Source organism: Sarcina sp. DSM 11001 (genome assembly GCF_900101015.1).
Lineage (GTDB): Bacteria > Bacillota > Clostridia > Lachnospirales > Lachnospiraceae > CAG-791.
Map to the genome: position 1 here is coordinate 1 of NZ_FNFZ01000019.1, position 97,931 is coordinate 97,931.

At 49.6% G+C, this 97,931-nt stretch carries 76 protein-coding genes; 37 read left to right on the forward strand and 39 right to left on the reverse strand.

The features are described from left to right. Together tnpA and BLT02_RS10770 are read right to left on the reverse strand one after the other, a co-directional pair. A partial coding sequence (tnpA, locus tag BLT02_RS10765) for an IS200/IS605 family transposase (RefSeq protein ID WP_139187563.1) occupies window positions 1–207 on the reverse strand: 207 nt, incomplete at its 3' end. A 554-nt stretch (window positions 208–761) separates the two neighbouring features. Further along, window positions 762–1,358 (reverse strand): hypothetical protein, encoded by a 597-nt coding sequence (locus BLT02_RS10770; protein WP_092995041.1) that lies wholly within the window; start codon window positions 1,356–1,358, stop codon window positions 762–764. Between the two features lie 503 nt (window positions 1,359–1,861). On the opposite strand from BLT02_RS10770, the gene BLT02_RS10775 reads away from it, so the two are divergent. Next, window positions 1,862–2,722, forward strand: a complete 861-nt coding sequence (locus BLT02_RS10775) for an aldo/keto reductase (protein ID WP_092995044.1) — start codon at window positions 1,862–1,864, stop codon at window positions 2,720–2,722. Window positions 2,723–3,184: 462 nt separating this feature from the next. Here BLT02_RS10775 and BLT02_RS10780 read toward each other — a convergent pair whose 3' ends face one another. After that, complete coding sequence (locus BLT02_RS10780; RefSeq protein ID WP_092995047.1) at window positions 3,185–4,435, reverse strand: RtcB family protein; 1,251 nt, start codon at window positions 4,433–4,435, stop codon at window positions 3,185–3,187. Window positions 4,436–4,672: 237 nt separating this feature from the next. Between BLT02_RS10780 and BLT02_RS10785 the strand changes: the two genes are divergently transcribed. The 5 genes from BLT02_RS10785 (at window position 4,673) to BLT02_RS10805 (ending at window position 14,788) form a co-directional block, all read left to right on the forward strand. Further along, a complete protein-coding gene (locus BLT02_RS10785) occupies window positions 4,673–5,470 on the forward strand; it encodes a Type 1 glutamine amidotransferase-like domain-containing protein (protein ID WP_092995050.1) in 798 nt (265 codons plus the stop codon). An 840-nt stretch (window positions 5,471–6,310) separates the two neighbouring features. Then, window positions 6,311–7,684 carry a TrpB-like pyridoxal phosphate-dependent enzyme gene (locus BLT02_RS10790; RefSeq protein ID WP_092995053.1) on the forward strand — a complete coding sequence of 458 codons (1,374 nt, stop codon included), beginning with the start codon at window positions 6,311–6,313 and terminating at the stop codon, window positions 7,682–7,684. A gap of 217 nt (window positions 7,685–7,901) precedes the next feature. Further along, window positions 7,902–8,270 carry a thioesterase family protein gene (locus tag BLT02_RS10795; RefSeq protein ID WP_092995056.1) on the forward strand — a complete coding sequence of 123 codons (369 nt, stop codon included), beginning with the start codon at window positions 7,902–7,904 and terminating at the stop codon, window positions 8,268–8,270. Between the two features lie 344 nt (window positions 8,271–8,614). Then, the gene (locus BLT02_RS10800; RefSeq protein WP_092995058.1) at window positions 8,615–9,568 is read left to right on the forward strand and encodes an NAD(P)-dependent oxidoreductase; all 954 of its coding nucleotides are present in this window, start codon (window positions 8,615–8,617) and stop codon (window positions 9,566–9,568) included. A 48-nt stretch (window positions 9,569–9,616) separates the two neighbouring features. Then, complete coding sequence (locus BLT02_RS10805) at window positions 9,617–14,788, forward strand: hypothetical protein (RefSeq protein WP_092995061.1); 5,172 nt, start codon at window positions 9,617–9,619, stop codon at window positions 14,786–14,788. A gap of 248 nt (window positions 14,789–15,036) precedes the next feature. On the opposite strand, the gene BLT02_RS10810 is transcribed toward BLT02_RS10805, so the two are convergent. The 10 genes from BLT02_RS10810 to rsmG all read right to left on the reverse strand — a co-directional run bounded on the left by BLT02_RS10810 (window position 15,037) and on the right by rsmG (window position 25,322). After that, window positions 15,037–15,309, reverse strand: a complete 273-nt coding sequence (locus tag BLT02_RS10810; protein ID WP_175453786.1) for a heavy-metal-associated domain-containing protein — start codon at window positions 15,307–15,309, stop codon at window positions 15,037–15,039. Window positions 15,310–15,441: 132 nt separating this feature from the next. Further along, the gene (locus tag BLT02_RS10815; RefSeq protein WP_092995064.1) at window positions 15,442–15,618 is read right to left on the reverse strand and encodes a FeoB-associated Cys-rich membrane protein; all 177 of its coding nucleotides are present in this window, start codon (window positions 15,616–15,618) and stop codon (window positions 15,442–15,444) included. Window positions 15,619–15,738: 120 nt separating this feature from the next. Beyond that, window positions 15,739–18,198 carry a ferrous iron transporter B gene (locus BLT02_RS10820; RefSeq protein ID WP_092995067.1) on the reverse strand — a complete coding sequence of 820 codons (2,460 nt, stop codon included), beginning with the start codon at window positions 18,196–18,198 and terminating at the stop codon, window positions 15,739–15,741. A gap of 46 nt (window positions 18,199–18,244) precedes the next feature. Continuing rightward, window positions 18,245–18,469, reverse strand: coding sequence for a FeoA family protein (locus tag BLT02_RS10825; RefSeq protein ID WP_092995070.1), 225 nt, complete (start codon window positions 18,467–18,469; stop codon window positions 18,245–18,247). Between the two features lie 224 nt (window positions 18,470–18,693). Continuing rightward, window positions 18,694–18,906, reverse strand: a complete 213-nt coding sequence (locus tag BLT02_RS10830; RefSeq protein WP_092995073.1) for a FeoA family protein — start codon at window positions 18,904–18,906, stop codon at window positions 18,694–18,696. 429 nt (window positions 18,907–19,335) lie between these two features. Continuing rightward, the gene (locus BLT02_RS10835; RefSeq protein ID WP_278277408.1) at window positions 19,336–20,208 is read right to left on the reverse strand and encodes a DUF3881 family protein; all 873 of its coding nucleotides are present in this window, start codon (window positions 20,206–20,208) and stop codon (window positions 19,336–19,338) included. A gap of 263 nt (window positions 20,209–20,471) precedes the next feature. Beyond that, window positions 20,472–21,758 carry a serine--tRNA ligase gene (gene serS, locus BLT02_RS10840; RefSeq protein WP_092995079.1) on the reverse strand — a complete coding sequence of 429 codons (1,287 nt, stop codon included), beginning with the start codon at window positions 21,756–21,758 and terminating at the stop codon, window positions 20,472–20,474. Between the two features lie 535 nt (window positions 21,759–22,293). Beyond that, the gene (locus BLT02_RS10845; RefSeq protein ID WP_242869780.1) at window positions 22,294–23,625 is read right to left on the reverse strand and encodes a ParB/RepB/Spo0J family partition protein; all 1,332 of its coding nucleotides are present in this window, start codon (window positions 23,623–23,625) and stop codon (window positions 22,294–22,296) included. Between the two features lie 45 nt (window positions 23,626–23,670). Beyond that, the gene (locus tag BLT02_RS10850) at window positions 23,671–24,429 is read right to left on the reverse strand and encodes a ParA family protein (protein WP_092995082.1); all 759 of its coding nucleotides are present in this window, start codon (window positions 24,427–24,429) and stop codon (window positions 23,671–23,673) included. Window positions 24,430–24,539: 110 nt separating this feature from the next. Further along, entirely contained in the window at window positions 24,540–25,322 is a 783-nt protein-coding gene (gene rsmG / locus BLT02_RS10855; RefSeq protein ID WP_092995085.1) for a 16S rRNA (guanine(527)-N(7))-methyltransferase RsmG, read from the reverse strand. Between the two features lie 1,092 nt (window positions 25,323–26,414). Between rsmG and BLT02_RS10860 the strand changes: the two genes are divergently transcribed. Further along, on the forward strand, window positions 26,415–27,434 hold the full coding sequence (locus tag BLT02_RS10860; protein WP_092995088.1) for an MBL fold metallo-hydrolase: 1,020 nt from the start codon (window positions 26,415–26,417) through the stop codon (window positions 27,432–27,434). A 410-nt stretch (window positions 27,435–27,844) separates the two neighbouring features. Here the strand turns inward: BLT02_RS10860 and BLT02_RS10865 are convergent, their stop codons facing one another. The 6 genes from BLT02_RS10865 to BLT02_RS10890 form a co-directional block, all read right to left on the reverse strand. Further along, window positions 27,845–28,612 (reverse strand): ATP-binding protein, encoded by a 768-nt coding sequence (locus tag BLT02_RS10865; protein ID WP_092995091.1) that lies wholly within the window; start codon window positions 28,610–28,612, stop codon window positions 27,845–27,847. Next, window positions 28,609–29,358 (reverse strand): Mu transposase domain-containing protein, encoded by a 750-nt coding sequence (locus BLT02_RS10870; protein WP_175453787.1) that lies wholly within the window; start codon window positions 29,356–29,358, stop codon window positions 28,609–28,611. Before BLT02_RS10870 ends, BLT02_RS10865 begins: the two co-directional genes overlap by 4 nt. Window positions 29,359–29,541: 183 nt before the next feature. Continuing rightward, window positions 29,542–30,606, reverse strand: a complete 1,065-nt coding sequence (locus BLT02_RS10875) for a tyrosine-type recombinase/integrase (RefSeq protein ID WP_242869781.1) — start codon at window positions 30,604–30,606, stop codon at window positions 29,542–29,544. Then, window positions 30,596–31,570, reverse strand: coding sequence for a tyrosine-type recombinase/integrase (locus BLT02_RS10880; RefSeq protein WP_092995094.1), 975 nt, complete (start codon window positions 31,568–31,570; stop codon window positions 30,596–30,598). Before BLT02_RS10880 ends, BLT02_RS10875 begins: the two co-directional genes overlap by 11 nt. Then, window positions 31,563–33,149, reverse strand: a complete 1,587-nt coding sequence (locus BLT02_RS10885; protein WP_175453788.1) for a tyrosine-type recombinase/integrase — start codon at window positions 33,147–33,149, stop codon at window positions 31,563–31,565. The genes BLT02_RS10880 and BLT02_RS10885 overlap by 8 nt, the downstream gene beginning before the upstream one ends. Before the next feature lie 126 nt (window positions 33,150–33,275). Continuing rightward, window positions 33,276–34,076: a transposase gene (locus tag BLT02_RS10890; RefSeq protein WP_175453789.1), complete on the reverse strand. Its 801-nt coding sequence runs from the start codon at window positions 34,074–34,076 to the stop codon at window positions 33,276–33,278. A gap of 324 nt (window positions 34,077–34,400) precedes the next feature. Here BLT02_RS10890 and BLT02_RS10895 point away from each other — a divergent pair, with 324 nt between their 5' ends. Beyond that, entirely contained in the window at window positions 34,401–34,847 is a 447-nt protein-coding gene (locus BLT02_RS10895) for a hypothetical protein (RefSeq protein ID WP_139187569.1), read from the forward strand. Between the two features lie 3 nt (window positions 34,848–34,850). Here BLT02_RS10895 and BLT02_RS10900 read toward each other — a convergent pair whose 3' ends face one another. The 8 genes from BLT02_RS10900 to rpmH all read right to left on the reverse strand — a co-directional run bounded on the left by BLT02_RS10900 (window position 34,851) and on the right by rpmH (window position 43,471). Continuing rightward, on the reverse strand, window positions 34,851–35,738 hold the full coding sequence (locus tag BLT02_RS10900) for a YihY/virulence factor BrkB family protein (protein ID WP_092995103.1): 888 nt from the start codon (window positions 35,736–35,738) through the stop codon (window positions 34,851–34,853). A gap of 440 nt (window positions 35,739–36,178) precedes the next feature. Then, complete coding sequence (gene mnmG, locus BLT02_RS10905; RefSeq protein WP_092995106.1) at window positions 36,179–38,206, reverse strand: tRNA uridine-5-carboxymethylaminomethyl(34) synthesis enzyme MnmG; 2,028 nt, start codon at window positions 38,204–38,206, stop codon at window positions 36,179–36,181. Between the two features lie 73 nt (window positions 38,207–38,279). Further along, complete coding sequence (mnmE, locus tag BLT02_RS10910; RefSeq protein ID WP_092995109.1) at window positions 38,280–39,770, reverse strand: tRNA uridine-5-carboxymethylaminomethyl(34) synthesis GTPase MnmE; 1,491 nt, start codon at window positions 39,768–39,770, stop codon at window positions 38,280–38,282. Between the two features lie 191 nt (window positions 39,771–39,961). Then, window positions 39,962–41,173, reverse strand: a complete 1,212-nt coding sequence (jag, locus tag BLT02_RS10915; protein ID WP_139187571.1) for an RNA-binding cell elongation regulator Jag/EloR — start codon at window positions 41,171–41,173, stop codon at window positions 39,962–39,964. Window positions 41,174–41,206: 33 nt separating this feature from the next. Beyond that, window positions 41,207–42,532, reverse strand: a complete 1,326-nt coding sequence (locus BLT02_RS10920; RefSeq protein WP_092995115.1) for a YidC/Oxa1 family membrane protein insertase — start codon at window positions 42,530–42,532, stop codon at window positions 41,207–41,209. A 125-nt stretch (window positions 42,533–42,657) separates the two neighbouring features. Next, complete coding sequence (yidD, locus tag BLT02_RS10925; RefSeq protein WP_175453790.1) at window positions 42,658–42,870, reverse strand: membrane protein insertion efficiency factor YidD; 213 nt, start codon at window positions 42,868–42,870, stop codon at window positions 42,658–42,660. 9 nt (window positions 42,871–42,879) lie between these two features. Continuing rightward, the gene (rnpA, locus tag BLT02_RS10930; RefSeq protein WP_092995118.1) at window positions 42,880–43,215 is read right to left on the reverse strand and encodes a ribonuclease P protein component; all 336 of its coding nucleotides are present in this window, start codon (window positions 43,213–43,215) and stop codon (window positions 42,880–42,882) included. 118 nt (window positions 43,216–43,333) lie between these two features. Further along, a complete protein-coding gene (rpmH, locus tag BLT02_RS10935) occupies window positions 43,334–43,471 on the reverse strand; it encodes a 50S ribosomal protein L34 (protein ID WP_092995121.1) in 138 nt (45 codons plus the stop codon). 831 nt (window positions 43,472–44,302) lie between these two features. Between rpmH and dnaA the strand changes: the two genes are divergently transcribed. The 7 genes from dnaA (at window position 44,303) to BLT02_RS10970 (ending at window position 54,819) form a co-directional block, all read left to right on the forward strand. Further along, window positions 44,303–45,670 (forward strand): chromosomal replication initiator protein DnaA, encoded by a 1,368-nt coding sequence (dnaA, locus tag BLT02_RS10940; protein ID WP_092995232.1) that lies wholly within the window; start codon window positions 44,303–44,305, stop codon window positions 45,668–45,670. A 340-nt stretch (window positions 45,671–46,010) separates the two neighbouring features. Next, entirely contained in the window at window positions 46,011–47,117 is a 1,107-nt protein-coding gene (gene dnaN, locus BLT02_RS10945) for a DNA polymerase III subunit beta (RefSeq protein ID WP_092995124.1), read from the forward strand. A 140-nt stretch (window positions 47,118–47,257) separates the two neighbouring features. Then, a complete protein-coding gene (locus tag BLT02_RS10950) occupies window positions 47,258–47,485 on the forward strand; it encodes an RNA-binding S4 domain-containing protein (protein ID WP_092995127.1) in 228 nt (75 codons plus the stop codon). 11 nt (window positions 47,486–47,496) lie between these two features. Continuing rightward, on the forward strand, window positions 47,497–48,630 hold the full coding sequence (gene recF, locus BLT02_RS10955) for a DNA replication/repair protein RecF (protein WP_092995130.1): 1,134 nt from the start codon (window positions 47,497–47,499) through the stop codon (window positions 48,628–48,630). A gap of 73 nt (window positions 48,631–48,703) precedes the next feature. Then, a complete protein-coding gene (gene gyrB, locus BLT02_RS10960) occupies window positions 48,704–50,722 on the forward strand; it encodes a DNA topoisomerase (ATP-hydrolyzing) subunit B (protein WP_242869782.1) in 2,019 nt (672 codons plus the stop codon). A gap of 72 nt (window positions 50,723–50,794) precedes the next feature. Next, window positions 50,795–53,413, forward strand: a complete 2,619-nt coding sequence (gene gyrA, locus BLT02_RS10965) for a DNA gyrase subunit A (RefSeq protein ID WP_092995133.1) — start codon at window positions 50,795–50,797, stop codon at window positions 53,411–53,413. 224 nt (window positions 53,414–53,637) lie between these two features. Then, the gene (locus tag BLT02_RS10970) at window positions 53,638–54,819 is read left to right on the forward strand and encodes a thiolase family protein (protein WP_092995136.1); all 1,182 of its coding nucleotides are present in this window, start codon (window positions 53,638–53,640) and stop codon (window positions 54,817–54,819) included. A 269-nt stretch (window positions 54,820–55,088) separates the two neighbouring features. Here BLT02_RS10970 and BLT02_RS10975 read toward each other — a convergent pair whose 3' ends face one another. Together BLT02_RS10975 and trmB are read right to left on the reverse strand one after the other, a co-directional pair. Beyond that, complete coding sequence (locus BLT02_RS10975) at window positions 55,089–57,065, reverse strand: D-alanyl-D-alanine carboxypeptidase family protein (protein WP_175453792.1); 1,977 nt, start codon at window positions 57,063–57,065, stop codon at window positions 55,089–55,091. Between the two features lie 20 nt (window positions 57,066–57,085). Then, window positions 57,086–57,763 carry a tRNA (guanosine(46)-N7)-methyltransferase TrmB gene (gene trmB / locus BLT02_RS10980; RefSeq protein WP_092995142.1) on the reverse strand — a complete coding sequence of 226 codons (678 nt, stop codon included), beginning with the start codon at window positions 57,761–57,763 and terminating at the stop codon, window positions 57,086–57,088. Window positions 57,764–58,267: 504 nt separating this feature from the next. Here trmB and BLT02_RS10985 point away from each other — a divergent pair. Next, window positions 58,268–58,903 (forward strand): hypothetical protein, encoded by a 636-nt coding sequence (locus tag BLT02_RS10985; RefSeq protein WP_175453793.1) that lies wholly within the window; start codon window positions 58,268–58,270, stop codon window positions 58,901–58,903. A gap of 233 nt (window positions 58,904–59,136) precedes the next feature. Here the strand turns inward: BLT02_RS10985 and BLT02_RS10990 are convergent, their stop codons facing one another. Then, entirely contained in the window at window positions 59,137–60,798 is a 1,662-nt protein-coding gene (locus BLT02_RS10990) for a class I adenylate-forming enzyme family protein (RefSeq protein ID WP_092995147.1), read from the reverse strand. 406 nt (window positions 60,799–61,204) lie between these two features. Beyond that, complete coding sequence (gene greA, locus BLT02_RS10995) at window positions 61,205–61,708, reverse strand: transcription elongation factor GreA (protein ID WP_092995149.1); 504 nt, start codon at window positions 61,706–61,708, stop codon at window positions 61,205–61,207. A 251-nt stretch (window positions 61,709–61,959) separates the two neighbouring features. Between greA and BLT02_RS11000 the strand changes: the two genes are divergently transcribed. The 4 genes from BLT02_RS11000 to BLT02_RS11015 all read left to right on the forward strand — a co-directional run bounded on the left by BLT02_RS11000 (window position 61,960) and on the right by BLT02_RS11015 (window position 65,591). Next, the gene (locus BLT02_RS11000; RefSeq protein ID WP_092995152.1) at window positions 61,960–62,952 is read left to right on the forward strand and encodes an AIR synthase-related protein; all 993 of its coding nucleotides are present in this window, start codon (window positions 61,960–61,962) and stop codon (window positions 62,950–62,952) included. 199 nt (window positions 62,953–63,151) lie between these two features. Continuing rightward, entirely contained in the window at window positions 63,152–63,634 is a 483-nt protein-coding gene (locus BLT02_RS11005) for an Lrp/AsnC ligand binding domain-containing protein (protein ID WP_092995238.1), read from the forward strand. A gap of 106 nt (window positions 63,635–63,740) precedes the next feature. After that, a complete protein-coding gene (locus tag BLT02_RS11010; protein WP_092995155.1) occupies window positions 63,741–64,916 on the forward strand; it encodes a pyridoxal phosphate-dependent aminotransferase in 1,176 nt (391 codons plus the stop codon). A 117-nt stretch (window positions 64,917–65,033) separates the two neighbouring features. Then, window positions 65,034–65,591, forward strand: a complete 558-nt coding sequence (locus BLT02_RS11015; RefSeq protein ID WP_092995157.1) for a tRNA (cytidine(34)-2'-O)-methyltransferase — start codon at window positions 65,034–65,036, stop codon at window positions 65,589–65,591. A gap of 118 nt (window positions 65,592–65,709) precedes the next feature. Here the strand turns inward: BLT02_RS11015 and BLT02_RS11020 are convergent, their stop codons facing one another. The 3 genes from BLT02_RS11020 to BLT02_RS11030 form a co-directional block, all read right to left on the reverse strand. Continuing rightward, on the reverse strand, window positions 65,710–67,161 hold the full coding sequence (locus tag BLT02_RS11020) for a sensor histidine kinase (RefSeq protein ID WP_092995159.1): 1,452 nt from the start codon (window positions 67,159–67,161) through the stop codon (window positions 65,710–65,712). Between the two features lie 85 nt (window positions 67,162–67,246). Further along, complete coding sequence (locus BLT02_RS11025) at window positions 67,247–67,954, reverse strand: response regulator transcription factor (RefSeq protein ID WP_092995161.1); 708 nt, start codon at window positions 67,952–67,954, stop codon at window positions 67,247–67,249. A 121-nt stretch (window positions 67,955–68,075) separates the two neighbouring features. After that, window positions 68,076–70,631 (reverse strand): endonuclease MutS2, encoded by a 2,556-nt coding sequence (locus BLT02_RS11030; RefSeq protein WP_092995163.1) that lies wholly within the window; start codon window positions 70,629–70,631, stop codon window positions 68,076–68,078. Window positions 70,632–70,965: 334 nt separating this feature from the next. On the opposite strand from BLT02_RS11030, the gene BLT02_RS11035 reads away from it, so the two are divergent. From BLT02_RS11035 to BLT02_RS11045, 3 genes are all read left to right on the forward strand, one after another. Further along, window positions 70,966–72,345, forward strand: coding sequence for a S1C family serine protease (locus BLT02_RS11035; protein ID WP_175453795.1), 1,380 nt, complete (start codon window positions 70,966–70,968; stop codon window positions 72,343–72,345). 263 nt (window positions 72,346–72,608) lie between these two features. Further along, complete coding sequence (locus BLT02_RS11040; RefSeq protein WP_092995168.1) at window positions 72,609–73,553, forward strand: 3'-5' exoribonuclease YhaM family protein; 945 nt, start codon at window positions 72,609–72,611, stop codon at window positions 73,551–73,553. Between the two features lie 105 nt (window positions 73,554–73,658). Continuing rightward, window positions 73,659–75,926 (forward strand): transporter substrate-binding domain-containing protein, encoded by a 2,268-nt coding sequence (locus BLT02_RS11045; protein ID WP_092995171.1) that lies wholly within the window; start codon window positions 73,659–73,661, stop codon window positions 75,924–75,926. Window positions 75,927–76,133: 207 nt separating this feature from the next. Here BLT02_RS11045 and BLT02_RS11050 read toward each other — a convergent pair whose 3' ends face one another. Beyond that, entirely contained in the window at window positions 76,134–76,652 is a 519-nt protein-coding gene (locus tag BLT02_RS11050; RefSeq protein ID WP_092995174.1) for an alpha/beta hydrolase family protein, read from the reverse strand. A 14-nt stretch (window positions 76,653–76,666) separates the two neighbouring features. Here BLT02_RS11050 and BLT02_RS11055 point away from each other — a divergent pair, with 14 nt between their 5' ends. The 10 genes from BLT02_RS11055 to BLT02_RS11100 all read left to right on the forward strand — a co-directional run bounded on the left by BLT02_RS11055 (window position 76,667) and on the right by BLT02_RS11100 (window position 90,653). Then, window positions 76,667–77,989, forward strand: a complete 1,323-nt coding sequence (locus BLT02_RS11055) for a GH39 family glycosyl hydrolase (RefSeq protein WP_278277409.1) — start codon at window positions 76,667–76,669, stop codon at window positions 77,987–77,989. A 325-nt stretch (window positions 77,990–78,314) separates the two neighbouring features. Next, on the forward strand, window positions 78,315–80,240 hold the full coding sequence (gene rlmD, locus BLT02_RS11060) for a 23S rRNA (uracil(1939)-C(5))-methyltransferase RlmD (RefSeq protein WP_092995180.1): 1,926 nt from the start codon (window positions 78,315–78,317) through the stop codon (window positions 80,238–80,240). 280 nt (window positions 80,241–80,520) lie between these two features. Further along, window positions 80,521–81,948: an AAA family ATPase gene (locus BLT02_RS11065; protein WP_092995183.1), complete on the forward strand. Its 1,428-nt coding sequence runs from the start codon at window positions 80,521–80,523 to the stop codon at window positions 81,946–81,948. Between the two features lie 520 nt (window positions 81,949–82,468). Further along, on the forward strand, window positions 82,469–83,638 hold the full coding sequence (locus BLT02_RS11070) for a CdaR family transcriptional regulator (protein ID WP_092995186.1): 1,170 nt from the start codon (window positions 82,469–82,471) through the stop codon (window positions 83,636–83,638). Window positions 83,639–83,885: 247 nt separating this feature from the next. Then, window positions 83,886–85,034 (forward strand): glycerate kinase family protein, encoded by a 1,149-nt coding sequence (locus BLT02_RS11075; protein ID WP_092995189.1) that lies wholly within the window; start codon window positions 83,886–83,888, stop codon window positions 85,032–85,034. A gap of 83 nt (window positions 85,035–85,117) precedes the next feature. Further along, entirely contained in the window at window positions 85,118–86,383 is a 1,266-nt protein-coding gene (locus BLT02_RS11080; protein ID WP_092995192.1) for a GntP family permease, read from the forward strand. A gap of 95 nt (window positions 86,384–86,478) precedes the next feature. Then, complete coding sequence (pyk, locus tag BLT02_RS11085) at window positions 86,479–87,891, forward strand: pyruvate kinase (protein WP_092995195.1); 1,413 nt, start codon at window positions 86,479–86,481, stop codon at window positions 87,889–87,891. Between the two features lie 484 nt (window positions 87,892–88,375). Continuing rightward, window positions 88,376–88,834, forward strand: coding sequence for an excisionase (locus tag BLT02_RS18240; protein ID WP_347474950.1), 459 nt, complete (start codon window positions 88,376–88,378; stop codon window positions 88,832–88,834). Further along, window positions 88,812–90,101, forward strand: a complete 1,290-nt coding sequence (locus BLT02_RS11095; RefSeq protein ID WP_092995198.1) for a site-specific integrase — start codon at window positions 88,812–88,814, stop codon at window positions 90,099–90,101. The genes BLT02_RS18240 and BLT02_RS11095 overlap by 23 nt, the downstream gene beginning before the upstream one ends. 120 nt (window positions 90,102–90,221) lie before the next feature. Next, the gene (locus BLT02_RS11100) at window positions 90,222–90,653 is read left to right on the forward strand and encodes a GNAT family N-acetyltransferase (RefSeq protein WP_092995201.1); all 432 of its coding nucleotides are present in this window, start codon (window positions 90,222–90,224) and stop codon (window positions 90,651–90,653) included. Between the two features lie 501 nt (window positions 90,654–91,154). Here the strand turns inward: BLT02_RS11100 and BLT02_RS11105 are convergent. Next, entirely contained in the window at window positions 91,155–92,075 is a 921-nt protein-coding gene (locus BLT02_RS11105) for an AraC family transcriptional regulator (RefSeq protein WP_175453796.1), read from the reverse strand. Window positions 92,076–92,562: 487 nt separating this feature from the next. On the opposite strand from BLT02_RS11105, the gene BLT02_RS11110 reads away from it, so the two are divergent. Further along, complete coding sequence (locus tag BLT02_RS11110) at window positions 92,563–93,738, forward strand: Gfo/Idh/MocA family protein (RefSeq protein ID WP_092995207.1); 1,176 nt, start codon at window positions 92,563–92,565, stop codon at window positions 93,736–93,738. Window positions 93,739–93,946: 208 nt separating this feature from the next. Here BLT02_RS11110 and BLT02_RS11115 read toward each other — a convergent pair whose 3' ends face one another. Together BLT02_RS11115 and BLT02_RS11120 are read right to left on the reverse strand one after the other, a co-directional pair. Next, window positions 93,947–94,813, reverse strand: coding sequence for a nucleotidyl transferase AbiEii/AbiGii toxin family protein (locus BLT02_RS11115; protein ID WP_092995210.1), 867 nt, complete (start codon window positions 94,811–94,813; stop codon window positions 93,947–93,949). Then, window positions 94,806–95,447: a type IV toxin-antitoxin system AbiEi family antitoxin domain-containing protein gene (locus BLT02_RS11120; RefSeq protein ID WP_242869783.1), complete on the reverse strand. Its 642-nt coding sequence runs from the start codon at window positions 95,445–95,447 to the stop codon at window positions 94,806–94,808. The genes BLT02_RS11115 and BLT02_RS11120 overlap by 8 nt, the downstream gene beginning before the upstream one ends. A 184-nt stretch (window positions 95,448–95,631) precedes the next feature. On the opposite strand from BLT02_RS11120, the gene BLT02_RS11125 reads away from it, so the two are divergent. Continuing rightward, window positions 95,632–95,787, forward strand: a complete 156-nt coding sequence (locus BLT02_RS11125) for a DUF4160 domain-containing protein (protein WP_092995217.1) — start codon at window positions 95,632–95,634, stop codon at window positions 95,785–95,787. A gap of 446 nt (window positions 95,788–96,233) precedes the next feature. Here BLT02_RS11125 and BLT02_RS11135 read toward each other — a convergent pair whose 3' ends face one another. Then, entirely contained in the window at window positions 96,234–97,067 is an 834-nt protein-coding gene (locus BLT02_RS11135; protein ID WP_092995220.1) for an ArsB/NhaD family transporter, read from the reverse strand. Between the two features lie 322 nt (window positions 97,068–97,389). On the opposite strand from BLT02_RS11135, the gene BLT02_RS17900 reads away from it, so the two are divergent. Together BLT02_RS17900 and BLT02_RS17555 are read left to right on the forward strand one after the other, a co-directional pair. Next, window positions 97,390–97,638, forward strand: a complete 249-nt coding sequence (locus BLT02_RS17900; protein ID WP_242869784.1) for a hypothetical protein — start codon at window positions 97,390–97,392, stop codon at window positions 97,636–97,638. 104 nt (window positions 97,639–97,742) lie between these two features. Continuing rightward, window positions 97,743–97,931: hypothetical protein (locus BLT02_RS17555; RefSeq protein ID WP_207649404.1), on the forward strand; the 189-nt coding region annotated here is incomplete at its 3' end.

Below are 97,931 nucleotides of genomic sequence, written 5' to 3' on the forward strand. Positions count from 1 at the left end.
GGGTGGCAACTCGATGCAAAGGTGTACATGGTCAACGCAAACAGCCCCAGCGGTAATCTTAACCTTCTTATATTCACACAGTGTCTTGATTATCTCCCGGACGTCTTGCTTGACTTTCCCATACATAACCTTTCTACGATATTTTGGAATAAAGACCACATGGTATTGGCATTTCCACCTCGTATGTGATAGACTTTGGTTGTCCATTTGGACCGCCTCCTTTGCTATATGATGTGGCTTGCGAGACCATCATCATTATAGCAAAGGAGGCTTTTTGCTGATCGTCACAACGCTACTGCTTATTCCATTCTCCCCAGCATAGCTGGGGGATTAGGACAGTTCATTTATTTCGGAAATTTCACCTTTTGGAGCACCCAGAAAACATTTGGATCCGGATAATCTTAAGCCTGGCATATGGAATGTATATCCTGTACATAAAGGAGACCATATGTCATTGCAGGGCGGTCTGTTACATAAAAAGGATATCCGATCATTTATACGGATATGCTCACAATGATCAGTGCTGCTGAGTGACCGATTCGAGTTCATTAACTCTTTTATGCAATAAATGCCTGATTCAAGACTGTCTGACACTCCGACTCTGTGAAACATGATACAGCAAAGGGTACTGCCGCATAATCACTCTGGCAGTACCCTTTCTTTTTGACTTTTGAAATAGTTGGAGCTTGTGTTTACTGAGTATAAAATATTATATAGCTTACTGATTGTGTATCATTATCTATAAGAGTACAGAGCATTATTTAGTGGATGCATCTGACCATTTCTGTCAGCCTCTCGGCATTCAGGCCGAAATCATCATCTCCGCCGAGGCCTTCGGCAACGATGCTGTAATACATTCCGTCCACATTCCAGATGCTCTTCGATGCATCGCCTTCCCAGTTGCCGAAGCAGGTCACTTCAATCCCGTCGACATCCTGTGTCCAGGTTTCGGCATACTCTGTGTAATCTCCGGATATGTCGCCATCTTCGGCATTAGTGCCTTTGCGTACTGTCAGGGCGCTTGCGGGGTATTCCAGACGGGCTTCAGCAATTCCGTCCATACAGCGGTATGTCCTTTCAAAATTTTCTCCGAGATCAATGACGGGATCCTCTGCGATCACAAAGCTGCTGATGCCGGCTCCCTTCGCAGCCTCTTCAGAACTTCCCACATCGGTCCAGGGATTTGCGAGGCCTGTGTTCTCTTCATCAGCGGTGCCTGTTTTCTCCACAGTGTCTTCTGCTTCTGTTGCTGCGGGCTCTTCCTTCGGCGCCGCCGAACCGCCGGAACTACATCCTGCAAGCATTGCCGAGACCATAACTGCAGCAAGGATAATAGATAAAAATATTCTTTTTTTCATTTTTTCCTCCTGATTTTCCATGTACTAAAACTACATTTGAATTGAATATGAAAGACAAAAAACTCAGCCTTCATTGATTGATATATCACATTGCAAAAAAAAAAACAATGGAACCGGGTTTATATGTCACATGAAATGTGTGCATTGCCTGCGTTAACATGTTGGAGAGATCAAAAGGCCGCTCCTAAAACAGCTTCGCGGACTGAAGTAACATTAGCCCGGGCCGCCTGTCCGGAATTCTGCAGGAGGAGATGTGAATAAATGCTTTTTTCAGGAGGATTTCCAGGTCATGGAATGATACTTGAATCGTATATTTGTCAGAAAAAGTCCATTATTCAAATTGACTTTTGTGAAATATGTCTATATCATAAATCATAGATTAGTGCGCATAAACAGTTGCATTTTTGACTGTGCGGCTGAATCACATGTGCGCCTGAGGGCATACAGGCTGCATGATTGTATTATGTATTCTATTATTTCCAATGTATGAGGAGGGGACCACCATGGCAAAGACGATCAACTCTAAATTTAAGATGAATGATGGCAGGGAGATTCCTGTAATCGGGTTCGGAACCTGGAAGGCAGATGGAGATACAGCGGCTATGTCAGCCTGTGAGGCGATCAAGGCAGGTTACCGCCTGCTGGACTGCGCTTCTTTGTACCGCAACGAGGCCGGCGTAGGTGAAGGCATTGCCCGCGGCATCAAAGAAGCAGGGATCAAGAGAGAGGATCTGTTTATCACCAGCAAAGTCTGGAACAGGATGCGCGGCTATGAGAAGACCAAAGCCGCTTTCGAAAAATCCCTCACCGCCCTGGGCCTGGACTATATGGATCTGTACCTGATCCACTGGCCCGCAGTGAAGAAACAGTTTGAAAACTGGGAAGAGATCAATCTGGACACCTGGAGGGCTATGACCGAGCTCTGCAAGGAAGGAAAGATCCTTTCCATCGGTGTCGCCAATTTCAAGGAGCACCATCTGAAAGCCCTCATGGAGACAGAGATCAAGCCCGCAGTCGACCAGATCGAATTCCATCCCGGCTATACCCAGATGGAGACAGTCAAATTCTGCCAGGAAAACGGAATCATCGTAGAAGGCTGGAGCCCTCTGGGCAGCGGCGCAGTCCTTGCGGATGAACGCCTGGCGGCTATCGCGGCAAAGTATGGCAAGTCCGTAGCACAGATCTGCCTGCGTTTTGCCATCCAGAACGACATTGTTCCGCTTCCCAAGTCAGTCACCCCTTCCCGGATCGTGAGCAATCTGGAAGTCTTTGATTTCGAGCTCAAAGATGAGGATGTGGCAGCCATGGCGGCTATGCCTCTGTTCGGCTGGTCCGGCTACAATTCAGACGAAGTGGATTTCTGATTAAAGTGAATTTCTGATTGGCGATCGGAAATACGAACACTCTTCCTCCACCGAGGGTAGAAAAGCAGCGGCTCCGCATGTGTTGAAAGCAGAGAAAACTGTCGTTCTCCACTGAGGAGACAACAGAAAGATGACAGGGTGACCCTGTCTCATCTCTGTGCCGCTGCATATCTCGTCCAGCAAGGCTGCAGCTGCAAAAATGCTCCAGCCTTACAGCCAGTACAAGCTGTGAAACGTTAATAAATTTATAATAATCACCACCAGAGGTAATAAAAGATCCTCCACTGCGCGCAGGGCCGGCGGAGGATCTTTTTCGTTTTTCTGACTGTTCCAGGACGATTTTTATTCTTCATCGCGTACTACCCGTGTCTTCAGACGTGGGATACACGCGCAAAAAGAGAAACTCGCTTCATCGCGTAAGACTCGCTCGCGAGTCCTGAATTACTGTCAGCCCGGCTGCTTTCAGTCGTCGCCGCCGGCTTTGTAGTTATAGATCGGTTTGATCTGTGAGAGGATCTCCGCAGTAGGCTCGATATTCGCGATGATCTCTGCGGCGGGTTTGTAGGCCATCGGGGACTCATCTACAGTACCTTTACTGACACAGGTCGTATAGATGCCCGCCATGGATTCCCTGTAGTCTTTCATGGAGATTGAGGACCGGGCCTCCGACCGCGACATCAGTCTCCCCGCGCCATGGGGCGCGGATTCGTTCCAGTCGGAATTACCCTTGCCGACGCAGATCAAGGCGCCGTCCCGCATGTTGATCGGGATCAGGAGGCGCTCTCCTTTTCTGGCGGAGACGGATCCCTTTCGGAGGATCATATGGTCTGTATCGATATAGTTGTGGATGGTTTCAAACTGCTCCACAGGGTGGAGTTTGCATTTTTTCATGATGACTTCCGTGATGATCCGCCGGTTCAGGGCGGCATAAGCCTGCATCAGCTTCATGTCATGGATATAGTCGTCAAACAAATCCCCCTCGCACCAGGATAATTCGTAAGGGACTTTCATCTCTTCCGGTAAAAAATCAGGCTTCCAGGAACGGAGGAGACGGCTGATCTCATCCGCTCTCCCCTCGTCTTTGAGCTTTCGTATAAATGCTTCTCTCTGCTTTGCGATCTCCTGTTTTCTTTTTCTTCCCGTTAAGTTCAGACTTTCATAAGCCTGCTTCTGATAAAATTCCGCGACATCTTTTCCGCTTCGGCGGGAACCGGTGTGAACAACAAGCCAGATATTCTCTTCTTCATCCCTGTCCAGTTCCCAGAAATGGTTTCCTCCGCCGAGTGTGCCGAGGCTGAGGCGGAAGACATCGGGAGACACTTTGCATCCGCTTTTCCTAAAGCAGGCCAGATCCTCTGCAGAGATTGTATCGGCGAGGCTGTGCGCCGTTTTCCTGATGTTCATTCCGGAAGGGATCTCCGCCTGGGAGATGCTGTCAAATTTAGGGAGGTTGATCCTTTGTTCTTTGAGTTTTGTAGCCAGCATCCCGCAGCCGATATCCACGCCGACAAGATTCGGGATCACTTTATCCCGGATCGTCATGGTCGTACCGATCACACAGCCGGCGCCGGCGTGGCAGTCCGGCATAATGCGCACCTTCAGGCCTTCCACAGAAGGCTGATCCATCAGGTTTCTGACCTGCGCGACCGTGGCATTGTCGCAGTTTTCCGTAAAGATTCTGGCAGTGTTGTAGATACCTTTTATTTCTATCATTCTATTCATTCTCCGCTGTAATTATTCTGCGATTAAACTATTCTTTTTTATCGCGCTATAATCGCGCAGATTTGTTGTTACGAGTATATAAGAGTATATAACAAGTATATGATATACTTGTTTACGTCAAAAGTCTTTTTACTGTCAGTATAAAATTACTACTAATAAAAAAATATGTGAAATCCTCAGAAATATGTAACTCAAGACTTGCTTGTTTGTGTTTTACAGGAGGATCAGATGATGAAGCTTTTCTTGACGAGCAGTCCGATCGGGATATACAGGAGTGACGAGCCTCTGGATTACATCGGCTTCAATCCTGACAACGGGATGGTAGAGGCGCTTAAGTATTTCTGGGTGGACGGAGCCCGGTGTCTGCTGATCTCCGCTTTTCCTGATGAGTACAGTGTCAACGACAGGATGCGGAAGGACTATGAGGAAATCGTGAAGGATACAGGCTTGTCCCTTTCCTACATGGATATTTGTGACTCCCGGAACGGAAAGGAAAAAGCAGATGCCCTGCACAGTTATGATTTCGTTATTCTCGGGGGAGGTCATGTGCCCACGGAAAGCGCGTTTTTTGCCCGGATCGGTCTTGCGGACAGGTTCAGGGGGTTCGAGGGGATCGTGATGGGGATTAGCGCCGGCAGCATGAACTGCGCCCGCATTGTCTATGCCCAGCCGGAGCTTCCGGGTGAGACCGCTGATCCCTCCTACAGCCGGTTTATCCCGGGTCTCGGCCTGACAGAGTACAATATCCTTCCCCACTACAACGCTGTCAAAAATGATGTTGTGGACGGACTGCGGCTCATGGAAGACATTACTTACCCCGACAGTTTCGGCAAGACATTTTACGCAATCGTCGACGGTACTTACCTGCTCCAGACGGAAGGTTCTGCAGTGATCCACGGAGAAGCTTACAGGATCCATGACGGGATTTTCGAGCAGATCTGTGTCCGGGGGAAAGCTTTCTCACTGACAGATGGGGAACTTATCCCAAAACCCGAGTCCCCTGTTTCCCTTCAGGCAGGAATGTAACAGGCGGGGCCAGACTTGTACAAACAGGCCTTTTTTTACATTGACATCCCCGGCTCTTTTGTGCTACACTGCGTTAAACCGTTGAAGAAGGGTGAGTAAGCAGAGCTTCCTTTATCACAGAGAACTGCAGATGCTGAGAATGCAGTATAAAGCGTTTTGCCGAATGGACTTCCGAGGGCGACCAGAAACACATGACTGTTTTCTTTTTCACGATCAGAAGCGGATCCATAATCAACAATGGAGCCCTGATCAAGGAACCCTGATCAAAGAAAAAGCGGATCCACGATAGTAAATGGATCAGAAAACGGTTCGGCGGAGTATGGAAGACGGAGTGATGGATCTCCGTGATCAAAGTTCAGCATATGCCTGTATGCAGCAGAAATTCGATCCATAGCAGGATTGTCCACAGTATGTCTGATCCTTAGCATGGTCGATACAAAACATGATCGGGTACCGATTATTCAAGACAAAATCGGCCGGTCGATTGGCTGTCACACTGGCGTATGGCAGAGAGGGCGCATGGCGCCAAGCCGGGTGGCACCGCAGGCGATAGTATTTCGACCTGTCCCAGCAGAAATCACTGTTTGGGACAGGTTTTCTTTATTTTCAGGCCTGATCCCAAAGCTATTACAAAACGCATCGTGCGGGTTTTTTCATACGGATTTTTCCATACGGACATTTTCATGCATGTACCTTCAATGTATCTTAATACGAGGTATCTCAATCGGGTACTTTCATAGGAAATTTCACAGGAAAGAAAAACATCCGCATAGCGCAGGTGCTGAAACCGATGTCCGGCATATCAGGCGGGCCTATCGGAAAGCAGGAAAGGAGAAAGACATGGCTGACAACAAGATCCCTTATAAGATTTATCTCAATGAGGACGAAATGCCGACCAGCTGGTACAATCTGAGGGCGGATATGAAAAACAAGCCCGCGCCGCTGCTCAATCCGGGAACTCTGAAACCTCTGACAGCTGAGGAGCTGGCGCCGATCTTCTGTGAGGAGCTGGTGGCGCAGGAGCTGGATGAGACGACACCTTTTATCGAGATCCCCGCCGAGATCCGTGATTTTTATAAAATGTACCGTCCGTCGCCGCTGGTGCGCGCCTACTGCCTGGAGGAGAAGCTGCAGACACCTGCAAAGATTTATTACAAGTTCGAGGGAAACAATACGAGCGGCAGCCACAAGCTGAATTCCGCGATCGCTCAGGCCTATTACGCCAAGAAACAGGGACTGAAGGGCGTGACGACAGAGACCGGTGCCGGCCAGTGGGGCACGGCCCTGTCCATGGCATGCTCCTATTTTGACCTCGACTGCAAGGTCTTTATGGTCAAGGTTTCCTATGAGCAGAAGCCTTTCCGCCGCGAGGTCATGCGCACGTACGGGGCGTCAGTCGTTCCTTCTCCCTCTGAGACGACAGAGGTCGGCAAAAAGATCCTCGCCGAGCACCCCGGAACCACCGGCAGCCTTGGCTGCGCGATCTCCGAGGCGGTCGAGGTGGCGACAAAGAATCCCGGTTACCGCTATGTCCTGGGCAGTGTCCTGAACCAGGTCCTGCTCCACCAGTCCGTGATCGGCCTGGAGACAAAGATTGCTTTGGATAAATACGGCATCAAGCCCGATATGATCATCGGCTGCGCCGGCGGCGGCTCGAACCTGGGCGGTCTCATCGCGCCGTTTATGGGTGAAAAGCTCCGCGGCGAAGCGGATTACAGGATCATCGCGGTCGAGCCTGCCTCCTGTCCGAGTTTTACACGCGGCACCTTCGCCTATGACTTCTGCGACACGGGTATGATCTGCCCGCTGGCAAAGATGTACACACTGGGCAGCAGCTTCATCCCGTCCCCGAACCACGCCGGCGGCCTGCGTTTCCACGGCATGAGCACCACCCTCTCCCAGCTCTACCACGACGGCTATATGGAAGCAGTGAGCGTAGAGCAGACCAGTGTCTTTGAGGCAGCCGAGATGTTTGCCCGCGTTGAGGGCATCCTCCCCGCTCCCGAGAGTTCCCACGCGATCCGCGCGGCTATCGATGAAGCCCTTAAATGCAAAGAGACCGGCGAGGAGAAGACCATCGTCTTCGGCCTGACTGGCACAGGCTACTTTGACCTGGTCGCCTACCAGAAGTACAACGACGGCGAAATGAGCGACGAGATCCCGACTGATGAGCAGATCGCGGCTTCTGTCGCCAGACTTCCGAAGGTGGAATGATCCCCGGGATGAAAGACAGGCGCTCTTGACATAAAAAATCAGCGGATATCCTTTGTGCTATACTTTGATGTTTCCGGTATGCTATACTTAATCAGTAAATAAAAAAGCAGTAAATAAAGCAGTACAAAAAAGCTATAGGCTGTACTGTATAGTACAGTTGATCCGTTCCGCAGCCATCGCGCTCATGGATGCATTTAAGAAAGCAGGAGGATAGGTAATGGCATTAGAAGTAGGAATGAAGAATTCGGTCACACTCACTGTCACAGACGAGATGTGTGCAGACCATCTGGACAGCCAGCTCCCTCAGCTGGAACTGCCCCACGTGCTCTCAACCCCCAGCATGATCAATCTGATGGAGCTCACCTGCGCTGAGGTTATGAACAAACATGCGGACGAGGGCAAGTGCTCTGTAGGAATGGCTGTTGATATCAAACATGTTGCTGCTACACCCCCGGGCAAGAGTGTTACCTGTGTCGCCGAAGTGGCTGAGACCGACGGCAGAAAAGTTCTCTTCAACGTGACCTGCACGGATGAGAACGGCAAGATCGGATTTGGCACCCACAGAAGAGCCTATATCAAAAAATAAGTCAGAATCTGTAAGCAGACCAGCTGTAAAAAATGAATAAACAGCGAGTCAAGCAGCCGCACAGACGGATGTGCATAACAAGTATGACTGACCTGAGAGTTTGTCTAAAAAGATTGTCTGACAGACAGGGAGACAGAGAACGATTCTCTGTCTCCCCTTTTTTGATTTTTTAGAAAGATGATGTCTGCCATTCATTTTAATATTTGAAAAAAGCCTGAAAATTCAATTAAAATCGGTATAAACACAAACCATTTCATGCTATATTTTTTTAAAGAGTTTCTGGAGCGAATTTCAATAAACAGACTTATTCTCAAAGAAAAAGTGGAAAGGAAAAGGATAAAAAAATGAAAATCGTAATTTTAAACGGGGCAAAGGTGAATTATGACGGTATCATCGATTACAGTGTCCTGGCAGAGGAGGAGGATCAGCTTGTTGTCTTTGACACCTGCGAGGATCATGGCTACAGGGAGATTTCGGAAGGGGCGGAGGTCATCATCAGCAAGGAGCTCCCGATCAGCCGCGAGGATATCATGGGGCTTCCGGATACCGTAAAGCTCATCTGCGAAGCGGGGACCGGCTATAACAACATCGACCTGGATGCCTGCCGGGAACGCGGGATCGGCGTCTGCAACGTTCCTTCCTACAGTTCAGAAAGGGTCGCCCACACGGCAGTCATGATGATGTTGATGCTGGCTTCCACCATGCAGACCCAGATCAGCATGCTCGCAAAGGGCGATCACACGAATTTTGACAAGTGCCTGTCTGTGCCGCATGTGGAACTGAATGGAAAGACCCTGGGCGTCATCGGCGCCGGCAATATCGGCAGGCAGACCATTGCCGTCGGCCGCGCCCTTGGTATGAATGTTCTCGTTTATAACAGAACAAAAAAAGAAGACTCCGAAGGGGTGCACTTTACGACCATGGAAGAGGTCTTCCGGAACTCCGATTTCATTTCCCTGCACTGTCCTCTGAACGAACAGACACGGCACCTGGTAAATAAAGATACCCTCGCACTGATGAAGCCGACAGCCTTCATTATCAATACTGCGCGCGGTCCTCTGATCAATGAGGAAGACCTGATCGAAGCTTTAAAGACCAGAAAAATCGCCGGCGCAGGTCTGGACGTCCAGGAAGTGGAGCCTCTGTCCGCTTCCAGCCCGCTTTTTGCCCTTGACAATGTCATCGTGACTCCCCATATGGGCTGGAAGGGCCTGGAGACCCGTCAGCGTCTTGTCTCAATCCTGAAGGAAGGGATCGACGGTTACCGCAGGGGTGAAAAAGTGAACAGGGTAGACTGAGGAAATACTACTGGAAGATAATTACATTCAAACCTTAAGGAGCTAATCATGAAAAAAATGAAAAGACTGTTTGCTGTAATGATGGCAATGCTGGTGATCGCAGGTTCCCTGCCGGTCTATTCCTTTGCCGCACAGACAGAAGGTGAACAGCCGGCACAGGAGACAGTGTCTGAATATGCTGAAAACGGTGTTTCTGCAGCGTTTTCAGTCACACTGGATGCCAATGGCGGCTGCTTTGAAAATGAACAGGATGATATTCTGCAGGTGTTTTTTGAGACAGCAGAGGTCATCAGCAAGGTGGTCAGTGCCGGGGAGGCTGTGGCTGTATTTCCTGTAAACCGACAGGGCGATACGGAACTGGAGTTTGCCGGCTGGAGCCTTGAAAAAGATGGAGAACTTATCTCCCGGGAATTTGAAGAATATGTTCCCACAGAGGACTGTATCCTTTATGCTGTCTGGAAATCTGAAGAAAATGCCATGAACGGGGATGAGTTCCTGAATGCTGACGGGACAACCGATCCTTCAGAGCAGAACGATCAGGAAGCTCCCGGGGAGACCTTTTTTGACAATGCTCTGAAGGATGAGACAGATTCTGATCCGGATGCTCAGGGGATGTACCGGGACGAAGAGACAGATCCTGACGCGGGTCTGGAGGGAACCTCTGAAGATGAGATGGATCCTGACGTGATCCTGGACCAGGAGGAGGATGGCGAAACAGACCCTGACGCGGTTTTGGAAGAAACCTCTGAAGATGAGATGGATCCTGAAGTGATCCAGGACCAGGCTGAGGACGACAGCACAGACCCTGATGCGGTTTTGGAGGAGACTGTGGAAAATGATACGGACTCCAACGACACACTGGAGACCACTGCAGACGGACTGGACTCCAACGACGCACTGGAGACCGCTGCAGACGGACTGGACTCCGACGACGCTCTGGAGACCGCTGCAGACGGACTGGACGCTGACGACGCATTGGAAGCCGCTGCGGATGGACAGGAGGCCCACGATGACGGGCTGAGTCCTGACGATGCGCAGATAGAAGATTCCGAAGAGACCCGGGATCAGGAAAACCAGGATACGGAGGAATACGGTCCTGTACTGACAGGCCAAGAAGACCAGACTCAGGCCGGGAACGGAAGGTCTCTCGATGCGGACGGCACAGCTGTAGGAAAGACCGGAGAGCCGCCCGCAGCGGAAGAGGAGGAGGAAGAGACGGTCTCGGAGGAGGCTTCCAATGCCTCGGGAGCGGCGATTCATGTGGACGTCCACAATCAGAATGAGATCAGGAACTTTATCGCGACGCACCCCGCACCCAGGGTCGACGATACCTTTGATATCCAGCCTTCCGCCCAGGCTCCTTATGTGGCGGGTCAGCTGTCGGTTGAATCCTTACAATACGCCTTTAATATCCTGAACCAGATGCGATACATCGCCGGCGTTCCGGCAGATGTGTCTGAAAAAGCAGAGTATACTGAGCTGGCGCAGGCGGCTTCCCTTGTCAATGCTGCCAATGATGAACTGACTCATTACCCTGAAAAGCCTGCAGGCATGGACGACGATCTCTACCAGCTGGGCGCGGCAGGAGCCTCCAGTTCCAATATCGCCTGGGGCACGCCGGATCGCCCGCACGCAACTTCGCGTCAGATCGTCCATTCCGTCTACCTGTGGATGAGCGACTCGGATGATTATAATATCGATGTGCTCGGACACAGGCGCTGGATCATCAATCCGGATATGCTCTACAGCGGGTTCGGCGAAGCCGAAGGGTATTCCGCCGTCTATGCACACGATAAAAGCCGGGGAGATTCTTCCTATTATGGAGTTGCCTGGCCTGCACAGAACATGCCTGTGGAATACTTTAACGATGATGATGCCTGGAGTGTGAGCTTCGGGATGGAGCTTACAGCATCAAATGTCTCCGTGACCCTGACAAGGCAGAACGACGGGGAAGTCTGGAACTTTTCACAGAACAATCCAGCGGACGGGTTTTTCAATGTGGAAAACGGGGGTTATGGTCAAAAGGGCTGCGTCATCTTCCGCCCGAACAACATTTCCTACAGCGCGGGAGACCGGTTTAATGTGTCCATCTCCGGCGTCGGCTCATCCCCGGTGACCTACACTGTCGATTTCTTCAGTGTCTGCAACAACGGTCACGATTATGAGAGCGAACAGCTCTCCGCGCCCACCTGCACGGAGCAGGGTGAGACAAGGCTGATCTGCCGGAACTGCTGGGATGTCAAATATGAATATGAGTCCGCTCTCGGACACAGCTATCAGATGACAGGACAGTCCAACGGTCTCTATACCATGACCTGCGGGGAATGCGGGGATGAAAAGGTCGGAAGTGTACCGCAGTCTATTCAGGTATACTGGAAGGAAGGAGACCCCACTGGCAATTTCAGCTCTCGCATTCCTGCCGGACTGGAGGCAGGTGCCAAGGTTTCCTACTACGGTGTCGTTACCCAGTATACTGCTGATTCAAATATCCATTTTGACGACATGGTCGTGGAGATTGAACCTTCGGAAGGCTGTGAGATCATCCCCCACCCGTATGATCCGACTATTGGAAGTATTGTCTTTAACAATGCGGGTTCCTATAACATCAGGGTCTATTCGAAGTACAATCCGAATTGCTTCATGAACAGCGGCATCCGGATCGTCAAACCTTTGGAAAGTGTGACCCTGACATCTCCGGCGCAGTCTGTCCAGAAATTAGGCGCCCGTATCCCGCTCACCGTGACCACGGATGGCGGAAAAGGAACTCTTAAATATTCCATTATCCTGATCAAGGAGGACGGCAGTGAAGAAGCACTTACTTCCGGACAGTCAAGCTCTTCATATACCTTTACTCCGCGTAATGCGAAAACATACAGGCTGTACGCAAAAGTGACGGATACCGGTGACGGCAACAGAACCGTAAGCAGCAATATTCTGGAATTTGAAATCGAGAAAGGACTTGTCTCCGTAAAAGGAGGAAAGAGGATCACAGCCGCAGGCCCCCTGACCTACGGACAGAAGCTGTCAGAGCTAAGCGTCGTCAACAATGCCTTTATTTCCACCGCCGACGGCAGTGATCTGACCGGAACCTTTGCCTTCAATGAACCGGATCTGGTGCTTCCCGCCGGGACCCATAACGCCGACTGGACCTTCACCCCGGACGATAACAGCAATTATGAGATTCTCCATGGCTCTCTGCGGGTAACTGTGAACAAGGCCGTCCCTGTCATCACACAGAATCCCTCTGCCGGGACGGCAGTATACCGCCCGTCAGGCAGGCTGGGCGATGTCTCCCTGTCCGGCGGTGAAGTAAGTGTTCCCGGTTTCTGGGTATGGGATGACACATCCCTTTCCCTCCAGGTTCCCGGAGGCACATACACCTGCCTGTTTATTCCAAATGACGGAAATAACTACGAATTCGTGGAAACACAGGTCGATGTGACCGTCAGCAAAGCTGAGCCTTATGTGAAAACGGTCTCTCCGACAGCCATTACCTACGGAGAAGCCCTCTCCGACTCTGCGCTGAGCGGGACCGCGCAGTACAGCAGTAATGACACGACTGCTGTGAGCGGCACCTTCCAATGGGCGGACAACACCGTCAAACCCTCTGTGAGCGACAGCGGAAAAACCTGGTACGATGTGATCTTCACACCGGACGATACGGCGAACTACAAGACAGCGGCCGGCCGGGCCCGTCTGACGGTCAATAAAGCTGACCACCCCGCTGAAATGCCTCCGGAGAGTATCAGCGTACCGTATTCGGTAGAGACAGTATCCGATCAGATCCTCAGGGACGTGAATATTTCAAACTGGTCCTTTGCCTCAAATGACCAGGGCAAAAAACTCAGTGTCGGGACCCCGAAGACCCTTAATGCAGTTTATAACGGTGCTGATGCCGGCAATTTCAATACAGAGACGGTACAGGTCATTGTGACGAGATCTTCCTGCGAACACAAGGGAAGCTCGTCCATCCGGAACGCGAAGGATCCGACCTGTACAGAAGAAGGCGCGACCGGAGACAGATATTGCGACATCTGCGGGGATCTGCTGGAATCCAGCACTGCGATACCTGCCAACGGCCACTCCTGGGACACCGGCGTTGTCACTAAAAAGCCCTCTGTTGAAGAAGAAGGGGTCAGGACCTACACCTGCACTGTCTGCTCAGAACAGAGAGAAGAAAGCATAGTGAAACTCATCGACATCAGCGGAGCAACAGTCAGCGCAATCCCTGCAAAGACCTACAACGGCTCTTCGCAGAAACCTGCCCCGACAGTAACCTACGATGATGAGACGCTCAAATCCGGGACGGATTACTCAGTCTCTTACAAAAATAATCTCTATGCCGGCACAGCCACTGTCACTATCACCGGCAAGGGAAAATTCGGGGGAACCCAAACCGTAAACTTCACGATCAAAAAAGCCGAACAGTCCATCACAATTAAAGCATCGCCTACGTCGATCGCTGTGGGCAAGACAGCCACAGTCTCCATTTCCGGCGCCAAGGGCACGAAGTATTATAAGTGGATGAAGGAGGAAACGGACACCGGCTCGGCTACAGTGGACTCCTCTACAGGTAAAGTAACAGCGACCAAGGTCGGCATTGTGACGATCAAGGCAACCTCGAAAGCCACAGATAATTTTAACGCCGCCTCCAAAAAGGTCAGGATCAAGATCGTTCCCGCCGCGACTTCCTCGATCTCGGCAGTTAACCTTGCGACCGGGATCAGGCTTACCTGGAAAAAAGTCACCGGAGCGACAGGATACCTTGTCTATCGCGACGACACAAAGATTGCCACGATCAAGAGCGGAGGCACCGTAACCTACACAGACGCGAAGGCTAACACCAATGGTATGAAATATACCTTCAAGATCGTCCCGACGGCATCGACGGGAAATGGTACGGCAAAATCACTGGCCGCCTACAGGGTCACAAGACCGGCCATCTCTTCCGCCGTCAATTCCGCTGCCGGGAAAGTAACTGTAAAATGGGATAAAAACGCCAAGGGAACAGGATACCAGATCCATTACTGCACAGATAAGACCTTTGAAACCGGCAATAAGTCCGTGAGCATAAACAGCGCGTCCACAGTATCAAAAGTGATCGGAAGCCTGACGAAGGGCAAGACCTACTACCTGCGGATCCGGACTTTCAAGACCGTGGGAAGCACAAAATACTTCTCGGCCTGGAGCGCGGTAAAGAGCGTGAAGATCAGTAAATAACAGAAATATATTATATCTTAAGAAACCATATAATTCGGCCTGTACAGATGACGCGTCAATGCGTTCCATCTGTACAGGCCGTTTTTGTCAGTTATCTTTTCAGTTCTCTTTTCAGTTCTCTTTTCAGTTCTCTGTTTTAATGCTTTATGATCACTATTTCAGGTAGTTTAAAATACCTGTGATCACAGTTTCTGAAAGCATTTAAACACCTGCGATCACAGTTTCTGAAAGCATTTAAACACTTGTGATCAACGTTTCAGGAATCCAAATAAGGAGGCACGCGGCTTTTCCTCATTTCCTTCTTTTTCCACACTGCAGCTGATGAGCCGGTATCCTGTGGGATCGATCAGGGCACGCAGGTCTTCCTCGGAAGGCGCTTCCTGAACCAGGAATTCGGTGGTTCCTTTTTTGAAGGAAGATTTCAGTTTATTGACAGAATATCTGCTCCTGATCGTATCGTTCATGTGCGCTTCGCACATGCTGCAGGACATTCCGTCTATTTTTAACAAAACTTTATACATCTTTTTTATTCATTCCTGCTCTAAGGCACATCGTCCTTCTGACACAGTCAGGTCTGTCTGCATTGGCATCGTTCTTCTGGAGCGCCCGGGTCTGCTTATGGCGCTACCCGTCCTTCTGACACTCTCAAGTTCTCAAGTCTGTTTATTATGGCAGGAACCGCTCATAGCGCAGCTTCCGCAGCCACAGCCGCAGCTTGATTTGCCCTGCCGTCTGTTCCGGATAACAGAACGAAAACTGAAAAATACGATGACAAGCAGGATCAGAATAACCACGATATTCCCAAGATTTGCATTCAGCCATGTCAGCATGATAATTTCCTTAATTCCTCTGTTTTTTCAACCTTGATTATTTTTAAACTTACTCCCGGTCCTTACAGACTGTAACTTACAGGCTGTACTATGTCCATCGGAAGTCAGTTTCAGTTGCCTTTAACTGACTTTGACAGCTGTTGTCAGTTTGACAGCTTCCGTGTACTTCTTGAAGAAGAGCATGTAGACAATGCCAGCCAGGCAGATGACAGCCGCAATGAGGCCGACCGGGTTGACGTGTCCGGTGGCCAGTCCGCCAAACTGGTTGATCATGAGGGAGATCACATAGGCAAATCCGCACTGATAGCCGATGGCGAACCAGGTCCATTTCATGTTGTTCATCTCACGCCTGATCGCGCCGATCGCGGCAAAGCAGGGGGCGCAGAGCAGGTTGAACACCAGGAAGGAATAGGCGGTAACAGGAGTAAAGGCACCTGCCAGTGTCTGGTAGACTGTCCCTTCTCCGCTCCTGTACAGGACGCCCATGGTACCTACGATGTTCTCTTTTGCCACGAGACCGGTGATAGAAGCGACGGCCGCCTGCCAGTTTCCCCAGCCCAGGGGGGCAAAGATCCAGGAGATGGCGCTGCCGACACCGGCGAGGATCGACATATTCAGCTGATCCTCTTCCAGCATCCCGAAGGCTCCGTCCACAAAACCGAAGTTGCTCAGGAACCATATGACAATAGTGGAAAGAAGGATAATAGATCCCGCTTTCTTGATAAAGGACCAGCCGCGCTCCCACATGGAACGGAGCACGTTGACGGGCGTAGGCATATGGTAAGCCGGGAGCTCCATGACAAAGGGAGCGGGGTCGCCCGCGAACATGGCTGTCTTTTTGAGCATGATACCGGAGATGATGATAGCAGCCATGCCGATGAAATAAGCGGAGGTCGCCACCCAGGCGGATCCGTTGAAGATCGCGCCGGCGATCATCGCGATGAAGGGCACCTTGGCGCCGCAGGGGATGAAGGTGGTGGTCATGATCGTCATCCGGCGGTCACGCTCGTTTTCAATGGTTCTCGATGCCATGACACCGGGGATACCGCAGCCGGTTCCGACGAGCATGGGAATGAAGGATTTACCGGAAAGGCCGAATTTCCTGAAAATACGGTCAAGGACGAAGGCGATACGGGCCATATAGCCGCAGGCCTCCAGGAAGGCCAGCATCAGGAACAGGACCAGCATCTGGGGCACGAAACCGAGGACAGCGCCGACGCCGGCGACGATACCGTCAAGGATCAGGGATTTCAGGACACCGGCAACACCCAGCTTGTCGAGGATTCCTTCGATCACGACAGGAACACCGGGAACCCAGGTGCCATAGGCAGCGGGATCGGGAGCCTCGCCCTCGTACTTCTCATAAACTTCCATGGCACCGCTCAGTTCCTCTGCCGTGTAGGTCACATCCTCCGTGGCGAGCGTCTCTTCATCTTCAAGAGTGTACTGTGCCTGAGCGCCTGCCGGTACAGCGGCAGCTGCTGCGCGGACACCGTCCATATCAACGCTGCCGTCTTCATTTGTATAATCTCCGACGCCCACGAAAGCATCCACAACATTAAAGGCGTCTCCGAATTCCTCCGCGTCTGCCTCGTAGGCCTTCGTTCCGTTTCCAAACAGGTGCCATCCGTCTCCGAAAAGACCATCATTGGCCCAGTCCGTGGCAGAAGCGCCGACACCGACCATAGCGATCCAGTAGACAAAGAACATGACTGCCGCAAAGATCGGCAGGCCGAGCCAGCGGTTGGTCACGATCTGGTCGATCTTGTCAGAAGTCGTGAGCTGACCGACTCTGTTCTTTTTATAGCATCCATTGATCAGTTCCGCAATATAAACGTAGCGCTCATTAGTGATGATACTCTCGGCGTCATCATCCAGTTCTGTCTCGGCAGCCACGATATCCTGTTCCACATGGGCAAGGGTATCCGCATCGATCTTAAGGTATTCCATGACCTTCTCATCTCTCTCGAAGATCTTGATGGCATACCAGCGCTGCTGCTCCTCCGGCATATTGTGGACGACCGCTTCCTCAATGTGAGCGATTGCGTGTTCCACAGGTCCGGAAAAAGTATGCTGAGGGATAGTTTTATCCTTTTCGGCCGCTTCGATAGCCGCCTCTGCGGCATCCATGACACCGATTCCCTTCAGAGCGGAAATCTCCACGACTCTGCATCCCAGCTCCCTGGACAACTCCCGGAAATTGATCTCATCCCCGTTTTTCTTTACAAGGTCGCACATATTGACCGCCACGACGACCGGGATTCCGAGTTCCACAAGCTGTGTCGTCAGATACAGATTTCTCTCCAGGTTCGTTCCGTCAATAATGTTGAGAATGGCATCGGGCCTCTCCTCGATGAGATAGTTTCTGGCAACTACCTCCTCCAGAGTATAGGGAGACAGAGAATAGATACCCGGAAGATCCGTGACGACCACGCCGTCATGCTTCTTTAATTTACCCTCTTTTTTCTCAACAGTGACGCCTGGCCAGTTTCCCACAAACTGGTTGGAACCTGTAAGCGCATTGAACAAAGTTGTCTTGCCGCTGTTCGGATTTCCGGCAAGAGCGATTCTCACTCCCATTTTTCTCCTCCCTTTCTTAATTATGCCTACGCAGTCTTATTCTTGATCAGTCCTCAACTTCAATCATTGAGGCATCTTCCTTGCGTAAGGAAAGCTCATAATTGCGCACAGTGATCTCGATCGGATCTCCCAGGGGGGCTACCTTGCGGACATAAACATCAACCCCTTTTGTGATGCCCATATCCATGATCCTGCGTTTGACAGCGCCCTCTCCATGGAGCTTTTTTACCTTTGCGGTGTCTCCGATCTTTACATCTCTTAATGTTTTCATTTTCCTCCTCCTGTTATATCAGTCTGCACCGACGGGAGATCATCAGAAATGATCTGAGTCCGTGCCTGTAGCCGCACAAATGACTATCAAATGACTATTTTGAAATGATCCTTCCTGTATCCCAGGGTCTGGCTGATGAGCCGGATCATGAACTGGATCATAAGCTGGATCATAAACTGGATCATGAACTGGATCATGAACTGGATTACGGATTATACGATGATTTAAACCATAATCTTTCTCGCCAGCCCGTCATCGATCGCGATCCGTGACTCCTTCACTTTTACGATCACATTTCCTTTTAAAACAGACAGCACTGTCACAGTGCCTCCCACAACAAAACCCAGGTTTTCAAGATGCTGACGCACTTCTGCATTTCCGCCTACTCTTTTAATTACCTGTTCCTTTCCGGGTTCTGCCAAACTCAGCGGTATCATATTCTGTCTCCTCCGGGATGAAAGCTCTTACAGAAAATCTGCAAACGCAGCAGGTTCTGTTAGAATAATCTAATCTAGTTAGTAGCTGTTAATCACAGGGATTGTAGCATAGCGAGTTAGTTTAGTCAACCTTAATTTGCTATGACTAATTTATCTTCCAGTAGAAGGTTTTTAAATGTTTATTCTTCGGTTCGCAAGACTCGCGGGCAAGTCTTGAAAATAGTAGTTGTTTTTAAATGATTTCATATTTGAATTGTTTATAGATTTTAAAATGGTTTTTAAAATAGAAAAGAACACCGGGGATTCCGGTGTTCCTTGTCAGTCGCAGTCACTTATCAAAATTCATTACTGCTGATCTATTATTTTGTTTTTTATCGCTGTTCTTCATCACTCATGATCAACAGGCGAGTACTGAATTTATATTTGGATTTAAAAATCATTCGGAAACTGGATCGTTCCCTGCAGCCAGATCACTCCCTTAAAGCGTCTGCCGGGTTCGGGATGTCCGAGCAGATCTTTGTCGTTGATCGCAACAGAGAATTCAATTCCACTGCAGCGGATCGTCAGAATGTGGATCCTGTCCAGTGTATAGGGATTCCTGACCTGTCTGCAGGCAAGGATCTCCCCAAGAATGTAATAGACGTCACATTCTGCGCCTGTAGGCATGAAAAAGGAATCCACGAGGGTCAGGATATCACTTTCCTGGACCTTGTCGATCAGGTCCGAGTATGTATCCATATCCTCCATCGTGATGGTCTGCATCGCCTGTTCATCTCCGTCCCGGGCTGCCTCCAACAGCTTCCTGCGGCGGTCGGCACGTCTGTTGATAAGCTTTACGTCCTGAGGGGTTTTTTCCAGTGGAAGGACGACTGTCCCCTCCACGGAAAGTCCGGACAGGCAGACGCCGGTACCCGGGTACGGCAGTTCCTCGAATCTGCTGAAAAGCAGGTAATCGACAGGGTTCAGCAGCCGAAAGATCAGGGTCGTCCCGATCCTCATGTCGTCACAGATTCCGGCAAAGGAGCGGTTATCGATCCGGTCTTCAACGAAGACCTCCTCCATGGTCGTGACCATATCCGGCAGCAGATAAGGCTCTATTTCCCCTGAGAGAAAATCATTGTCATCCTCGAAAGTGCCTGTCATGGTCAGTCCGCAGCCACCGGCAAGTTCCAGGCGGTATTCCGTCAGCAACAGGCTTCCGGCCTCAGGACCGGGAGCCTCCCTTCGGTAGGATGATTTTTTCTTGATATCATCGATCAGGTTCAGCCGATCCAGTGAATTCATTGAATCAGAGAATCCCACTGCTCTCAAATATTTATGCAAAGAATATCTCCTGTGTATTATCGTGCCCAATACTGGTTTCAGCTGCTAATAACAGTTCATGAAACTATGAATCTCAGTTTCTTGTTATCTTATTGACTGTCCTTTTATTGACTGTCCTCTGATTAACTATCCTCTGATTGACGGACAAAGTTTCTTTTTTCATTTGGTGACATTATTTAATGACACCATTTGGTGATTTCATTTGCTGACAGACAGTCCGGCACACAGGCAAATAGCATAGGTCAGTTTACAGGGACAAGCTCGGTCATGCCGCCCATGTAAGGACGAAGGACCTCGGGAATGGCAACAGAACCGTCTGCACGCAGATTGTTTTCAAGGAAGGCGATCAGCATCCTGGGCGGTGCCACAACTGTGTTGTTCAGTGTGTGCGCCAGATACTTTTTGCCGTTCGCGCCATTCACGCGAATCTGCAGACGACGGGCCTGGGCATCTCCCAGGTTGGAGCAGCTTCCCACCTCAAAATACTTCTTCTGACGGGGAGACCATGCTTCAACATCGCAGGACTTGACCTTGAGGTCGGCCAGATCGCCGGAGCAGCACTCAAGCGTACGGACGGGGATATCCATGCTGCGGAAAAGCTCTACTGTATAGGACCACATCTTATTGTACCAGTCCATGGACTCCTCAGGCTTGCAGACGACGATCATTTCCTGTTTTTCAAACTGGTGGATCCTGTAAACACCGCGCTCCTCTATGCCGTGGGCTCCCTTCTCCTTGCGGAAGCAGGGGGAGTAGCTGGTCAGGGTCTGAGGAAGCTTTTCCTCGGGAATGATCTGATCGATAAATTTGCCAATCATGGAATGCTCGGAAGTACCGATGAGATAGAGGTCCTCACCCTCGATCTTGTACATCATGGCATCCATCTCCGCAAAGCTCATGACGCCGGTGACGACTCTGCTGCGGATCATGAAGGGAGGAACACAGTAAGTGAATCCTTTTCCGATCATGAAATCTCTCGCGTAGGAAATAACTGCGGAATGAAGTCTGGCAATATCTCCCATCAGATAATAGAATCCGTTTCCGGCAACATCGCCCGCGGCATCAAGATCAATGCCATTAAAGCGCTTCATGATATCGGTATGATAAGGGATCTCAAAATCAGGAACGACCGGCTCGCCGAATTTTTCAATCTCAACATTACAGCTGTCATCGGGGCCAAGCGGGACAGAGGGATCAATGATCTGGGGAATGAGCATCATATCCTTCCGGACAATCTCATCAGCCTCTCTCTTGATCGCATCCAGTTCGTCGAGACGGGAATTGTCAGCAACCTTCTCCTTGATCGCCTGCGCCTCTTCCTTCTTTCCCTGTTTCATCAGAGCGCCGATCTGTTTGGAAATCTTTTTCTTATCCGCACGGATAGCATCCGCTTCCTGCTGGGCGGCGCGGCTCTTCGCATCGTATTCGATCACTTCGTCCACAAGCGGAAGCTTTGCATCCTGAAATTTCTTTTTGATGTTCTCTCTAACTGCGTCCGGGTTTTCTCTCAGAAATTTAATATCAATCATTTTTACTCTCCCTTTTTGTAAACTTCCGGTCCCTTTTCTGTCTGGATATTTTTGTTCCCTTTTTGCTCCCTATCTGGAACTAGTGGAAATGGTGGTCCCGGATGATTGTGAACTGCTGCAGTGGATCATGCGCGGATATCATGCGGATAACATAAGTAAATATTCATACACTGATACCCATGTGTAAATACTCGTATGTAGATATCATGAGCAGATATTCATAGGCGGATACTCATGTGTAAATACTCGTGTATAGATATCATGAGCAGATATTCATGCGCAGATACTGTACAGTTATGAATTGTCATTATAACACGGTTTTGTCTTTCGCGACACTGTTTATTATATGGTTTGCAGAACTCAATTTAAATCACTTAATTTAAATCACTTAAACTCAAAAGTTGAAATTTAAAGCACAAATTAAAAGGCTCCGATATAAGTCATTTAACATTGATGTTTATCAGGCTGTAAATAATGCCGGACTCCATACACGAAAGCGACAGGCTCCCGGTTTCGCCAGTTCACCTCTTCCTGATCACCCTAAAAGATCAACGATCCTTTCCAGATCTTCATGACTGTAAAAATCAATTTCCATTTTTCCTTTTCCGTCACGGCCATAGCGGATAGAGACCTTTGTTCCGAGGGATTGTTTCATTCGTTCTTCGATTTCTCTGTAGGACAATTCCAGGGCAGGATCTGTTTCTGCTCCCGGATTCTTTTTCTTTAAGGCAGCTCCGGAAGCCTTCCTTTTTTTAATGAGCTTCTCAACATCACGCACACTCAGGTGTCTGTCGGCGATCTGCTGAGCGATCAGGAACTGTTCCTCCGGGATCTCAACGGGGATCAGCGCCCGGGCATGTCCCATAGAGATTTCCTTCTGGATTATCATATCCTGTACGCGCTCATCCAGTTTTAAAAGGCGGACGGAATTGGTAATGGCAGTTCTGGATTTTGAAACTCTGGCTGCCAGATCCTCCTGCCGCAGACCAAATTCATCGAGCAGGCTTTTAAAAGCCTTCGCTTCTTCAATAGGGTTGAGATCCTCCCGCTGGATGTTTTCGATCAGAGAAAGCTCCAGAGTTTCCTGGTCGGAATATTCACGGATGATAGCAGGGATCTCTTTTAACCCGGCTTTTCGGCAGGCTCTCCAGCGGCGTTCCCCGGCAATGATTTCATAGCGCCCGTCCTTTTTCTGCACAAGGATCGGCTGAAGGACCCCGAACTGACGGATAGAATCCGCCAGCTCATCCAGTGCATCCTCTTCAAAAATCCTGCGGGGCTGGCTCCGGTTCGGGTCTACCTGCGACAAGCGCAGCATCTGCACGCCTGTATTTACAGGTCCCGGAGATGCTCCCCAGCCGGCTCCGGACTCATTTGCTGTTCCCGATGATCCTCCCCAGTCGGTTCCAGATACATTTACTGCTGCTGGCGACCCTTCCCAGTCGGTTCCGGATACATTTACTGTTGCTGGCGACCCTCCGGCATCAGTTCCAGACATCTCTTTTTCGTCCGGCTGTCCGGGTGAAAAGATCCCGTCCGGCTGTCCGGACGATGCTTCCTTATCAGGCTGACCCGCGTCAGAATTCTCATTATAAATATTTCTTGTCTGCTCCGGGCCGCCGCTGGGAAATTCCTGTCCGGACGTGTTTTCTCTGTCAAAAGCCGGATCGGAAGTTTCAGAGTACTTTTTTTCAGAAGATCTGTCGGACAGGTTTTCCCCTGAAGCCTTATTTATTTCGACACCGGCATTCTCTTTGTTATCATCATTATTGCTATTATTTTTTTCCCGGGAGGATCTGTTTATTCCTGCCATGGGGATCAGCGCATCCAGTCCCCTGCCAAGTCCCCCGTGTCTTTTTTTTGCCATGTATACCCCTCTTTATATACCTCTTTATATTTCACTTTATGTTTCTTATTCTCCGAGCATTTCCTTCGCGAGTTTCTTATATGCCTCTGCACCGGCGGATTTAGGCTCATAAATCGTGATCGGTTCCCCGTAGCTGGGAGCTTCCGCCAGGCGGATATTGCGGGGGATCAGGGTATTGTAAATACGCTGTTCCACATTATTGCGGACATTTTCTACGACCTGGGCTGACAGGTTGGTCCTCGCGTCATACATCGTAAAAACGATTCCTTCAATATCAAGTTTTGGATTCAGTCTCTCTCTTACCAGATTGATCGTATGGATCAGCTGGCTGAGACCTTCAAGGGCATAGTACTCACACTGGATCGGTACAAGCACTGTGTCCGAAGCTGTCATCGCATTTACCGTGAGTACGCTCAGGGAGGGAGGACAATCCAGGAAAATAAAATCATAATCATCCCGGATAAAATCCAGAGCATCCCGAAGGATGTATTCCTTGCGGGCAATGCCGATCAATTCTATTTCCGCCGCTGCCAGATTTACATTGGATGGAATCAGGTCCAGGTTCGGTACCACATCTTTTATGATCGTCTCATTGACAGAGCAGTCGTCGAGAAGAAGCTCATAAATCGTATTCTCCTGCTCGTTCTTATCAACACCAAAACCGCTGGTCGTATTTCCCTGGGGATCCACGTCAATGACCAGTATTTTTTTCTGAAGTTCCGCAAGGGATGCCGCAAGGCTGATTGCTGTTGTCGTTTTGCCGACGCCGCCTTTCTGATTTGCGACCGCAATGATTTTTCCCATATCTATATCTGTTCCTTTCGTTGAATCTATATATCGACAGTATTCTGACTGTCATTGATCATACCCTGGACAGGTGTAAGTGAAGATAATGTTTCACGTGAAACATTGTTTCACGTTCCCAGGGGGTCCTTTGCCGGAGTCCCCGCTTTGCGAGGATATTTTCCAGATGTATGTTTTTCTTTGATCACCTGTACGAGTGTCCTGTTGTAATCTGTGCCAGGAAGCTGGAAGGAAATGACCTGGTCGACTCTGCCGCCCAGAATCTTCACTGCCTTTTTGCCCTCATCCATTTCTTCTTTAATTTTTTCCGCCTTATAGGCTATAAAATATCCTCCCTTTTTCACAAAGGGCATACAGTACTCGGCAAGGACATTTAGTTTTGCCACTGCACGGGAAACAGCAATATCGTATTTTTCCCGTTCTGTTTCTATCTTTGCATAATCCTCAGCCCGGGCATGGAAGATATGGACATTTTCAAGTCCGAGAAGCTGTACTGTTTCCTCAAGAAATTTAACCCTTTTCTGAAGGGAGTCCACCAGCGTGACCTGCGTTTGCGGAAAAGCAATAGCTAAAGGAAGTCCAGGAAAACCGGCTCCTGTCCCGATATCAATCACGGACAGGTTCACGAAATCCCGGGGCGGAATCAATCCGACAATAGAAAGACTGTCCAGAAAGTGTTTGCTGTATACTTCCTTCTCTTCAGTGATTGTCGTCAGGTTCATGACTTCATTCACTTTGACAAGATTCTCATAATATCTTCTAAATTTTTCAAGCTGGGAAGAGGACAGCGTCATTCCAAACATGGAAAGCTGCTGGATGAAATTCTCCTCTGCCAGCTGCAGCTGATGGTCTTCACGATTACCTGTTTGATTCTGTTCATAGTTATTGGACATATTCTTCCTTCTTTCCCCTGTTCCACAGCTGTATATTCTTTGCTGCGCAATACCCGTGATTTTAGCCGTGGGATACGCGTGCAAAAAAAAGAAAATCGCTTCATCGTGGGTATAATCCGGCGATGAAGAATAAACGGTCCGATACACCGAAGGTGTGTTGGATGTACCACGCATGAGGTATGGAAAATGCTGCCAGTCTTTGTCCGGCAAAACCGGCAGCCCGCGCGCGGGGCGCAAGACTCGCGATCGAATTTTTCATAATGTTCTTGTTACTGTTTACGCCCTCTCGAGGGGGGTGACGTATCTTACGAAAAACCCATTCCAACAATGCGAAGCTTTATTATCGCCGCGTGATGGAATTTTCGCCGTTCCACTCAGGTTTTTGCGTTGGAAACCACGCAAAAACGCCTGTTATCTCAAATTTCTTACCGGTCTGAAAAGTAACATGTTCTTCTATACTCTGCAATTATACTCTGCAATACATATATAATCTGACGTATACAATTTGTCTGCGTAGATCTATCATGTGATCTGTCATGTAATCTGTCTAAGCAAATTTTATAACTACATCTGTTTATTATTTCTTTCCTGATCGAATGTACAGCCTTTTCGTTATATATTCTCTTTTCTAAACATTCATTCTTTTGGCCATGGGCGAGTGCCCGCAAACATGTATGAATATACTACGTGCTGCTCCGCGCCACAGGCGCTCTCGCATCGCTCCAAACACTCGGATTCCGCTCATTTTGCATGCTGGAGGAATGCAAAATGGCTCCTTCCTCGTGTTTGCGGACGCAACAGACCGCAGGCGGTCTGCGTCAAGGCCTCATGAGCTGTTCTGCAGCAAACTGCTGCGCAATTTGCTCACGACGCTCCCTCGGCTTTTCCTCGCAGTTTATTCACTCTTTTGTTTTCTTCTCAACATGGTATCATAAATAAAAAAAAGCGTAAATCATGTTTCACGTGAAACATTACTTCCTTCCTCATGTTTGAACGCTCGTCACGGGTTCATAAGCATTCGTGCTATCACGATGCTCCCCTGACTTTTCTCGCTGTTTTTATCATAGTTTATCATTTATAAAGGTATTATTGATGGTAGAAGAAGTTTATAGAAATATTTACAGAATCGGGGTCGTGCTCCCGGGAAATCCCCTGAGAAAATTAAACAGTTATTTTATAAGAGGAGAGCAGTCTGATCTGCTGATCGACACAGGGTTTAGAAGACCTGCCTGTCAGGAGGCTCTTGAAGCCGGCCTGCAGGAACTAGGCTCGGATCCAGCACGGAGAGATGTCCTCATTACTCATCTGCATTCTGATCACAGCGGAATGGCAGATCTATTTGCCGGTCCTGACCGCAGGATCTATATGAGCGATGTGGATATGGGGATTCTGAAAAGGTTCCAATTGCAAAAAGATCCTCAGGTCCTTCACCAGCGATTTATCGACGAAGGGTTCCCTCTTGATCTCCTTAAAGAAATACATCGCACTAATCCTGCAATAACGGAAAAAATGCCGGAAGCCGATCCCCGTCTTTATGCGATCAATGACGGCGACAAAATCCAGGCAGGAAGCTATACCCTCGAAACCCTTCTTGTCCCCGGCCATACTCCGGGCAATACCATGTTCTATATTCGTAAAGAACAGATCATGTTTACCGGCGACCATATTCTTTTTGATATCACACCTAATATTACGCATTGGAGAGGACTGTCAGATTCTCTGGGAGATTATCTTGACCAGCTCCGCAGAGTCCGTGACCTTCCGGTGAAGCTCGCGCTTCCGGGACACCGCAAACCCGGTAACTACAGGGAACGGATCGACTCGCTTCTGGAACATCACAAGAAAAGGCTCTCCAATGCCCTGACGATCGTTCAGGATAATCCCGGTATGACCGCCTACGAAATAGCCGGGATTATGAGATGGAAGATCCGTGCTGCTGACTGGTCCTCTTTTCCCGTTATACAGAAATGGTTTGCTGTCGGAGAATGCCTGTCTCATCTGGATTATTTAAAGGAAAGAGGGTATGTAAAGTATGAAATTGTAGATGGTGTAAAAAAGTACTACAGTACAAAAATGTATCCCATAGCTGACATTTCAGGTATTTTGCGATGAGAAAAAAAACAACAGACAGCAAAAAAACAGCAGAAAAGAAATGGCAGGAAAAAAAGTATATGAAGGCGATGGAAATTCCAGTAAAAGAGGGCAGGAGTTCCGCACCAACGGTGCGCTAAGTCCGGTTTTATCGGTGCGAAGCACCGCCCTCTATCGCTAAATCAATGATTGTTTGTCGTCAGGTTTATAAGGCTTGCTTAACGAAGATCATAGAGATACAAAAAGCGCGATCAGGGTGGGGCGCGGGGGTGCGCCTAAGCGCAGGGCCGCATGTTGATATTTATCAACATAAAACCTTGCAACAGAACAAATGACGCATTATATCTCTTCCAGTGATCTTGATGCTTCTTCCTGATCCACAAAGCTGTTTCTGCCTTCCACGAACAGTACTGAGCGCTCCCAGTCTGCTGCTATTCTGACTCGCGCATACTGATTCCGTTCATCTCCAGACGATAGCTGTTGTGCCTGTCGGTAATCCTGGAAAGGCAGGCATCAGCATAGGTATGTTCTTTGAAGAGGTCATACCAGGACTTGACCGGAAGCTGGGAAATAATGATCGTGGATTTTCGGCCATCTCTGCCGTCTACTACTTCAAACAGATCCCGGCACTTGTCCAGATCAAGATCCATGAGGCCAAAATCATCAATGGCCAGAAGGTCAATTTTTGAGAGCCCGGTCACATACTCGAGGTACTCCGATTTCAGGCGGGCCTGTTCAAGTTCAAGCATCAGGATGCTGGCCCTGATGTAGCGGACAGTTTTCAACTGCCGGATAGCAGACAGGCACAATGCATTGCTCAGATATGTCTTCCCGCTGCTGGACATGCCGGTGATAAGAAGATTTTTTCCTTCATCGATCCAGTGACATGTGGACAATCTTTCGATAGTTGCAGTATCCAGTTTTCTGGCTGGGTCATAAATAGTCTTGTCCAGGTCGGCATCCTGATATCGGAGATTTGCCTCCTTCAGGAGCTTTGAGAACTTCTTGTTGTAGCGTATTTCCCACTCATGGTTGACAATCTCTGTGAATCGCTCCAAAAATGGCACCAAGTCTGCATTGGGGTCCTGCATCTGGTCTGCGAATTTCTCCGCCATGCCTGACATCTTAAAGGAACAAAGTCTTTCAAACATGATGGCTTCTTCTGCATTTAGGGAAGGGATCTTTTTGCATTTGCTCATTGATAGCAGTCCCTCCCTCTTATATTTTCGTGTTCAGGCAGTTTCCCAGACGCACCGGATCCTTTCGATCCGTAATTGACCAGCGTGCTGAGCGCCTTCTTGAAATACGTGTATTTACAGGCGGATGCATTGATGCACGTCTGTGCTGCTTCTGCTGCGATATGGCGCGGTACATCCTGGCATAAATGCAGGATCCCTTTGCAGCTGTTATAAGCCTGTTCTTCGTGCCTGGCGCTGCGCAGCACCCGGTCAACCAGGGTTACCATCGGCTCTCCGTATACTGAGGCCCAGCGCCGGTAATACGCACCGTCATGGGCGTTGAGCTCTTTATAGTAACGGTGTTCCGGAGGCATATGCGTATCGTCAGTTATATAGCGTGGAAACGCTTTGTAGGAACGGGCATGGGTGCAGATAAGCCTGTTGTTTTCGTCACAGATGCGTATCTCTCCCATAGTAGCCTTAAGCATTGCAGGCTTCCCATGGCGCGTGTACAATACAGAGTAATAGTGGCCATCATACTCAAGGTGATAATTATCCGGTACGCGCAGGAAGAACTTATAGTCACAGACCGTGAACCTGCCCTGTGGAAGAGGGCTCATCCGCGGTTTATCATAGGTTTCAAAAGCATACGTTCTGGATCTGCGAATGTCTTTCCTGTCCTGGAAATCACGCTGGTTGATGTCTGCTATTATTTTTTTCGTCTCCTGATTGATGCTGTCCAGGCTCGTATAAGTTCCCTCTTTCAAGCGCTCGATCAGGTGCGTTTCAAGGTACTTGACGTGGTTTTCTATCGCTGCTTTTTCCCTGTTATCAGAAATTACCGATAACAGAGATTATCGGCGAAAAAGTGTTATCGGCAATCTCATCCTGAAGTCTGATATTTACGGCAGAGTTCAGGATGAGCAGCTATAAAACTTGCCGATAATTCTTTACACAAGTCCGCAGAAATGAAGCAGGTAGTCTTCCTTACCTTTCCACTTTTTCTCCGGGACAGATACAACGTTGCCATCACTGTCTTTTTCAGGAAGCGCTTCCTGATCCACAGAACGGAGCGCTTCTGCCATTGCATCGTTGTCAGCATGTGCGTAGACAGCAGTCGAATCGATCGATGAATGGCCAAGAAAGTCCTTTATATATGAGATTGGGATCCCTGCTTTATACATTGCCATTCCAATGCTATGACGGAGCACATGACAGTGAAGGCTCTTCGGAAATGTCGGGTCCATCTCGTGCATCTGTTTTGCATATGAGGAAAGGAAGGAATTCACAGTTCTTGGTGACATTTTTGTATGCTTTCTGCCGTGGATCGTATAGAACAAGTAGTCATCATTTTTGCCGTCCGGATGGAACTCGGAAAGGTATGCATCAAGATGCGGTATCACTTCTGTCGGAAGAGGATTATATCTGGTCTTGTCACCTTTTCCATGAAGCCGGATCTGAACGCTGTTCCCATTGCGGATGATGTCGCCAAGTGTCATGCCGACCAATTCCTCGACCCTGCCCCCTGTTTCATAGGCATGGATCATAAAATACTGGTTCCGCCTGCCATTCCTCGTTGTGGTGTCGGGGGCGGCAAAGACAGTTTCAAGTTGTTCCTGGGTCAGGTATTCCAGCTTCGGATCGGTTTTGCCCTTAAAGCGGCGAATGGATTTCACTTTCAGGTAGATTGCTGACAATGACGCATCCTCTTCACTGCAATAGCGCAGAAATGACTTGATCGCTGAAAGCCGGAGATTTATTGTGTTGATCGCTTTTGACTGACTGTCCCGCATCCATATGCAGAAATCGTATACCATTTCCTTGCTGAAGCAGTGGAATCCAACCTTATCAAACGGGATGCCTTTCTGTTCCCGCAGATACTGCCGGTACTGATCCAGGGAATCCGTGTAGTTTTTTACAGTTGCTTCCGTGAAATTACGTTGGACAACAAGATATTTATGAAGGAAATCCCGGAGCATTTCATAAAAGTAGAGGTCCGACTTCTTAATCTTCATGCGGCACCTCCGGAAGTATGGAAGTATTTACTATCCGCATGCGGGCTTCGAATTCCGAATAGAACGGCTCCGCCAATGTCAGGTAATAATCCGTATCTGCAAAGTTGGAGTGCCCTACGAATTCACTCAGATAAGGATAAAGTGCATTCAAATCCGCATTATCCCTGACCCACTGATTCAGCCTGTACACACAGTAGGAATGACGAAAGTCATGGACCCTCGGTTTGTTGCCTTTTGTGACGGCTGCTTCCGGAAGCGTGTCCCAGAACTCATGGAACCAGATGTCAAGTGTGGATCTACTATAATAATCCCCTTTCTGGTTTGGGAAGAAAACCTTCCTTACAGGAAAGTGCCTCCGAATGATGTAGTCATACCTGCAAAGAAGATCCAGCATATCCGGACTAACATAGATGATGCGTGCTTCCCAACCCTTGGATCCCCTGATAAAGACCTTTCCGCTATCGAGATCCACATCATCTACGTTTAACAGCCTTGCTTCTGAAGACCTGAGTCCGCATGTGTAAAGCAATCGGAAGATCACCGGAATCACATAACACCGGTATGGTGAAAACGGGGATTTCCTGCATTGATCGATAGAGGAAAAGAACGCCTTCAATTCCGCTTCCGTAAAAATGTGCGCATCATAATGTATCTGCTTACGCGGAATTCCTCCGGGAATAATGTATGCGGGTTTCCCTGTCCCGACAAGATATTTTCCAAACTGCCTGACAGGCGTCACCCTCCTCAACAAGGTGTTCTGGTGCAGTGAAGAACATTCATCGATCCAGGCGTTGCAGATCTCCCTGGAAAGGACTCCACTATCAGGAAAGGATTTCGAGATCATGGCATCGAGATATCCCAATACTCTGGCGGAAGTATTGTACGGATACCCCGCGGCCCGTTTCTGGATGATAAAAGCCTCCATATCGGCACGGAACCTGCTGCGGAATACAGGATCAGCCATGGCTTTCACCTTCTTCCCAGTATTTCTGTCCGATCAGAGAAAAGTCGAGCGGGCATTCGCGAAGCATCTGCTCTTCCATAGACAGATACGGCTTATCAGATTCCCTGGATATATGCCCCAGCGTATCTGTAATGACCTGGTGAGGAACCTTTTTCAACAGGAGTTTGTGCGTAAGCGTATACCTGCAGACATGGACCCCCTGACTGTCGCGGTTTACAGTCTTAATGCCGGCCTGTGAAAAAAGCCGGGAACAGACCATGTACATCGAGGCAAGCTTTTTGTAAGGAGCCTGTGTCCTCACAAAAACATACGGACAGGCACGTGCAGCCTCTGGCCGTTCATTCATGATGTAGTCCATGATGCTATTGCCGACATCCTCAAGTAAAGGAAGGCAGAGCATGACCCCGGTCTTTTCCTGCTCCAGGACGATCCGATCTTTTTTCCAGTCGATCTGGTTGAACCGCAAGTTGCAGATATCAATGTCTCTCAGTCCAAGGCGGAGCGCCAGCCTCATCATCGCTTTGGTCCGCATGGGAGCTTCCTTCATGGCCTTGTAGAGCTTCGCTTCATCTGAAGCAGTGATATAAGGCCTGAGGTGCATCCGTTGATATGCGGGAGTCAGGATCATACCTGAAAAATCTGTTGGCATAAACCCTGCATAGAATAAATAAGACAGAATCCTGCGGACGATTGGAAATATTGTTCCCCTGCTGTTCAGGTTAAGTTTTTCTGACAGGAAGACAAGCATACCCTGGATCTGTGCGGGCTTTAATGTAAGTAGATCATGAACAGTATTAACACCCAGGCCTTCGATCATATTTCGAAAAGCATAGTCACAAAGGTCAAGGGTATTATTTTCAAGGTTCTGAGTACGTAAAAACGCTAAATACTGCTGGCGGAGCTGTTCTAGTGTTTCTTCGTGACAGCATACTTTTCGTGAACGAAACAGCTTCCACCCAAAACAGCCTGTATCGGCAACTTCAAGTAGTACACAGGTTGCGCGTCGGCGTATCTTCCTCTTCCATTCGTGCAGGTTTCCATCCTGATGTTTCTTATTCGCATCTTTAATGAAAGACCTGCATCTGTCTCTGGTGAATGCTGTATCGCCGCCGAGATAAAGAGAAATATACAGCTCCCGCCACGCCTTCATGTATTGACCGCCGGTTGATGCGGAAAGCTGGAGATACTCCATTTCGTTTTCCGCCCTGCGGATCAGATGACCGATGTCAACACTTCCGTCAATGATCGGAAATGCTACAGTCTGGAATGCACTCTCTGCCTCATAGGAAGATGGGATCTCAGGCTCATTATAGAGATTCCCTTCCGGCATAAATGCCCTTGTTCCGGCTTCTTTGTCCACAAGACGTACGGTATGGAATAGCTGGAAACGAAGATCAGGCGTATCTGCTCTGGAAACATAGGAATCATATAGTTCCTGGCATGGTTTGGTGAATCCTGTTTTTTCTGCGTGATCAGACAACTGTTCCAAGTAACATCTGCGCACATCGTAAGTTGAAGGAGCAAGTAATAACTTCTGTTGTTCAAGGACAGCGTTCACAACTTTTTGCAACTCGTTCATTTCAATTCTCCTTTCTGCCGCAAATATCATAGCGGTCAAGAATAGGATATCAATTGAGTGAACTGAGAAAAATGTTATCAGCAATCAAGATGATACAATCAAAGAATTAACAGCTTGCATTAAGCTTTATATACCGAGATTGCCGATAACACTTTTTCGCCGATAACCTTTTGGCTTGCGCGGCGGGGGCGGCAGGACGATCGTTTCGTAGCAGTCTTCCAGATCGGAGAAAACTGCATTGAGCAGCAGACCATCTTTCGTATGCCTGGTTACAGCTGCTTTGAGATTGTCAGGGACAAGGTACTTCGGAACTGCGCCATAATACTCCAGGGCATGGACAACACCGGTAATAAAACTCGGGAGTTTTTCGTCGGAAAAAATTTCTGCGTAAACCTTACTGCTGAAACCCATGGTTGTTGCAAACACATGGACCTTCCGCAGCTCGCCCGTAACAGTGTCCAGCAGGAGCTCAGGCTGGTCGCCTACCCAGTCAATGTACATCCGCTCACCGGGGATCCTTTCAACCGGCATTTTCACCTTTTCCTGCCCGAAATTCTCCCTGAGGAACCGCCGGTACAGTTCATAAAACTGTGAAAGCTGATATCCATCAGGATTAGATTCCTTATATTCCAGCCAGAGGAATGCGAGATTCGGATGCTCCATATCAGCCATACGTGCGTGTATCTGATTAAAATCCGGTAAAGGTTTCTGCATATGACGCAGGTTTTCTGGCGGGTAAAAGGCTTCTTCTACCGACTTGGGGGACATGGCCTTAAGCTCTTCAAGCGTGAGGCCGAGCTTCGTGAAGCGGTCCATGATAAGGGTAATGGTACTATTGCCTATGCCGTACCGCTTTTGGGTGGTTCTGTATCCGATGCCACCCTGGCGCAATTCGATCACGCCGATGATTGTTGAGTAACTTTGCATTTGGTGCTCCTTTCTCAACTACAACGATGTACAGTTACATCGTTTAGTATAGAAAAATCGCACCGTTTATATCAGAATAAATGCACCGTTATGCTGGAATCAGAGCACCGCCCATTTCGGAATCGGCGCACCGATTGACCGGAATTTCCAAAGGCGATAACAGGAATATTATTGGCAGGCTTTCTTGCCCTTTTCCTTGCAGGATGCGGGAGAGAATCTTCAAAGCAGTCCTGGACAGAGGATAATTCCACGGACCAATTGTACTCCGAGACTCAGGCAGACACAGAGATTTTTCTCTTCCAGATAAACGGGAGAGTATATACTGTGGATGGTGTCTATCCTGTTGACCGGTTTATTGACGAAGAGATGGAGGACGGCGGTTTTTACCGGATCACGGCAGATGTCACGATCCTCAATGGAGGGGTAGCGGGATACTATAATTTCCCGCAGATCGACCAGGTGAAGGAGTGTGTACCTGTCTCCTGGTCTGATCTGAATCTGCCTGCGGTTACAGAAAAGCAATATGGCCTTGTTCTGACCGGAGATTATGGGGATGGAGATGTCTTTCTCCGCGAATCCGGGATGAAAGCGGTCTGGAAAGACGGAGACTGGATCTGGCAGTACAGCAAAGAAACAGACAGGGATGACGGAACGCGGATCTGTCTGCGGGAAGGAGTGACGGAAGAAACTGCCGAAAAGGGAATTTCTGAAGGTATCCTGTCCTGTGAAGATTATTTCGTAATACCCTCGCCTGACAAACAGGTAAAATGAAAATCATGTCTTACATTCCATGGATACCTGTACCTGCAGAGCCCTGTTCAGGGATGCCCCTAAAAACAAAATGGCAATGATAAATTTAAGCCACATAGCTGATAAAAAGACAGCGGCAAATGTTCCATAGACAGAAGAGTATTTCCAGAAACGTCTGATAAAATAGCTGAAAGCATTTGTAAAAAGGATCCACAAAACAGAGGTAAAAATGGATCCCGGCAGCTGATTCTTCATTTTCCGCCGGCCTGCCGGCAGGAAAGTATAGGTCAGGACGATAACGAGAATAGTGATCGCAAGAGTGACGATCCCGCTGACCCTGAGGATCCTGTTGATCTGCACCGCCACCTTCGGCATGGATAATTCTGTAAAAATAAAAGTGATGGCATTGGAGATGGAGGAGCGGAGGACCTGGAAAAGCAGCATGGAAGGAATAAGCAGAGTGAAAATAATAGTGTACAATATAGCTTTTGGCCTCTGCTTCAAAATGATCTGCTGCGTATGGTTTATCTTTTCCAATCCGGACATCATCGCAAATACTCCGTGAGAACCGGACCATAGAGAGGTCAACGCAAACAGATAAGCAGCAATCTGTTTGGACTGGTGGTTCAAATTTACAATGATGTTCAGAAGAGTTCCCCTGATCTGAGGGATATCCGGCATCATCCTGTATAAAAAACTGCTGACATCTTCAACAGAAAACCAGGGAAGCATATTGATCAGTGAAATGATCATCATCAGGAAGGGTACGAGAGACATCAATAAGTAAAAAGTTGCATTTCCCGAATAAATGGACATTTCATGCTTCGAATAAACTTCTGCCGTTCTGCTGATGGTATGGATAATAATGTGCAGAGCACGTTTTATTTTTTTCTTTATATTATTAAATTCCATCGCATTGTCCCTTGTTTGTCTGTTCCATGGTCATTCTCAGATCAGAATAGATCAGAGTATTGCCATGAAACAATTCGTCAGGCGATTCCAATGCACTTCAACAATGAAAGCATTGTTGAAGCCTTAACGCCGTTCGAACCGGGTTTTCGCAAAAAGACACGCGAAAACAAACGTCCTTATCTCAAATCCTGTCAACGAGTGACTTGTAAAAATGTTTCACGTGAAACATTTTACCCTATATTCCACATGTTTCACAGTTTCTTACCATCCCGGTTTATTTCTTTCCTGGTTTTTTCCTTCTTTCTTTCCTGATTTTTTTCTGGTTTCTTCCTTCCTGTCTGTTTAATTTTTCATCGCAATACTCGTGACTTCAGTCGAAGGATAAGTGCGTAAAAAGGGAAACTTGCTCCATCGCGCAATACCCGTGAGCGAGTATTGAATTATCCGTGAAACCTTCCCCTGTTTTTTTCCAGGTAGATCAAAAGAACTGTGACATCTGCAGGTGTGACTCCCGAGATCCGGGAAGCCTGTCCGATCGAAGAAGGAAGGAACTCTTTGAGTTTCTGCCTGGCTTCGTTTCTGAGAGATCCCACATCGTCATAATCGATCCCGGAGGGAATTTTTTTCTGTTCCAGCTTTTCGAATTGCAGTACCTGTTTTTTCTGTCGGTCGATATAGCCTTCGTAGCGGATATTGATTTCCACCTGGCTGGTAATGTCCTGTGTGAGCTTCGGCCTGTCAGGATCCAGCGGGGCGATTTTTTCATAAGAGAGCTCAGGACGGCAGATCAGCTCAGCCAGGGTACAGGCTGTCTTGAGTTCGGCCGAATTGAGAGAGCGGAGGATCTGCTGATTGGAAGCAGCTGCCCCGATCCTGATCTTTTTCAATCGCTCAATCTCTTCTGTTATTTTCTGCTCCTTATAGCAGACATAATCATATTGGTCCTGCGTGATCAGGCCTTCCTGATAGCCATATTTACGAAGTCTCAGATCGGCATTGTCCTGTCTGAGCAATAGACGATATTCCGCGCGCGAAGTCATCATCCTGTAGGGTTCCCGATTATCTTTCGTGACCAGGTCGTCGATCAGGACTCCTATATAGGCCTCAGATCGTTTCAGGATGAGGGGCTCCCTGCCGCGGATCTTATTGGCCGCGTTGATCCCCGCGATAAGCCCCTGGGCTGCAGCCTCTTCATATCCGCTGCTTCCGTTGAACTGCCCGGCGCAGAAAAGGCCGTCCACAGCCCTGGTCTCCAGAGAAAGCCTGAGCTGGTTCGCGTTGATACAGTCATATTCGATGGCATAGGCATTTTTGACTATCACACAGTTTTCCAGTCCGGGAACAGTACGGTACATTCTCTGCTGGACATCATCGGGCATGGACGAGGACATACCATCCACATAAACCTCGTTTGTCGATCTTCCCTCCGGCTCAATAAAAACATGATGGCGGCCCTTGTCGCTGAATTTGACGACCTTATCTTCGATGGAAGGGCAGTACCTGGGACCGGTTCCTTCTATAATGCCGGCGTAGATCGGAGACCTGTCAAGGTTCTCGCGGATGATCTCATGCGTCTCTTCATTAGTATAGGTCAGCCAGCAGGGAACCTGCTCGATCTGAACATCGGCAGGATCCGTCGAATAGGAAAAAGGGACGACTACCGGGTCTCCGGGCTGGATCTTCATTTTGGAATAATCCAGAGTCCTGCCGTCCATCCTGGCCGGCGTCCCGGTCTTGAACCTTCTCAGAGGAATACCCAGCCTGTTCATGGAATCCTTGAGCCAGGTGGACCGCTGCATACCGCCGGGGCCGGTCTCTGTAATGGATTCACCCACCAGACAGCGCGCGTTCAGATAAGTACCGGTACAGATGATCACAGCCTTGCAGCTGTAAACTGTCCCGGTATGGATCCTGACTCCCGCGACCCGTTTTTTGTTCAACGCAATATCATTATTACTGCTGTCATTATTACTTTTTTTATCACTGTTTAAATCACTGTGAGAAACATCTCCGCCAACATTTATACCTGTAGATTTCCGGTCCTGCTCAGTACCGGAAATCTCCTCCAGATCGAACTGGGTCAGAATATCCGTTACCTCCGCCTGACGGATCGTGAGGTTTTCCTGATTTTCCAGAACCTGGCGCATGACTTTGGAATACTCCGCCTTGTCCGCCTGTGTCCTTAGGGAATGTACAGCAGGTCCTTTGGAAATGTTGAGCATCTTGGACTGGATAAAAGTCTTGTCGATATTTTTCGCCATTTCTCCGCCCAGAGCGTCGATCTCCCTGACCAGATGTCCCTTGGAGGAACCTCCAATATGAGGATTACAGGGCATCATGGCAATGCTGTCCACATTCATGGTAAAGATGACCGTGCGCAGTCCCAGACGGCTGCAGGCGAGTGCAGCTTCGCAGCCTGCATGACCGGCTCCGATCACGCATACATCTGTTTCAATAGTGTATTTCATAAAGTCTTTTTTCTTTCTCAGGATAAACTGTAAATAGAGGTCTGACGGCCGGCTGTCAACGCTTTCTGGTCCGCTATTTTCCCATGCAGAATCTTGAAAATATCTCTTCGACGAGGTCGTCTTCCACGGCTTCTCCAACGATCTTTCCCAGGCTTGTGTAAGCATTCATGAGGTCTATGGCAAAAAAGTCCTCGCTCATCCCCAGCCGGATACTGTCAAGGACAAGGGAGACGGACCGGCAGGCTTCTCTTACTTCCTCTCTGTGCCTGGTGTTCGTGAGAAGTACCTCATTCTGATGAATAAGTTCTCCCATATGATACATCTTTTCAATGATATGTCCAAGTTCTTCAGCGCCTTCGCCGGTCTTGAGGGAGCAGGAGAGTACGGCGTCCGCTTCTCCGAAAAATTCCCGGACAGACTTCTCATCGGTCACAGGAGGAAGATCACTTTTGTTTAAGAGAAGGATGCATTTACGGACTGCGGGAAGTTCATTTTTCCATTGTTTCAGCAGCAGGGATATGGACTTGTCTTCGGGAGTGATTCCTTCCGATGCGTCGATCAGATACAGGACGAGTTCTGACTGTCCGATCGCCGATTTGGCCCTTTCGATCCCGATTTTTTCTACCCTGTCCTGTGTCTCGTGGATCCCGGCTGTATCCGTGAGCCTGAGCTGGATCCCTCTGACGCGTACGCTCTCCTGGAGGGTATCCCGGGTCGTCCCGGCAATCTCAGTCACGATCGCCCTTTCTGTCCCCGCCAGGTAATTGAGCAGGGATGACTTTCCCGCATTGGGCCGGCCGATAATAGCCGTCCGGATCCCTTCTTTAAGGATCGCCCCCTGTTCTCCTGTTTCCAGAAGATCCTTCATTTCTCCGAGCAGCTTAGTACAGATCTCTTCGAGATGCTGTGGATAACCATCCAGAGAGTAGCTGTCGGGGTCATCGAGGGCGGATTCTATAAAAGCCATTTCATACAGGATCATTGAGCGGAATTCCCTGATCTTTTCAGAGACACTCCCCTCCAGCTGGGCCAGGGCGGATCTGCGTGCGAATTCATTCTGGGAAGAGATCAGATCCATGACAGCTTCCGCCCTGGACAGGTCGATTCTTCCTCCCAGGAAAGCCCGCTTTGTAAACTCACCGGGTTCCGCCAGACGGGCACCGGCCTTAAGGACCAGATCAAGTATTCTACCCATCAGATAAGTCCCGCCATGGGTATTGATCTCAACCGTATCCTCTGTGGTATAGCTGCGGGGCGCGCGGAAAACACTGACCATGACTTCATCGATCCTGCTGCCTTCCTCATCCACGACATAACCGAACACGATCGTATTGGAAGCGTGTGTCTCAAGGTCGTGCATGCCTTTTGCGTTCGTGCAGATCCCGGTACAGATCCTGATCGCATCCGGTCCGCTGACGCGGATGATCCCGATTCCGGCATCCGACATAGCAGTGGCCGAAGCCGCTATCGTATCATTTCCTGACCCATCAGATTCTGTAAGATCATGACCTGAATAATCATAACCTGCAGGGTCGATTCCTGTAAGTTGATCAGATACAGTCATGGGAACCTCCCTTAAAAAAAATAAGAAAATCAAAATTTCAAGACTTGCTCACGGGTATTGCGCAATGAAGAATAAACTATAAAAATATAAAACTATAAATCCTGAGATCTGTAAATCCCTGATTCAGAAAAAAAACTGCCGCTTCAGTGTTCCTGAGGCGGCAGTATGAATAATTTTATTCTGACCAGGTTTTACCTGTTGTCCTTCATGGTGACGATGACTTTTCTGTAAGGTTCTTCCCCCTGGCTGTAGGTCGTCACATAGCGGTCTGACTGCAGAGCCGAGTGGATGATCCTTCTCTCATAAGGATTCATGGGTTCGAGTGCCACGCTGGCTCTGTTACGCTTGACCTTGGAAGCGATATTCTTCGCAAGGTTCTCCAGTGTTTTTTTGCGGCGCTCGCGATAGTTTTCCGTATCTGCCTTGACATGGATATATCCGTCGATCCCTTTGTTGACCACCAGGGAGACAAGATACTGAAGGGAATCCAGAGTCTGTCCTCTCTTGCCGATCAGGACTCCCATGTTATCCCCCTTCATGTCTATGTTCAGGATAGCCGATTCCCTGTCATAGGTACTGCTGATCTCGGCTTCCAGATCCATGGCATGAAAAACGTCGGTCAGAAATACAGAGGCGCGCTGTTTGATCTCTTCGATCTGCTCATCTGTAAGGACAGGAGCAGCGCTTCTCTTTTTAGGTGCTGAGAAAGTCTCGGCATCCGCTCTGCCCTGCTCGGGAGCCTGGACATTTCTGCCTTCATCCTCTTTATCCGCAAAACGGCGGTGTCTGCGGGAACCTCTTCCCCTCTCTCGAAAACCTTTTTCCTGGTTTTTTTCTGAAAAGCTCTTTTTCCCGCTCTTTTTTGCAGGAGCTGTATATTCAGAGGACTCTTCCTTCTGGACAGAAGCAGCTGTCTGTGCCTGACTGTCTTCGGAGACAGGTTTCTTTTCTTCCGCCTGTTTTTCTACAGCAGAACCGGCTTTCTTTTCATTCTTCTGTTCGTATTTCTTTTCAGCCTTCTTTTCGGTCTTTTTTTCAAAATCCCTGGCTAAAGAGCGGTTCTCATTTTTTGCTGATTCTTTTTTATTCTGTGCAGCAGCTTCTTTACCGGCGTCTGCGGATGCTTCCTTCTTTACAGGCTCCTGTGCTTTCTTCTTTTCCTTTTTTCCTTTGAGGACATCATTGATGATCGCACTGGTATCGATCTCCGTGCTCTCTTCCATTCCCTTGCGGATACGGGCGCGGATCCTGGCCGCTCTTGCCCCGATCCCCAGAAAACCGGTCTTACCCTGGTCGATCACCTCATATTCAAGGCGCTCACTGGGAACTCCCAGCTTCTGGCAGGCAGCTGTGATGGCTTCGGCAACTGTCCTCTCCGATATTTCAATATATTCCTGAGACATATTTATCCTCTCTGCACTCTCGTACATTGTCTATTATGAATCCTGACTGTCTCCCTCATTGAATCTTCTGACCATGTCAGCATTATAGGAAAGGGAATCCTTTTTATATTTTCTTCCCTTCCTGGACTGATTCATTTCTTCAATCCTGCTTTCCTCAGCCGGGCTGAGCTTTGTGATCAGGCGGTTGTTTCTGTTGCTTCCAACCCTCCTGGTCGCACCTGCGTCAGACCTTGAAGAACCGGAGGCTTCGGAAGCTTCCTGTGCCTTTTCTCTTCTCTTTTCTGCCTTGGCTTTTGCCTTCTCCGCATTCTTTTCGATCATCTCATCGATATTCATCTTATCGATGTGCTTATTGATGAAAATCTGCTGGACGATACGGACGACAGCACCGATGATCCAGTACAGTCCCATACCGCTGGGAAGGGAAAAACAGAAAACCGCTGACATCGCAGGCATCATGATGTTCATGGTCTTCATGGTTGAAGCAGTCTGGTCATTGGAATCCGTAGTGGCCTGGGGCATCAGCTTGACATTGAGCCACTGGGTAAAAGCAGCCAGAAACGGAATGATCAGGGCGATGACGATCATGATCCCGCCCCTCGACATGATCGTGGAGGGAGACTCCGCGATGTTGATTCCCAGAAAGTTATTGTACTGGTTGAGCCTGGTAGCCGTAGCTGTGATATCTTCACTCAGGGAAGAAACCTTCTCCCCCAGCTTTGTCCAGTCGGCAGTCTGGAATTTATTAAGGACATCAATGAATGTATTCTTAATATAAGTTACATCCCCGTCTGTGAAAGCCTGGTTTGTAAACCTCTTTGCAAACATGGAGATGCCGGAAAAAATGTATTTTCCCTCCGCATCCTGTTCGATCAGGATCTTTCCTGCGGGATCAAGCTTGTACAGATTGTCCACCAGAGGGAAGAAGGCATCCTTGACCAGGGGAAGATAAGCGGGAACATTATAGAAAACACGGTACAGGGCCAGCAGAATAGGCATCTGGATCAGAAGCTGCACGCAGCTGCCGGTCGCGGAAACTCCATATTTTTCATAGACCTGCTTGATTTCTTCCTGCTGCGCCGCAACAGAAGCATTGTCCGTTCTTCCTTTATATTTTTTTTGAATCTTGTTGATCTCAGGCTGCATTTTCCTCTGAAGTTTGGAAAACTTCTGCTGACGGATCGTCAGAGGAAGCATGCACATGTAGATCAGAATCGTCATGATAATGATGGCAAGCCCGATATTCGGCAGTCCGATCCTTCCCAGAATATAAAAAATTCCGTTCATGATGTAGCCGATCAGTTCAGCGACCGGACCGATGATGAATGTCGTGCTTTTTGTCAATAGTATGGGAGCCAATGAAATCCTCCTTATAGTCAATCAGGAATTTAGTTGATCAGAAATCCTGTTGATCAGAAATCCAGTCAACCAGAAATCAGTCCATACAGAAATCCAGTCAATCCGTAAATCCGGTCAATAAGAAATTACGGGACCGGATCATATCCCCCGCTGGAAAAAGGGTTGCATCTCATGATCCTCCAGGCAGCGAGAGCTCCCCCTTTCACAGGACCGTATTTTTCTATCGCCTCCAGCCCGTACTGAGAGCAGGTAGGGATATACGGACACCTTGTATGTTTCAGGGGAGACAGATACTTCTGATACATCCTGATTGATTTAATCATTGCTTTTTTTATCATTTTTCTAAATCAGAGTCTGTTTTCCATGATGCCGGCTTTTTTTGCCAGCTGCAAAAGCGAACCTTCCATCTCGGAGTATTTGATTCCTTTTGCCCGGACACGGGCGATGAATACAATGTCATTTCCTGTACTAAACTTGTGTCCGTGCAGCCGGCAGACCTCCCTGATCAAACGGGTGGTCCGGTGGCGGACGACGCTGTTCCCCACCTTCTTGCTGACGGAAATCCCGATCCTGTTTTTTCCCAGTTCATTGCCGCACACATAAATGACCAGGTACCTGTTCACAAAGGATCTTCCTTCCGAATAGCATTTTTTAAAATCTGTGTTTTTTTTCAGAGATTCCATTTTATGGTCTGAGACTTTCAAATAAGATTTCAGGAACTGTTAACTTTGCGCAAAAGAGTCATGCTGGAACCAGCATGACTCTAACGTACTCTAACGTCCAGGAAACGGATACACCGGATCAGACCGCGATCTGTTTTCTGCCTTTGCGCCTGCGTGCAGAAAGGACCTTTCTGCCGCCCTTGGTGCTCATTCTGGACAGGAAGCCGTGTACTTTAGCGCGCTGTCTTTTCTTGGGCTGGAATGTCATCTTTGCCATTTATATTTCCTCCTTATTCCTAAAATATTGAGTTGACCGGGGACCTGCGATGATCAGGTAGATAACAGATCCTGAGGACCTGTCCGGGATCCTGAATGAAAGTCCCCTGCTTGCGATCCATCACTGCCGCGTGCGGCCGCGGCGGGAAAACTCCGAATAGTCGCATATCCTTTCTGTATCCGGAAAATCTGTGACGGCTGCTCCGGCACTTTCCAAAAACTGCCTCTGAGGCGTCGATACGGATACGGTTGCTGTTTCGGGCATAGTTTCCCCTGTAGAGACACTAACATTGCTATTATATAGGAGAGTTTATCCAGAGTCAACAAATATTTTTTTCCACTTATCCACATGTTATCCACACAAAAATGTGGATAACATACATATGCCTGAAAAATTCGAATATTTATTCGACACCAGATATGGAATATAAAAATTTTTTTTAGCAAAATGTTGTATATAAAAAGTTATCCACATTTCCACAAAATCAGGTTATTCTCATTTTCACTTATCCACAAATTGTGCATAACTTGTGGATAAGTTATCAATTCTTTCTCAATTTCTTGTCAAATACGCCAATTCACAAGGGTTTTTAATGTGTATAAGTCTTGTTTAAAACTTTGTGAAAATGAGTTTTCCTTTGTGTAAATATAGTTATTAACATTGTTATCCACAAAATGTGGAAAACCTGCCTCGTTTGAAGTTTCCACATTTTTATTATATATTGATAACTGTTCTATCGTTTCCGTTCACTCTCTGAACGGAAACGATATGTTTTCCCGCCTGATCTGTCCCCGCCTTTATTCAGGTCTTTTTTTACTGCCGGAGGAATTTATGAACGAAGAAATAATCAGACAAAGATGGCTGTGGATCAAAGAACATATCCACAATGAATACGGTCTGTCTAATATTTCCTATACAACCTGGATCAAAAATCTGGAGATCGCGGATATCCGGGACAATGTCGTCTATATACGCATTCCCTCTGATAAGCCGATCATGCTTGATTATATTGTCAATAATTTTAAGGTTTTTTTCCAGATCACGATAACGGAAATGCTCGATGAAGCCTATGATGTCGAGTTTCTGCTCCGGGATCAGGAAGGTCAGGAACCGGAACCTGAACAGGCCCCGGCTCCGGTCATCACCACTCAGCAGATTGAAAACGCGAATCTCAATCCCAAGTACCGCTTTGACACCTTTATCGTCGGCAGCAACAACAATTTTGCCCATTCTGCCTGTGTCGCGGTGGCGGAATCTCCGGGAAATACCTATAATCCCCTGTTTCTCTACGGCGGAGCCGGAATGGGAAAAACGCACCTTATGCATTCGATCGGCCACTATATCCTGGAGATGAATTCCTCCATGCGTGTCCTCTATGTCACCAGCGAGCAGTTCACCAATGAAGTGATCGAATCCATCAGAAGCGGTAATGCCACGTCCATGGCAAGACTCCGCGACAAGTACAGGACTGTGGATGTCCTGCTCATCGACGATATCCAATTTATAATAGGAAAAGAATCCACTCAGGAGGAGTTTTTCCACACATTTAACGAGCTCCACCAGGCAGGAAAACAGATCGTTCTTTCCTCTGACCGTCCGCCCAAGGAGATGGTGACCCTCGATGAGCGCTTCCGCTCCCGTTTTGAATGGGGCCTGATCGCGGATATCCAGCCCCCGGATTATGAGACCCGCATGGCGATCCTGAAAAAAAACGCGGAGGCGACAGGAAAGCATTTTGATGACGAGATCCTTCAGTATATAGCTGCCAATATCAAGTCCAACATCCGTGAACTTGAGGGGGCCATCCTCAAGATCATGGCTTATTCCAGACTCAGGAATTCAGAACCCAGCCTGACCATAGCCAGAGAGGCCCTCAAGGATATCATCGATCCGGACAAACAGAATATCATCACGCCGGAGATGATCATGCGTGTGGTCTGTGAGCACTACGATGTGAGGAGCAGCAATATCCTTTCCAGAAAAAAGAATGCCGCCGTCGTGGTCCCCCGTCACGTGATCATGTACATCTGTAGAGAATATACAGATGCCACCCTTGAACAGGTCGCGTATCTTCTGGGCAAGAGAGATCACTCTACAGTCATACACGGCGTCGAAAAGATCAAAAAAGAGATCGAGACGAATAGTGAACTTCGTGGAAATGTGGAAATCATCCTCAAAAAGCTCAACATAACTCCCTGACTGTCCTGCCTGACAAATGGCGGATGTGGATATCTTTTTCGATTTCCACACTCCTGTCCACCCTGATTTCGGCAATGCCAGATTGTATTTTACGGCATAAAAAGGTATAATATTGTAGGTTATACACATTTTCACATCGCCTATTATGTAAGAATACGATTTAACACTTTTTAAAGCGCGCACCCTGTTTTTTTCTTTTATGCACATGCACGCCGATCATGACAGACAGGCTGACGATGATCAGGAACATCCGGAACGCAGAAATATTAAACAAGAATGTCAAACAGGAATATTAATCAAAAATAATAGACAATAATATTTAAGGGTACAAAAATATCTCATGAAAATCAGAATTTCAAAAGAGAACCTGCTCAAATCCATACAGATCGTTTCCAGGGCCATACCAGGCAAGACCACGATGTCGATCATGCAGTGTATCATGATCAACGCATCGGGAATGGAGATCTGCCTGATCGCCAATGATATGGAGCTCGGGATCCAGACAGTGGCGCAGGGAATCATACTGGAGAGGGGAATGATCGCGGTCGATGCGCAGATCTTTTCAAACATCATCAGGAAGCTTCCCGACAATGACGTGGAGATCGGGACAGCCGGAGAAAGGGTCACGATCAAATGCGAGAACTCCAAATTCGTTATTCTGGGAAGAGAAGGAAATGATTTTCCTTTCCTTCCGGAAATTGACCGCACCTACGGGATCCGTCTCTCCCAGTTTACGCTCCGCGACATGATCACAAAGACGATCTTTTCCATTTCCGGAAATGAGAGCAACGGCATGATGACCGGCGAACTGATGGAGATCATCGACCACCATATCCGCATGGTGGCTCTTGACGGACACAGGATCGCCACACGCAGGGCGCAGATGAAGGAGCCCTATGATGACCGGAAATCCATTCTTCCCGGCAAGACTCTTCAGGAGATCAGCAGGATCCTGAGCGGCGATACCGAAAAGAATGTGGATATCTTTTTTACGGATAAGCATGCTCTTTTTGAATTTGATGACACGATCGTGGTCTCTCGCCTGATCGAGGGGGAATATTACAAGGTCGACAAGATGCTCTCCAGCAATTACAAGACAAGGGTCATCTGCAGGAGAAGAGATTTCCTGGATTGTCTGGACAGGGCCACGCTCCTCGTCAAGGAAGAGGATAAAAAACCGGTCATCATCATGATCAGGGATGATGAAATGGAGCTGCGGATCAATACGACCCTTGGCAGCATGGATGAAAAGATCGCCATCCGCAAGGAGGGGGAGGACCTGAATATCGGCTTTAATCCCCGGTTCCTCATCGATGCCCTCCGGGCGGTCGATGAAGAAGAGGTCACAATGTACCTGGTCAGCCCCAAGGCTCCCTGCTTTATCAGGGATGAGCAGGACATGTACTGCTATCTGATCCTTCCGGTAAACTTTATCACTATTGACTGATCTATCCTGGTCACTCCATGAAAAAACCGGAATGTTCCTCCTGCTTCTGTTGTAAAGATCAGGGTGGAACGATGAACTGATCAGTGGTCCGGTCAAAGATTTGATCAAGGATCTGTCAAAGAACAAGGATCTGTTGAAAAATGGAAAAAGAAGTACGTATACACGATGAATTTATCAGGCTCGGGCAGGCTCTGAAGCTCGCCGGCATAGCACAGACAGGGATCGAGGCAAAGATCATGGTCACTTCAGGCGAAGTGATGGTGAACGGCGAACAGGAGACAAGGCGGGGCAGGAAGCTCCGTGATGGGGACAAAGTGGAGACAAAGACCGGTACCTTTGTCGTCAGGACCCCTTCCGAAAGTGTTTGAAAGAAGCTTTTATGTATATCAGCAGCCTGGAACTGGCAGATTTCAGAAATATTGCTTCCCTGCACATGGAGTTTTCTCAGGGAACAAATATCCTGTACGGGGAGAACGCGCAGGGAAAGACCAATATTCTGGAATCGCTCTATATGTTATCCACCACAAAATCCCACCGCGGCGTCCGCGACAGGGACATGATCCGGTTCGGAAGGGAGGAATCCCATATCCGGAGCCTGATCATGAAGGGCGGAATCGATTACCGCATCGACATGCATCTGCGAAAAAACAAGTCCAAGGGGATCGCAATCAACGGGCAGAGGATCAAAAAGGCCTCCGAGCTGATCGGGATCCTTCACATCGTATTTTTTTCGCCGGAGGATCTTGGAATCGTCAAAAACGGTCCTGCGGAGCGCAGAAGGTTTATGGACATGGAACTGTGTCAGCTGGATGCGTCCTATCTGCATAATCTGAATCAGTACAATAAAACAGTTGAAAACAGAAACAGGCTGCTGCGCGATATCTATATGTTTCCGGACCTGAAGGAGACATTGGATGTGTGGGATGCCCAGCTCGTCAATTTCGGGAGTAAAATCATAGAGAGCCGCCGCCGGTTCATCCTGGATCTGAACGGGATCGTCGGGGAGATCCACGGGAAACTGTCGGGAGGAAGGGAGCATCTGTCTCTTTTGTATGAACCCAATACGGCCGCGGAAGACCTGGAGGAAAGGCTCCGCTTTTCGCGGGAGAGAGATATCCACATGAAGACGACCTCTACAGGTCCGCACAGGGATGATTTTTCCTTTATGGACGGTGAGATCGACCTGCGCAGATATGGTTCACAGGGGCAGCAGAGGACCTGCGCCCTCTCCTTAAAGCTCTCCGAGATCGATCTGGTAAAAAAAATGATCGGCCACCGCCCTGTACTCATGATGGACGATGTTTTATCCGAGCTTGACAGCGGGCGTCAGAATTATCTCCTCAATACGATAGGGGGGATCCAGACCTTTATCACCTGTACGGGCCTGGATGAATTTGTCAATAACCGGTTCAGGATCGATCAGGTCTACAGGGTCGAAAACGGAATGTGTACAAAAAAACAGGAACCGGATATGACCGGACTGGAGAATGACATTGCGGTCCGGTCAGAATAACTGTTTCCGGTCACACGCTGGCCAGTAACGATAAACATCTGTTTACGAGGGATTTATGTCGGAAAAAGAAAAAATGACAGCATCAGCAGAACAGAATCAGGACGTCATGGAAACAGATATGATCGATGAAGAATATCCTGATGACAATGTCAAGGATACGACGGAGGTAGGGGAATATACGCCGGATGATATCCAGGTCCTTGAGGGCCTTGAGGCTGTCCGCAAGCGTCCCGGCATGTATATCGGGACGACGGCATCCAGGGGACTCCACCATCTGGTCTACGAGATCGTGGACAATGCCGTGGATGAGGCGCTGGCAGGTTTCTGTACAGAAATCACTGTGGTTATCCAGCCGGACAATTCGATCACGGTAACGGATAACGGGCGCGGCATCCCCGTCGGTATCAATCACAAAACAGGAAGAAACGCGGTAGACCTGGTCTTTACAGAGCTGCATGCGGGAGGAAAGTTCGGCGGAGGCGGATATAAGGTCTCCGGCGGACTTCATGGCGTGGGCGCGTCTGTCGTCAATGCCCTGTCCGTGTGGCTGGATGTGGAGATCCGCCAGGGAGGCAGGGTCTACCACGAGCGTTTTTCCAGGGGAAAAACCGTGACGCCGCTGGAAGAGATCGGAGAATGCCCTCTCGAGGAGACGGGGACCAGGATCTCCTTCCTGCCGGACCCTCAGATCTTTAAGGAGACGACCGTCTTTGATTATGACGTTCTCCGCCAGAGGATGCGGGAGATGGCTTTTCTGACCAGGGGACTGAGGATCAATCTCTGCGACACCAGAGAAGACGGAGACCACACCCCCGTGGACCAATCCTTCTGCTACGAGGGAGGGATCCGGGAATTCGTCACCTATCTCAACCACAGCAAAAAGCCTCTCTATGACACGGTCATGTATTTTGAGGGGACCAAAAATAATGTCTATGTGGAAGTCGCCATGCAGCACAACGACTCCTATACAGACAGTGAATACAGCTTTGTCAACAATATCAACACGCCGGAGGGCGGAATGCACCTGATCGGCTTCCGCAATGCGGTGACAAAGACCTTTAACGAGTACGCCCGCAAAAACAAGATCCTCAAGGACAGCGACGCCAACCTCACCGGAGAGGATATCCGGGAAGGGATCACCGCGATCATCAGTGTCAAGATCGAGGATCCGCAGTTCGAGGGACAGACCAAGCAGAAGCTGGGTAATGCGGAAGCCAGGGGGGCTACGGACAGCATAGTCTCCGAGCAGCTGACCTATTTCCTGGAGCAGAATCCGTCGATCGCAAAGATCATCTGTGAAAAATCCATCCAGTCCCAGCGGGCCAGGGAGGCGGCGCGCAAGGCCAGGGATCTGTCCAGGCGCAAGAACGCCCTGGATTCCATGAGCCTTCCCGGAAAGCTCGCGGACTGCTCCGACAGGGATCCCAGGAACTGCGAGATCTTCCTCGTCGAGGGAGATTCGGCAGGAGGCAGCGCTAAATCCGCAAGGAGCCGCGCCACACAGGCCATCCTGCCTCTGCGAGGCAAGATCCTCAATGTGGAAAAGGCCCGGGAGGACCGCATCTATGCCAATGAGGAGATCAAGGCCATGATCACGGCCTTCGGGACGGGGATCCACAATGATTTTGACATCACAAAGCTCCGCTACGACAAGATCATCATCATGACGGATGCCGACGTGGACGGAGCCCATATCGATACATTGATGCTGACCTTCCTCTACAGGTTCATGCCCGAGCTGATCCGGCAGGGGCATGTCTATCTGGCCATGCCGCCCCTTTACAAGCTGGAAAGGAACAGGAAAGTCTGGTATGCCTACAGCGATGAGGAGCTGGCCGGCATCCTGGACGAGGTCGGAAGGGATCAGAGCAACCGCATTCAGCGCTACAAGGGTCTGGGAGAGATGGATCCGGAGCAGCTCTGGGAGACAACGATGGATCCTGCCAGAAGAGTGCTCAAGCGGGTGCAGTTCAATGAAGAGACAGAATCGGAGATCGACCTCACCTTCACGATCCTGATGGGGGACAAGGTCGAGCCCAGAAGAGAATTTATCGAAAAAAATGCCCGGTTTGTCAAGAATCTGGATGTATAAGGCCCAGGACTTCCGGGAAGGTCCGGATCAGAGTCCTGACAGAGCAGGCATACAGGTACAGCGAGGAAAAGCATGGACGACACTATTTTTGACCGTGTACAGGACGTAGACCTGAAAAAGACAATGGAGAGCTCGTATATCGATTACGCCATGAGCGTGATCGCGCAGCGCGCGCTTCCGGATGTCCGCGACGGCTTGAAACCCGTTCAGCGGCGTATTCTGTATGCGATGAGCGAGCTCAATAACGGACCGGACAAGCCGCACAGAAAATGCGCGCGTATTGTCGGCGATACGATGGGTAAGTATCACCCTCACGGCGACTCCTCGATCTACGGGTCGCTGGTCAACATGGCGCAGCCCTGGTCCATGCGCTATACCCTTGTGGACGGGCACGGAAATTTCGGCAGTGTGGACGGAGACGGCGCCGCGGCTATGCGTTATACGGAGGCCCGCCTGGCAAAGATCTCCATGGAGATGCTCGCGGACATAGGCAAGGACACTGTGACTTTTGTCCCCAACTTTGACGAAACGGAGAAAGAACCCTCTGTCCTGCCCAGCCGCTTCCCCAACCTCCTGGTAAACGGCACGACCGGTATCGCTGTCGGTATGGCGACAAACATTCCTCCCCACAATCTGCGGGAGGTAGTGGCGGGCGTCACAAAGATCATAGACAACAAAATAGAGGAGGACAGGGATACGGAGATCTCCGAGATCCTGCCCATCATCAAGGCGCCTGATTTTCCCACAGGCGGGATCATCATGGGCACCTCCGGAGCCGTTCAGGCCTATATGACCGGAAAAGGCAAGGTGGTCACCCGCGCCGTGACGGACATAGAGGCGATGAACAATGGCAAACACCGTATCGTCGTCACAGAACTCCCCTATCTGGTCAATAAAGCCAACCTGATCCAGAAGATCGCGGAGCTCGTCAAGAACAAGAAGATCGAGGGCATCACCGACCTGAGGGATGAGTCCGACCGGGAAGGTATGCGGGTCGTCATCGAGCTGAGGCACGACGCCAATCCCAATATCGTCCTGAACCGGCTCTTCAAGCACACCCAGATGCAGGATACCTTCGGCATCACCATGCTGGCCCTGGTCAACAACGAGCCCAAGGTCATGAACCTGCTGGAGATGCTGACCTATTACCTCCACCACCAGGAGGATGTCGTCACCCGCAGGACAAGATATGACCTCAACAAGGCGGAGGAACGCGACCATATCCTGCAGGGACTGCTCATCGCCCTCGACAATATAGATGAAGTCGTAAGGATCATCAGGGAGAGCCCCAATGTTCAGGCCGCCAAGACGGGCCTGACCGAGCGGTTTGGTCTGGACGACGTCCAGGCCCAGGCTATTGTGGATATGCGCCTGAGAGCTCTGACAGGTCTGGAAAGAGAGAAGCTGGAGAAGGAACACCAGGATCTCCTGAAGAGGATCGAAGAGCTCAAAGAGATCCTCGCCGACCCCAAAAAACTCCTTGCCGTGATCAAAAATGAGATCAATATCATCGCGGACAAGTACGGGGACGAACGCCGCAGCCGTATCGAGACGGATGCGGAGGACTTCCAGGTGGAGGACCTGATCAAGAACGAAAATGTCGTCATTGCCAGGACATCCCTGGGTTACATCAAGCGCATGACGGAGGACAATTTCCGCGTGCAGGGCAGGGGCGGCCGCGGTATCAAGGGCATGCAGACTCTGGACAATGATTATATCGCCGACCTGCTCATGACCAGGACCCATGATACTATCATGTTCTTCACCAACCTCGGGCGCGCCTACCGCCTCAAGGCCTACAAGATCCCTGAGGCCAGCCGGGTGTCCAGAGGAACAGCGATTGTAAACCTCCTCAATCTTCTGCCGGAGGAAAAGGTCACGGCCATCATTCCGATCATGGATGAGAATGAGGACAAAAACAACCTGTTCATGGCGACCCGCAGGGGGATCGTCAAAAAGACTCCCCTGAGCGCCTTTGACAATATCCGCAATATAGGGATCATCGCCATTAATCTCAGGGAGGACGACGAGCTCATCGATGTCAAGCAGACCAACGCCGACAACGATATCTTCCTGGTGACAGCGAAGGGAATGTGCATCCGCTTCCATGAGACGGATGCCCGCGCCATGGGGCGCACGGCAGCCGGTGTCAAAGCCATTGATCTGGATAAAGATGACAAAGTAGTCGGCATGCAGATCGACACACAGGGGGATTATCTCCTCTTTGCCACTGAAAACGGCATGGGCAAGCGGACTTCCATGGAGGAATTCCGGTCGCAGAACCGCGGCGGCAAGGGACTCAAGTGTTATCATGTCACGGAGAGGACTGGAAAACTGATCGGCGTTAAGGCAGTCACCGATGAACACGAGATCATGATGATCAATACAGCCGGCATCATCATCCAGCTCCGCGCCAGTGATTTCAACCCGATCGGAAGGATCACTTCCGGTGTCAAGATGATGAATCTCGACGAGGGTGTGAAGGTCGTCCAGATCGCGAAGGTGCGCGGAAGCGTGACCGACGATGAACCGAAAGAAGACGACCTCACAGAGAATGGCCTTACAGATAACGATTTTACAGATGTAGACCCTGCAGATAATGATCTTACAGAGGATGAAGTTACAGACAGTGGATTTACAGACGACGGATCTGAGGAAGAAGAGGAAAACGGGCCGGATTCTGTCTCCTGATAAAAATGATATAAAAACCTGTTTCTGTGTTCCCTGACAATCCAATAGGTTGCAAAAAATATACAAAAACAGGGAAAATACAGCTTGCGGCTTTGTTAAAATTTGCATAGAATAGTTAGTACAGATGTTGCAAATGCTTTAGAAGCAGATAACATTTTTTTCAAATGTATATCGTTCAGGATATCAAATGAAAAGTACACAAACCATCAAAGGAGGAACCAAGTATGTCTAAGAAAGTTGTTATTGCGGGTGCATGCCGTACTGCGATCGGTAAGATGGGCGGTGCTCTTTCCACAGTTCCTGCAACGGAGCTTGGTGCTATCGTCATCAAGGAAGCTCTGAAGCGCGCAAATGTACCCGCTGATCAGGTAGATGAAGTCATCATGGGCTGTGTTATTCAGGCTTCCCAGGGACAGAACGTAGCTCGTCAGTGCACACTGAAAGCAGGCCTTCCTGTGACCTGCCCTGCTGTCACGATCAACGTTGTCTGCGGTTCCGGACTGAACGCGATCAACATGGCTGCAGAGATGATCAAGGCAGGCGATGCTGATATCGTTATCGCCGGCGGTACAGAGAATATGTCCATGGCTCCCTTCGCTCTGGAGAAGGGCCGTTATGGTTATCGTATGAACAATGGTGTCCTGGTCGATACCATGATCAAGGATGCTCTTTGGGATGCATTCAACAACTATCACATGATCAAGACTGCTGACAATGTAGCTGAGGAGTGGGGCCTGACCCGTGAAGAGCTCGATGAGTTCGCAGCAAACAGCCAGCAGAAGGCCGTTAAGGCTCAGGAGAACGGCTGGTTCGATAAAGAGATCGTTCCTGTTGAGATCAAGCAGAAGAAGAAAACTGTTATCTTTGACAAGGATGAAGGTCCTCGTCCCGGCACAACGGCAGAATCCCTCTCCGGCCTTCGCCCCATCAATCCGGGCGGCTTCGTAACAGCAGGTAATGCCTCCGGTATCAATGACGGCGCAGCAGCTGTTGTCGTTATGAGCGAAGAGAAGGCTAAAGAGCTCGGTGTCAAGGCACAGGTTGAGTGGCTCGGCGGCTGCCTGGGCGGCGTAGATCCCCGCATCATGGGTGTCGGCCCTGTCGAATCCACCACCAAGCTTCTCAAGAGACTCAACATGACCATCGATGATATCGATATCTATGAGGCAAATGAGGCATTTGCAGCACAGTCTGTAGCAGTAGGCAAGGATCTGAAGTTTGATCTTTCCAAGCTGAACCTGACCGGCGGTGCCATCGCCCTCGGACATCCCGTAGGCGCTTCCGGCTGCCGTATCTTCGTCACTCTGCTTAACAACATGGAGAGGACAGGAGCCAAGGTCGGTCTTGCAACTCTCTGCATCGGCGGCGGCCAGGGTTGCTCCTGCATCGTCAAGGCACTTGACTGATCACACAGTCCACAGTTTGTCTGACAGATAGACAGGAGGGATTGCCCTTAAAGGGCAGACTTTTCCACTATTGAATTTCATAATTTCATTCTTTTATAAAAAGAGCAGGACCGGTTTTGTACCGATCCTGCCTTTTTATTTCAAATCTCAGATTATGATTGTAAGCGTCAAATAGTTAGTGTCTGGATTTTCCTGTCAGAGATGATCTTGTAGATCATTTCTGACAGATTTTCCGCATTTTTCACATTATCCCTGTTATTCGTATTATATTATTGTCTTCCCCTGAAAGTGGGAGTGCTGCTGCCGCGTCTGTTTCTGCTGCTGCCCGATGGATTTGATGGACGATTCGATGGACTTCCGGGCGCAGGTTTTTTAACAGTGCGGCGGGTTTTTCTCATCCGCATTCTCTTCAGTCTGGCAAAATAGCTGTTGATAAAGAAGAATACACATAAAAAGAAGGAAACTATGAGCAGGAGGGGCAGGACGACCAGGATGTTGATATAGATGGAGCCATGGGCGCCCGTGTGCACTGTATTGAAAAAGAAAGCGCGGATACCGTGGATTTCTTCCTGAATTGCATTTACAGTATTTGTCTCTTCTGTACTTTCGTCCTGCTTAACTGTCTCTGTCCCGTCACTGTCTGCGGTACCTTCTTCCTGCAGAAGGCCTGCATTTTCCAGGCTCGAAGATTCCAGGCCTGAAGAGGATCCTTCTCCGGAATTGTCCGCAGTCAGAGATGTTTTTCTGGGAAACAGCTTTTTTTGAACAGGAAGGAAGAGGACATCGGCTGTGGTCAGATCGTAACCATGATAGCTGTAGTGGATCTGTCCGAGGAGCCTGCTTCCGTCCTTTCTGTTTATCTCTGGTAAAGAGGATCCGGAGAGTCCGGTACTGCTGTCAGTCCGGGTACCGGCCTGAGCTTCAGTCTGCTTGTCTGCCTTGTCTTCTGCCTTTTTATCCGTCTGATCCTCTGTCTGTTTGTCTGTCTCCTCTTTTGTCTGTTGATCAGGCTTGTCTACAGCCTGTTCCTCAGCCGACCCGGTGGAAGCGGTCCCGCTGTCCTGTCCGGAGGCTGTTTCATAGGTCAGTGGAATGATCTCCGAATCCAGGTCCGAAAAAGAGGCTTTTTTCGGGATCATAAGGGAGGAGGTTTCTTCAATACGGTAGGCCGGTTCGGATTTGCCGAAAATGTCGGGCCCGAAGGAGAGAAAATCGGGAGAGCTGAGCGTATATTTTCTTTCCGATTCCTTGATATTTACTTTGGTGAAATTATCGAAGGCATAGTTCAGCAGGTCGATCGTGTCATAATATTCATAGGGAGGTTCCTCCTTCATGATGACACAGATCAGGTGCACATCCTCTCTCTCGGCAAAGGTGACCAGAGTTTCCCGCGCCTGGTCGGTATAGCCGGTCTTGCCGCCGACGATACCGTCATATTCCATTTCCCCGGTCAGGAAATCGTTGGTGTTTGAGATCCAGAAATCATCAGGCTGCTTTTCGGATTTTACAAAATGATAATTATAGTCGGACATATACCGGATGAGATCGGTATGCTGATAGACCTGGCGCGCGATCAGGGCCATATCATAGGCACAGGTGTAGTGATTGCGGTCATGCAGCCCGTTGAGGGTGACGAAATTTGTGTTTTCACAGCCCAGCTGCCGGGCCCGCTCATTCATAAGGTCCGCAAAGTCTTTCTCAGACCCGGACACCTTTTCTCCCAGGGCTATAGCGACTTCATTGGCAGAAGCAATCAGAAGGCCGTACAGGGCCTCTTCGACGGTGATGGATTGTCCGACATCCATGCCTATGTTGGAGCTGCCGATCTCGATCCCGTAGACAGCGTTTTCAGAGAAAGTGATATGGTCTGCCAGGTCGAGGTTTTCATAAGCCAGCAGCGCAGTCATGAGTTTTGTGATACTGGCTGGGTATAGGTGTTTGTAAATGTTCTTGCCATACAGGATCTCCCCGCTGTCCGCGTCCATGATGACAGCTCCGGCGGCTCCTACCCGAGGTCCTTCCGGCCAGCCTGCAGTGCTGTTGGTCTGGATGGGTTCTGACTTTCTTTTTTCGCGTTCCGCCATATAATCCTCGAGACCGTCCGCATTATAGATCGCTTCGTCTTTTACCTTGGCTATTGCGGTCACGGGTGTGTATGCAAAGGAAAGCGTCATCGCAAGGGCGATCCCGCTGCACAATAATTTTACTGCTCCCGGAAAGAGCAGTTTTCTTTTTATCATCTCCATATAAATCGTATATATCCTCATCAAGATCCTGAGTTATCCTTTCTGTCCTCTTTGTCCTCTCTGCGGCGCAGGATATACTTACAGATCTTGTTTCCTTTTTTGGAAAATTTCTCTTCATATTCTGTCATGATGTTGCCTATGTTCATGACGGGATCATTGTGCAGGTCATAAGTGATCTGAGCGATCTCAAAGGCGCTCTGTGCAGTCTCGTCCACAGCAAAATCAAACAGGCCTCTGTTGTCCGTTTTAAATTCGATCGTTCCTCCCTGCGCCAGGATCCTGTCATAGCGGCGCAGATAATCTGAGGAAGGGAGGCGCCGCCGGGCGTGCCTTTCCTTCGGCCACGGGTCGGAAAAATTGAGATAGATTTTCTCTATCTCCCCCTCCGTAAAAAAGGTGTTGATCAGTTCCGCGTCTCCGCGGATAAAAATAAGATTCTGCAGCTGCAGTTCCTCCTGTTTTTCAAGGCAGCGAAGCAGAACGCTGGAATATTTCTCAATACCGATATAATTGATCTCAGGATGCTCCTGCGCAAGCTGCATGATAAAGCGGCCTTTGCCGGTGCCGATCTCCAGATGAAGAGGTTTTTCATTTCCAAAAACAGATTTCCAGTGTCCGCAGTGTTTTTCCGGTTTCTGTATGACCCAGGGACTGGCGGCGATCGCGTCGCGCGCACCCGGTATATTTCTTAAACGCATAGATTTCCTCGCTGTTAATATTTATTTGCGTTGCAATCCTAAGATTATTCATATATGTTTTTACCCGTATATGAATGAATACATGGATCTATGTATTATCCGTTTATAAATTTTTACCTTATACTTACACCATATAAATTTACACATGGATTTCATTGTACCACATTTTATGGTCTATGTTATAATCTATTGGGACTTTGACATGTCAGAAAATAATGTGTGGATCCCGTTTATTCTTCATCGCGCAATACCCGTGACTTCAGTCGTTGTATACGCGCGCAAGACTCGTGAGCGAGTCTTGAATTTGTTTATAGAATATTACCACGGTTTTTTGAAATAATGATGAATTATAACAGAAACAGTATGAAAAATAATATTGATCCGGGTTTATATACAAAAGATACCCCGAAAGATAATGCCCGGAAAAATAATATACAGGAAAAAAATATCCGGGGAATTTGTTTCCGGAAAAGAAATATAGTGCTGTTTTTTTCAGTGGTCTTCTTGTGTTTTTGTGTACTGACTTCCTGCCGGAAGGAGAAGGACGGAGATACCGGGATCAGTATCCTGATCCATGAATCTGAGACAAAGGACGGGATGGCCGTGCAGATCCCCGAGTTCAGATCCGGCAATGAGGAAGTACAGAAGAGGCTTAGGGAGCTGGAAAAGCAGACGAATATGCTCCAGAAGACCTGTGAAAGGGAGGAAAGCAGAGGCTCCCATATGGAGATGCGCTCCTATGTCGATGAGGTAAAAAACTATCCTCAGGTGACAGTTGTGTGGTTTGTGGCGGATAAGGATATTCAGACATATAATCTGATTTCCCTGTGTGCGGATGAAAAGCAGGGACTGCCGGTCACCTGCAAGGAAGCTCTGGAAATGACTGGTCTGACCGGGGTCGATCTGAGCCTGCGCGTGGGCAGACTGCAAAAGGAAATGAAGATAAGGGGAGAACTTTCTTCAACAGAAATGCAGGGATTCAGGATCGACGAGAGCGGAAAAGTTACGGAAATCTACATGAAGCTGATCATGAAAGTGACAGAGGGAGAACAGACAATTGAGGAGGAACATTTCTTTTCCTATTTTCCTGATAAGGAAAAGCTTGTCCGTCTGTCGGAGAGAGGATTTGACATTCCATGAGGTGAGTTTCCGTTACTTTTCAGGCTGGCACGAAATTCGAGGCGTTTTTCGCGCGCTTTTCGCGAAAAACCCGGGTTTTCCTTTTTGCGCGTGTATCCAGCGACTGAAGTCATGAGTATTACAGTATTACCGCAATGAAGAATAAACAGCACACCGGCTTTTATACTGAGGCTGGCGTGCTGTTTATTATTACGTGTTTCGAAAGATCCGGGACAGATCATTTTCGAAGCCGATTATTTGTTCATTTCACTTTCCGCGTTCATTTCATTTTCCGCGGCGACCAGGAAGGCTGCGCCGTATTTTTCCCGGAGCTTGGGCTTTTCAATCTTGCCTGTGGGATTCCTGGGAACTTCCGCAAAGATGATCTTGCGGGGACGTTTATAGCGGGGAAGCTTTCTGCAGTATCTGTTGATCTGCTCCTCTGTGCATGTATAGCCCTCTTTGACCTGGATGATGGCGGCAGCGATCTCTCCCAGACGTTTGTCAGGAAGACCGATGACAGCGACATCATTGACGGGTTCAAAGGCGTGGAGGAAATCTTCGATCTGGACGGGATAGATGTTTTCACCGCCCATGATGATCACGTCCTTTTTCCTGTCGACCAGATAGTAGAAGCCGTCTTCGTCCTGCATGGCCATATCGCCGGTGTAGAGCCAGCGGTCCTTGTCGAGGACCTCGTCGGTCGCCTTTGGATTATTATAGTAGCAGATCATGACGCCGGGGCCTTTGACAGCAAGCTCACCAACCTCTCCCTGAGGGACGGTGTTCCTGTTTTCGTCCACGATCTTGCATTCCCACTTGTATCCGGGGATTCCGATCGCGCCGACCTTGTGGATATTTTCCACACCGAGATGGACACAGCCGGGTCCGAGGGATTCGGAGAGGCCGTAGTTTGTGTCATACTGATGATTGGGAAAATAATCCATCCAGTGCTTGATCATTGAGGGCGGGACAGGCTGGGCTCCGATATGCATCAGGCGCCACTGGTCAAGCTGATAGTCCTCGAGTTTGACAGAGCCGTTGTCGATCGCGTCGAGGATGTCCTGGGCCCAGGGTACAAGGAGCCAGACAACGGTGCAGTGTTCTTTGGAAACAGTATCAAGAATGATTTCCGGTGTGGTGCCTCTGAGGAGGACGGCACTGCCGCCGGAGACCAGGGAACCGAACCAGTGCATCTTGGCGCCTGTGTGGTACAGAGGAGGGATGCAGAGGAAGGTATCATCCTTCTGCTGGCCGTGATGGCGCTGCTCCATGACCGCTGCGTGGGTGATGGCGCTGTGTTTGTGAAGGATCGCCTTGGGAAATCCTGTTGTTCCTGAGGAAAAATAGATGGCGCCGTAATCATCCTCGTCAACCTGGATGTTCGGTTTCTTACTGGAATAATTAGCTGTCTGCGCGCCGAAATCCTCCGCGAAGGAAGGGCAGGAAGAGCCCAGATATAACAGAAGTCTGTGGTTGGAGATATTGTCCGCGATCTCTTCGACACGGCCGACAAATTCCGGACCGAAAACCAGGATGTCCGCTTCAGCCAGATTGACGCAGTATTCAATTTCATCTGCGGAATAACGGAAATTGAGCGGGACGGCGATAGCTCCGGCCTTGAGGACGCCGAAATAGATTGGAAGCCAGTCCAGGCAGTTCATCAGAAGGATCGCGACCTTGTCGCCCTTGACAATACCGCGGGCGATGAGAAAGTTAGCGACGCGGTTTGCCTTTTCTTCAAAGACACTCCAGGTGATCTGCGAGCGGAAAGGAACTTCATTCAGAGGCTGGATCAGTTCAAATTCTTTCCATGTAGTCAGCTTTGGAGTCTTAATCTCCGGATTGAGTTCCACAAGCGCTATGTCATCGGGATACTCACGGGCGTTTTTTTCCAGAAAATCTGTGATTAGCATACAATAGGACCTCCCTGCATGTGCTCAGCGGTTACAGACTGCGCACCGGCCGGCATAAGACCGGTGTTATTAGAGTATTTTTATTCTTCATCGCGTAGTACCCGTGGCTTCAGTCGTGGGATACGTGCGAAGAAAGTGAAACTCGCTTCATCGCACAGGATTCGCGAGTGAATATTGAATGAGTATTTTTACTCTGCCTGCACATGCAATACTATCAGTACTTTTAATCAGTACTTTAATGAGTTAAAGTGTTACGCGTTTAAGCACTAAAGTGCAACTTTATATACTATACGGATTTGCAGAACAAAAGTCAAGGATAATATAAACCTGTCAGACTCTGGGTGTCAGAACCTGTGAAACCTGCCGGAAACTGCTTCAGCTCTGACTTGACCCGTTCGGCCCTGCTTCAATACCTGCTGATCCCGGCTTCATCCGCTGCTCCTGTCGTACAGATTTTACGGATCTCGGCTTCATAGCTGTAATTGTCATTGACACGGACCTTTATCGTATCCCCGACATGGTGACCGATCAGGGATTTTCCTAAAGGGGATTCAATGCTGATCAGACCATGAATGGAATCCTGCCGCATCGTGCTAACCAGTGTGTAGGTCTCTTCCTCATCATCCTCGGGAATGTAGATCGTGACCGTCTTGCCGATCCCGGCTTCATCCTCCCCGTGTGTATCCTCTATGACCTTTGCCGTGCGGATCATTCTTTCGAGGTAGCGGATCCGGCTCTCGTTAATATTCTTTTCTCTTTTAGCGGCATAATATTCGAAATTTTCGCTCAGATCGCCCTGAGCCCTTGCCGTTTTGACATCTTCCAGAAGCTGATGGCGCACGACGATCTTCCGGTGCTCGATTTCTTTCTCCATCTCTTCAATATCTTTTTCAGTAAGTTTGTTGTACATTTTACCTCCACGTTGATGTGTATTAAGGCGGGTTTTAAACATATCGGTTATCTTATCATAGTTTTTATTCATCTTGCAAAGGCAAATAGTGACAGATATAATGGACGGGAACCCTTAAGAGATTGGGATCAGGATTTGCAGGCCCGCAGTCTGCAGATTTATAGTCTGTAGATTTATAGTTTGCAGATCCATAGTTTGCGGGTTACTTTGCGGGTTACAATTTACAGGCTTACAATTTGCAGGTACACAGTTTGCGGGTACACAGGCAGATGGAACTCAGATATGGAACGATCGATGAAAATGTGAAAAAGCGCTCGGTGCAGGATGTGATCCTGCATGAGAGACAGAGGATCCCGGTCAGTAAAGGAGGGCTGCCTTCCGGAGTGACTTCCGTACCGGTCGTGTCTGGTGAAAAAAGGGCCGGGGAGCTGGCGGTGATCGCCGCCGTAAATGATCTGGCGGCACAGGGGATCAGGACGACAGAATTTTTTCCGACGATCCTGCTGCCTGCAGGCACCCAGGAAGAGTTTCTTCGTAGTTTGATGAAGCAGATCTGTCGGACAGCCTTTTCTATGGGAATCGATGTCAGAGAAGGCCGTACAGAGGTGACAGACTTTGTCAGGCGTCCGGTAGTCATCGGTACGGCATCGGGAATCCCTTTTTTTACAGCGATCCGTGAAAAGGACAATAAGATACAGAATTGCAGGGGCATGGATATTGTGATGGCGGGCTTCGCCGGACTGGAAGGAACCTTTATCCTTGCCACTGAATATGAAGAAGAACTGACGGACAGGTTTTCGGGGTCTCTTCTGTACAGAATACAGAAGGCTGAGACAGAACTCTGCATAGCTGAAGCTGCCGAAAGAGCCTTTTTTGCCGGGGCCGGGCCGATGGTCAGTCTGGCCGGGGGCGGGATCCTGGCAGGTCTGTGGGAGCTTTGTAAGAAAACGGGCTGCGGTATGGAAGTGGATCTGCCGCTGATCCCTGTCCTGCAGGAAACCATCGAGATCACAGAGTATTTTGGCATCGATCCCTATGCGCTCCAGTCAGGGGGCGGCCTCCTGATCGCTGCGCGGGACGGTGAGAGCCTCGTCCGCACGCTTACGGAGTGCGGCCTTTATTCGGTCAGGATCGGCAGGCTTACGGGGGCAAAGGACAAGATCCTACGGAACGGGGAGGAGATCCGGCATCTGGACAGACCCGGTTCGGATTCCCTGACAAAGCAGTGCAGATCAGGGAAGTGAACCTCTGTTTTCTGATGGGCAGGGATCATCTGAATAAAATAAACATTTTTAAATAAATCCACTGGATACATTAAATCCATTGGATACATGTAAAACCATTTTACTGTTCATCTTTACTGCATATTCCTGCTGTAAAGGTCGATAACAGGATTATTGTAAATATAGTATCAACGAAAAAGGGAGAATCATAATGGATACTTTGAGACAGAAAATTCTGACGATCATTGAAAAAAACAGCCGCATTGATATGAGGGAACTGGCTGTACTGCTGGGCACAGGGGAGATCGAGGTCCTCAATGCCATGCAGGAGATGCAGGAGGAAGGCATTATCTGCGGTTACCACACTATGATCGACTGGGAAAAGACCGGGATCGAGCGCGTTACAGCCCTGATCGAAGTCCGTGTGACGCCTCAGAGGGGCAAGGGCTTTGATGACATTGCTGAGCGCATCTACAAATATCCGGAAGTGGACTGCACCTATCTGATCTCGGGAGGTTATGACCTGATGGTTATCCTTGAAGGAAAGACTCTGAAAGAGGTCTCCGGATTTGTGACCAACAAGCTCTCCACTCTGGATACTGTCATCAGCACGGCAACTCATTTTATTCTGAAAAAGTACAAGGACCACGGCACGATCATGACCAAAAAGCATGAGGACCAGAGAGAGCTCGTTTCTCCGTGACCGGTTCAGAGGATTCTGTCTGCGTTCCACAGAAAACTTTCTGTGTTTCCGGCTGAGTTTCATGGAGTTATTTATTAGTACAGGGACTGTTACCAGGAGATGATTTATGGATAACAAAAAAGTGCTGTCGGAGAAAACGGTGGGATTAAAGCCTTCCGGGATCCGTAAGTTTTTTGATATTGTCAGTGAAATGAAGGATGCTATTTCCCTGGGTGTGGGCGAACCGGATTTTGACACACCCTGGCATATCCGCGATGAGGGCATCTATTCCCTGGAGAAGGGAAGGACTTTCTATACCTCCAATTCCGGACTGAGGGAGCTGAGAGAGGAAATCTGCACCTACATGAAACGGACGCAGGACATCGACTATCAGTGGGATAAGGAAGTATTTATTACAGTCGGCGGATCGGAAGGGATCGACCTGATGTTCCGCGCAATGATCAATGAGGGAGATGAGGTGCTGATCCCGCAGCCCTCTTATGTTTCCTATGAGCCCTGTGCGGTTCTGGCGGATGCTGTCCCTGTGATCATCAACCTGAAAAATGAAAATCAGTTCCGGCTCATGCCGGAAGAGCTCGAGGCAGCCATCACGCCCAGGTCCAAGATCCTGGTCCTGCCGTTCCCCAATAATCCGACCGGCGGAATTATGGAAAAGAAGGATCTGGAGGCTGTCAGGGATATCATCATCAAAAATGACCTGTACGTCCTTTCCGATGAAATCTATGGAGAACTGACTTATACAGGAAATCCCCATGTATCGATCGCCTCTCTTCCCGGCATGAAGGAGCGCACCGTAGTCGTCAACGGCTTTTCCAAAGCCTACGCGATGACGGGATGGCGTCTGGGATTTGCCTGCGGACCTCAGGAGATCATATCCCAGATGGTCAAGATCCACCAGTACGCGATCATGTGCGCGCCCACGACCAGCCAGTATGCCGCCGTGGAAGCACTCAGAAACGGCGATGACGACGTCCGCATGATGAGGGAATCCTACAACGAGCGCCGGCGTTTTGTTCTGCACATGCTCTCCGAGATGGGCATTCCCTGCTTTGAGCCCATGGGAGCCTTTTATGTTTTCCCCTGCATCAAGGAATTCGGCCTGTCCAGCGAAGAATTTGCGACCCGCCTTCTCGAGGAGGAAAAGGTCGCCATCGTTCCGGGTACGGCTTTCGGTGACAGCGGAGAAGGATTTTTGAGGATCTCCTATGCTTATTCCATTGATAACCTCAGAAAGGCACTGACAAGACTCTCCCGTTTTGTGACAAGACTCCGGGAAAAATAAAATAGATTCAAGACGGCTCGCGAGTCTTGCGCGCGTATCCCGCGACTGAAGTCACGGGTATTACGCGATCAAGAGTATTATACGATCAAGAGTATTACGCGATTAAGAACAGATACTATGCATATTGTATTACATGAACCTGAGATCCCCGGAAATACAGGAAATATCGGCCGCAGCTGTGCTGCGACCAATACATCGCTCCACCTGATCGAACCCCTGGGATTTGAGATCACAGAAAAGACCCTCCGGCGCGCCGGTCTGGATTACTGGGCAAAGCTGGATGTACACCGGTACCGGGATTACGAAGATTTTCTGCTTGAAAATTTTGACAGCAGCGGCAGCGGATCCAGTACACAGCAGGACCGCCCTCCCCGCCTGTGGTATGCGACAACGAAGGCCAAGCACCTCTACTGCGAGGCGGATTTTGGTCCGGACGACTATATCATGTTCGGCAGAGAGAGTGCCGGGATCCCGGAGGAGATCCTGGCAGACCACGAAGAGGACTGTATCCGGATCCCCATGGGATATGACATCCGCTCACTGAACCTCTCCAACGCTGTGGCCATCGTCCTCTATGAGGCTCTGCGCCAGAATGGCTTTCCCGGCCTGGAGCGGGAAGGGGAGCTCCACCGCCTGCACTGGAAAAAAAAGGCTGAAAATCAGGAAGACCAATGATCAGGAAGACTGAAAGGGATTAGGAAACAGTTCATTTCAGGAAGACTGAAAGGGACCAGGAGACAGTTCATTGTCTCCTGGTCCCCTGTTTTTTGCAGAAAGCTGTCCTCTTCCCTATTTAAGAAATTTCATATTCGCCGCGGTCATCGAGATCGTCGTTCCTGTCAGACCGGCGCAGGGTGAAGGTGAAGGTGCTTCCGACGCCCTCGGTGCTGACCAGGTTGATGTTTTCCCCGTGAGCCCGGATGATTTCGCGGACAATCGACAGGCCGAGCCCTGTCCCTTTTTTATCCTTGCCGCGGGAGAGGTCGGTTTTGTAAAAGCGGTCCCAGATGAGCTTCTGGTCATCTTTTGGGATTCCAATACCATTGTCGCGGACGCTGACAAAGATGGTCTCGCCCTTTTCTGTGGTCTCAATGGTGATCTCGGTATTTTCCCGGCTGAATTTTACAGCGTTGTCGACGAGGTTGTAGAGCACCTGCTGGATCTTTTCCAGGTCCGCATTGACATAGAGGAGTTTTCCCATGAGAAGGAGCCTGATCTGCAGGTTTCTGGACCGGCAGGTCTGTTCAAAAGAAGCCGCGACAGACCGGATCACGGCATTGATGTCAAAATCCGTGCGCTGCAGAAGGATACCGCCGCTATTGAGATTATTGAGGGTCAGCAGGCCCTGGGTCAGCTTGGTGAGGCGTTCTGTCTCCCCCAGGACTACCCGCAGATAATGGTCGTACCTTTCGGGAGGGATCGTGCCGTCCAGCATGGCTTCCAGAAACCCCCTCATGGAAGTGAGAGGGGAGCGGAAATCATGGGAGACATTAGCAATGAATTTTTTCTGATCATCCTCCGAGCGGGCGATCGTATCCGCCATATATCCAAGGGAGGCGGCAAGATATCCCAGTTCGTCCTCTCTTTCGACAGGAGCGGGAAAATACATGTTTCCGAGGGCATACTGTTCCGCTGCTGTGATGATACGGCGCAGGGGACGGTAGACATATTCTGTGAAGATCAGGAGGATGATCAGGGACAGGATAATGAGGATCACAAGCTGGATGTAGGAAATGTTGAGCATGCTGTCCGCCTGTCTCTGGATCACGTCCGAGGGCAGGTGGATGATCACATAGCCCCGGATCTTGAAATCACTGGTGATCGGGGCTACGACGCTTAGGACCTCTTTGTCGAAGGAGTTAAAGAAATCTCCGGTCGTATAATAATTTCCGGCAGTGATCGTTGAATCAAAACCCTCTACGATCAGTTCTTTCTCCGGGCTAGGCGCCTGTTTTGAATTGACGACCATGCGGCCGGACGGATTGAGGATCCAGATCTCTGTCCCCATGTAGGCGGAGAGGGCTTCCATCTGGGACTGCACATATTCCAGGGAGACTGTGGAATTGTAGAGGTCTGTGGCATATGTGTCAGAGATCCGGGCGGCCTCTCCGTACAGAGTACGGGCTGTACTGCGGATACAGTATTCCGTCGTCATTCTCGAAATAAGCGTGGCGACAGCGATGAAACCAAAGATCCCGAAGAGCAGATAAGCCAGAATGATCCGGAAATAAAGTGTTTTTCGCATATCTCTGACCTCAAAAGAGTAAAACAGGAAGTGAAACAGGCGGTCCCTGTTTCACTCCTCTGTTTTACTTTCTTTTTTGTCTTTTTTAATGCAGCTGTTCAAATTTATATCCTATCCCCCAGATCGTGGAGATCTTCCAGTTGGGGCTGCTGCCGGTCTTTTCCCGGATGCGCTTGATATGCACGTCCACCGTGCGTGTATCTCCGACGTAGTCATAGCCCCAGATCCGGTCGAGAAGCTGTTCGCGAGTAAAGACTCTGCCCGGTGAGGAGGCGAGGAAATAGAAAAGCTCCAGCTCCTTGGGAGGCATGTCAACATGCTGTCCCCGGCAGGTGACAGAATAATTGGTCAGATTGATGGTCAGATCCGGATAAGAGACGATTTTATCAGCGGCTTCCTCCGGTTCTGAGGCAGTCCCTTTTGTCTTATAGCGGCGCAGCACCGCCTTGACGCGGGCGACCAGCTCCTTGGAATCAAAGGGCTTTTCCATATAATCGTCTGCTCCCAGCTCAAGTCCCAGGACCTTGTCAAAGACCTCTCCTTTGGCGGAGAGCATGATGACAGGGATGTCCGAAGACGCCCGGACCTCGCGGCAGACCTGGTATCCGTCGATGCCAGGCAGCATCAGATCGAGCAGGATGAGGTCAGGCTGATAGCTCTTTACAGAGCGGAGAGCGGATTCCCCGTCCCCGACGATCTCTGTGTCGAAGCATTCCTTTGCAAGATACAGGCTGATCAGTTCGGCGATGTTTGCGTCGTCGTCTACGATGAGGATTTTGTTCTTAGCGACCATGTATTTCTCCAGTCAATACCATATGTTTTGCTGAGGGTGGATTCAAGACTCGCGGGCGAGACTATAACATAGCGGCTTATGTCAATGCCGCTTAACGCATTACGGCTTATTACAGTGTGACCTATCGCAATGTGATGATCGTCACACCGGCGTCGCCCTCGCCGAAATCGCCCAGACGGAAGGATTTGATCCCTTTTTGTTTCCTGAGATACTGGTGGACAGCATTTCTGAGGGCGCCTGTCCCCTTTCCGTGGACGATGCGGACACTCTGCAGATGGGAGACGCGGGCTTCGTCCAGGTATTTGTCCAGCTTATAAATGGCGTCATCCGTGGTGAGGCCCAGAAGATTGAGCTCGGGGGAGACGGCAGAGCCCCGGGAGAGGTCCATTTCCCTGCCCGAGGAGGCGGCCCTGTCCGCGTCGCGGAAGGCGCGTTTGATGGCGCTGCCGGAACGGGACGAGGCGCCTGCGCCGGCAGGATTTCCGAAAGCGTCCTCGGCAATCAGCTGCAGATCGGACAGATCGACCTTGCTCTGCAGGATACCGCAGCGGACGTTCACCTTGCCGTTACTGTCCGGCAGGGCGCTGACTGTTCCGGTGAGACCCATGGAGACTACCCTGACTCTGTCGCCGATATGGAGATCGGAAGCCTTGAGCTTTTTCCCGGCCGGGGCGGAGGATTCCTTGCGGGCACTGAGCTTTGACGCTTTTTCATTGACTTTGTTGCGGAGTGCAGTGCGTGTGCGCTCCATCGAGGAGAGGTCGCCGGTCTTTTTTCCGTTCTGGGCGGCTTTCCTGAGGTCAGAGATGGCCTGGTCCGCTTCCTCTTTTGCCTTTTCCAGAATGACACGGGCGTCCATGTTGGCTTTTTCCAGAAGCTCCTCACGCCTTTTCTCAAATTGAAGTTCGCGGTCCCGCAGGGCCTTGCGTTCCTTGTCGAGGGAGGCCCGTATGCGGGCGGATTCCTCCTTTTCCGCGCGCAGCTGCTGGCGGGTTTTTTCCAAGTCGGAGAGCAGGTCTTCGAAATTCTGGGCATCCTGGCTGAGCTGTTCCTTTGCCGTCTCTATGATATAGCCCGGCAGGCCCAGTTTCTGGGAGATCGCGAAGGCATTGCTCTTGCCGGGGATGCCGACCATGAGCCGGTAGGTGGGCTGCAGGGTCTCGACATTGAACTCACAGCTGGCGTTGACGATGCCCTCTGTGCGCATGGCGTAGGCTTTGAGCTCGGCGTAATGCGTGGTCGCCAGCGTGCGGATATGACGGATATGGCAGAAATTCAGGATGGAGATCGCCAGGGCGGCGCCCTCCGTGGGGTCTGTTCCGGCACCCAGCTCATCAAACAGGCACAGGCACTGACGGTCCACACGACGGAAGATATCCACGATCGTTTTCATATGGGAGGAAAAGGTGGACAGGCTCTGTTCAATGCTCTGTTCATCACCGATATCCGCGAAGACTTCCCGGAAAAGCGACAGCTCGCTGTTGTCCCCCGCGGGAATATGAAGGCCTGCCATCCCCATGAGTTCAAAAAGCCCCACTGTCTTGAGGGTGACGGTCTTGCCGCCGGTATTGGGACCTGTGATGATGATCATGTCGTAGTCAGAACCCAGCTCCACATCGATCGGAACGACCTTTTTCGGATCGATCAGGGGGTGACGGCCCCTGCGGATGTTGATGTAATATTTGTCATTAAAGACAGGCCTGGTGGCATTCTGCTCCATGGCGAGGTCAGCCCGGGCAAAAATAAAGTCCAGCTGAGTCATATTCTGAGCGTTGTCCCTAAGCTCCATCAGATGATCGCCGGCCTCTGCAGACAGGGACGCGAGGATTTTGTCGATCTCCTTTTTCTCCTGCAGGGCGAGCTCGCGGAGGGAGTTGTTGAGGTTGACGATGGCAGCGGGCTCGATAAAAAGAGTGGAGCCCGACGAGGACTGGTCGTGGATCAGGCCCGGGACCTGGGATTTGTATTCAGCCTTGACGGGGATGCAGTACCGGTCTCCGCGCATGGTGATGACGCTGTCCTGCAGATAGGCGGAATAGGTGGAATTGACCATTTTTGCCAGCTGCTGGTGCACCTTGTCGCCGGTCTGCTGCATCTCGCGCCGGATCTTGCGCAGGGCGGGAGAAGCGTCATCCGAGACCTGTTCCTCTGAGAGGATGCAGCGGCGGATCTCCGCCGACAGGGAGGGAAGCGGATAGAGACAGTCAAAGAGGTCATAGAGGACATCCGTCTCCTCTTTTTCAGAATCTTCAGAAGAAACGGGATCAGTTCCTGCTGCGCCTGTTTTTTTATCCTTGTTTTTGTTTTTATTTCCCCGGGCAGTAATCTCAATCTCAGACCGGCCGCCGTCTTTGCTCATACCGTAATTGCGGACCCTGCCGACATTGTCCAGAAAGGAAGCCAGATACAGAAGCTCCGGCATTGACAGGGAAGAGCCGACCGAGAGGGCGCCGAACAGATATCCGAAATCCCTGTTGTTGCCAAAGGAAACAGACCCCTTCCGGAACAGATGGGAGAGCGCGGACTCAGTCTGTGCCTGAGCATGTTCAATATCAAAGAGATTATCCATGGGAAGAAGGTCCCGGCAAAGCTTCTTGCCGGGCAGGGAATCTGCATGCTCCTCAAGGCTGGCAATGATCTTGTCATATTCTACGATGTGAAGTACCTTTTCATTCATAAGAGGACCGGTTCCTTTATCAATACATCAAATCAATACATCTTCAATCGATACATCATCTGGACATATCAATATCTGTCAACACGAATCAACACAAATCAATACAAATCAACACAGAATATCCCCCTTAGTATACCACACCGAAAAGGAGTTTTCATTTTTTCCTGTAATAGAGTATACTTGAACTACTGCTGATTGGTTACTGGCCATTCCATGACCAGCCTTGAGGGTTTCGTGGGCCCTTTATGACAAAACCCGAGTCAAACGTCAGTTGGCTGTACGTCGGTCCCGGAACTGTTATTATGTATTTGTACAGAACATGGAATCAGATCAGATGGAAGAAAAAAACAGACTGATTCCTGCGGATGAAAAAGAGCTGCAGGACCCGGAAAATCTCATAAAAAACACAGAGGCGGATACAGAGGGCATCGTTGATTTCATGCATGAAGAGATCAAAAAGCGCCCTATGAACCGCAGGAAACTCCTGCGCCGGGCGAGGGAGACTTCGCTGATCGCGATCCTGTTTGGAACAGTCTCCTGCATCGTCTTTGCGATCCTCCTGCCTGTGATCAATAATATCCTTTACCCCAGTGAGAACACAGCCCAGACGGTGATGCTTCCGGAGGAAAACCCCTATGAGGAGCTCACTCCAGAGGATATGGTCGAGAATGAGCGCAAGCTGGAAGCCAAAGAAGAAAAAGAATGGATCAGGGAAGAACTGCAGGGGATCCTGGATGAAAAAATCATCGGCGTGGAGCAGCAGAAAAGGATCAGTTCCGCCCTGCAGGAACTCGCTTCTGAGAGCAGCGGCATGATCGCCGCCGTGTCGGCCATTTCGTCTGATATGGACTGGTTCAACGACTCCTACGAGAATAAGAATACGGTTTCCGGCCTTGTGACAAAAAAATCCGCAGAGGGTATCTTCATCCTGGTACAGAGCCGCCGGATTTCAGATGCCCAGCGGATCATGGTGACTTTTAAGGACGGAACAGAGACTGAGGCCAGGATCGCCGGAACAGATGAAGTTACCGGCCTCACTATGCTGAATGTCCCTCTTGTTTCCGTACCGGTGGGAGGCAGGGCTTTGATCCGGGAGGCAAAAATGGGATCGTCTGTGGGTCCTATCATCACCGGCGCGCCGGTGATCGCGATCGGCAGCCCCACCGGCACCCCGGGCTCGGTGACCTACGGCAATGTTACCGGCGCGGACAACAGTCTTGACATCCTGGACAACGATCTGTGCCTGCTCACGACAGACATTTACGGCAGCGGAGACGCGACGGGATTTCTGATCAATCTCGACGGAGAGGTCATCGGCATGATCGACATGCGGTATCGGGACAACAGCGTTCCCAATATGCTCTGCGCAGTCGGTATCTCCGAGCTGCGCCCCGTCATCCGGCGCATGGAGGCCGGCAGGACAAAGGCATTTCTGGGAATCAACGGCATTGACGTCACACCTGAGATCAGCAAGGCAAACGATATCCCTACAGGAGTCTGGGTAAAAAATGTAGAGGATGATTCCCCTGCCATGGCGGCAGGTATCCAGAAGGGAGATGTCATTACCGGTTTCGGAAAGACGGAGATCCTGCATATGGCCGGACTGATCGTCCAGCTGGAAAATGCGGAACCCGGTCAGAATGTCATTCTGCACATCATGCGCCGCAACGGCGGCAGTTTTGAAGAGGTGCAGGTCCCCGTCAGCCTGCAGTAAAGCCGGAACCCGGATAAGTATCACGGGAATAATACTCATACCCGGAAATACTCGTTTAATATCGGGAATGCTCATATATATCATATATAAATATAAAAAAAGTTATTTAAAAAGATATTAAAATAGAGATTTAAAAAGACCGGATCTTAAAAATCTCAGTATTTAAAAAGACCGGGTTATTAGAAGAACTGAATAATTAAAAACTGGATATTTAAAAACCGGATATTTTTAAAAATTTGTTATTTAGAAAGAGGCAGCAGAACATGCATTACATCAGTGAACTCAGGGACGGAAGCAGCGTAAGGGAAATCTATCTGTGTAAAAAAAGACAGTCGCTGGTCACGCGGGCCGGGAAAAACTATGAGTCTCTGACTTTTCAGGACAAGACCGGTACAATAGATGCGAAGATCTGGGATCCGGACAGCATGGGGATCGGAGAATTCGGAGAGATGGATTATGCCGAGGTCTCCGGGGAAGTGATCACCTTCCAGGGGCATCTCCAGCTCAATGTGCGCAGGGCCAGGCTCTGCCACGAGGGCGAGTATGATCCGGCGAATTACCTGCCTGTTTCAGACCGCAACATAGACGACATGTTCAGGACGATCCTGAAGTTTGTGGATTCCATTGAGAACCCCTACCTCAACCGGCTCCTGAAGATGTTTTTTGTCGATGATCCCGAATTTGTCAGGGACTTCAAACAGTCCTCCGCGGCGAAATCCGTTCACCACGGATTTATCGGCGGCCTGTGCGAACACACTCTCGGTGTGGCGCAGCTCTGCCATTTTTACTGCAAATGCTACCCTCTCCTCAAGAGGGATCTCCTTGTCAGCGTCGCCCTGCTCCACGACATCGGCAAGGTCCGGGAGCTTTCCGCCTTTCCCCGCAATGACTATACCGAGGAGGGCCAGCTCATCGGCCATATCGTCATCGGCTGCGAGATGATCAATGAAAAGATCAAAGAGATCGAAGATTTTCCTCCCGTCCTGGCAGCAGAGGTCCGTCACTGCATCCTCGCCCACCACGGTGAGTTTGAATTCGGTTCGCCCAAAAAACCTGCCATCATCGAAGCGGCTGCCCTTAATTTTGCTGACAACACAGACGCCAAGATGGAAATCTTCAAAGAAGCTATTCTCGGAACTACTGTCGGCGACGGATGGATCGGTTACCAGAGCTTCCTGTCGACGAATGTGAGAAAGACGACTCTGTGAGTCAGAGAAAAATTTACATCAGACTTATCAGATGAAGAGAGCAGGTATTGTCAACTGTCCATTACCTGAGCCGCATAAGGTGAAAGAATCAAAAAAAGGGTTTAAATGATGAAAAGAAAAATGATCTCTCTGCTGCTCATTATGTTTTTTGTGGTTAACGTTACCTGTACGGCATCTGGATCCGCACTTTCCGGGTCAGCGTCCGGCGCTGAAACCTCTGCAGCTGCGGAGACCAGCAATATTGCGGAGGCTGCCGGGACTGGGGAGACAGCAGACAAGGCAGCAGCTGCAAGAACCGGGGAGACAGCAGATAAGGCCGCAGCTGCAGGAACCGGGGAGACAGCAGATAAGGCCGCAGCTGCAGGAACCGGGGAGACAGCAGATAAGGCAGCAGTTGCAGCAACCGGGGAGACTGCCGGAACCGCAGCGACAGATAAACCCGCAGAAGAAGCAGAAACTTCAAAAATTGCAGAACCCGCGGAAATAATCCCCTTCTGGTCGGAAGACTCTCCCACCATGCAGCAGATCCTTTCCCTGGTATCTTCCATGACAGAGGAGACTTCGGACGCTTATCTGCCGGAAGAGGACAGAATCGCCGTGTTTGACTTTGACGGGACACTGTTCGGAGAACGATTCCCCACCTATTTTGACAACTGCCTCTTCCTTCACAGAGTTCTGGATGATGAGACTTTCCAGGCACCTGCGGATATAAAGGAGTATGCACAGGAGCTCAGGACAGCCCTGGAAAACGGGACAGAAGAACCTGAATCCCCGCGGTCGACGGCACAGATGGCGGCGGAATGCTTCGCGGGCATGACTGTGGAGGAATACCGGGCCTATGTGCGGGCTTTTATGGCGATTCCCGCATGGGGCTTTGAAAATATGACCTATGGGCAGGGATATTTCAAACCCATGACCGCTCTTGTGGAATACCTCGCCGGCAGGGGCTTCAAAATATTCGTCAGCTCCGGGTCCGAGAGAGCCATGGTCAGAGAGCTGATGTCCGGAACCCTCGATAAATGGATCCCTTCGGAAAGAGTGATCGGCAGCACCTTCTCTCTGACAGCGACCGGCCAGGGAGATACATCCGGAAGAAGCTACTCCTTTACCCCCGATGACCAGGTCCTGATGGAAGGAAATCTGGTCACCAAAAACCAGAAGGCCAACAAGGTTTTTTCCATCGTGGATGAGATCGGGAAAGCCCCGGTTCTTGTTTTCGGCAACAGCTCCGGCGACCTTTCCATGGCGGAATACTGCCTCCAGCATGGCGGCAGTGCCTTCATGCTCCTGTGCGATGACCTGGAGAGAGATTACGGAGACTTAAAGACCGCCGATAAATTCAAAAAGACCTGCCAGGAGAGCGGTTTCCATACCGTTTCCATGAAAGAAGAATTTACATCTATTTACGGGGATGAGGTGAAAAAAACCGCAGAGGAGGAAAACAAAGCCGCAGCAGACGGTTCTTCTGAAGTGAAGAGCGAAGCCGCAGCAGACGGTTCCTCAGAAGCAAAAAACGAGACCGCAGCAGACGGTTCTTCAGAAGCAAAAAACGAGGCCGCAGCAGACGATTCCTCAGAAGCAAAGACTGAAGCCGCGGCGGCCGAAACCGTTAATAGCGGAAATACCCCTGAAGCAGACCGCCTGTCTGAAATCAAAAAAAGAGGCGTCCTCCTTGTCGGGGCCACAGGAGACTACCGCCCCATGTCCTACAAAGAGCCGGACACCGGTGAATACTGGGGATTTGACGCTGACCTTGCTCAGGACCTTGCGGACTCCCTCGGTGTGGACCTGCAGTATGTCCCCACCTCCTGGCCGACACTGATGGACGATACGCTTGCCGGCAAATTTGACCTGGCCGTCTGCGGGATCACGATCACGGACGCAAGGAAAGAGCAGGCACTCATGTCTGAAGGATATCTCGTAAACGGCAAGACCATCATCTGCAGGAGCGAAGACGCCGCCAGATATACGGATCTGGAATCCATCAATAAGCCGGAAGTACGCGTCATGGTAAATCCCGGCGGGCTGAATGAAAAGTTTGCAAGAGAAAATCTGCCGGATGTCACCCTGATCGTTCACGATGTGAACCAGGACATTCCGGGACTGATCGCTGAAGGCGCGGCGGACATCATGATCACAGAGATCATGGAAGCCGGCTATTACGTCGGACAGGATGAAAGGCTCGCTGCGCCCCTCATCAACGAACCCTTTACACACGGAGAACTTGGTGTTCTGATGCCGAAAGGATCGGAGGATCTGCTGGAATACGTAAACGCTTTTCTTGAAGAAGAAAAACGCTCCGGCAGACTTGACGACCTGGCTGACGAATATATTTACCAGCATCAGGAAGAGGAACTCGCTCCGGCGGCATAAACTCCTCTGCAGCCTCTGCCGACTGTGACAGAAGACAGAGGACAGTGCGGAGAATACAGTACAGAAGAGTTTTGATAAAAAATGCTCCTTTCCGGTAGGGCAGCCGAATGAGAAAAGCCTGCCAGTCGGAGGGGAGCATTTTTTGATGTTTCAATTTATAAAGATGATAAAGATTGACGATCCTTCGCAGAAATTTTTCGGAGAGGATCAGCAGTATCTGCTGAAGAACTGTTCCCAGATCCGGAAGCTCATCTCCGGCATGGTCGCATGGGGCATATAGTCGACTTGGGTGAACCAGACAGACGCGGTGCCTTCCTTCTCAATTCTGCGGTCGAGGAAGCGCTTATGAGGGCCGTTGGCTTCGAAAGGAAGGTCGTTCCAGTTGTCGGGGATCATGTCTTCCTTGCCGTTGCGCTTCATCCACATATCAAGGGTTAAGCCGGTCTCGTTGTCATGCTCCGGGGAGGAGGGAATGAGCCAGTCCTCTTCCATGCCCCAGTGCATCCAGACAGGGAGCTGACGGTCGTTGAAGCGGTTCAGGTCAGGCAGAGCCGTCATGATCTTAGAGGAGCCTCCGAAAAAGACACCTGAGCAGGGGGCGATCGCGGCCAGGCGGTCGGTCATGCCAAGTCCCAGCATCTGGGTCATCAGGGAACCCCAGGAGTGGCCGGTCGCAAAGACATGCTTTGCGTCGACAGGATACTGCGAGATAGTTCGGTCAAGCATCTGATTGAAGAAATATTTATTATACCTTTTCCAATATGGACGCTCTCTTTGACTTTGTCACAGACCTGGGGCTGACTCCGATCGTAGAGCTGGGATTCATGCCGGAAGCGCTGGCAAAGGAACAGAGGCAGATTTTTGACCGTCCTTCTGTGATTTCGGGCTGTGCGCAGCCCGAAAAATGGAAAGCCCTGATCCACGCAGTCGTGGAACATCTGACGGGGAGATATGGGAGTAAAACTCTCAGAAAATGGAGATTCACTACGATCAGCCTTAGTTATGTGCGGATCGGGTGCCTGTCCAGAGAGGACTACGAAGAGCTCTATGAGATGACATACCGGACTGTCAAGGATATAGACCCGGAATTACAATTCGGAGGGGCGGGATACTTCCCGGACCTGACAGAAGACCGGGAGATCGGTGTCCCCTGGTTTCTGGAATTTACTGCAGCCCGCGGCTGTCTGCCTGATTTTCACTCGATGCAGTGGTACCCCTGCATCCGGACAGACGATTCCCTGTTTATGGAGTACACGCTGAACCAGCACTCCGCCCCTGCCCTTTTGTCGACAGACCCGGATCATCTGAAGAAAAAACTCGACGAGCTGGATACACTGTTCCGGGAATACCATGTGGACGGGCGCGAGCTCTTCCTGGAGGAGTGCAATTCCACCCTATGGCAGAGGGACCTCTCCAGTGATACCTGCTACAAGGCAGTCTGGATGGCAAAAAACATGGCCATCAGCGCAGGGAGGGCGGTCTTTGGCTACTGGCTGCTGACAGATTTTATCGAAGAGCGCGCCTACATCCGCAGTGTTTTCCATGGGGGCTATGGACTCTTCACCCGCACCGGGATCCCCAAGGCGGGGTACCATGCCATGCATATGATCGGACAGATGGGGCAGGACCGCGTTGCTTCCGGAGACGGATGGTTCATGACACGGAAAAACGACTCCCTCCAGCTGCTGGTCTACAACTATACCCATTACAGTGACATCAACTGCTTCCGTTATAAACGTCTGGATGCTCCGGCGGATGCCTACAGTGTGTTCAACCCCGGTGAAAAAATGCAGTTGCAGTTCCAGCTGCACGGACTTCCTGCGAGCGGGACGAGAAGATACAGAATCACCCGGATCCTCCTGAACCGGGAACACGGTTCCTCCTTTGATCTCTGGCTTCAGCTCCAGGCGCCTGCCTCTCCCTCCAGAGAAGAGACTGCATATATGAAAAAAACTGCTGTACCTGCCTGCGGAATGGAAATCCGGGAGTGCTATGAAACCCTGCTTCTGGATATTTCTCTTATGCCGCTTGAGATGGAACTGCTGATAATCGAGCCGGCATGACAAAGCCGGAAGTACAGACCGGTTTCGTTCCGGCCTGTACTCCTGAATCTCAGTTTTCACAGGAAATCACAGGAAGGCAATCCGCGAGTCCTATACAAGCCTTTTACAAGAAATAACGACTGTGTATAATACAATGTATGATATATTCCTGACTGAGACAGGAAATAATCGGTTTTTAGGAGACAGCACATGTCTCGGAAGTGCCAGACGGAAAAAAATTCTGTACTTTGGACCGCATCGCAAGCACCAAAGCGGTTAGAAACGGACATCTAAAAAACATTTGCCGGCATAAAGCGCATACCGGCAGAGATTTCAAAGGAAAATAATGAGACGAGGAACAAACAGGAAAAAGCAAAAGAACCAGGCATCTGTCAAAAACCTGCCCTGTAAGAAAAATGACCGCGCCGTGATCAGAATCGAGGATATCGGCAGCGGAGGAGAGGGAATCGGTTTTCTGAAGATTCCAGAAGTGACACAGGACTGCGATACAGACAGAGGTGCAGATACCGAAAGAAATGATACCGGAAGAAAGATAGAAGCAGAGATTGAAAAAAAGAAGTCCCTGAAAAAAGGCTTTGCAATCTTTGTCAAAGACGCGGTGCCTGGTGACACGATCGAAGTGACTGTCACAAAGGTGACAACCCGCTATGCCTACGGCCATCTTGACCGGATTCTGGAGCCTTCCCCGTCTCGTGTGGAACCCCGCTGTCCCATCGCAAAAACCTGCGGCGGCTGCCAGATCCAGGCTCTGGATTACGCAAAACAGCTCGCCTTCAAGCAGAAAAAAGTACGCGAAAATCTGATCCGGATCGGCAGTTTTGCGCCGGAAGAAATCGATGCCGTCTTGCATCCCATTGTCGGCATGGAGGAGCCCTGGCACTACAGGAACAAGGAACAGGTTCCTGTACAGCAGGGCAAATACGGCCCTGTGACCGGCTTCTATGCCAGCCACTCCCACACCGTCATTCCCATGACCGACTGTCTGATCGGCAGCCCCAAAAACAAGCAGATACTGGAGACGGTCCTTAGCTGGATGCAGGCATACAATGTCCCCGCCTACGACGAGGAGACCGGCAAGGGTCTCATCCGCCACATCCTCATCCGCGATGGGATTTACAGCGGACAGGTCATGGTATGTGTCATCGCCAACGACTACCGCCTTCCCTTTGAAAAGGAACTCGTGGAGGCCCTCCGCTGCCTGGAGGGAGTCTCCTCCATTGTCCTCAACACCAATACAGAGAGCACCAATGTCATTACCGGCCGCGCCCTGCGTACCCTCTGGGGAGCCAATGATATCGTTGATACCCTGCATATTCATGAGGTGATACAGAAACAGGTCAATGGGGATACATACACTTCGAAGGATTCGAACATTCAAAATGGCACAGTCTTTAAAAAGACAGAGGAATCCGTAACCTTCGGAATCTCCCCGCTTTCCTTCTATCAGGTCAACCCCCGCCAGACCGAAAAGCTCTACAGCCTTGCTCTGACCTGCGCCGGCCTGACCGGCAATGAAACCGTTTGGGATCTCTACTGTGGTGTCGGTACAATCTCCTTATTCATGGCCCGCCATGCAAAGCAGGTCTACGGTGTTGAGATCATTCCTGAGGCTATTGAAAATGCCAGAATGAATGCTGAACGGAACGGCATCGAAAATGCAACCTTCTACGTCGGCAAAGCTGAAGAAGTACTCCCGGACTATGTGGAAAATCTGAAAGCACAGGGAAAGGATCCACAGATCGACGTTATCTGCGTCGACCCGCCCCGCAAGGGCTGTGACGATGTCTGCATACGGACCATGCTGGAGATTGCCCCCAAGCGTATCGTTTACGTCAGTTGCGACCCCGCAACTCTCGCAAGAGATTTAAAAAAGCTAACAGAGGGGGGATATAGACTGGACTATGTCCAGCCGGTGGATCAGTTCGCGCATACGGTGCACGTCGAAACGGTATGTCTTTTGTCCAAACTCAATGGAACACATCAGCACATCGAAGTGACAGTCGATATGGACGAAATGGATTTGACCGCAGCGGAGAGCAAGGCTACCTATGACGAGATCCGCGACTGGGTGCAGGAGAACTATGGCTTCCATGTCACGAACCTGAATATAGCCCAGGTGAAGCGGAAACACGGTATTGACCTGAGGGAGAACTACAACAAGCCCAAGTCCCCGGACAGCAGGCAGCCCGGGTGCCCGGAGAAGAAGGTGAGGGCAATTGAGGCGGCGCTGGAGCGTTTTCAGATGATATGAGTAAACTTGTGTTCATATGTCACGGCAATATCTGCACTTTTCCTTGAACCCCTTGTATTTACGGGATATTTGGGGAATCCGGGCGGGAATTTGGGACACTTTTGGGACAGCTCATGATCGTGATATAGCTCGTAACACCGGAGTAATCTCCTGATGAAGGAGTTTGCACCGGTGTTTCACGTTGACAGTGCCGAAAGAAAATGATACGATTCAATAAACTTATTCCGCCACGAAAAGGAATTTTTTAAAAACGGGGCGGTTTAAAACGAGGAGAGCATATATGATCGGAAGAGAACATGAAAAAAAGAAATTGCTCGAACGATATGAACGTCAAAAAGCTGAGTTTGTTGCCGTCTATGGGCGCAGACGTGTTGGGAAGACGTTCCTTATTGATGAGACCTTTGAAGGGAAATTTACCTTTAAACATGCCGGACTTTCCCCGGTTGAAATACAAAAAAAAGGTGCTCTCACAGCTCAGCTGGATCATTTTTATTACTCGCTGCTGCGCCATGGAGTAATGGTGGATCGCGTTCCCACAAGCTGGATGGAAGCGTTTTTTGTACTCGAAACATGGCTCGAGGAGGTCGATGACGGGAAGAGGCAGGTCGTGTTTATCGATGAACTTCCCTGGCTTGATACACCAAGATCCGGATTTGTCACTGCGTTGGAAGGTTTCTGGAATACCTGGGGATGTCATCGGAAAAACCTTATGCTGATCGTCTGCGGAAGCGCCAGTTCCTGGATCCTGGATCACCTGATCAACAATCATGGAGGGTTATACAATAGAATAACGTGCGAGATCAGACTTGCACCGTTTACACTTGGAGAATGTGAAGCATTCTTTAAAGAAAAGCAGGTGAATCTGTCACGTTATGACATCATTCAAAGCTATATGATTTTAGGAGGCATTCCATATTATCTGGATTATTTTGAGAGAGGATTAAGTCTCGCACAGAATATTGATCTATTGTTTTTCTCTCCAGGGGCTGTTCTTGAAAATGAGTATGACAGGCTGTTTTCGTCCATTTTCAGCAATCCTTCTATGATGAAATCTATTGTCGAACTGCTGTTTTCCAGGAATGCCGGCTACACCCGGAAAGAAATCTGCGAAAAACTTCATCTGTCTTCCGGCAGTATCATTTCTTCCAGCCTGAATGCCCTGGTCGGGAGCGGTTTTGTGATTCGTTATGTTCCTTTTGGAATGAAGAAAACAGAGGAACATTATAAGCTGGTCGATCCCTTCTGCCTCTTTTATCTGCATTTTCTTCATGATAAACGGAAACCGGACCCGCATTTCTGGATGCACAATCAAAACATGGCAGCCTTGAACAGCTGGAGAGGGTTTGCGTTTGAGCATGTCTGCTTTAATCATATTGATCAAATTAAACAGGCTCTTGGAATCAGCGGAGTCCGCACAACACATTCTGCATGGTCCAAACGCGGCGATGACCCCCATGGAATGCAGATCGACCTGTTGATCGAGAGGGATGACCATGTCGTAAATGCTTGTGAAATCAAATTTTACAGTGGTGAGTTTACAGTAGATAAGGCTTATGACCGAATCCTGAGAAACAGACAGCTGCTTCTTGCGAAGTACCTTTCGCCCAAGGTTTCTATCTACCCGACCCTCATAACGACCTATGGGCTGACGAAAAATGAATACAGCGGCTTTTTTGTCAGTGTCGTGACGATGGACGATCTGTTTTGATCCATGTTTTTCTTCATTATGCAATACCTGTGACTTTTGAGAGAATCAAGGCGGGTCAACACTTAACTACTGTTCTACTACTATCGACGATAGCGCGTTCAAAGGAAAACGCAATACCGGGTTATCATCAAAATACTACCGGTTAAGTGGCGGCTCATTTGATGTCCGGCTTCAGCCTTTACGGTGTCGAAGTTTGTCGGGCTGTTTCACGAGGAAAAGAGAGCGACATCTTCCAGTATGTCGACCAGTTTCTAACCCCATCACTCCAGGCCGCCAAAAGTCACGCAAGGCAACCGATAGTAAAACACCCCGATTTCTACTACGATTTTACTACGTTTGACGTCCTCAATTTGCCTCATTTTGCCACAATCGGTTTCACTGGTAGGTATTGTAATTGGACGATTTGATGATAGTAATCCAAATAGAGGATTAAGGGACAGCTATTTACCAGCCATCAAGAATCATCGAATAATGATGATATTTCGCTGCAGATCTTAAACAAACGCAGGAGACCACGAACATGATCGAACGGGAATTGGCCGCCAAACTGATCGAGCAGATCACCCAACATACAGAATACAATATTAATATTATGGATGAATCCGGCATCATCATCGCCAGCCGCGATTCGAAGAGAGTAGGAACGTACCACGCGGTAGCAGAACGCATTATCCACGGACCGCAGGACACCATCGTGATTCATGATGAAAAGGAGTTCCCCGGCGTCAAGCCCGGCATCAATATGGCGATCATGCATGAGGGACGAAAGGAAGGGGTCGTTGGCGTGACCGGCGATCCCGAGCGCATCCGTGATGTCGCCATGATCACCAGAATGGCAATGGAAGCCATGCTCCGATATGAGAAGCAGCAGGAATCCATCCGCCTGAGAAAAAGCAAAAAAGAACATTTCCTTACTCTGTTGACACAGCAGGAATTTGCGGATTCAAAAGAGATCCGGACGGTCGCAAGACAGCTTGAGTACGACGAGTCGCTCGTGCGGGTGCCGATCCTGTGCCGATTGAGAAATAGACAAAAGCCTTCCGGCAATGCCGATGGATCAGGTTCCGTACCGGATCCGTCAGCTGCCCTGGAGGCCTTGCGCCGCGGTAAAGGGCACTGGCTTCAGGATTTCAGCTTTGTAATGGACGACACGCACATTCTTGTGTTCAAAACAGTGAAAACGGGCGGGAAACACGGCTTTACCACTTACAGGGAAGAGATCAGGGAATACTTGGAAAGCATCAGGAAATGGCTGCGTGGATATGGCACGGAAGCGATTTTCTTCGTCGGATCATTTCAAAACAATTTCACCAGATACTATTACGCGTTCAGGCACTGTAAATGGCTGGAGTCCCATGTCCAGGATCCGGACGAGATCGAGTATTTTATGGATTACGTCAAGGAGTATTTCCGATCTCTTATTCAGGAAAAGGAACTCCAGCAGATTTTCGTTGTCTATAAACAGATGATGGGGCCAAGCACGTGTGAACAGTATACAGAAATGATGAAGGCGCTCGAAGAAACCAACTACAACCTCTCGGAGGCTGCGAAAAAGCTGTATATCCATAAAAATACCCTGATTTACCGGTTTAATAAGATGAAGGACCTTCTGGGCACTGATCCGATCAATAGTTCCATGGACCGCGCATTTATGGAATACCTGTATATGTATTTGGCTTTTGATAAATAGCTGTCACATTCCCGTGGATCTACCCGTATGTGATGCAGAAATAAAGAAGCTTTTAAGAACATGCGTTTTGTTATCTAATAACAATTCGCATGTCTTTTTTTATTACCTGCAAATCTGTTTGAAATCCAAAAACGGTATTAACATAAACTCAACAAAGGAAAAAGCCGGGAAAAAGAGAAAAAACATTCGGCAGACTCCTTAAACAGATTCGGCAGTATTGGTGCAAGAAAACAAAAGGAGGGTAATCATGAAACTATTATTTGCATCAGATTCTTTCAAAGGAACTGTCACCAGTGAGCAGACTGTTGAACTTCTCACGAAAGCAGCGCATGAAGTCTTTGGCCCCTGTGAGACGATCGGTGTACCGGTCGCTGACGGCGGCGAGGGGACAACGGATGCCGTGATCCTCGCCAGAAAGGGTAAAAAGGTGTATGCGCAGGTACACGGACCTCTGATGGAGACCGTGAGCGCTTACTACGGCAGGCTCAGCAATACGGAAGCCGTCCTGGAGATGGCGCAGGCGTCCGGTCTTCCGATGGTTCCGGAAAACCTCCGGAATCCCCTCAACACGACGACTTACGGTACAGGTGAGCTGGTAAAGGCCGCACTGGAAGCCGGATACACGGATATCTCCATCGCGATCGGAGGTTCCGCGACCAACGACGGTGGAATGGGCTTTGCAAGCGCGCTTGGCATCCGCTTTCTTGATTCGGAGGGGAACCTTCTGGAAGGAAAAGGGAGCGAACTGGAAAAGGTTGCCCATATCGATGTCAGCGGATTGAATGAGAAAGCAAAAGCTGCGCACTTCACCGTTATGTGCGACGTCACAAACCCGCTGTGCGGTAAGGACGGTGCGACCTATACGTTCGGCAAACAAAAAGGCGGCACGCCTGAGATCCTGGACCACCTGGAAAAAGGTATGTGCAATTACCGCGACGTGATCATAAAAGAGTTCGGTGTAAACCCCGATGACACACCGGGAACCGGTGCTGCCGGAGGACTTGGCGCTGCACTTAAGATATTCTTGAATGCGGAGATGAAATCCGGTATCGAAACCGTTCTGGACCTGATCGATTTCGACAGCCTTCTGGATCAGGTGGATCTGGTCGTCACGGGAGAGGGAAGAACGGACTGGCAGAGCTGTTTTGGCAAAGTAATGCAGGGTGTTGGGGACCGCTCAATGAAACACGGGATCCCGGTAACAGCTCTGTGTGGTGGCCTTGGCAAAGGGTATGAACAGATTTATGAGCACGGGATCGACTCCATCATGACGACGGTTGATGGTCCGATGCCGCTGTCCGAGGCGCTGGACAAAGCAGAAGATCTCTACTACAAGGGAGCCGTCAGGATGTTCCGCATGGTTCGCGCCGGAATGAAGATACAGGTGCAGTTCTAAACAGACGTTAGTTAACAAATATGATTTGTTCTGATCCGCTCTTATCTATATGAAATGCGGTCTGACCCAGAAAGGAGAAAAACATGGAAGCACAATTCACTACATTAGGCGCATTGATCGGTCTTGCCATAGCAATTGTCCTGATCATCAAGAAAGTACAACCGGCATACAGCCTGATCCTGGGCGCACTCATCGGAGGCCTGATCGGCGGCGGCGGTCTTAGCACGACAGTAAGCACAATGGTCAGCGGCGCCGGGTCCATGATGTCATCGATTCTGAGGATCCTGACCAGCGGTATTCTGGCAGGCTCATTGATCAAAACGGGATCCGCGGAAAAGATCGCGGAAACCATTGTCGAAAAACTCGGTGAAAAGAGAGCTGTCGCAGCCATCTCGATCGCCACAATGATCATCTGCGCCGTCGGTGTCTTTATCGACATCTCCGTGATCACCGTGGCACCCATCGCGCTGGCGATCGGAAAAAGGGCAAAGCTCTCCAAGAGCGGGATCCTGATTGCGATGATCGGCGGCGGCAAAGCCGGCAATATCATCTCACCCAATCCCAATACGATCGCCATTTCTGAGGCGTTTTCCCAGGATCTTACGGCTGTGATGATGAGGAACTTTGTCCCCGCGCTGTGTGCGCTTGCAATGGCCATTTTCCTTGCTTCCCTGGTAAGCAAAAGAAGCGGCGATGAGATATCCTCTTCCGATCTGGAGAGCTCCGGCGAAAAGAATCTGCCCGCATTCGGTCCCGCAGTCCTCGGACCCGTTGTCGTGATCGTCATGCTGGCCCTCCGCCCGATCGCCGGGATTGCCATCGATCCCCTCATTGCACTTCCTGTAGGCGGTTTCGTGAGCATGCTCGCCACCGGCAAGATCAAAAACTGCATTGAATACATGGAATTTGGACTCAGTAAGGTGATCGGCGTGTCGATCCTTCTGATCGGCACAGGTACGATCGCAGGCATCATCAAAGCATCCGCGCTCCAGAATGACGTCACAAATATTCTGGAAGCAATGAATATGCCCGCGTTTGTCCTCGCACCTCTCGCAGGAATCCTGATGGCAGCAGCAACAGCCTCCACAACAGCCGGCGCAACTGTGGCTGCGCAGACCTTTGCTCCCACCCTGCTGGCAAACGGCGTATCCGGTCTTGCTGCAGCAGCAATGATCCATGCAGGAGCCACTGTGCTTGACTCTCTTCCGCACGGTTCTTTCTTCCACGCAACCGGCGGCGCTGTCAACATGTCCATCGGCAATCGCATGAAGCTGATCCCGTTTGAAGCAGCCATCGGACTTACGAGTACGATCGTATCCGTGATCATGTATCTGATCCTGCACGGCTAATCAGGAATGACTGTTTTTTATCAGCAGACAGCCTGAGCTTTAAGCGCAGGCTGCTGACAGCTGACAAACAATACCTATTACAAGGAGGAACCCAAATGCGCAAGACCAAGATCATCTGCACCATAGGACCTGCGAGTGAGAGTGAGATGATGCTCCGCAAGCTTATCGCGGCAGGCATGAATGTGGCACGATTCAACTTTTCCCACGGCACTCATGAGGAACATGAAGCCAAGTTCCGCAGGGTTGTCCGTATTCGCCGGGAACTCGGCCTTCCGATCGCTACCCTGCTTGACACCAAAGGCCCCGAGATCCGCCTTCGCGATTTTGAGGGCGGCAAGGTCGTACTCGAGAAAGGCCAGACTTTCACCCTTACTACCGACGAGGTTCTGGGCGACGCGACGAGGGCGGCGGTCACCTACAAAGATCTGCCCGCGGACGTTGCGGTGGGTGGCACTATTTTGATCGATGACGGGCTCATCGGGCTTCGCGTTGACTCCAAGACCGACACTGAGGTTGTCTGCACGGTCATAAACGGCGGCCCCGTCTCCAACCACAAGGGCGTGAACCTCCCCGGCGCCGACCTGTCGATGCCCTTTATCAGTGGGCAGGACCGCGCCGACATTGAGTTCGGCTGCCGCATGGGTTACGATTTCATCGCGGCCTCCTTCACGCGCACGGCCAAGGACGTTCAGGACATCCGTGACATTCTTGTGGCCAACAACAGCCGCATGCGCATCATTGCCAAAATAGAGTCCGTCCAGGGCGTAAACAACATCGAGGAGATCCTCGAAGCGGCGGACGGCGTCATGGTGGCGCGCGGCGACCTCGGCGTGGAAGTGCCGCTCGAAGATGTCCCGGTGATTCAAAAGCACATCATCCAGAGGGCTAACCAGATGGGCAAAGTAGTCGTGACCGCAACCCAGATGCTCGATTCCATGATGAAGAACCCCCGCCCCACGCGTGCAGAAGCGACCGACGTCGCGAACGCGATCTACGACGGGACGACGGCAATCATGCTCTCCGGCGAGACCGCCGCAGGCGCATATCCGGAAGAGGCGGTCAGAACGATGGCGACGATCGCAGAGCGCGCGGAGCGCGATATCCACTTCAAGAACCACATGGTGCAGTACGACGAAGATATGACCGATATCACGACGGCGATCTCGCATGCGACTTGCACGGTGGCAGGCCACCTCGAGGCGGCGGCAATCATTACGGTGACAATGTCCGGGTTCACAGCGACTCGTCTGTCCAGATATAAACCTTCCTGCCCGATTGTCGCATGCACAAATAGTGAGCCGGTTGCCTGCCAGATGAATCTGCTGTATGACGTCTTCCCGCTCAATATTCCGCAGGAAGACCGCGAAGAACTGCTTTTCGAGGCGGCGGTCGATGCCGCTAAGAAGGCAGGATATGTCAAAAAGGGCGACAACGTGGTCCTCACGGCAGGCGTACCGCTAGGCATCGCGGGAAATACAAATATGACACGAGTTGTTGAAGTGTGGTAAATAGCAATCGGCTTTTCATGCCGGAAGTCGCGATGTACCGGAAGCACAGGTTCAACCATTGGTGAGCCGCTGCAACGAGATCTGCAAGGTGAAGATGAGCCTGCTCAGACAGTCTTCATATGACATTCTCCAGTTGAACCACCACGATGCTACAATACACAGTTGCGTCACCGGGCACGATTGGATCATCGTTTCAAATTATCAAAGCCCGGACTGCTACATACTCCACCGGCACTCCAGGAAGGATCCGTTTCACCGGCAGCACGGGAATTACAAATCATTGGAGGAAGCTATTCACTATATAAATCACCACGAGAAATGGGTTGAGGCAAAACATTGACATAGCGGTCTGCATTTTGCAGGCCGTTATTTTTTTTGCTTTCAATTTGGAATCCGACCTCAATTTTGTCGGAGAAAGGTTAGAAAAGATCCGGAAAAATCCCGTCCAGGTGGGGGAGTAATAGTAGAAGGAGGATTACATATCATGGAAGAAAAGAAAATACCTGTCGGCGAGAAGTACTCGCTTTCCATCAAGGAGGCAGCCGATTATTTCGGCATCGGCACCAAGAAGATGAGGAGGCTCGCGGAAGACCACCTTGGCACATTTTCAGCCTACAATGGCAACCGTTACCTGATCATCAGAGCTGAGTTTGAGGCGTACCTGAAAAAATCGCCAATTATGCAGAAGCCGCAGGAGGAAGGAGAAGAATTGAAAAGAGCACAATTGGAAGACAAGAGTATATTTAACCCGGAAGAAGCGATCGCTTTCTATGATCTCAGCCGCAGGAGGTTTAAGAAGCTGCTTGAGGGGGAAGAGGAGCTTCCCTTCGTGGCATATTTCAAAAAGCGGAAGATCATCATCCGTGATGAGTTTGAGGAGTACATGGAGGATCACCCGGAGATCATGGAGGATATAAAGAATGGCAAAGCACGCGTTTCCTAAAAGAAGAGATTCAAAACATAGAGTTCTGCGGGTCGGCGAGTCAGTCAGGGAGGATGGCCTGTATCAGTTCAAGTACCACGTGAACGGCAAGGCGAAGTTTATATACAGCTGGCGATTGGAGCCGACGGATAAACTGCCGCAAGGGAAAAAGCCCTGCCTCTCGCTGAGGGAAATGGAGAAGAAGATCGGATACGACCTCGACTCACAGATGGATCCCTCGATGAAGAATATGACGGTGATGGAGCTGGTGAAGAGATACCTGGCAACCAGGACCGGAGCAAAGCCTAGCACGCTTACAAACTACAGATTCGTGTTGAATCTTCTGGGGAAGGAGGATTTCAGCGGGAAGCGGATCGGGGATGTGAAGACCTCGGACGCGAAGCTCTTCCTGATCAAGATGCAGGCTGATGGCAAGGGATACAGCAGTGTCAAAACAGTGAGAGGCGTGCTCCGTCCTGCCTTCCAGATGGCAGTCGATGACGACTACCTGCAGAAGAACCCATTCGGGTTCCAGCTTGCTGGGGTGGTGATCAACGACAGCGTGACGAGAGAGGCTATCACCAAAGACCAAATGCGCAAATTCCTGAAGTTTGTGCACGACGATAACAACTACTGCAGATACTACGAGGCATTCTACATCTTGTTCCATACAGGAATGCGAATCTCAGAGTTCTGCGGGTTGACCATCCACGATCTCGACATGGAGAAACGGATCATCGATATCAATAAGCAGCTGCAGCGGACCTCCCAAATGGAATACATGATCGAGTCTACCAAGACAAATGCAGGCACAAGGAAGCTCCCCATGACAGAGGAAGTGTTCCGCTGCTTCCAGGCGATCCTGGAGGATCGGGAATCGCCTCGAGTAGAGAAGATGGTTGGCGGCTACACAGGGTTTTTGTACCTGGACAAGAACGGCATGCCGGAAGTGGCGATGCACTGGGAGCACAGGTTCAACCATGCGGTGAGCCGCTACAACGAGATCTACCGGGAACAGCTGCCGAACATCACTCCGCACGTCTGCCGCCACACCTATTGCAGTAACCAGGCGAAGGCGGGGATGAACCCCAAGACGCTGCAGTACCTGATGGGGCATAGCGACATCGGCGTCACGATGAACGTTTATACACATCTGGGGATGGAGGACGCGGCTGCGGAGATGGCCAGGATGGAGGAAGTCGAGTCAGCCCGGAGAGAGCAGGAGAAGTTGAATGGAGTAAAGGAAGGGAAGGAAAAACAGAGCAGGAAGATGTTCAGGGTAGTGTGAATAAAGAGAGCAGCGCTCATCGCCATAATGGCGGTGGGCGCTTTTTCTGTTTATGGTATAATGGAGCGGAAGCATGTTAAAACGGAGGCACAAATCGGGATTTGATGGTGGGACAGCAAAATGATTAGAGCTATGGAGAACATTGACTTAGCACAATGTGGCATGATTTATGCAAAAGCATTCCCCATGGAACATTGGGGAATAGATTGGACAGCAGAAAATGCAACAGAATATCTTCGCGATTTTTTTGAACAGAAAAGATTTGTTGGATATGTTTATGAAGAAAATGATGAAGTGTTAGGTTGTATATTCGCACTTTGTAAAATTTCCGGAAGCAAAGAAGAGATTTACATTAACGAGATGGCAGTACTTCCCGAACGACAAGGGCATGGAATAGGTAAACAACTATTAAATGCGGTTAAAGATTACAGTAAAGAAAAAGGACTTGCAGGCATTGTTCTTTATACAAGTGAGTATGCACCAGCGGCTAAGTTTTACGAAAAGAACGGATTTAAGTTATCAAATGGAACAATATGTATGTATTGCGAATAATTGAAAGGTGATTTTTAGAACCACCTTTAGTTTGCCAGAGCGACATCTTCCAGCATGTTGACCAGCCTCAAACCCCCTACACTCCAGGTCACTTAAAGTCACGAAAGGGCACCGGTAGTAAAACACCCCGATTTCTACTACGATTTTACTACGTTTGACGTCCTCGATTTGCCGGCGTTTGCCACGATTTGCCATTTCGGCCTATAATTTTGGATAGTATGTGCCTGCACAGAGCCCTGCGCAAAGTGCGGCAAAACGCGGCAAACCGTGCCTTTACAGGAAGGAAAACCAATATGATTAAAGTGCTTTTTATTTGCCACGGCAGGGTATTCCCTTTTGCCTGAGATCCTTGTATTTGCTGGACTTCCGGGAGATTCGGCGGGAAAGTTGGGACACTTTTGGGACAAATGAAGATTGTGATATAGCTCAGAACAGCCGGTACCGGCTCCTGATGAAGGAGCTTGCACCGGCTGTTTTCTGTTCGGCTGGAAAAGAATGGTTTTAGTGATGAGTTGTATCCACGCCCTGGCTTTGAGACGGAAGAACAGGTCCGTCCGGATCAGCTGTCCTTACCCGATGCTGATTTCTCCAGGTGCGGGGTGAACATCCTTCTGCGTTGGTAAAGAGCTTGATGAACCCTTTAAAGGAAAAACCTGTTTTTTCAGCGATTTCAGTTATGGACCATTCAGTGCGGATGAGAAGAGTTTTTGCATAATCAAGTTTCTTGCGGTTTGCGTATTCGACAGGGGAGTATCCCGTGTCCCTTTTGAACCTGCGCGAAAAATGAAAGCTGCTCAGAGACACAGCATCCGCAAGTTCTTCCAGCGTGATGCGCTGATCGATATGGTCATTGATATATCCTGTGATCACATCTATGTACGATGCAGCTGCTGCATCTGTTCCTGTTCCGCTGTGGAGATAGCGGAATATTTCATATACCCGGAGTGATTCGTCGAACTCCGTCTCCGTCTTTCCCTCATCGTAAAACTGCAAGGTCTTTTTTAAAAATTCTCCGAGTGCGGCTGCGCGCTGCTTTTCTACAAGCGGTCCCTGATGAGCCAGGATATGCTGGCATATTTCATGTGCATTGGATCCTTCGAAATGCAGGTAGTAAAACTCCAGGCCGTCCATGTCGGAATAATAATAGTGAGGCTCCCGGCAGTCCACAAGCATAGCGTCCCCTGCCAGAAGCCGGTAGGAGCCGCCTCTGTAGTCTACACGCAGGCAGCCTGCCCGGACACAGAGGATAAGGACCGGAGAAAAATAATCCCTTCGGATCGAATAGGCATGTGTGCAGTAGTAGTGCCCGATCTGCGTGATATAAAAGTACAGCTTTTCTGCGGTCGGAAGCGGTGTGAAGAGATAGCTGGAGGATTTTTCCAGCACGCCCGGTTCTTTCAAAACCCTGAAATCCAGTTTCATATTCATCCTCCATGCCGGTGTACTTCAGTGCGCAGGCTTTGTCAGTGCGCAGATATATTCAGTGCGCAGGCTTTGTCAGTGTACAGATATCGTCATGGCAATACCTGACTTGTGTTTGGTAATCTCCTGTTTTTTATTATAGTCCTTCCAATGCGGCATGTAAATGATGAAGAGCAATATTGGCGAACTTTAGAGCAAGCAAAAGGATGGAAGGAGACCGGATCCGAATCTATACTATAACCATCAAGGGAAACACAGAACAAAGAACAGCAGGGGATTCAGGTACCGGAAGCCTCAGGCGTGTTTGTAAGAGAGTGCGTATCACTTGAGAGACACAAGAGTAATCGTAATGCACAGGAAAACTAATAGGAAAAAGGATATCTGAAAAAAGAACTTCAGGAAAGAAGGATTAAAAAAGAACACCTGAAAACATCTGGGACAAAACATCCGGAAAAGGAATATTTAAGGAGAAAAAGGAGACAAAGAGATGATCAACGGAGAAAAGAAGATTGCAAGGCCTTTTCGTTGGGGAATCGTAGGCGGCGGACGTACCAGCCAGGTTGGCTACAAGCACAGGCTCGGCGCACTGATGGACAACACCAATTTTCAGCTTGTGGCTGCGGCATTTGACATTGATCCGGAGCGCTGCGTAGACTTCGGCAGAGAACTGAACATGGACCCCGCACGCTGCTATCCTGATTACAAGACCCTCTTCGAAGAGGAGGCAAAGCGCGAGGACGGTATCGAGGTCGTAGATGTAGCCACCCCCAACTTCCAGCACTATGAAGTGACAAAGGCAGCCCTTGAGGCAGGCCTGCACGTCATCTGCGAGAAGCCCCTCTTCTTCGAGAGGGAGCAGGGTGAGGAGATCAAAAAGCTCGCGGAAGAGAAAGGCAAGATTGTAGCAGTTACCTACGGTTTCTCCGGCTTCCCGATGCTCAAGCAGATGCGCGCCATGATCCGCGACGGCGCTGTCGGCAAGGTCAATATGGTCGAACTCCGCTACACACACGGCTTTGGCTGTGACGCGACTGCCGATGTGAAGGCAGAAGGCCAGAAATGGAGAGTCGATCCCAGGAAGGTCGGCAGAGGCTTTGTCCTCGGAGATCTCTCCACACACACCTTCTACATGAGCGAACTGATCTGCCCCGAGCTTAAGCTCGACGAAGTCCTCTGCTTCCGCCAGGCCTTTGTAGGAAGCCGCTATCCTCTGGAGGACAATGCCTATGTCATGATGAAATACGAAGGCGGCGCAGTCGGACGCATGTGGACATCCGCTGTCAACGCAGGTGATATGACCTCCCAGCATATCCGCATCGTCGGCTCCAAGGCTTCCCTGGAGTGGAACGATTCCACGGCAGACAGACTGATCTTCGAGGAGCAGGGAAAACCCCAGCAGGTCCTGACCAGAGGAATGGATTATCTCGATGACCTTGCAAAAGAAGATGAGCGTCTGGGCGCACTCCACTTCGAAGGTCTCCCGGAGTCCTGGGCAAACCTCTATACCCGCTTTGCCATCGTCATGGATGCCAAAGACAGGGGAGATGAAGAGACCGTGAAGAACACGATCTATCCCGATATCGATGCGGGCATCGACGGGATCCGCTGGATCAACGCCTGTGCAGATTCTGCCGATAATGGCTCCGTCTGGACAAAGTTCTGATCCTTCAATAACAAAGATCAGACTGCTGATTCTATAAAGCAAACCGGTGCTGTCTCCATGATTGGAATGGTCTCCAGGACGGAGGTGCACCGGTTTGTTTTGCGGCGGCCCTTCACCTGCGGGTGGAGGGCTGTTTTTCTATTTGATGTCAGGGAGAGTATTGTTTTATGCTGGAGCATTCAACAGACTCTCTTAAGTGAGCAGGATATCATTGGCCGGCAAGAGTTTCCGTTATGGATTGGAAGAACTCTTTGCTCCACATATCCAACGAAGCCGGATTTCGAATAAAAGGAAGAACATCACCTTTTGCCTGTGCGTAATCTATTTGTTCAAAACGTCGGAACAGAATCTGTTTGATTTCATCCAGTGACATGTCATTTCCCGCCCCTTCAAACCCGGAATCCACCAGCCTTGCATTCAGATGTTTCAGATTTACAGGAGTCTGACGGGCAAGATAAAAAACATAATCATACAAGTCTCGCCCTTTAACACGATTCTTCCATGCTCTGCAGATAACGGCATGCATTTTACCGGCAAACAAAGATGGCATATCATACAGGTTTATTTCATATGGTATAGGAAGCAACCTGAACTGCCGCTTAAATCCCGCATATGGAGGGGGTGTTGTATCCACTTCAAATTTGACTTTGATCAGTTCAGAACCTACGATTGTCTTTGCGAGCCGCTCATCCGCATAACAGAGCAGGATATGCTCTCTTGTATTGCCTTTCACAAAAGCTGACAGTACATCGGAATCTTTGGCCTTCGCTTTGGATTCTGCTTTGAAGCGGAATCCATATGTCAGCAGTTCCTTTTCCAGAGCAGGAAGATAACCATCTAAACGAAAGTTGGAGTCCGGAGTCATGAGAGAGAAATCCAGATCCTCCGAAAACCGATCAAGACCGTAAAAGATTCGAAGCGCAGTTCCACCGTAAAAAGCCGCAGTCTGAAAAAAACCGGCGCGGGATAGTCCGCACAGAATAATCTCCTGAACCACTTCTTTGATGCTGTTCTTCTTGTCAGTCAGTGTTGCAGATTCATGCTGAGACAGCATTTGATTTATAATATTATCCATGTCGTTTGATCTCCTTTAACAAGGATATCAGCAGTTTGTGATTTGCTGTATGATATAGCCCTGCGAGTGCCATCATCTCATAAACGTCGATGTTACGGAAGGCTTCTTTGTCAATCCGAAGATCATCAAACAGGAGCTGGCGGAGCTCCTTCCTGTTTGCGCAAGGGGAACAGGTATATAGATAATCGCAGACAGCCTTTTCCGCAGACGAAATGACAAAGCCATATCCATTTTCTTCGTACAGCCTGGTGCCGTAAGGAAATGCAGGTGTAGGTATATCCCGGTATGTGAATACTCCAAACGGTGTGGAATATTGCTTTTTCCTTTTCTTTCCGCAAGTTGCGGACGTGAAAGCATATACGGCTTCGGGGATCAACCCGTGCCATGCAAGCGCGAACTCAAAAGAGAGATATGACGGACCGTAAATGATTCCTGCCAGATAATGGCCGGGGATGGAGCGGTCGGTTTCGTATAGACCTTTAATGATTGGAACCAGGTCACCGCTTTTGACCATCCGGGCAATCTTTGCCGCAGGATTAGCGTAAGTATTGTATTGTTGAATAAGCATTGAAGTTGTTTTTATCATATAATCACCACCAACTGCAATAATAATGCATTTTATGGTGAAAAACAATGGATAATTAATGTTTTTTAAAAACCGGTAGAGGGCGATTTCGAATCTGCGGAGTGTTATCTTTCCCGCTATGTATGGAAGAAAATTGAAGGCTTCTCAAGCGAACGCGTTGCTCAGCTTCAGGAATACCTCGAGTCAGTGGGGCATATCATAATAAGACTTGCCAGGGGAGGAGGCTTTGAGCATGCCGCGAATTTTTAAAATCGGTGGGTATCTCGTGTACTTTTGGTCTAACGAAAACTCCCCTCTTGAACCAGTGCATGTTCATGTAAGTAAAGGAATTCCTTCCGAAGGTACTGCAAAAATCTGGATAACCAGAAGCGGGAGATGTTTATTGTGAAATAATAACTCTCATATCTCGCAAGCTTGTGAACTGGCAGAAAAACTGAATGTCAGAAATCTCTTGCTCTACCATACGGAAGATAAGAATCTGGCTGAGAGAAATAGATTTTATCTTGAGGAGGGCTCACAGTACTATCACGGGAACCTGTTTGTCCAGGATGATCTGGATTCGATATCGCTGTGAATCGCGGCAAAACCGGGCAAAACAGGTCTGTTAGAAAGGACTGATTTTTATGGTTCGTATTCTTTTCGTCTGCCACGGCAGGGAATTCCCTTTCGCTGGAAGACCGGGAGACGGAGGTCTATTTTCCTATTCGGAAAAATGACACGGAAGAGTCTGGCTCAAATCCTGTCATCGGGACGGAACAGATTGAAAGAGGCAGGAGCCAGCACATCACCTGGAATGTACCGGCTCCTGTTGTGTTACATATTAATAATCTATGACTATGCCCAGATGAACCAGAAGTATAGATATCCGGTAATTACTGCAGTTAAGGTGTAAGGAATACCTATCTGAATAAAGTCTTTGAAAGAAACCTGATATCCTTCTTTTTTAAGCAGACCGACAGCAGTAATATTTGCGGATGCTCCGACAGGAGTTATGTTACCGCCTAATGTTGCACCGGACAGCAGTCCAAAGTATAAGAGATATGGCTCCATGCTTAATGTAGTTGTCACCGCTGTCAAAACAGGCAGCATGGTCGCCACATAAGGAATGTTGTCCACAAAGGCGGAGATCAACACAGACCCCCAGACTACGATGGTGTATAACAGAAATTTGTTATTACCACCGAAGTGTATAATAAGGTTTGCAAAGTCATCTATGATGCCCGCATTCGTAAGGCCGCCAATTACAATAAACAGCCCAAGAAGGAGACCAAGTGTTTCAAAATCAAGATTTTTGAAAGCGGCGATTGCGCAATCTGCGTTTTTTTCCTGAATCAAATCGATCAAGACAGTGATGAGTGCCAGCAAACAGCATATAACACCATTTATCATCGGTGGTGAGTCTGGAATAAAAGAAGCTGCGATAAGGGAGGCAACCATAAGGAGCAGCATTGCGGTGGGCACATAGTTGTTGATAGAGACAGAGGTTTTCTCCCTTGTCGAGACCGGGGCTTTCTCTTTTCGGAACAGGAACATCATGACAGGGATCGTAGCAATCGTTCCGAGTTCTACTGCAAAAAAGATTCCGGGCCGCCCTTTCATCCAAAAGAAGTTCATAAAATTCATGTCTGCATAGTCGCCTAAGCATCTATCTGGTGGTGAGCGTTCCATGCTGTCCGGATTCCAGGAGGCGACTCAGAAGATTCAGGCACAGGATCAGTATGCCCTGGTGCCTTTCTTCCGTTTTTATGATACAGTTCATACCTTCTTGGATAGTTCTATTCGTCGCGTCATCGAACGCTGTGAAAAGGCGGCTGATAACGGCGCCGGTGTTGAACCTTAGGATGTAGATATCTTAAAACTTCTCTATCTAATTCGCTATGTGGATGATATTCCGGCAAACGTTGATAATATCGTTATTCTTATGGCGGATGATATCCGTTCGGATAAGATTATTCTGCGAGAGAAAGCCAGGGAGTCACTGAACCGCTTGATGAGCCAAAACTATATCGGGCGCACTGGTGACACCTATAACTTCCTGACAGACGAGGAGCAGGATATCGCCCGTGAGATTAAGAATACAAATGTTGATACATCCGCGATTGTGGAACGTATTTCCCAGATGATATTTGCAGATATCTATACAACAAAGAAATACAGATACCGTAAATATGACTTTGACTTCGACAAAATGGTCGACGGTGTGACCCAATGTCAATCAGTTGAGTTATCCCTCGGATGACGCATATGCACTATAATCGGGCGAAAAAGGACGTATAGGCAGGTCCGATAAAGGCTTGCATATAAGCAAGAGGGACAAGCGGGGATCCAGGATCTTTTTTGGGCATGGCAAACAGACAGAGATATCTCTCTGCCTGTTTGCCGGGAGAACCCGTTACGATGAGCCGTGAGCCGAAAGGACGGGTCCGGCCGTGCGCGGACACCGCAGGCGGAGACCGCGCACGGGATCAGTCCGGGCCGGCGTCAGTGCCTGTACAGGAATGTCAGCGGTTTCTGGAACTGCTTGTTCCTGGG

Bases quoted from the DNA above. Each gene is read 5' to 3' on its own strand.
- BLT02_RS11020 (WP_092995159.1), bottom strand. From the start codon at position 67,161: ATGCGAAAAACACTTTATTTCCGGATCATTCTGGCTTATCTGCTCTTC.
- gyrB (WP_242869782.1), top strand. From the start codon at position 48,704: ATGACAGCATCAGCAGAACAGAATCAGGACGTCATGGAAACAGATATG.
- jag (WP_139187571.1), bottom strand. From the start codon at position 41,173: ATGTCTCAGGAATATATTGAAATATCGGAGAGGACAGTTGCCGAAGCC.
- gyrA (WP_092995133.1), top strand. From the start codon at position 50,795: ATGGACGACACTATTTTTGACCGTGTACAGGACGTAGACCTGAAAAAG.
- BLT02_RS18240 (WP_347474950.1), top strand. From the start codon at position 88,376: ATGGAAGAAAAGAAAATACCTGTCGGCGAGAAGTACTCGCTTTCCATC.
- rsmG (WP_092995085.1), bottom strand. From the start codon at position 25,322: ATGTCCAATAACTATGAACAGAATCAAACAGGTAATCGTGAAGACCAT.
- dnaN (WP_092995124.1), top strand. From the start codon at position 46,011: ATGAAAATCAGAATTTCAAAAGAGAACCTGCTCAAATCCATACAGATC.
- BLT02_RS10810 (WP_175453786.1), bottom strand. From the start codon at position 15,309: ATGTATAAAGTTTTGTTAAAAATAGACGGAATGTCCTGCAGCATGTGC.
- BLT02_RS11115 (WP_092995210.1), bottom strand. From the start codon at position 94,813: ATGGATAATATTATAAATCAAATGCTGTCTCAGCATGAATCTGCAACA.
- BLT02_RS11135 (WP_092995220.1), bottom strand. From the start codon at position 97,067: ATGGAACGCTCACCACCAGATAGATGCTTAGGCGACTATGCAGACATG.
- rnpA (WP_092995118.1), bottom strand. From the start codon at position 43,215: ATGGAATCTCTGAAAAAAAACACAGATTTTAAAAAATGCTATTCGGAA.
- yidD (WP_175453790.1), bottom strand. From the start codon at position 42,870: ATGATAAAAAAAGCAATGATTAAATCAATCAGGATGTATCAGAAGTAT.
- trmB (WP_092995142.1), bottom strand. From the start codon at position 57,763: ATGCGTTTAAGAAATATACCGGGTGCGCGCGACGCGATCGCCGCCAGT.
- BLT02_RS11050 (WP_092995174.1), bottom strand. From the start codon at position 76,652: ATGCTTGACCGAACTATCTCGCAGTATCCTGTCGACGCAAAGCATGTC.
- BLT02_RS10825 (WP_092995070.1), bottom strand. From the start codon at position 18,469: ATGAAAACATTAAGAGATGTAAAGATCGGAGACACCGCAAAGGTAAAA.
- BLT02_RS11015 (WP_092995157.1), top strand. From the start codon at position 65,034: ATGCATATTGTATTACATGAACCTGAGATCCCCGGAAATACAGGAAAT.
- BLT02_RS10890 (WP_175453789.1), bottom strand. From the start codon at position 34,076: ATGCAAAGTTACTCAACAATCATCGGCGTGATCGAATTGCGCCAGGGT.
- BLT02_RS10780 (WP_092995047.1), bottom strand. From the start codon at position 4,435: ATGATAGAAATAAAAGGTATCTACAACACTGCCAGAATCTTTACGGAA.
- BLT02_RS10785 (WP_092995050.1), top strand. From the start codon at position 4,673: ATGATGAAGCTTTTCTTGACGAGCAGTCCGATCGGGATATACAGGAGT.
- BLT02_RS11040 (WP_092995168.1), top strand. From the start codon at position 72,609: ATGCATTACATCAGTGAACTCAGGGACGGAAGCAGCGTAAGGGAAATC.
- BLT02_RS11100 (WP_092995201.1), top strand. From the start codon at position 90,222: ATGATTAGAGCTATGGAGAACATTGACTTAGCACAATGTGGCATGATT.
- BLT02_RS11025 (WP_092995161.1), bottom strand. From the start codon at position 67,954: ATGGTCGCTAAGAACAAAATCCTCATCGTAGACGACGACGCAAACATC.
- BLT02_RS11035 (WP_175453795.1), top strand. From the start codon at position 70,966: ATGGAAGAAAAAAACAGACTGATTCCTGCGGATGAAAAAGAGCTGCAG.
- BLT02_RS11065 (WP_092995183.1), top strand. From the start codon at position 80,521: ATGATCGGAAGAGAACATGAAAAAAAGAAATTGCTCGAACGATATGAA.
- BLT02_RS11045 (WP_092995171.1), top strand. From the start codon at position 73,659: ATGATGAAAAGAAAAATGATCTCTCTGCTGCTCATTATGTTTTTTGTG.
- BLT02_RS10970 (WP_092995136.1), top strand. From the start codon at position 53,638: ATGTCTAAGAAAGTTGTTATTGCGGGTGCATGCCGTACTGCGATCGGT.
- BLT02_RS10865 (WP_092995091.1), bottom strand. From the start codon at position 28,612: ATGAGCAAATGCAAAAAGATCCCTTCCCTAAATGCAGAAGAAGCCATC.
- serS (WP_092995079.1), bottom strand. From the start codon at position 21,758: ATGATTGATATTAAATTTCTGAGAGAAAACCCGGACGCAGTTAGAGAG.
- dnaA (WP_092995232.1), top strand. From the start codon at position 44,303: ATGAACGAAGAAATAATCAGACAAAGATGGCTGTGGATCAAAGAACAT.
- BLT02_RS10815 (WP_092995064.1), bottom strand. From the start codon at position 15,618: ATGCTGACATGGCTGAATGCAAATCTTGGGAATATCGTGGTTATTCTG.
- BLT02_RS10820 (WP_092995067.1), bottom strand. From the start codon at position 18,198: ATGGGAGTGAGAATCGCTCTTGCCGGAAATCCGAACAGCGGCAAGACA.
- BLT02_RS10770 (WP_092995041.1), bottom strand. From the start codon at position 1,358: ATGAAAAAAAGAATATTTTTATCTATTATCCTTGCTGCAGTTATGGTC.
- BLT02_RS17900 (WP_242869784.1), top strand. From the start codon at position 97,390: ATGAGCCAAAACTATATCGGGCGCACTGGTGACACCTATAACTTCCTG.
- BLT02_RS10775 (WP_092995044.1), top strand. From the start codon at position 1,862: ATGGCAAAGACGATCAACTCTAAATTTAAGATGAATGATGGCAGGGAG.
- BLT02_RS10850 (WP_092995082.1), bottom strand. From the start codon at position 24,429: ATGGGAAAAATCATTGCGGTCGCAAATCAGAAAGGCGGCGTCGGCAAA.
- BLT02_RS11110 (WP_092995207.1), top strand. From the start codon at position 92,563: ATGATCAACGGAGAAAAGAAGATTGCAAGGCCTTTTCGTTGGGGAATC.
- rpmH (WP_092995121.1), bottom strand. From the start codon at position 43,471: ATGGCAAAGATGACATTCCAGCCCAAGAAAAGACAGCGCGCTAAAGTA.
- BLT02_RS11010 (WP_092995155.1), top strand. From the start codon at position 63,741: ATGGATAACAAAAAAGTGCTGTCGGAGAAAACGGTGGGATTAAAGCCT.
- BLT02_RS10950 (WP_092995127.1), top strand. From the start codon at position 47,258: ATGGAAAAAGAAGTACGTATACACGATGAATTTATCAGGCTCGGGCAG.
- recF (WP_092995130.1), top strand. From the start codon at position 47,497: ATGTATATCAGCAGCCTGGAACTGGCAGATTTCAGAAATATTGCTTCC.
- BLT02_RS10880 (WP_092995094.1), bottom strand. From the start codon at position 31,570: ATGGCTGATCCTGTATTCCGCAGCAGGTTCCGTGCCGATATGGAGGCT.
- BLT02_RS10860 (WP_092995088.1), top strand. From the start codon at position 26,415: ATGGTAGAAGAAGTTTATAGAAATATTTACAGAATCGGGGTCGTGCTC.
- BLT02_RS11125 (WP_092995217.1), top strand. From the start codon at position 95,632: ATGCCGCGAATTTTTAAAATCGGTGGGTATCTCGTGTACTTTTGGTCT.
- BLT02_RS10875 (WP_242869781.1), bottom strand. From the start codon at position 30,606: ATGAAGATTAAGAAGTCGGACCTCTACTTTTATGAAATGCTCCGGGAT.
- BLT02_RS10830 (WP_092995073.1), bottom strand. From the start codon at position 18,906: ATGATACCGCTGAGTTTGGCAGAACCCGGAAAGGAACAGGTAATTAAA.
- pyk (WP_092995195.1), top strand. From the start codon at position 86,479: ATGCGCAAGACCAAGATCATCTGCACCATAGGACCTGCGAGTGAGAGT.
- BLT02_RS10990 (WP_092995147.1), bottom strand. From the start codon at position 60,798: ATGCTAATCACAGATTTTCTGGAAAAAAACGCCCGTGAGTATCCCGAT.
- BLT02_RS10845 (WP_242869780.1), bottom strand. From the start codon at position 23,625: ATGGCAAAAAAAAGACACGGGGGACTTGGCAGGGGACTGGATGCGCTG.
- BLT02_RS11070 (WP_092995186.1), top strand. From the start codon at position 82,469: ATGATCGAACGGGAATTGGCCGCCAAACTGATCGAGCAGATCACCCAA.
- BLT02_RS10795 (WP_092995056.1), top strand. From the start codon at position 7,902: ATGGCATTAGAAGTAGGAATGAAGAATTCGGTCACACTCACTGTCACA.
- BLT02_RS11080 (WP_092995192.1), top strand. From the start codon at position 85,118: ATGGAAGCACAATTCACTACATTAGGCGCATTGATCGGTCTTGCCATA.
- BLT02_RS10805 (WP_092995061.1), top strand. From the start codon at position 9,617: ATGAAAAAAATGAAAAGACTGTTTGCTGTAATGATGGCAATGCTGGTG.
- mnmG (WP_092995106.1), bottom strand. From the start codon at position 38,206: ATGAAATACACTATTGAAACAGATGTATGCGTGATCGGAGCCGGTCAT.
- BLT02_RS10900 (WP_092995103.1), bottom strand. From the start codon at position 35,738: ATGGAATTTAATAATATAAAGAAAAAAATAAAACGTGCTCTGCACATT.
- BLT02_RS11105 (WP_175453796.1), bottom strand. From the start codon at position 92,075: ATGAAACTGGATTTCAGGGTTTTGAAAGAACCGGGCGTGCTGGAAAAA.
- greA (WP_092995149.1), bottom strand. From the start codon at position 61,708: ATGTACAACAAACTTACTGAAAAAGATATTGAAGAGATGGAGAAAGAA.
- BLT02_RS10975 (WP_175453792.1), bottom strand. From the start codon at position 57,065: ATGGAGATGATAAAAAGAAAACTGCTCTTTCCGGGAGCAGTAAAATTA.
- BLT02_RS11030 (WP_092995163.1), bottom strand. From the start codon at position 70,631: ATGAATGAAAAGGTACTTCACATCGTAGAATATGACAAGATCATTGCC.
- BLT02_RS11075 (WP_092995189.1), top strand. From the start codon at position 83,886: ATGAAACTATTATTTGCATCAGATTCTTTCAAAGGAACTGTCACCAGT.
- rlmD (WP_092995180.1), top strand. From the start codon at position 78,315: ATGAGACGAGGAACAAACAGGAAAAAGCAAAAGAACCAGGCATCTGTC.
- BLT02_RS11095 (WP_092995198.1), top strand. From the start codon at position 88,812: ATGGCAAAGCACGCGTTTCCTAAAAGAAGAGATTCAAAACATAGAGTT.
- BLT02_RS10885 (WP_175453788.1), bottom strand. From the start codon at position 33,149: ATGAACGAGTTGCAAAAAGTTGTGAACGCTGTCCTTGAACAACAGAAG.
- mnmE (WP_092995109.1), bottom strand. From the start codon at position 39,770: ATGACTGTATCTGATCAACTTACAGGAATCGACCCTGCAGGTTATGAT.
- BLT02_RS10800 (WP_092995058.1), top strand. From the start codon at position 8,615: ATGAAAATCGTAATTTTAAACGGGGCAAAGGTGAATTATGACGGTATC.
- BLT02_RS10790 (WP_092995053.1), top strand. From the start codon at position 6,311: ATGGCTGACAACAAGATCCCTTATAAGATTTATCTCAATGAGGACGAA.